Raw genomic sequence first — 114,554 nt, forward strand, 5'->3', positions numbered from 1 at the left:
GGTCCGGGGCCGGGTACGGGCGAGGTGCGCGCTGTGCCGGACGGTGCTGGAGTGCGACACCTAGTACCGCGCGCCGCGCGATCCCAATACCACGTGGACGGCCTGTCGATCAAGGTGAGACAGCGGTTCTTCAGCGTCGCATGCTGTGGTTCAGGTACGGAGAACACCGCAGTGCCCGAACCACAGCAATTGCACGACTAACTCTTAGGCTTCACCCAGCCGAGCGCAAAGAAGACAACCCCCGCTACGAAGGCCGCCGATCCGAAGATCTTCGCGTAATTCCCCGAAGAGTGAAGTTGAGCAAAGAATGAGATCAGAGCAAGGAGAACCAGGACCCCAACGGTCGTCGCGGCCACGGCCTGCTTTATTGCTGGACTCATTAGAGTGTCTCCATGTCAGCCAAACGGGTTACAAACGAACGTGCCAGGGCCGATCGTCCCGACCCAGTACAGAATTGTCCAACCGTCCTTGTGCTGACAGACCTGTATCGCCCCCGCCGCGATCCCCAGTGCCGCAGCCACGATACCGGCGGTGCGTCCCCCGCCGAGCAGGCTGGCAAGTGTCGCGGCACCGGAACCGGTCCAGGCACCACCTTCCACCTTGTTGGTCAGCCAGCTGTCTAGCCCCACCTCGATGCCGTACCAGTGAGTCTTGATGTACCCGTACTTGGGGTGAGCGGCGACCCCCGCGACTGACCCGGTGATGCCTACGGGCCCCTCACTGGGTGCAGTTGTCGCCACTCCCTCATCCGACATCACGAGCTTGCCACTCTTGATGTCATCGCTGACGGCGTCGATGTAGGCGTTGAGCTTGTCGAGGTCAGCCTGCGGCACATTGGCCAGCACCGAGGCGGGGGCGTCGATGCGGTACCCCTCCTGCGAGTATGTGACGTAGCCGTTTAGTACATGCAGCGGGCTGGAGGACGGTGCAGCCTCGGCCGAAGGAACCGGCGTGAGTGAAGTCTGCTGGTACTGGGCTGCAGCGGTGGCGAAGTGAGTGGCGTTCGTAGCCGCAGCTGCCGTGCCGGCCGACCCCCCGATAAGCGCGCCCGTCATCGTTATGGCCATTGCCAGAATGGCGGCGCGCGAAATCCTTATGTTCAAAACTTCCCCCATTTGTGCGCCAAAATCCAAGTACAGCGATTTCGACGACTCTCAATGACAGCCGGTCAAGCTCGTCATGCACCCGCCATGCAGAGGTGCGACGAGGATCTTGTCATGGCGTCAAATGTTCCGTCAAGCGTTCGATCCAGTAACCGGAAAGCCTGGCATTTTGATTGAGCGGTCAAGCAGAATACCTAATTCTTATATGCGGGACTGAGTAGCCGGGCCAGCCACTCAGTACTCTTCAACGGCGCCGACGAGGTCACGAGACACGCCGCTGCTGGTGGCCGCTGCGGTGTTCTACACCGGAAGCCAGCGCGGAGCCGATCAGGCCCCGCTACCCGGCGTGTGACGGTCAGTCCTCCTCATCGCCGGTGTCCCGGGCGGTGCCGTTCTGGCGGTCCCAGGCCCTGCCTGCCGCGACCATGGCGATGCCGGCCAGCGGGCCGACCTCGTGGGCCGGCAGTACACCGGAACCTCCGGAAAGATCGACAACTGCCAGATCGGGGTGTTCGCCGCCTATGCCACCAGCTCCGGCCGGGCTCTGGTGGACCGGGAGCTGTATCTGCCCAAAGCCTGGACGTCCGATCGTGACCGCTGCCGGGCGGCGAAGATCCCCGATGAACGCGGCTTCGCTACCAAGGGAGAGCTGGCCCGGGGCATCGTCCGCCGCTGCATGGCCGCTGGTCTGCCCGCCAAGTGGGTCACCGCGGATGAGGCCTATGGGCAGGACTGGCACTTTCGCCGCCTGCTCGAGCAGCTCGACATCGGCTATGTGGTGGCGGTGCCCAAGTCGCAGCAGATCAAGTCCCTGGCCGGCATCTGGCGCATCGACCAGCTCATCGACGAAGCACCCGGTGATGCCTGGCAGCGGCTGTCCTGCGGTGACGGGGCCAAGGGTCCACGGGTCTACGACTGGGCCGCAGCCAAGTTGCCTGCCAACCTGATCTTCGACCCCGATCCGCCGACCCATCACCGCTGGGTGATGGCCCGCCGCAGCCTGTCCGACCCTGGGCTGCAGAAACGGATCAGCCTCGGTCCCGCTCACCGTGGCAGAGATACGGCGGCTCCTGGATGCTCTCCTGCCCCACCCGCGAGCCGACCGCGATCCAGTCACCCACGCGCTGAAGTGGTCGGCCTGGAGAAGACGCCGCCGGGCCGTCGCCCGCCGCTGCCATTACCGAAAACGCAGCTCAGGACACGATCCGCTGCTGGAGTACTAGACCGTGTCCGCAAAGTCCCGCCGTCCGGATCGGGCCGTACTCCCTGCTCCCGGGCCACGGAGGATTCCGGGCCGCATCACGCCGCCGCCCGGGCCGTGCGCCTCGCGGGCCTCATTCCCTGGCGCCGTACACCGCTCCCGGCGGCTCGGCCCGCGCCACCAGCTTCAGCGCGGTGTCGCCCGCCTCGGCCGGGGTCCGGCGGGCGCCCGTGTCGGCCGAGGGGCCCGGGCGCCAGCCCTCCATGACGGTGATCCGGCCGCCCTCCGCCCCGAACACGCGGCCGGTCACGCCCGCGCTCCCGGCGGAGCCGAGCCAGACGACCAGCGGGGAGACGTTCTCGGGGGCCATGGCGTCGAAGCCCGTGTCCGGTGCGGCCATGGCCGCGGCGAAGACGCGTTCCGTCATGCGGGTGCGGGCGGCCGGGGCGACGGCGTTGACCTGGACGCCGTAGCGGGCGAGTTCGGCCGCCGCGACGAGGGTCAGGCCGACGATCCCGGCCTTGGCGGCGCTGTAGTTGCCCTGCCCGACCGAGCCCAGCAGGCCGGCTCCGCTGCTGGTGTTGACGATCCGGGCCACGGGTGGGCGGCCGGCCCCGGCCTCGGCCCGCCAGTGCGCGGCGGCGTGCCGGAGAGGCAGGAAGTGCCCCTTGAGGTGCACGCGGAGCACGGCGTCCCAGTCGTCCTCGTCGAGGTTGACGAGCATGCGGTCGCGCAGGAAGCCCGCGTTGTTGACGAGGGTGTCGAGCCGGCCGTACGTCTCGACGGCGGTCCTGATCAAGGAGGCGGCCCCCTCGGCCGTCGCCACGTCCCCGCCGTGCGCGACGGCCTCGCCGCCCGCCCGCCGGATCTCCGCGGCGACGGCCGCCGCCGGGCTGTCGGGGCCGGGGGTCCCGTCCGGCCCGACGCCGAGGTCGTTGACGACGACCCGGGCGCCCTCGGCGGCGAAGGCGAGGGCGTGCGCCCGGCCCAGCCCCCGTCCGGCGCCGGTGACGACGACGACGCGTCCCGCGCAGATTCCGGTCATCGGGTGTCTCCTTCGGTGGGGTGTCCGGTACCGGTGCCGGCCGCGTCCAGGAAGGCGGGCCGCTCGCCGCCCCCGTGCACCAGCAGGCTCGCCCCGCTGATGTAGGCGGCCTCGCCGGAGGCCAGGAAGACGGCGGCCCCGGCCACGTCGGCGGGGGTGGCGAGCCGGCCGAGCGGAACGGTCCGGGAGACGGCGGCGAGGCCGTCCGGGCCGCCGTAGTGCGGGGCGGACGCCTCGGTGCGGACCATCCCGACCACCAGCGTGTTGACCCGGACCTCGGGCGCCCACTCCACCGCCATGGAGGCGGCCAGGTTCTCCAGTCCCGCCTTGGCCGCGCCGTAGGCCGCCGAGCCGGGCGAGGGGCGGCCGCCGCTGACGCTGCCGACCATCACGACGCAGCCCCGGGTGCGCCGGAGCTGCCCGTGGGCGGCGAGGGAGGCGGTGAGCGGGGTGAGGAGGTTCAGCTCGATGACCCGGGCGTGCCGTTCGGCGTCGGCGTCCGTCAGCAGGCGGTACGGGGTGCCGCCCGCGTTGTTGACCAGCACGTCGAGCCGGGGCAGGGCGGCGAAGAACGCGCGCACGGCGGGCGGGTCGCGCAGGTCCAGGGGGGCGAACTCGACGCCCGGCAGGGCCCGTTCAGGTGGGCGCCGGGCGCAGGCCAGGACCCGGGCGCCGGCCGCGGCGAAGGCACGGGCGATGCCGGCGCCCACGCCCCGGGTACCGCCGGTGACGACGACGACGCGGCCGTCCCGCCGGTCGTCCACAGGCTCGGGCGGGGGGTGTCCGGAGTTTTCCACAGGCCCTCCCGCTCGTCTGCGGTGACTGCTAGCTTCGAAGCCGTCCCACCTAACAAATGTTTGGTGGAAAGGCGTTGAGTGCGAAGGTAGCTGATGCGTCCATGGGTGTCTCCCTGTCGGCCCCGGAAAAGGGGATTTCCGTAGTCACCGTCGACTTCCCGCCGGTGAACGCGCTGCCGGTGCACGGCTGGTTCGCGCTGGCCGAGGCCGTGCGCGCGGCCGGCCGCGACCCCGGCGTGCGGTGCGTGGTGCTGGCCGCCGAGGGGCGCGGGTTCAACGCGGGCGTGGACATCAAGGAGATACAGACGCGCGGGCACGAGGCGCTGATCGGTGCCAACCGGGGCTGTGCGGCGGCCTTCGCGGCGGTGTACGAGTGCGAGACGCCGGTGGTCGCGGCGGTCCAGGGGTTCTGCCTGGGCGGCGGGATAGGCCTGGTGGGCAACGCGGACGCGATCGTGGCGAGCGACGACGCCTCGTTCGGGCTGCCGGAGCTGGACCGGGGCGCGCTGGGGGCCGCGACCCATCTGGCCCGGCTGGTCCCGCAGCACCTGATGCGGGCGCTGTACTACACCGCGCGCACGGCGAGCGCCGCCGAGCTGCACGCGCACGGCTCCGTCTGGCGTGTGGTGCCGCGCCCCGGCCTGCGCGCGGCGGCGCTGGAGCTGGCCGGGGAGATCGCGGCGAAGGACGGGGAGCTGCTGCGGATGGCGAAGGCCGCCATCAACGGGATCGACCCGGTCGACGTGCGCCGCAGCTACCGCTACGAGCAGGGGTTCACGTTCGAGGCCAACCTCGGCGGGCCGGCCGACCGGGTGCGCGACACGTTCGGGAAGGAGGGGGCGTAGGTGGGCGACAAGACGATGACCGCCGACGAGGTGGTCTCCCGGCTGTCCAGCGGGATGACCCTGGGCATAGGCGGCTGGGGTTCACGGCGCAAGCCCATGGCCCTGGTCAGGGCTCTGCTGCGCGCCGGGATCGGGGATCTGACGGTGGTGTCCTGCGGCGGCCCGGACGTCGGTGTGCTGGCCGCCGCAGGCCGGATCCGCAGACTGGTCACCGCCTTCGTCACCCTCGACTCCGTCCCGCTCGAACCGCACTACCGGGCGGCGCGCGAGAGCGGCGCCTTCGAGCTGACGGAGGTCGACGAGGGGATGCTCCTGTCGGGGCTGCGCGCGGCCGCGCACCGGCTGCCGTTCCTGCCGGTCCGGGCGGGCCTCGGCTCGGACGTCATGCGGGTCAACCCGGCTCTGCGCACGGTCACGTCGCCGTACGAGGACGGGGAGACGCTGGTGGCGATGCCCGCCCTGCGGATGGACGCGGCCCTGGTCCACGTCAACCGTGCCGACCGGCTGGGCAACGGCCAGTACCTGGGCCCCGACCCGTACTTCGACGACCTGTTCTGCGAGGCGGCGGACGAGGCGTACGTGTCCTGCGAGCGGATCGTCGACACCGCCGAGCTGACCAAGGCGGCGGCCCCGCAGTCGCTGCTGCTGAGAAGACTGTCGGTGACCGGTGTGGTCGAGGCGCCGAACGGGGCGCACTTCACCTCGTGCGCGCCGGACTACGGCCGGGACGAGGAGTTCCAGCGGGCGTACGCGTCCACGCCGTGGCCGGAGTTCGCCGAGCGGTTCCTGGCCGGGGACGAGAAGGAGTACCGGGAAGCCGTGCGGCGGTGGCGGAAGGAGCCGCGGGGATGAGGGTCACGCGAGCCGAATACTGCGTGATCGCCTGCGCCGAGGCGTGGCGGGGCGACGGGGAGGTCCTGGCCAGTCCGATGGGGCTGATCCCGTCGCTGGGCGCGCGGCTGGCCCGGCTCACCTTCGCCCCGGACCTGCTGCTCACCGACGGGGAGGCGCTGCTGGTCCGCCCGGACGGCACACCGGAGGGCTGGCTGCCCTACCGGCGGCACCTGGCCCTGGTCGCGGGCGGCCGGCGGCACGTGATGATGGGGGCGAGCCAGATCGACCGGTTCGGCAACCAGAACATCTCCTGCATCGGCGACTGGTCCCGGCCCCGGCGCCAGCTGCTCGGGGTGCGCGGGGCGCCGCTCAACACGCTGAACAACCCGACCAGTTACTGGATCCCCAGGCATTCCCGGCGGGTGTTCGTGGAGCGGGTGGACATGGTGTGCGGGGTGGGGTACGACCGGGCGGCCGCCCTGGGCGGCACGGCACGCTTCCACCGGATCCCCCGGGTCGTCTCCGATCTCGGCGTCTTCGACTTCGCCACGCCGGACCGGTCGATGCGGCTGGCCTCGCTGCACCCGGGGGTGGGCGTGGAGCAGGTGCGGGAGGCGACCGGGTTCGCGCTCGCGGTGCCGTACGAGGTGCCGTGGACCAGGGAGCCGACGGCCGAGGAACTGCGGCTGATCCGTGAGGTGCTGGATCCGGACGGAGCGCGGGCGCGCGAGGTGCCCGGCGCGGTGCGGGGGTGAGGGGTGATGGAGACCGCGCTGACCCGGCTGGTCGGGGTCCGGCATCCGATCGTGCAGACCGGGATGGGCTGGGTGGCCGGACCGCGGCTGGTCTCGGCGGCGGCGGAGGCGGGGGCGCTCGGCATCCTCGCCTCCGCGACCATGACGCTGGACCAGCTCCGTGACGCCGTGCGGGAGGTGCGGTCGCGGACGCGGGCCCCGTTCGGGGTGAATCTGCGGGCGGACGCGGCGGACGCGGCGGACCGGGTGGGGATCATGCTGGAGGAGGGGGTCCGGGTGGCGTCCTTCGCCCTCGCCCCCTCCCCCGAGCTGATCGGCCGGCTCAAGGAGGCCGGGGTGGTGGTCGTCCCGTCCGTAGGGGCGCGGCGGCACGCCGAGAAGGTGGCGGCGTGGGGTGCGGACGCGGTGATCGTGCAGGGTGGTGAGGGCGGCGGGCACACCGGTGAGGTGGCGACGACGGTGCTGCTGCCGCAGGTGGTGGACGCGGTGCGGATACCGGTCGTGGCGGCGGGCGGCTTCTTCGACGGGCGGGGGCTGGTCGCGGCCCTGGCCTACGGGGCGGCGGGGGTGGCCATGGGCACCCGGTTCCTGCTCACCTCGGACTCGACGGTGCCGGACCCGGTGAAGGCCCGGTATCTGGCGGCGACGGTCCGGGACGTCACGGTCACCCGGGCGGTGGACGGGCTGCCGCACCGGATGCTGCGCACGGACCTGGTGGACGCGCTGGAGCGGTCGGGGCGGATACGGGCGCTGGGCCACGCGGTGCGGCGGGCCGCGGGGTTCCGGCGGCTGTCGGGGCTCACCTGGCGGCAGATGGTCCGGGACGGGCTGGCCCTGCGGCACGGCAAGGAGCTGTCGTGGGGTCAGGTGCTGCTCGCGGCGAACACGCCGATGCTGCTGAGGTCGGCGATGGTGGAGGGCCGTACGGACCTCGGGGTGATGGCGTCCGGGCAGGTCGCCGGGCTGATCGACGACCTGCCGTCGTGCGCGGAGCTGGTGGGGCGGATCATGCGGGAGGCCGGGGAGGTGCTGACGGGACTGGGGGACCTCACAGCCGTTCGATGATCGTCACGTTCGCCTGGCCGCCGCCCTCGCACATGGTCTGCAGCCCGAACCGGCCGCCGGTGCGCTCGAGTTCGTGGAGCAGGGTGGTCATCAGCCGGACGCCGGTGGCGCCGAGCGGGTGGCCGAGGGCGATCGCGCCGCCGTTGACGTTGACCTTGTCCGGGTCGGCGCCGGTCTCCTTCAGCCAGGCCAGGACGACGGGGGCGAAGGCCTCGTTGATCTCCACGAGGTCGAGGGCGTCGATGGTCAGGCCGGTCTTCTTCAGGGCGTGCGCCGTGGCCGGTATGGGCGCGGAGAGCATGCGGATGGGGTCCTCGCCGCGTACGGAGAGGTGGTGGACGCGGGCGCGGGGGCGCAGCCCGTGTTCCCGTACCGCGCGTTCGGAGGCGAGCAGCATGGCCGCCGCTCCGTCGGAGACCTGGGAGGAGCAGGCGGCGGTGATGGTGCCGCCGTCGAGGACGGGCTTCAGGGCGGCCATCTTCTCCGGGGAGGTGTCGCGGCGCGGGCCCTCGTCGAGGGTGACCTCGCCGCAGGGCACGGTCTCCCGCTCGAAGCGGCCCGTGTCGATGGCCCACACCGCCCGCCGGTGCGAGCGCAGCGCGAACTCCTCCTGGTCCTCGCGGCTGATGCCCCACTTGGCGGCGATCATCTCGGCGCCGGCGAACTGGTTGACGGGCCGGTCGCCGTAGCGGGCGCGCCAGCCGGTGCTGCCGAGGAAGGGTCCGTCGGTCAGGCCGAGGGGTTCGGCGGCCTGCCGGGAGGCGAAGGCGATGGGGATCTGGGACATGTTCTGCACCCCGCCCGCGACCACCAGGTCCTGGGTGCCGGAGAGCACGGCCTGCGCGGCGAAGTGCACGGCCTGCTGGGAGGAGCCGCACTGCCGGTCGACGGTCACGCCCGGCACCTCCTCGGGCAGGCCGGCGGCCAGCCAGCTGGTGCGGGCGATGTCCCCGGCCTGCGGCCCGACGGCGTCCAGGCAGCCGAAGACGACGTCCTCCACGGCGGCCGGGTCGATGCCGGTCCGCCGGACGAGCGCCGTCAGCACATGGGCGCCGAGGTCGGCCGGGTGGACCCGGGCGAGTCCTCCCCCGCGCCGTCCGACGGGTGTGCGGACCGCTTCGACGATGTAGGCCTCGGCCATGGCGACTCCCTCACAGGAAAGGGGTGGTGGTCCCCGGTGTCAGGTGCGTACGGCGATCCCGTCCAGCACCATCGACAGGTACTGCCGGGCGATCTCCTCGGGGCTGTGCTGTCCGCCGGGCCGGTACCAGGAGGCGGCGACCCACACGGTGTCGCGGACGAACCGGTAGGTGAGCCGGACGTCCAGGTCGGCGCGGAAGACGCGCCGGGCCACGCCCTCTTCCAGGGTGGACAGCCAGGCCTTCTCGAACCGGCGCTGGGAGTCGGCGAGGAAGGCGAAGCGGTCCTGGGCGACGAGCTGCCGGCTCTCCTTCTGGTAGATCGCGACGGCGGCGCGGTGCCGGTCGATCTCCCGGAAGGACTCGGTGACGAGGGCCTCCAGGGTCTCGCGGGGGCCGAGCTCGGAGGCCAGGACGGTGTCGTAGCCGTCCCACAGTTCGTCGAGGAAGGTGCGCAGGATCTCCTCCAGCATCGACTCCTTGGAGTCGAAGTGGTAGTAGAGGCTGCCCGCGAGCATGCCGGCGTGGTCGGCGATGGCGCGGACGGTCGTTGCGTTGTAGCCCTGTTCGGCGAAGACCTCGGCGGCGGTGGCGAGCAGTTCGCCGCGGCGCGCCTGGGCGGCGGCCGCCGTGGGCTTCTTCGGGGCGGTCACCTGGGGCTTCTTCTTGGTCGGCACGGACCCATTGTGGTCTGCCCGCCGTCAGGGGTGCTGGCTGCTGACGGCGACGACCTCGCCGGTGAGGTAGGAGGAGTAGCCGGACGCGAGGAACACGATGACGTTGGCCACCTCCCAGGGTTCGGCGTACCGCCCGAAAGCCTCCCGGGCGGTCAGCTCTTCGAGGAGTTCGGCCGAGGTGACCTTCACCAGGTGCGGGTGCATCGCGAGACTGGGGGCGACCGCGTTGACGCGCACCCCGTAACCGGCCGCCTCCAGCGCCGCGCACCGGGTCAGCGCCATCACCCCGGCCTTGGCGGCGGCGTAGTGGGCCTGTCCGGCCTGGGCGCGCCAGCCGACGACGGAGGCGTTGTTGACGATGACCCCGCCGCCGGTGTCCCGCATGGCGCGCAGAGCCGCCCGGGTGCAGCGGAAGGTGCCGCCCAGGGTGACGTCGAGGACGCGCGACCACTGTGCGTCGGTCATGTCGGCGAGGTCCGAAGTGCCCCCGAGGCCCGCGTTGTTGACGACGATGTCGAGTCTGCCGTGGTGGCGTGCGGCCGTCTCGAACAGTGCGCGGACCTGAGCCTCGTCGGTGACGTCGCAGGGTGTCGCGGTCACGGCGCCCGGGAACTCCCGGCCCAGCCGGGCCTCGTGCTCCTTCAGCCGGCGCGGGTGCGCGTCGCTGATCAGCACCCGGGCGCCCTCCTCCAGGAAGCGGCGCGCGGTCGCCCCGCCGATCCCCGCGCCGGCCGCCGCGGTGACGACGGCGGTGCGGCCCCTCAGCAGCCCGTGGCCGGGCTCGTACGCCGGACTCTCGACGCCTGTCATGGGCCCACGCTAACCTACCAAACACTTGTTAGGGAAGGACGGTGACGGCGGCCGTGGACCTGACCCACGCTCCTGCGGACGAGGAGTTCCGCGCCGAGGCCCGTGCCTGGCTCGCGGCGCACGTGCCGCGCGCGCCGCTGCCCTCCCTGGAGACGGCAGAGGGCTTCGCGGCGCATCGTGCCTGGGAGGCAGAACTGGCCGCGGACCGCTGGTCGGTGGTCTCCTGGCCCGAGGAGTACGGCGGGCGGGGCGCCGGGCTGCTGCGCTGGCTGGTGTTCGAGGAGGAGTACTGGGCGGCGGGCGCGCCGGGCCGGGTCGGCCAGAACGGGATCAGCCTGCTCGCGCCGACGCTGTTCGACCACGGCACGGCGGAGCAGCGGGCGCGGGTGCTGCCGCCGATGGCGACGGGCGAGGTCGTCTGGGCGCAGGCGTGGTCCGAGCCGGAGGCCGGCTCCGACCTGGCCGCGCTCACCTCCAGGGCGGTGAGAGCGGCCGGCGGCTGGCTGCTGAGCGGCCGGAAGACCTGGTCCTCGCGGGCCGCCTTCGCCGACCGGGCCTTCGGCCTGTTCCGCAGCGAGCCCGGCGCGCCGCGACCGCACCAGGGCCTGACGTACCTGATGTTCGACCTGCGCGCCCCCGGCGTCACGGTCCGCCCGATCGGCCGCCTGGACGGCAGGCCGGCCTTCGCGGAGCTGTTCCTGGACGAGGTCTTCGTGCCCGACGAGGACGTGATCGGCGAGCCCGGCCAGGGCTGGCGGATCGCGATGTCCACGGCGGGCAACGAACGGGGCCTCACCCTGCGCTCCCCCGGCCGCTTCCTGGCCTCGGCCGCCCGGCTGCGGGAGCTGTGGCGGGCCGCCGGGCGCCCGCGGGAGGCACGCGGCCGGGTGGCCGACGCCCTGGTGGGCGCCCGCGCCTACCAGTTGTTCACCTACGCGGCCGCCTGCCGCTTCCTGCAGGGCGCCTCGCTCGGCCCGGAGTCCAGCCTGAACAAGGTCTTCTGGTCCGAGTACGACCTGGCGCTGCACGAGACGGCGCTCGATCTCCTCGGCGCCGGGGGCGAGTCCGCGGACACCGACTGGGCGGAGGGCTACGTCTTCGCCCTGGCCGGGCCCATCTACGCGGGCACCAACGAGATCCAGCGGGACATCGTCGCCGAGCGGCTGCTCGGCCTGCCGAAGGGACGCCGCTGATGCGTTTCCTGCTGGACACCGAGCAGCGCGCGTTCGCCGACTCGCTGCGCGCGATGCTGGCGGCGGCGGACACCCCGGCGGTGGTGCGGCGGTGGAGCCATGGCGAGCACGCGCGCGGGCGCGCGCTGTGGCAGCGGGTCGCGGACGCGGGGGTGTTCGCGCTGGCGGTGCCGGAGGAGTACGGGGGGCTGGGCCCGCACCCGGTGGAACTGGCCGTCGCCTTCGTGGAGCTGGGCCGGTGCGCGGTGCCCGGGCCGCTGGTCGAGACGGTCGCGGCGGCCGTGCTGCTCGGCGAGGGAGCGCCGGCCCGGCGGTTCCTGCCCGGGCTCGCGGCGGGCGGGACCCTGGCGACCGTGGCGGCACCCGGCGGGTACGCGCTCGACGGCGACGCGGCCAGGCTCCATCTCGCCTCGACCACCGAGGGGTTGATGCTGTCCCCGGGGCCCGGCCCGGTCCGCTCCTCCCTCGACCCGGCCCGCAGGCTGACCCCGCTGACGCCCGGCGGCGAGCTGCTGGTCCCCGATCCGCCGTGGGCCCGCGCGCTGGCCTGGGCGCGCCTCGCGACCGCCGCCCAGGCCCTCGGGGTCGGCCTCGCCCTGCTCGACCGGACGGTCGCGTACGTGCGGCAGCGCACGCAGTTCGGGGTCCCGGTCGGCTCCTTCCAGGCGGTCAAGCACCGCCTGGCCGACGCGGTGATCGCCCTGGAGTTCGCCCGTCCGCTGGTGTTCGGGGCGGCGCTGTCGCTGCGCCCGGCGGACGTCGCCGCCGCCAAGCTGAAGGCGTGCGAGGCGGCGTACACCACGGCCCGCACCGCGCTCCAGCTGCACGGCGCGATCGGGTACACGGCGGAGTACGACCTGTCCCTGTGGCTGACCAAGGCCCGTGCGCTGCGCACCGCATGGGGCACCCCCGAGGAGTGCCGGGAGGCCGTCCTCGGGGACGCGGACGACGGCTGAGCAAGGGTCGGTGACCTCCGGGGGACGCGAGCCCATGTGATCACCGGCCCCTGCCGTCACTCCCGCGTCCGGCGTTGGCTATTTTGTTCGGCGCCGTCCCCACCGGCTCACCCCTGTCCGATCGTTCTCAGAGGAGCCGGCCGTGACCGCCGAGTCCGCCGTCACCACGTGCTTTCGTCACCCCAAGGTGGAGTCGCACGTCCGCTGCACCCGCTGCGACCGTCACATCTGCCCGTCGTGCATGCGGGAGGCCGCGGTCGGCCACCAGTGCGTGGAGTGCGTGAGGGAGGGCGCGCGGTCGGTCCGGCAGGCGCGCACGGCCTTCGGTGGCCGGATCAGCGCGGTGCCGCTGGTGACGTACGTCCTCATCGGGCTCAACGTGCTCGCCTACCTGGCCGAGCTGGCGCGCCCGTCGATCGTGGACCGGTTCGGGATGCTGGGGGCCGGGCTCGGGGGCGCGGGCGGCGCGCACTACCTGTGGCAGTTCCCGTACGACTCCTCCGTGCACGCCGAGGGCCTCGCGGGCGGCGAGTGGGAGCGGCTGCTGACCGGCGCCTTCCTGCACATGCCGCCGTCCGAGGGCATCGGCGTGCTGCACATCGTGATGAACATGGCCTCGCTGTGGACGGTCGGCCGGGTGGTGGAGACGCAGCTGGGCCGGGTCCGCTACCTGGCCCTGTACCTGCTGTCGGCCCTGGGTGGTTCCGTCCTGCAGCTGCTCATCGCGCCGGACGTCCTGGGCGTGGGCGCCTCCGGCGCCATCTTCGGGCTCGGCGCGGCCTACTGGGTCATGGGCCGCCGCCTCGGCTACGACATGCAGGCGGTCAACCGCTACATGATCGGCCTGCTGCTGTGGCTGGTGCTCTCCGCGGGGATGACGTCCTGGCAGGGCCACCTCGGCGGACTGCTGGCGGGCGGCACGGTGACGCTGGCGTACGCCTACGCGCCCCGGGACGGCCGCCGTGCGCTGATCCAGACCGGCGTGTGCGTGGCGCTGCTGGTGGTGCTGCTCGTGCTCGCCTGGGTCAAGGTCGCGGACCTCACGGGAGGCGCCGCCGCGTGAGGCGGCTCCGCGGTCCCGCTCCTCGCCGCCGTGCCGGCCGTCGTCACGGCGGTGGTGCACGCCGTCGGCCCCGGGCCGTCCGGCCGGGCGGAGGGCGGCAGGCGTCGGCCGTCCGGGAAGTCCGGCGGTGGGCCGGGGGCCGCGCGTGCCCGGCCGTCGCGGTGTCCGGACGTGCGACGACGCCTGCCCACCGTCCGGTCGGGGACATGGTGGGCAGGCGTCGTCCTTGTTCCGTACGCCGTTGTACGTAACGTTTCGCGGGGCCCGTCAGACCGCCAGGGAGCGGTCCGTCGGGCGGATCGGGGCCGGCAGGTCGCTGGCACCGGTCAGGAAGCGGTCCGTACCGCGGGCCGCGGAACGGCCCTCGGCGATCGCCCAGACGATCAGCGACTGGCCGCGGCCGGCGTCCCCGGCGACGAACACGCCGGGCACGTTGGTCTGGAAGTCGGCGTCGCGGGCGATGTTGCCGCGCTCGTCGAGGTCGAGACCGAACTGCTCCACGAGACCGTTCTCCCGGTCGGTGCCGGTGAAGCCCATGGCGAGGGTGACCAGCTGGGCGGGGATCTTGCGCTCCGTGCCCGGCTTGGAGGTCAGCCTGCCGTCGACGAACTCGACCTCGCTCAGGTGCAGCCACTGGACGTTGCCGTCCTCGTCGCCCTCGAAGTGGGTGGTGGAGACGGAGTAGACCCGCTCGCCGCCCTCCTCGTGCGCCGAGGTGACCTTGTAGAGCATCGGGAAGGTCGGCCACGGCTGGTTCGTCGGGTGCCGCTCGTCGTTCGGGCGGGGCATGATCTCCAGCTGCGTGACCGAGGCCGCGCCCTGGCGGTGGGCGGTGCCCACGCAGTCGGCGCCGGTGTCGCCGCCGCCGATGACGACGACGTGCTTGCCCTCGGCCGAGATCGGGGTGGTGACGTAGTCGCCCTCCTGGACCTTGTTGGCCAGGGGCAGGTACTCCATCGCCTGGTAGATGCCCTTGAGTTCGCGGCCGGGGACCGGCAGGTCGCGGGCGGTCGTGGCGCCGACGGCCAGGACCACGGCGTCGTACCGCTTCTTCAGGTCCGTCGCCTTCAGGTCGCGGCCGATCTCGATGCCGGTGCGGAAGCGGGTGCCCTCCGCGCGCATCTGCTCGATACGGCGGTTGATGTGCCGCTTCTCCATCTTGAACTCGGGGATGCCGTACCGGAGAAGACCTCCGACGCGGTCCGCGCGCTCGTAGACGGCGACGGTGTGACCGGCCCGGGTGAGCTGCTGGGCGGCGGCCAGGCCCGCCGGGCCCGAGCCGACGACCGCGACGGTCTTGCCCGACAGGCGCTCGGGCGCCTGCGGGGCGACGTCCCCGGTCTCCCACGCCTTGTCGATGATCGAGACCTCGACGTTCTTGATGGTGACCGGCGCCTGGTTGATGCCCAGCACGCACGCCGACTCGCAGGGGGCCGGGCAGAGGCGACCGGTGAACTCCGGGAAGTTGTTGGTCGCGTGCAGGCGCTCCTGGGCCGCGGCCCAGTCCTCGCGGTAGGCGTAGTCGTTCCACTCGGGGATCAGGTTCCCCAGCGGACAGCCGTTGTGGCAGAACGGGATGCCGCAGTCCATGCAGCGGCTGGCCTGCTTGCTGATGATCGGAAGCAGGGAACCGGGGACGTAGACCTCGTTCCAGTCCTTGACGCGCTGCTCGACGGGGCGGGACTCGGCGACCTGACGGCCGTGGTTGAGGAAGCCCTTCGGGTCAGCCATTGATCGCCGCCTCCATCATCTTCTCGGTGATCTCGGTCTCGGTGAGACCGGCTCGCTCGGCGGCGTCCTTGGCGGCGAGCACTGCCTTGTACGTGCTGGGGATGATCTTGCTGAACCGCTGCACGGCCGCGTCCCAGTCGGCGAGCAGCTTCCCGGCGACGGTCGAGCCGGTCTCCTCGGCGTGCCGGCGCACGACGTCGTGCAGCCACTGCCGGTCGGCGTCGTCCAGCGCCTCGACGGCCCCGACGTTGCCGGCGTTGACGTTGTCGCGGTCCAGGTCGATGACGTACGCGATGCCGCCGGACATGCCCGCCGCGAAGTTGCGGCCGGTCTCGCCGAGGACCACGGCGCGACCGCCGGTCATGTACTCGCAGCCGTGGTCGCCCACGCCCTCGGAGACCACCAGCGCGCCGGAGTTGCGGACGCAGAACCGCTCGCCGGTACGGCCGCGCAGGAACAGCTCGCCGCCGGTGGCGCCGTAGCCGATGGTGTTGCCGGCGATGGTCGAGTACTCGGCGAGGTGGTCGGCGGCCCGGTCCGGGCGGACGACGATCCGGCCGCCGGACAGGCCCTTGCCGACGTAGTCGTTGGCGTCGCCCTCCAGGCGCAGCGTCACACCGCGCGGCAGGAACGCGCCGAAGGACTGGCCGGCCGAGCCGGTGAAGGTGATGTCGACGGTGTCGTCGGGCAGGCCCGCGCCGCCGAACTTCTTCGTCACCTCGTGGCCGAGCATGGTGCCGACCGTGCGGTTGATGTTGCGGATGGCGACCTGGGCGCGCACCGGCTGGGCCTCGGTGGCGTCGGAGGCGGCCAGGGCGTCGGCGGCCAGCTTGATCAGCTCGTTGTCCAGGGCCTTCTCGAGGCCGTGGTCCTGCTCGATCACCTGGTGGCGGACGGCGCCCTCGGGCAGCGACGGCACGTGGAACAGCGGCTCCAGGTCCAGGCCCTGCGCCTTCCAGTGGTCGACGGCACGGGTGACGTCGAGCGTCTCCGCGTGGCCGACGGCCTCCTCGATGGAGCGGAAGCCCAGCTCCGCGAGGATCTCGCGGACCTCCTCGGCGATGAACTTGAAGAAGTTCACCACGTGCTCGGCCTTGCCGGTGAACCGGTCGCGCAGCGTCGGGTTCTGGGTGGCGATGCCGACCGGGCAGGTGTCCAGGTGGCAGACGCGCATCATGACGCAGCCGGAGACGACGAGCGGTGCGGTCGCGAAACCGAACTCCTCGGCGCCGAGCAGCGCGGCGATGACGACGTCGCGGCCGGTCTTCAGCTGACCGTCGGTCTGCACCACGATGCGGTCGCGCAGGCCGTTGAGCAGCAGGGTCTGCTGGGTCTCGGCGAGGCCCAGCTCCCAGGGGCCGCCCGCGTGCTTCAGCGAGGTCAGCGGGGAGGCGCCGGTGCCGCCGTCGTGACCCGAGATGAGGACGACGTCCGCGTGCGCCTTGGACACACCGGCCGCGACCGTGCCGACGCCGACCTCGGAGACCAGCTTCACGTGGATGCGGGCCTGCGGGTTGGCGTTCTTGAGGTCGTGGATCAGCTGGGCCAGGTCCTCGATGGAGTAGATGTCGTGGTGCGGCGGCGGGGAGATGAGGCCCACGCCCGGCGTCGAGTGACGCGTCTTGGCGACCCACGGGTAGACCTTGTGGCCGGGCAGCTGGCCGCCCTCGCCGGGCTTGGCGCCCTGGGCCATCTTGATCTGGATGTCGTCCGCGTTGACCAGGTACTCGGAGGTCACGCCGAAGCGGCCGGAGGCGACCTGCTTGATCGCCGAGCGGCGCGCCGGGTCGTACAGGCGCTCCGGGTCCTCGCCGCCCTCACCGGTGTTGGACTTGCCGCCCAGCTGGTTCATGGCGATGGCGAGGGTCTCGTGCGCCTCCTTGGAGATGGAGCCGTACGACATGGCGCCGGTGGAGAACCGCTTGACGATCTCGGAGACCGGCTCGACCTCGTCGACGGGGATCGGCTGCCGGTCCGACTTGAAGCCGAACAGGCCGCGCAGCGTCATCAGGCGCTCGGACTGCTCGTTCACCCGCTCGGTGTACTTCTTGAAGATGTCGTAGCGGCCGGAGCGCGTGGAGTGCTGGAGGCGGAAGACCGTGTCCGGGTCGAACAGGTGCGGCTCGCCCTCGCGGCGCCACTGGTACTCGCCGCCGATCTCCAGCGCGCGGTGCGCGGGAGCGATGCCGGAGGCCGGGTAGGCCTTGGCGTGGCGGGCGGCGACCTCCTTGGCGATGACGTCGATGCCGACGCCGCCGATCTTGGTGGCGGTGCCGTTGAAGTACTTCTCCACGAACGCGTCGTCCAGGCCGACGGCCTCGAAGACCTGGGCGCCGCGGTAGGAGGCGACGGTGGAGATGCCCATCTTGGACATGACCTTCAGGACGCCCTTGCCGAGGGCGTAGATCAGGTTGCGGATGGCCTGCTCGGGCTCGATGCCGTCGATGAAGGTGCCCGCGCGCAGCAGGTCCTCGACGGACTCCATCGCCAGGTACGGGTTGACCGCGGCGGCGCCGAAGCCGATGAGCAGCGCGACGTGGTGGACCTCGCGGACGTCGCCGGCCTCGACCAGCAGGCCCACGTGGGTGCGCTGCTTGGTGCGGATGAGGTGGTGGTGGACGGCCGCGGTGAGCAGCAGCGACGGGATCGGCGCGTGCTCGGCGTCCGAGTGGCGGTCCGACAGGACGATCAGGCGGGCGCCGTTGTCGATCGCCGCGTCGGCCTCGGCGCAGATCTCCTCGATGCGCGCGGCCAGCGAGTCGCCGCCGCCGGAGACCCGGAACAGGCCGGAGAGCGTCGCGGCCTTGAAGCCGGGCATGTCGCCGTCGGCGTTGATGTGGATGAGCTTGGCCAGCTCGTCGTTGTCGATGACCGGGAAGGGCAGCACGACGGACCGGCAGGAGGCGGCGGTCGGGTCGAGCAGGTTGCCCTGCGGGCCGAGCGACGAGCGCAGGGAGGTGACCAGCTCCTCGCGGATCGCGTCCAGCGGCGGGTTGGTGACCTGCGCGAAGAGCTGGGTGAAGTAGTCGAAGAGCAGCCGCGGGCGCTCGGACAGGGCCGCGATGGGCGAGTCCGTGCCCATGGAGCCGATCGGTTCGGCGGCGCTGCGGGCCATCGGCGCGAGGAGGACGCGCAGTTCCTCCTCGGTGTAGCCGAAGGTCTGCTGGCGGCGGGTGACCGAGGCGTGGGTGTGGACGATGTGCTCGCGCTCGGGCAGGTCGCCCAGCTCGATCTCGCCGGCCTCCAGCCAGTCGGCGTACGGCTGCTCCGCGGCGAGGGACGCCTTGATCTCGTCGTCCTCGACGATGCGGTGCTCGGCGGTGTCGACGAGGAACATGCGGCCGGGCTGCAGGCGGCCCTTGCGGACGACCCTGGCCGGGTCGATGTCGAGGACGCCGACCTCGGAGCCGAGGACGACGAGGCCCTCGTCGGTGACCCAGTAGCGGCCGGGGCGCAGGCCGTTGCGGTCGAGCACGGCGCCGACCTGGGTGCCGTCGGTGAAGGTGACGCAGGCCGGGCCGTCCCAGGGCTCCATCATCGTGGAGTGGAACTGGTAGAAGGCGCGCCGGGCCGGGTCCATGGAGTCGTGGTTCTCCCACGCCTCCGGGATCATCATCAGCACGGAGTGCGGGAGCGAGCGGCCGCCGAGGTGCAGCAGTTCGAGCACCTCGTCGAAGGACGCCGAGTCGGAGGCGTCCGGCGTGCACACGGGGAAGATGCGCTCGATGGTCTTCTCGTCCGGGCCGAACAGGTCGGAGGCGAGCTGGGACTCGCGGGCGCGCATCCAGTTGCGGTTGCCCTTGACGGTGTTGATCTCACCGTTGTGGGCGACGAAGCGGTAGGGGTGCGCGAGCGGCCACGACGGGAAGGTGTTCGTGGAGAACCGGGAGTGCACGAGCGCGATCGCCGAGGCGAAGCGGCGGTCGGACAGGTCCGGGAAGAAGGGCTCGAGCTGGCCGGTGGTCAGCATGCCCTTGTAGACGATCGTGCGGGCGGACAGGGACGGGAAGTAGACCCCGGCCTCCCGCTCGGCGCGCTTGCGCAGCACGAAGGCCCGGCGGTCGAGCGCGATGCCCTCGCTCCCCGCCGCGGACACGAAGATCTGGCGGAAGGCCGGCATGGTGGACCGGGCGGTGGCGCCGAGCAGCTCCGGGGCGACCGGGACCTCGCGCCAGCCGAGGACGGTGAGGCCCTCCTCGGCCGCGATCGTCTCGATCTTCGAGACGGCGACGTCGGCGCCCTCCTCCGGGAGGAACGCGATGCCTACCGCGTAACCGCCCGCGGCGGGAAGGTCGAAACCGGCCACCTCACGGAAGAAGGCGTCGGGAACCTGGGAGAGGATGCCCGCGCCGTCGCCGGAGTCGGGCTCGGAGCCGGTGGCGCCGCGGTGCTCCAGGTTGCGCAGCACGGTGAGTGCCTGCTCGACCAGCGTGTGGGACGCCTCGCCGGTAAGAGTGGCGACGAAACCGACGCCACAGGCGTCGCGTTCGTTGCGGGGGTCGTACATACCCTGGGCAGCAGGGCGAGCATCCATGAACGACCAGTTCTGGCCGTTCGCTGAATGCTGGGACGGCTGGCGCGGCGTACGCATCGGCTCTCCCGTCGTCGTCATCTGGCATGTGCAAGTGCCGAGGGACGACGTTGGCCCTCTGCGGTGGAGTGCAAAATTTCGTGCAGGTTACATGATGGAGCGGTTCTCGGGAACCGGATACTCCGTTCCAACATGCGGACGGCGCCGGGGGTGCGGCCGGGGTGCCGCGGGGTCGCGGCGGGTGCCGCGCATGGGCGGCGGAAGTGTGTGGGGACCGGGACGGGATCGGTCGGATCCGCGTCCGTCGGCCCTGAGGGGGGCGGGATGAGCGCCTTCACTCATCCACCAGCGCGCCGCAGGCGTCATTGCCCACAGCGCTTACGGCTCATGCCCCGTGGTCATGCCTGCGAAACCAGCGAGTAACGGGTACTTATGCGGTCCGACGCATAAGTACCTGCGGCCCTATCCTACGGCCGTCCCGAACAGTGTGCCCAGGGCGTACGTCACACCGGCCGCGGCGCCGCCCAGCGCGAGCTGCCTCAGGCCGCTGAACCACCAGGAGCGGGCGGTCACCCGGGCCACCACGGCACCGCAGCCGAACAGCCCGGCCAGCGCGAGGAGCACGGCCGGCCAGAGGGCGGTGGCGCCCAGCAGGTACGGCAGCAGGGGCAGCAGGGCGCCGAGCGCGAAGGAGCCGAACGAGGACACGGCGGCGACCAGCGGCGACGGCAGGTCGCCGGGGTCGATGCCCAGCTCCTCGCGGGCGTGGATCTCCAGGGCCTGCTCGGGGTCCTTCGAGAGCTGCCGGGCGACCTCCCGGGCCAGTCCGGGCTCCACCCCGCGGGCCACGTAGAGCGCCGCCAGCTCGTCCTCCTCGTCCTGGGGGTGCTTGCGCAGCTCGCGCCGCTCGACGTCCAGCTCGGCCTCGACGAGTTCGCGCTGCGAGGCGACGGAGGTGTACTCGCCGGCCGCCATGGAGAAGGCGCCGGCGGCGAGGCCCGCGAGGCCGGTGATGACGATGGTCTGGTGGCCCACGGAGCCGCCCGCGACACCGGTCATCAGGGCGAGGTTGGAGACCAGGCCGTCCATCGCACCGAAGACGGCGGGGCGCAGCCAGCCGCCGTTCACGTCACGGTGCGTGTGGTTGTCGCGGTGCGCCTCGTGCAGCGCCGCCTCGGTCTCGATGATCGCCATGCGGGGTCCCCCAGGAAGCTTAGCCAAAGCTAACTTTGGATGAGTTCTACTTTTCGACAACACCGAACGTACGCTGATAATTTCTTGGCCGCCAGCAAGGAAAGGCTGGGCTAACCTGCGGTTTTACCCGTTCTTGCTCATGCGAGAACGATCATGCTCAGATGCCGACCGGGTGACACGGATGGCCTTCGGGCTCAGGCCCGCCCCCGCCGGGGGGAGACATCCGGGGGAGACGACCGGAGACCGCCGGAGACAACCGCCGGAGGTCCGTCCGCCCGAGGTCCGTCCGCCCGAGGTCCCCGTGGCCCTCGTGGCGCCGCGAAGGAGAGGCCGCCCATGGCATCGATCGCCCCTACTCCCCCGGGCCCGGCACCCGCGGAGGCGGTCCCCCTGCGCGAGCGGGCCCGCGGCGCGCTGCTCGGGCTGGCCGTCGGCGACGCGCTCGGGGCACCCGCGGAGAACCTCAAGCCCTCCGAGATCCGCGCCCGCTGGGGCCGGATCACCGGGTACGTCAGCGAGCGTCCGTGCGGCACGGACGACACCGAGTACGCCATCTTCTCGGGGCTGCTGCTGGCCCGGCACGGCTCGGCGCTGACCCCCGCGCACGTCGAGGGCGCCTGGCACCAGTGGATCGCCGACCGTGCCGAGGGCCCCTTCCGCGGGGCGGGCTTCAGCGAGCGGGGCACGCTGGAGAACCTCCGCCGCGGTCTCGCGGCCCCCATCTCCGCGCAGCACCGGCACGCCTGGAGCGACGGCCTCGCCATGCGGGCGGCACCCTTCGGGGTGTTCGCCGCCGGGCGCCCCGGGGAGGCGGCCCGGCTGGTCGCGATCGACGGCGCGGTCAGCCACGAGGGCGAGGGCATCTACGGCGGCCAGGCGGTCGCGGCCGGGGTGGCGGCCGCGATGGCGGGTGCCTCACCGGCGGTGGTGATCGCCTCGGCGCTCGCGGTCGTCCCCGACGACTCCTGGACGGCCCGCTCGCTGCGGCGCGCGGTGACCGTGGCCCACCGCGGCGAACGCGCGGTCCGCTCCGCGGTGGTCATCGGCGGCTACCCGTGGACCGACCTGGCCCCCGAGGCGGTCGCCCTCGCCTTCGGCGCGTACGCGGCGGCCGACGGGGACTTCCGGGAAGCGGTCCTGACGGCCGTCAACATGGGCCGCGACGCGGACACGACGGCCGCGGTGGCGGGCGCCCTGGCCGGCGCGACCCGGGGCGCCGCGGCGATTCCCCCGCAGTGGGCGGCGGCGATCGGCCCGGCGCGGGGCCGCTGCCTGCCGTCGATGGCCGGCCACCACGTCCTGGACATCGCGGAACTCCTCGTCCCGGAGGAGGGCGGCAAGTGGGGCTCCGCCGTGACGACCCCGGAACTCCTCCCGGAGGCGGTCCGCCACCTGCTCACCACCGGCCGCCCGGCGGTCCCCGCGACCACTGCCCGCCCGGCAGTCCCCACGACCACTGCCCGGCCACCGGCGCCCGCCGCACCGCTCCCGGCCGCCGCACCGCTCCCGGCCGCCGAGCCGGCCGAGCCACCCCTTCCCCTTCCCCTTCCCCTCGTCCAGGCGACCGGGAACCCGGCGCCCCCGACCCCTGCCGCCACGCCGGCCGAGTCGCCCCCACATCACGCCCCGGCCGAGGCAGCCGATCAACGGCAACCGCTCACCACCACCCACCCCCTCGCCCCACCGGTCCCCGCCGTAGCGCAGCCACCGGCTCCCCTCGTCTCCGCCCAGGCGGCCGAAGCCCGGCCGGCACTGCCCGCGACCTCCTCGCCGGCCCCAGCCCCGGCCACCGAGCCGGCGGAGCCACCCACGCCGCTCCTCGCCGCCGCCCGGCCGACCGGCCAACCGGCGCCCCCTGCCCCCCGCCGCCCCAGCCGATCCCCCCACGCCCCTCCCCGCCGCCACTGCCCGTCACACCGAGCCACAACAACCGCTCACCACCCCCGAGCCCCCGGCCCCACCGGCCCCCGCCACGACCGTCGAGCCGGCTGAGTCCGCCGGAAGACAGGAGCCCGGCCGCCCGGCGGGGCCCCTCGTCGGGGTGGGGAAGTCCGGGAGTGCGGGCAGTGAGGGGCGGTCGTGACGCGGCGGGTCGAGGGGCTGCTGATCGGGCTCGCCGCGGGGGACGCCGCCGGGTGGCCCGCCGCGCGGCACCGGGCGGCGCGGATGCCCGAGTGGACCCGGCGGCTCACCCGGGAGCTGGACACGTTCGCCGAGCAGAACGCGACGACCACCCTCCCGGTGCCGATCGCGCTCAACCAGCCCCCCGAGCCGCTGCGCCTCGGCCCCTCCGACGACGCCGAGTGGGCGGCGTTCGCCGCCGAGGCGGTGCTGCGGGCCGGCGACGACGACGTGCTCGGCGACCTCGACCGGGACCGCCGGATGCGCGCCGCGATCGACCTCACCTGGACCGCCGTCGCCGCCGAGGTCGCCGCGGCGGCGGACCGCGCCCCCGAGGTCGAGTCGGCCGTGCTCCCGCTGCGGGCCCGCATCTCCGTACGCGCCGGACTCGGCAACCTCGCCGCCGGCCTGCGCCCGCCCGCCACCGGCCACGACAACCCGCACTACTTCGACGACGCCGCCTGCGTCCGCGCCTGCGTCCTCGCGGTGGCCCACCCGGGCGACCCCCGCCGGGCCGCCGACCTCGCCGAGTTCGACGCCCGCTACACCCAGGACGGCGACGGCGTGCACGGCGCGCGGGCCATGGCGGCGGCCCTCGCCCTCGCTCTCGCCGGCGCGGACACCGATGCCTGCGTGGCGGCCGCGCTGGCCGAGCTCCCGGCGGGGACGGAGATCGGCCGCAACGCCCGGCACGCCCTCGTCCTGGCCGCCGGCAGCGAGTCGGCCTTCGCGCTGATCCCCCTGCTGGAGCACCAGATCGTCGACCACGTCTACAGCTACGGCATCGCCGCCGCCGAGACCGTCCCGGTGGCCCTCGCCCTGGCCACCGCCGCCCGCGGCCGCATCGCCGAGGCCGTGCCCGCCGCCGCCTGCCTGTCCCGGGTCGCCGACTCCGCGCCCGCCCTCGCCGGGGCGCTCACCGGAGCCCTGGGCGGCGGCGCGGCCGTCCCGGACAGCTGGCGGGACGCCTGCCGCACCCTGTCCGGCTGCGCCCTGCCCCGCCTGACCGGCACCGACCTGGTGGAACTCGCCGGACTCCTGGAAACCGCGCACCGGGCCCGAGCAGAGGGATGATTCGGGGCATGACGCCCAAAGGAGAAGAAAGCAGCGGTCCGTGCCCGCCGCGGCAGAGCGGTCTGGACGAGCGGATCACCGCGGCGCTGGTCGGGGCCGCCGTCGGGGACGCGCTGGGCGGCCCCGTCGAGGGCTACTCCCCCGACCAGATCACCGACCGCCACGGCGGCCGCGTGCACGGCGTCGTGGGCCCGTGGCACGGCGACGACTGGCCCACCGCCCGCCCGATCGCCCCGTACCACAAGGGCGACGGCCACGTCACCGACGACACCCTGATGACGCACGCGCTGGTCCGGGTCTACGCCCGCGTCCGGGACCACCTGGACGCGTACGCGATCGCCGACCACCTGGTCCCCGACCTGATGACGAACCCGCGCTGGATCCCCGAACTGGAGGCGGAGGCGCTGCCGCTCCAGCGCCTGTTCCTCGCCGAGAAGTGGCTGGTGGCGCGGCTGGCGTACGGCCACGCGGACCCGCGGGAGGCGGGCGTCGGCAACATCGTCAACTGCGGGGCCGCGATGTACATGGCCCCCGTCGGCCTGGTCAACGCGGCCGACCCGGCCCGGGCGTACGCCGAGGCGCTGGACGTCGCGGGCGCGCACCAGTCGTCGTACGGCAGGGAGGCCGCCGGGGTGTTCGCCGCCGCGGTCGCCGCCGCCGCCACGCCGGGCGCGACCCCGGACTCGGTGGTGTCCGCCTGTCTGTCCCTGGCGAAGGACGGCACCCGCGCGGCGATCGAGAAGGTCTGCGAGGCGGCCCGCGCGCACGGCGACTTCGAGTCGGCCCTGGTCCCGCTGCGAGAGGCGGTGGCCCCCTACGACACGGTCGGCCCCGACTACCGCGCCCCCTCGCTCGGCGCCCGCCGCCCCTCCCGGCTGCACTCCATCGAGGAACTCCCCGTCGCCCTGGGAATGCTGCTGGTCTCCGGCGGCGACTTCCGGCAGGCGGTCCTGGGCTCGGTCAACTACGGCCGCGACTGCGACTCGACCGCCACGATGGCGGGCGCCCTCGCCGGCGCCCTCGGCGCGCCGGTCCCCGAGGAGTGGTCCAAGACGGTGGCCGAGGCCAGCCGCCTCGACCTGTGGGAGCCCGCCCGCACCCTGACCGGGGTCGCCCGGGAGATCTTCGCCCGGGACGTGGACCGCCGCCGGGCGCACGAGCGGGCCTTCACGGAACTGGGAGGCGCGGCATGCTCCGACTGACCTGGGTGCAGCCGGAGGACCTGGTGGGCCACGAGCTGCGCCAGGCTCGCCTGGACGGCCGGGAGCCGTCCAGGATCGAGGCGCGGTGGCGCGCGGCCGGCGGGCTCGACGCGCCGGAGCGGGCCGGGGCCTCGCCGCAGCGGGCCTCGCGCTACCTGCGGCTGCTCGCCGAGGACCTCCTGGACGAACTGGCCGACCTGCCCAGCGCGCTGGCGGAGGACGAGCCGACCGACCTGGAGCGGATCAGGGCCCGGTGCCCCGAGTGGCCCGCGCGGCCCCCGGTCCGGCCGGCCCCCGCCCCGCTCGCCCTGGAGGCGTCGTGGCTGGGCCGGGCCGTGGGCTGCCTGCTCGGCAAACCCGTGGAGAAGCTGCCCCTGGAGGGCATCCGCGCCCTCGCGCGGGCCACCGGCAACTGGCCGCTGAGCACCTGGTTCACCGCGCGGGGCGTCCCGGCGGAACTGCTCGCCGCCCATCCGTGGAACCGCCGCTCCGCCGGTACCTCGCTCGCGGAGAACATCGACGGCATGCCCGAGGACGACGACCTCAACTACCCGCTGCTGAACCTGCTCCTGCTCCAGCGCCACGGCCGGGCCTTCACCACCGCCGACGTGGCCGGGCTCTGGCTGGACGAACTGCCGCCGGGCCGCGCCTTCACGGCCGAGCGCGTCGCCTTCCGCAACCTCCTCGGCGGCATCGAGCCCCCGCTCACCGCCCGCCACCGCAACCCGTTCCGCGAGTGGATCGGCGCGCTGATCCGCGCCGACGTCCACGGCTGGACCAACCCCGGCGACCCCGCTGCCGCCGCCGAGCAGGCCCACCGGGACGCCGTCCTCACGCACACCGCCAACGGCGTGTACGCGGCGATGTTCACGGCCGCCACGCTGGCCGCCGCGGCCGGCGGGGCCCCCGACGTGCACGCCTGTCTGCGCACCGGCCGCGCGGTGGTCCCGGCCCGCTCCCGGCTGGCCCGGGCGGTCGACGACGCGCTCGACCTGGCCGCGGCGCACCGCGACTTCGACGACGTCGTCGACGCCCTGCACGCCCGGCACGCCGCCACCCACCACTGGGTCCACGCCGTGCCCAACACCGCCCTGATCGCCGCCGCCCTCGCGCACGCGGACGGCGACTTCACCGGCTCCGTCTGCCGTGCCGTCTCCGGCGGCTGGGACACCGACTCCGACGGGGCCACCGCCGGCAGCGTCGCGGGGCTCCTGGCCGGGGACCCGGGCGCGCTCCCGGACCGCTGGCGGACCCCGCTGAAGAACCGGCTCGCCACCTCGGTCGCCGGCTTCGACGGCACCGGCTTCGACACCCTCGCCCATCTCACGCACCTGGAGGCGACCCGCTCATGACCCACATCGCGGTCCTCGGCAGCATGAACATGGACCTCGTCGCCTACGTCGACAAGGCGCCGCAGCGCGGCGAGACGGTGACGGGACGGGAGTTCCACACCATCCCCGGCGGCAAGGGCGCGAACCAGGCGATCGCCGCGGCCCGGGCCGGCGCCACGGTGTCGATGATCGGCGCGGTCGGCAACGACGGCTACGGTGTGCGGCTGCGCGACACCCTCGAACACTCCGGGGTGGACACCGACTTCCTGCGCACGGTCGAGGGCGCTTCCGGCACCGCCCACATCGTGGTGGACGACGAGGGCGGCAACTCCATCGTCGTCGTCCCGGGCGCGAACGGCACCGTGGACCACCTCTCGCCCGGCGACGAGAGCGTGATCGCCACCGCCGACGCGCTGCTGCTCCAGCTGGAGATCCCGCAGGCCGCGGTCCTCGCGGGCGCCGCGGCGGCCCGTCGGCACGGGGTCCGCACGGTCCTCACCCCCGCCCCCGCCCAGCCGATCGCGCCCGAACTCCTCGCCGCCACCGACCTGCTGGTCCCCAACGAGTTCGAGGCGGTCACCCTCACCGGCCGCACCGACCCGCGGGAGGCGGCCGCCGCCCTGCTCGACCTGGTCCCGGAGGTCGTGGTCACCCTCGGCGCCACCGGCAGCCTGTACCTGGCCCGGGGCACCGAGCCGCTGGTGGTGCCCGCCCCGCGGGTGCGGGCGGTGGACTCCACGGGGGCCGGCGACACCTTCGTCGGCGCGCTCGCGGTGGCCCTCGCCGAGGAGAAGCCGGTGCGCGAGGCCCTGTCCTGGGCCGCCGCCGCGGCCGCCCTGTCCGTGCAGCGGGTGGGCGCCACGGCGTCGATGCCGTACCGCCAGGAGATCGAGGCGCAGTACACGGCATGACGACGACCGCCACGCACCCGCCCGAGCACGCCCCCCGGCCCCTGTCCGCCCTGCGGGTCCTGGACCTGGCCACCCTCTTCGCCGGGCCCATGGCCGCCACCCTGCTCGGCGACTACGGCGCCGAGGTGATCAAGGTGGAGCACCCGCGCCGCCCCGACCCGTCCCGGGGACACGGCCCGGCCAGGGACGGGATCGGCCTGTGGTGGAAGGTGCTCGGCCGCAACAAGCGCGCCGTCACCCTCGACCTGTCCAGGCCCGGCGGCCGCGCGACCCTGCTGCGGCTCGCCGCCACCGCCGACGTGCTGATCGAGAACTTCCGCCCGGGCACCCTGGAGAAGTGGGACCTGGGCTGGGCGGAACTGTCCGCCGCCAACCCCCGGCTCGTCCTCACCCGGGTCACGGCCTTCGGCCAGTTCGGCCCGTACGCCCACCGGCCCGGCTTCGGCACCCTCGCCGAGGCCATGAGCGGATTCGCCGCGCTGACCGGCGAACCGGACGCGCCGCCGACGCTCCCGCCGTTCGGGCTCGCCGACTCGGTCGCGGGCCTGGCGACCGCGTACGCCGTCATGACGGCCCTGGCCGCGCGCGAGCGCACCGGCGCCGGGCAGGTCGTGGACATGGCGATCATCGAACCGATCCTGGCGGTCCTCGGACCCCACGCCACCTGGTACGACCAGCTCGGCCACGTCCAGGAACGCACCGGCAACCGGTCCGCGAACAACGCCCCGCGCAACACCTACCGCACCGCCGACGGGCACTGGGTCGCCGTCTCCACCTCGGCGCAGTCGGTGGCGGAGCGCGTGATGCGGCTGGTGGGCCGCCCGGAGCTGATCGACGAGCCCTGGTTCGCCACGGGCGTGGACCGCGCGGCGCACGCCGACGTCCTGGACGAGGCGGTGGGCTCCTGGATCGCCGGCCGCACCCGCGACGAGGTGCTGGCCGCCTTCGAGAAGGCGGAGGCGGCCGTCGCCCCGGTCCAGGACGTGCGGGACGTGATGACGGACCCCCAGTACCGGGCCCTGGACACCATCACCACCGTCGACGACCCCGAGCTGGGCCCGCTGCGCATGCAGAACGTCCTCTTCCGGCTCTCCTCGACCCCCGGCGCGATCCGCTGGGCCGGCCGGCCGCACGGCGCCGATACGGACGCCGTGCTCACGGAGCTGGGCCTCACCCCGGCCGAGCTGCGCGCCCTGCGCGAGGAGGGCGCCCTGTGACGCCGTTCCCGCTCACCTGGCTCTACGTCCCCGGCGACCGCCCGCACGTGGTGGCCAAGGCGCTGGCCGCGGGCGCCGACGTGGTGGTGGTCGACCTGGAGGACGCGGTCGACCCCGACCGCAAGGAGTACGCGCGCGCCGCCACGGCCGAGCGCCTGGGCGAGTCGCAGCCGGTGCCGGTGCACGTCCGCGTCAACGCCCCGGACGGCCCCTGGGCGGCCGCGGACCTCGCGGCGCTGGCCGCCCTGCCGGGGGTGTCCGGGCTGCGGCTGCCCAAGGTGGCCTCCCCGCACCAGGTCAGGGAGGTCGCCGTGAGCACCCCGCTGCCGCTGTACGCGCTGCTGGAGTCGGCGCTCGCCATCGAGCACGCCTACGCCATCGCGGGCGCCCACCCGTCCCTGCGCGGCATCTCGCTCGGCGAGGCGGACCTCCGCGCCGACCTGGGTGTCCGGGCCGACGCCGGGCTCGACTGGCCGCGCTCCCGGGTGATCGTCGCCGCGCGTGCGGCGGGGCTGCCCCCGCCGCCGCAGTCCGTCCACCCCGACATCCGCGACCTGGACGCGCTCGCCGCGTCCTGCGCCCGGGGCCGTGCCCTCGGCTTCCTGGGCCGCGCGGCCATCCACCCCCGCCAGCTCCCGGTGATCGAACGGGCCTATCTGCCCACCGCGGCGGAGATCGAGCAGGCGGAGACGGTCGTCAAGGCGGCGGCCACCACCGAGGGCGCCCAGGCGCTGCCCGACGGCCGCTTCGTGGACGCTGCGGTGGTGGCGGCGGCCCGGCGGACGCTGGCGCTGGCGCGCCGGCGCTGACCCCGGCACGCCGAAGGGCGCCCCGGGTTCCCGGGGCGCCCTTCGCTGTCGTACGGCCGGGGCTCAGCCCTTCTTGGCCGACTCCGCCTCGTCCTTCGCCGCGGCGGTGGGCTCCGACTCGGCCGCGGCGCCGTTCCCGGCGCCGTCCCGGTCCTTCGCGGCGCCCTGATCGCCGGCCTCGCCGTCACCGGCCTCGCCGCCGGTCTCCGCGGCGGCTGTCCGCTCCTCGGCGCCGGTCCGGTCGCCGTCCCCGGCATTCGTCCCGGTGTCCTCGGCCGCCTCGCCGGAGGCCTCCGCGGCGGCTGCCGGCTCGACCACCGCTTCCCGTCCCGGCCGCTTCTTCGCCGAGACCACGAAGTAGGTCACCGCGAGCAGGAAGACGATCAGCGCGGTCCAGTCGTTGAGGCGCAGGCCCAGGATGTGGTGGGCGTCGTCCACCCGCATGTACTCGATCCAGCCGCGGCCCACGCAGTACGCGGCGACGTACAGCGCGAACGCCCGGCCGTGTCCCAGGCGGAAGCGGCGGTCGGCCCACATGACCAGGAGGGCGACGCCGACGCACCACAGGGACTCGTAGAGGAAGGTCGGGTGGTAGTAGCCCGGCACCCGGCCGCCCTCGGAGGACGTGATGTGCAGCGCCCACGGAACATGCGTCTCGCGTCCGTACAGCTCCTGGTTGAACCAGTTGCCCCAGCGGCCGATGGCCTGGGCGAAGGCGATGCCGGGAGCGACGGCGTCGGCGTAGGCGGGCAGCGGGACGCCCCGGCGCCGGGCGCCGATCCACGCGCCGACCGCGCCGAGCGCGACCGCGCCCCAGATGCCGAGGCCGCCCTGCCACACCTTGAAGGCGTCCACCCAGTCACGGCCCTCGCTGAAGTACAGCTCGTAGTCCGTGATCACGTGGTAGAGCCGGCCGCCCACCAGGCCGAAAGGCACCGCCCAGACGGCGATGTCGGCGACCGTGCCGGCCCGCCCGCCCCGGGCGATCCAGCGCTTGTTGCCGAGCCAGACGGCGACGAAGACGCCGATGATGATGCAGAAGGCGTAGCCGCGCAAGGGAACGGGGCCGAGGTACAGCACCCCGTGCGACGGGCTGGGAATGTAGGCAAGTTCCATGGCAAGGTCGACGCTACCGTGCCGGGCCGCCCGGACGGCAGGCGGACCGGCAACGGGTCCGTAACGGGGACGTGAGAAAACCCCCTTACCGGTTGGCCGCTTCCACCATCTCCTTGAGCTTCGCCGGGGTCAGGGTCTGGTCCGCGTAGATGTTCTTGCCGTTGAACAGGACCGTGGGGGTGCTGGCGAAGCCGCCGGCGCCGAATGCCTTGTGGGACTTGTTCACCCAGTTGTCGTGGGTGCCGTTCTTCACGCAGGCGCGGAACGCGGGCGTGTCCAGGCCGGTCACCTTGCCGGCCAGCGCGATCAGCTTGGCGTTGTCCGCGAAGGCGTCGTCGGTCTCCTTGGGCTGGTTCGCGTACAGCACGTCGTGGTAGTCGCGGAACTTCCCGGCGTCCTGGGCGCAGGCCGCCGCGTTGGCCGCGCGCAGCGAGCCGCTGCCGCCGAGGTTGCCGTCGATCAGCCGGACCAGGTGGTACTCGATCCGGAGCTTGCCCGCGTCGGTCAGTTCGTGGAGCGTGGGCCGGTACACCGTCTCGAAGGACTGGCACGCCGGGCAGCGGAAGTCCTCCCAGACCGTGAGCGTCGCCTTGGCGCCGTCCTTGCCGACCGGGACCGCGAGGCTGTCCTTGCCCTGGGCACCGGAGGGCGCCACGACCGGGCCCGCGCTGCCGCTCTTGTTCTTGCCCGCGTTCGCTGCGACCACGCCGATCACCGCCGCGAGCCCGAGGACGCAGACGACGCTCGCGCCGACGATCAGCGTGCGCCGTCGTTTCTCCGCGGTCTTCTGCTTCTCACGCTCGACCGCCAGCCGCTCGCGGGCGGTGCGCTTTCCGTCACGGTTCTTCTCGCTCACATCCCAGGAACGAACCGGGGAGGCGCAGCGCGCCTCCCCGGACCGAGGTCCACTCGTTCGAGTGACCGAATCTTCCGTTGTGAACGCCTACGGGCCCCCGAGGGCGCCGCAGACCGTCCCCGGGCGCTTACGCCCGCCCGCGCACACCCTTCGCCAGGTCGCCCGCGAGCTCGCGGACGCCCTCGAGGCCCAAGGCGTGGTCCGGGGCGTCCAGCATCCGCTTGACGAACGCCGAGCCGACGATGACGCCGTCGGCGAAGCCGGCGACCTCGGCGGCCTGGACGGCGTTGGAGACGCCCAGGCCGACGCAGACGGGCAGCCCGGTGCCGGTGGCCCGGGTGCGCCCGACCAGGTCGTGGGCCTGCGCGCCGACCGACTCGCGGGTGCCGGTGACGCCCATCAGCGAGGCCGCGTAGACGAAGCCGCTGCCCGCGGCGGTGATCTCGGCCAGCCGCTCGTCCTTGCTGCTGGGGGCGACCACGAAGACGGTGGCGAGACCGTGCTTCTCGGCGTGCTCGCGCCACAGGGCCGACTCCTGGACCGGCAGGTCGGGCAGGATGCAGCCCGCGCCGCCCGCCTCGGCCAGCTCGGCGGTGAAGCGCTCGACGCCGTAGCGGTCGATGGGGTTCCAGTACGTCATCACGAGCACCGGCTTGCCGGTCGCCCCGTGGGCCTCGCGGACCGTGCGCATGACGTCCGCGATCCTGACGCCGCCGCGCAGGGCGATGTCGTCGGCGGTCTGGATGACGGGGCCGTCCAGGACCGGGTCGCTGTGCGGCAGTCCGACCTCGACGACGTCGGCGCCGCCGTCGAAGACGGCCTTGATCGCCTCGATGCCGCCGTCCACGGTCGGGAACCCGGCCGGAAGGTAGGCGATGAGCGCCGCCCGCCCCTCCGCCTTGGCGGCGGCGAGGGTGTCGGTCAGCAGCTGCACGTTCCCGCTCACTTGGCGTCCCCCTCGATCTCGGCGATGTCGGCTTCGTCGGCGGCCACCTCGGCGTCGGTGTCGTAGAGGCCGAAGTAGCGGGCCGCGGTGTCCATGTCCTTGTCGCCGCGGCCGGACAGGTTGACGACGATCAGTCCGTCCCCGCCCAGTTCCCTGCCGACCTCCAGGGCGCCGGCGAGGGCGTGGGCGCTCTCGATGGCCGGGATGATGCCCTCGGTGCGGGACAGCAGGCGCAGCGCCTGCATGGCAGCGTCGTCGGTGACCGCGCGGTACTCGCCGCGGCCGCTGTCGCGCAGGTAGGAGTGCTCCGGGCCGACGCCCGGGTAGTCCAGGCCGGCCGAGATGGAGTACGGCTCGGTGATCTGGCCCTCCTCGTCCTGCAGGACGTAGGAGCGGGAGCCGTGCAGGATGCCGGGCTCGCCCGCGGTCAGGGTGGCCGCGTGCTCGCCGGTCTCCACGCCGTGCCCGGCCGGCTCGCAGCCGATCAGGCGGACGCCCTCGTCGGGGATGAAGGCGTGGAAGAGGCCGATGGCGTTGGAGCCGCCGCCCACGCAGGCCACGGCGGCGTCGGGCAGGCGGCCGGTCCGCTCCAGGATCTGGCGCCGGGCCTCGACCCCGATGACCCGGTGGAAGTCGCGGACCATGGCCGGGAACGGGTGCGGCCCGGCGACCGTGCCGAACAGGTAGTGGGTGCGGTCGACGTTGGCGACCCAGTCCCGGAACGCCTCGTTGATGGCGTCCTTGAGGGTGCGGCTGCCGGACTTCACGGCGACGACCTCGGCGCCCAGCATGCGCATGCGGGCCACGTTCAGGGCCTGGCGCCGGGTGTCGATCTCGCCCATGTAGATGGTGCAGTCGAGGCCGAACAGGGCGCAGGCGGTGGCCGTCGCGACGCCGTGCTGGCCCGCTCCGGTCTCGGCGATGACGCGGGTCTTGCCCATCCGCCGGGTGAGCAGGGCCTGGCCGAGCACGTTGTTGATCTTGTGGGAGCCGGTGTGGTTCAGGTCCTCGCGCTTGAGGAACACCCGGGCGCCGCCGGCGTGTTCGGCGAACCTCGGGACCTCGGTGAGGGAGCTGGGGCGGCCGGTGTAGTGGACGAGCAGGTCGTCGAGCTCGCGGGCGAACTCGGGGTCGGCCTTGGCCTTCTCGTACTCGACGGCGACCTCGTCCACGGCGGCGACGAGGGCCTCCGGGATGAACTTGCCGCCGAACGCGCCGAAGTAGCCCTCGGCGCTGGGCACCTGGCCGCTGGGGTCAGGGATGAAGAACTCGCTGGGCATGCGGAAACCTCACGGTGAGTGTGTGTGGGAAGGACACGGTTCGCCGTGGGGGCGGGGTGGTCGTCCGGTGGCCGTCCGGCCGCGGGCCGTCAGTGGCGGCTCACGGCCACGCGGCGCGGCCGCGTGTCCGGGCGCAACCCCGCGCCCCCGTGGGGGCGCCGCTGCCATCGCATGCCGTTGACCTGCCCGGGCTCGTCGCCGATGACGTACCGCACCCGGCGGCCGTGCACCCTGCGGGCGGGCGCGCGGCAGCCACGGGGCCGGCAGCCGCGCGCCAGGCGCGCGTACCGGTCCGTGGCCGTCCGGGATGCGGTCGGGGTCATCGCGGTCGTCCCCCGCTCAGCCGCGGCCGTGCCGCAGCGCGGGGTGCTCGCCCGCCGCGACCAGGTCGGAGACGGCCGCCTTCGGGTCGCGCCCGGTGACGAGGGACTCGCCCACCAGGACCGCGTCGGCGCCCGCGTTGGCGTAGGCGATGAGGTCGTGCGGTCCGCGCACGCCGGACTCGGCGACCTTGACGATGTGGTCGGGGATCTCCGGGGCGACGCGCTCGAAGGTGCCGCGGTCGACCTCCAGCGTCCGCAGGTTGCGGGCGTTGACGCCGATGATCCGGGCGCCGGCGTCCACCGCGCGCTCGACCTCGTCCTCGTCGTGCACCTCGACCAGCGGGGTGAGGCCGATGGAGACGGCGCGCTCGATCAGCGACTCCAGGGCCGGCTGGTCCAGGGCGGCGACGATCAGCAGCGCGAGGTCGGCGCCGTACGCCCGGGCCTCCCAGAGCTGGTACGACGTGACGATGAAGTCCTTGCGCAGCACCGGGATGTCCACGCGGGCGCGGACGGCCTCCAGGTCGGCCAGCGAGCCGCCGAAGCGGCGCTGTTCGGTCAGCACCGAGATGACGGCGGCGCCGCCCGCCTCGTAGTCGGCGGCGAGCCCGGCCGGGTCGGCGATCGCGGCCAGCGCGCCCTTGGACGGGCTGGAGCGCTTGACCTCGCAGATGACCTTGACGCCGTCGCCCTTGAGCGCGGCCACTCCGTCCTTGGCGGGGCGGGCCTTGGCGGCACGCTCCTTGAGCTCGTCGAGGGTGACGCGTGCCTGCCGCTCCGCGAGGTCGGCACGGACTCCGTCGATGATCTCGTCGAGCACACTCACGCGAGCGGCCCCCTTCCAGACGGTCGTTCCTTCGGGCTCTCGAAAACCCGTGGTCAATGCGATGGTATCCGGAGGTCCACGAAGGCCCTGCATCCGAGCTATGGCGGTCCCACAACCTGGACGTCCCCGCAGGCGGTCACGGGTGCAGCCAGCCGCCGGACGGCAGGTTGCGCACCACCGTGAAGACCAGCAGCAACGCGCCGACCGCCCACATCTGCGCCCGCCCGGGCTCGAACCGCACCACCCGGCCGCGCGCCGCGCGGACCACCCAGACGGTCCACAGCACGGCGAAGCCGAGGTAGGCGGCGACGCCCGCCGCGTTGTCGTGCAGGGCGGTGACGAGGTCGCCGTGGACGAAGGCGTGCGCGCTGCGCAGTCCGCCGCAGCCGGGGCAGTACAGGCCGGTGAGCCGGTACAGGGGGCACACCGGGTAGTGGCCGGGTTCGTTCGGGTCGACGGTGCCGACGTACGCGAAGGCGCCGGCGACGGCCGCCAGGAGGCCGGCCGGGACGGCGAGCCGGTTCCACAGCGCCGGGGGCGGGGCGGCGCGCGGTGCGGTGCGGCTGTCGGCGTTCACGCTGGCATTGTGCCCCGCGCGCCCGCCGCACGCGCGCGAGGGGCGGCCCGCACCGTCGCCGGTCGGGGCCGCCCCTCGCGGGAAGGCGCGGGAAGCCCGGTGCTCAGCCCTCGGCGCCGGCCGGCTCGCGGGCCGGGGCCGGGGCCGGGGCCGTGTGCGCGAGGGTGTGCGTCTGCTTCGGCTGGCCGAGGCCCATGGCACGCATGACGGCGCCGACGACACCGCCCAGGGCGATGATCACCATGCCGGCCCAGAAGCCGAGCGGCTGGGCCATCACCATGAAGGCGCCCGCGACGCAGAAACCGATGAAGGCGATGATGACACCGGTCCAGGCGGCCGGGGTGTGACCGTGGCTGCTGCCCGCCATGACTTGCTCCTCATTGCTGTGTACGTGTCGAATTCGCGTCGCACGTGTACGTGTCCGGGGTCCGCCCGTCCCTGTCCGAGCCGGACGCTCGCCGACCATTGTCCCGTACGCGGGTGTCCGCCGGACGCGGGGGTGACGTCTGGTTCGCCACACCCGCGCGGCGGCTGCGGGGCGCGCCTCAGGCGCCGGTCGGGTCCTCGCCGCGGTCGAGGGCCTTCCAGATCTCCTCGGGGCGCTCCGGGTCGACCGGGCGGGCCTTGCGCCGGGGCCGGTCGGTGCCGCGCTCGTAGCGGCCGGACATGGCGGGCCAGGTCCTTCCGAAGCGCAGGGCGAGGAGCCCGGCGAGCAGGATCAGGACGCCGCCGGCGACCGCGACGTACGGCCAGCCGGTGTGGCCGAGGGCGGCGACCGTGGCCGAGGTGTCGCCCGTGGCCTGCGCGGCCTTCTCGTCGAGCGAGGAGCCGTCGGAGGCGCCGGCCAGGGAGGCGGCGGCGATGCCGGCGCCGGAGAGGGTGAGCAGGGCGGCGACGGCGACGCGGCCGGCCCCGCGGACGGCGAAGACGGCGACGAGGGCGGCGAGGCCCACTATGGCGAGGGCCGCGGGGACGCCGGTGACGTCGCTGCCCTTCGCGGTCAGCGGGAACGCGCCGCCGGCCACCGTGGCGGTGCCCTCCGACCAGCGCTGCCGGGTCGCGAGCAGCGTCACGGCCGCGCCGAGCGCACCGCACAGCAGGGCCACGGCGAGGCTCCGCCGGCCGGACCGGGCGGGTGCGGCGGCTTCGGAACGGGGGTGAGGTACGGCTGTCACGTACTCCACTATCGCCTGAACCCCGGGCGAACCGTCACCCGGGGTTCGTCACGGGCCCGCTCAGGCCCGGCCGAGCCGGTTGGCGGTGTGCACCGCGCGCAGCACGGCGGCGGCCTTGTTGCGGCACTCCTGGTCCTCGGCGACCGGGTCGGAGTCGGCGACGATGCCCGCGCCCGCCTGGACGTAGGCGGTGCCGTCCCGGAGCAGGGCGGTGCGGATCGCGATGGCGGTGTCGGAGTCGCCGGCGAAGTCGAGGTAGCCGACGCAGCCGCCGTACAGGCCGCGCCGGGAGGGCTCGAGCTCGTCGATGATCTGCATGGCGCGCGGCTTGGGGGCGCCGGACAGGGTGCCCGCCGGGAAGCACGCGGTCAGCACGTCGAACGCCGTGCGTCCCTCGGCGACTTTGCCGGTGACGGTCGACACGATGTGCATGACGTGCGAATAGCGCTCGACGGACATGAAGTCCACGACCTCGACCGAGCCGGGCTCGCAGACGCGGCCGAGGTCGTTGCGGCCGAGGTCGACGAGCATCAGGTGCTCGGCGCGCTCCTTGGGGTCGGCGAGCAGTTCCTCGGCGAGCGCCTGGTCCTCCTGCGGGGTGGCGCCGCGGTGCCGGGTGCCGGCGATGGGGTGGACCATCGCGCGCCCGTCCTCGACCTTGACCAGCGCCTCGGGGGACGAGCCGACGACGTCGAAGGCGCCCCCGTCCTCGAGGGGGAAGCGGAACAGGTACATGTACGGGGACGGGTTGGTGGCCCGCAGCACCCGGTACACGTCCAGCGCGCTCGCCGTGCACGGCGTCTCGAAGCGCTGCGAGGGGACGACCTGGAAGGCCTCGCCCGCGCGGATGCGCTCCTTGACGTCCTCGACGGCCCGCTGGAAGTCGGGGCCGCCCCAGCGGGCGGTGTACGCGGGCAGTTCGGAGGGCGGCAGGACGGCGGGCGGCTGGGCGACCGGGCGCGCGAGGTCCGCCTCCATGGCGTCCAGGCGGGCCACCGCGTCCGCGTGGGCCTCGTCGACGCCGGTGTCGAGGTCGTTGTGGTTGATCGCGTTGGCGATCAGCAGGACCGAGCCCTCCCAGTGGTCCATGACGGCGAGGTCGCTGGTGAGGAGCATGGTCAGCTCGGGCAGCCGCAGGTCGTCGTGGTCGCCGGGGCCGATCTTCTCCAGGCGGCGGACGATGTCGTAGCCGAGGTAGCCGACCATGCCGCCGGTGAAGGGCGGCATGCCCTCCTGGTGCGGGGTGTGCAGGGTCTGGATGGTCGCCCGCAGGGCGGCCAGCGGGTCGCCCTCGGCCGGGACGCCGACGGGCGGGGTGCCGAGCCAGTGGGCCTGTCCGTCCCGCGCGGTGAGCGTGGCGGCGCTGCGGACGCCCACGAAGGAGTAGCGGGACCAGGAGCGGCCGTTCTCGGCGGACTCCAGCAGGAAGGTGCCGGGGCGTTCGGCGGCGAGCTTGCGGTAGAGCGCGACCGGGGTGTCGCCGTCGGCGAGGAGCTTGCGCGTGACCGGGATGACGCGCCGGTCGGTGGCGAGCTTGCGGAAGGTCTCGAGGTCCATGGCGGCCGACCCTACTGATCCGTGCCCGGGGCGCCGGACCCGGCGTCCTCGACCAGCACGTCCTCGTCGAAGCAGGTGCGCGCGCCGGTGTGGCAGGCGGCGCCCACCTGGTCGACCTGGACCAGCACGGTGTCGGCGTCGCAGTCCAGGGCGACGGACTTCACCCACTGGAAGTGGCCCGAGGTGTCGCCCTTGACCCAGTACTCCCGGCGGCTGCGCGACCAGTAGGTGCAGCGGCCGGTGGTGAGCGTGCGGTGCAGTGCCTCGTCGTCCATCCAGCCGAGCATCAGCACCTCGCCGGTGTCGTACTGCTGGGCGATGGCGGGCAGGAGGCCGTCGTCGCTGCGCTTGAGGCGTGCGGCGATCTCCGGGTCGAGGCTGCTGGGCCGGGGTGTTCCGGTCGAACTGGTCATGGGTGCCATTGTGCCGCGCGGCAGAGGCGGTGACGGTCCGTGTCCACGGGACGGACCGCCGTGCGGACGTCCACCGGCCGCCGTGGACACCGGACGGACGGTGCCCGCTGGGCGGACGCGGTACGGGGTCGTAGGCTGACGGCATGTCGACCTTCGCCAAGCGTGAACGGCTCCTGCTCGCCGACCTCTTGGAAACCGTCGGACCGGACGCCGAGACCCTCTGCGAGGGCTGGCGGACCCGGGATCTGGCCGCGCACGTGGTGGTGCGCGAGCGCCGGCCGGACGCGGCGGGAGGCGCGCTGATCAAGCCGCTCGCCTCGCGTCTGGAGAAGGTGCAGGCCGAGTACGCGGCCAAGCCTTACCCGGAGCTGATCCAGCTGATCCGTACCGGCCCGCCGCGCTTCTCGCCCTTCCAGCTCAAGCAGATCGACGAGGCGGCCAACATCGTCGAGTTCTACGTGCACACCGAGGACGTACGGCGCGCCCAGCCGGACTGGAGCCCGCGCGAGCTGGACGCCGTGTTCCAGGACGCGCTGTGGTCACGTCTGGAGCGCACCGCGCGGCTGGTCGGGCGGGGTGTGCCGACCGGTCTGGTGCTGCGCCGCCCGGACGGCCAGACGGCGGTCGCGCACCGTGGCACGCCGGTGGTGACGGCGACCGGGGAGGCGTCTGAGCTGCTGATGTTCGTCTTCGGCCGGCAGAGCGCGGCCAAGGTGGAGCTGGACGGCGAGGAGGACGCGATCACCCGGCTGCACGAGTCCAGGCAACTGGGCATCTGAGTCCGGCAGACCGGGCATCCGCGAGAGAGGACGCGCCGTGATCAAGGTGGCGATGACCAGTGTGTTCGTGGACGACGTGGCCACCGCGCACGCCTTCTACACGGGGGTGCTGGGGTTCGAGACCCGGCTGCACATGGATCTGGGCGGCGGCACGCTGTTCGTCACGGTCGGGGCGCCCGAGGGTGCCCAGCCGGACCTGCAGCTGCTGCTGGAGCCCGGTGAGGGTCCCCTCGCGGAGCCGTACCGCAAGGGGCTGTACGAGGCGGGGCTCCCGTGCATCGTCTTCTCGGTGGACGATCTTCGCGCGGAGTACGACCGGCTGCGCGGGCTCGGCGTCCGGTTCACGCATCCGCCGCAGGAGCAGGGTCCGGTGCTGGCCGCGGTGTTCGACGACACGGTCGGCAACCTGGTCCAGCTCACCCAGCCGATCGGCTGAGTCTCAGCGCGGCAGTTCGGCGCGGCGCAGGGCGGGGACGCACAGGGCGACGACCCCGCCGAGACCGCTGACGACGGCGCTGGCCACGAACACCGGGCCGAGCCCCCAGGCGCCGATGGCGGCGGCCGCGAAGGGCATGCTCAGCGGGGCGAGGCCGAGGCTGACCAGGCTGGAGACGGCGGTGACCCGGCCGAGGCGTGCGGGATCGGCCTGGGTCTGCAGCAGGGCCCCGCACAGGGCACCGCTGAGTCCGGCGAGCAGTCCGATCAGCAGGGCGGTGCCGACGGCCGCCGCGAGGCCGGGCGCGTAGGCCAGGGCGCCGATGGCGACGGAGCCCGCGAGGACGGCGCAGGCGGCGACCAGTCCGGCGCGCGGCAGCCGTCCCCGGACGGTGAGCAGCAGCGAGGCGGCGCCCGCGCCGACGCCGAACCCGGCGAGCACCGAGCCCATGCCGGAGGCGCCCCAGCCGCGCTGGTGGGCGAGCAGGGTGAGGCCGACGTTGAGCGGGCCGACGAAGCCGAGGTCGCCGAGGGCGATGGTGATCATCAGCGGGGCCAGGACGCGGTGGCGGCGGACGTAGGCCAGTCCGCCCCTGAGGTCCTGCCAGGCGCTCGTCTCCTGGCCGGCGCGCCGGTCGTCCGCCGGCAGGTCCCTCACCCGGACGGAGTACAGCAGGGGCACCGAGACGGCGATGAGCAGTCCGGCGAGGGCGAAGGCGGCGGCCGCGCCGCCGACCGCCACGCCGAGGCCGCCGAGCGGTGCCCCGACGACGCTCGCGAACCGGATCGCGAGGCCCCGCATGCCCTGCACCCGGGCGAGCTGCGGCTTGCCGGTGATCCTGGCGGGGAGGGCGCCCACGGCGGGCATGAACACGGCGTCGACGGTGCCGAAGAGGAAGGCCAGCAGGGCGAGCGGCCACAGGCCGGGGCTGGTGACGAACAGCAGGGCGGCCACCGCGAGGACGGCGGCGCAGCGCACGGCGTCGCTGCCGATGACGACGCGGCGCGGGCCGAGCCGGTCGGCCAGCACTCCCCCGCCGAGCATGAGCAGGGCTCTGGGCAGCGCGCTGACCGACATCACGAGGCCGGCCTCGGCGGGGGTGCCGGACTGGACGGCGGCCCAGGACAGGGCGATGTAGTAGATGCTGTCGCCCAGCATGGAGGAGGTGTAGGCGCCGAGCCAGCGCAGCACGTTGGGGTCGCGGTGGGCGGGGCGGTCGTCGGTGGCGGGGGCCGGGGGTATGAGCGTGCCGGTCACGTGGGTGCCCTTCTCAGACGCGGAACGGGAAGCCGTACACGTGCAGCGCGACGTGCTCGCGCCGCAGGCCGTCGCCGGCGGCCTCGCGGTCACGGGCGAGGGCGTCGTACCGCTTGATCACGTCGAGCAGTTCGCGCTTCATCTCGGCGAGTTCGGCGGGGGTGAGGCGCAGCAGCGACTCGGAGTCGGAGGACGCCTCGTTCCAGTCGCGGCCCCAGGTCGCGCGCTGGTCGAGGTAGGTGCGGTACATCTCGGAGCGCTGTTCCTGGAAGAGCCGGGAGGCGGCCACGTGGGCGGCGGCCTTCTCGGGCGCGTCCCGGAAGTCCCGGTCGCGGATGGAGACGCCCTGGGTGGCCGGCTGCCACCAGCGTTCCCGGGCGTCGGCGCTGCGCGGCTCGGCCTTCTCGACGAGGCCGTGCTCGGCGAGCTTGCGCAGGTGGTAGCTGACGAGCGAGACCGCTTCGTCGACCTGTTCGGCGAGCTGGGACGCGGTGGCGGCCTCGGCGGCGAACAGCAGCCGGTAGAGCTTCATGCGCAGGGGGTGGGCCAGTGCCTTGAGGGTGCCCAGATCCGTGATCCGCCGCTGTTCTCCGCTTGCCATGCCCACGACCCTAATTGCGAAAGAAAAATTGCACAACAGATATTGCGCAACTTTCCTTTCGCATCTCCTGCGTCTCTCCGGGGCTGGGCACGAGAAGGCCCCGGCGCCCTCACGGGGCGGCCGGGGCCCTGGTCCCAGCGGGGCGTCAGCGCACCGGGTGACCCGCCTCCCGCAGCGTCTGCTTCACCTCGCCGATCCGCAGGTCGCCGAAGTGGAAGACGGAGGCGGCCAGGACCGCGTCCGCGCCCGCCTCGACGGCCGGCGGGAAGTCGGCCAGCCGGCCCGCGCCGCCGGAGGCGATCACCGGGACGGTGACGTGCTTGCGGACGGCCGCGATCATCTCCAGGTCGTAGCCGTCCTTGGTGCCGTCGGCGTCCATGGAGTTCAGCAGGATCTCCCCGGCGCCCAGCTCGGCGGCGCGGTGGGCCCACTCGACGGCGTCGATGCCGGTGCCCCTGCGGCCGCCGTGGGTGGTCACCTCGAAGGAGCCGGACTCGCCGCGGCGGGCGTCCACCGAAAGCACCAGCACCTGCCGGCCGAACCGCTCGGCGATCTCGCGGATCAGGTCGGGGCGCGCGATGGCCGCGGTGTTCACGCCGACCTTGTCGGCACCGGCCCGCAGCAGCCGGTCCACGTCCTCGGCCGTGCGGACGCCGCCGCCGACGGTCAGCGGGATGAACACCTGCTCGGCGGTGCGCCGCACCACGTCGTAGGTCGTCTCCCGGTTGCCCGAGGACGCGGTGATGTCCAGGAACGTCAGCTCGTCGGCGCCCTCGGCGTCGTACACCTTGGCCATCTCGACGGGGTCGCCCGCGTCGCGCAGGTTCTGGAAGTTGACGCCCTTGACGACCCGGCCGTTGTCCACGTCCAGGCAGGGGATGACTCGGACCGCCAGGGTCATCAGGTCACGGCTCCTCTGAATGCTTCTAGTTCCACTTCGACCAGGATGCGCGGGTCGACGAAGCCCTCCACGACCAGCAGGGTGGAGACCGGGCGCACGGAGTCGAAGATCTCCTTGTGGGCCCGGCCCGCCTCGTCGACGTCCCGCGTGTGGGTGAGGTACATCCTGGTGCGGAGCACCGACCCGGGGCCGAGCCCGAACTCCGCGATCGCCTCCAGGGCGCTGGTGAAGGCCACCTTGGCCTGCTCGTAGGGGTCGCCCTCCCCGTACAGCACGGTGCCCTTGAAGGACGTCGTGCCGGCCACCAGCACCCGGTCACCCGCCGCGACGGCGCGCGCGAATCCGAAGCTCTCTTCCCAGGGACTTCCGCTCTGCACGCGCCGTACGGCTCCGGACGTCATGACGACACAGCCTCCAAGGCCTCTTCCAGGGTGAACGCCTTCGCGTACAGGGCCTTCCCGACGATGGAGCCCTCGACACCGAGGGGTACCAGTTCGGCGATCGCGCGGAGGTCGTCCAGCGACGACACGCCGCCGGAGGCCACGACCGGCCGGTCCGTGGCCGCGCAGACGTTGCGCAGCAGTTCCAGGTTCGGGCCCTGGAGGGTGCCGTCCTTGGCGATGTCGGTGACGACGTAGCGGGCGCAGCCCTCCTTGTCGAGGCGCGCCAGCGTCTCGTAGAGGTCGCCGCCGTCGCGGGTCCAGCCACGGCCGCGCAGGGTGGTGCCGCGCACGTCCAGGCCGACGGCGATCTTGTCGCCGTGCTCGGCGATGACCTTGGCGACCCACTCGGGGGTCTCCAGGGCGGCGGTGCCGAGGTTCACCCGGGTGCAGCCGGTGGCGAGGGCGGCGGCGAGGGTGTCGTCGTCGCGGATGCCGCCGGACAGCTCCACCTTGATGTCCATCGCCCTGGCGACCTCGGCGATCAGCTCCCGGTTGTCGCCCGTGCCGAAGGCGGCGTCGAGGTCGACCAGGTGCAGCCACTCGGCGCCGGAGCGCTGCCAGGCGAGGGCGGCCTCCAGCGGGGAGCCGTAGGACGTCTCGGTCCCGGACTCGCCGTGCACGAGGCGGACGGCCTGGCCGTCACGGACGTCGACGGCGGGGAGGAGTTCGAGCTTGGCCATGGTCTACAGGGTTCCGATCCAGTTGGTGAGGAGCTGGGCTCCGGCGTCGCCGGACTTCTCGGGGTGGAACTGGGTGGCCCACAGGGCGCCGTTCTCCACGGCCGCTACGAACGGCTCGCCGTGCGTCGACCAGGTGACCTTGGGGCTCTCGATCAGCGGGTTGTGGGTCTCCAGGGACCAGTCGTGGACCGCGTAGGAATGCACGAAGTAGAAGCGGGCCTCCGGGTCGAGGCCCGCGAACAGCAGGGAGCCGGCCGGGGCCGTCACGGTGTTCCAGCCCATGTGCGGGACGACGTCGGCCTTGAGCGGCGCGACGGTGCCGGGCCACTCGTCCAGGCCCTCGGCCTCGACGCCGTGTTCGATGCCGCGGGCGAACAGGATCTGCATGCCGACGCAGATGCCCATCACCGGGCGGCCGCCGGACAGCCGCCGGTCGACGACCCAGTCGCCGCGGGCGGCGCGCAGCCCCTGCATGCAGGCCGCGAAGGCGCCGACGCCGGGCACCAGCAGGCCGTCGGCGTTCATCGCCCGGTCGAAGTCACGGGTGATCTCCACGTCGGCGCCTACGCGCGCGAGGGCGCGCTCGGCGGACCGGACGTTGCCGAAGCCGTAGTCGAAGACGACCACCTTCTTCGCAGCGCTCAATTCCACACCTCCAGCCGCATGACGCCCGCCACGAGGCACATGGCGGCGCCGATCGAGAGCAGCACGACGAGACTCGTGGGCATCTTCTGCTTGACGAAGGAGATAATGCCGCCGACGAGGAAGAGGCCGACGACGATCAGGAGGGTCGAGAGACCGTTCATGGATTTACAGCGCGCCCTTCGTGGACGGGAGGATGCCGGCCGCGCGCGGGTCGCGCTCGCTGGCGTAGCGGAGCGCCCGGGCGAGCGCCTTGAACTGGCACTCCACGATGTGGTGCGCGTTGCGGCCGTACGGCACGTGGACGTGCAGCGCGACCTGGGCCTGGGCGACGAAGGACTCCAGGATGTGCCGGGTCATGGTGGTGTCGTACTCGCCGATCATCGGCGCCATGTTCTCGGGCTCGGTGTGCACGAGGTAGGGGCGGCCGGACAGGTCGACGGTGACCTGGGCGAGGGACTCGTCCAGCGGGACCGTGCAGTTGCCGAAGCGGTAGATGCCCACCTTGTCGCCGAGCGCCTGCTTGAAGGCGGCGCCGAGCGCGAGGGCGGTGTCCTCGATGGTGTGGTGGGAGTCGATGTGCAGGTCGCCGTCGGTCTTCACGGTCAGGTCGAACAGACCGTGCCGGCCGAGCTGGTCGAGCATGTGGTCGTAGAAGCCGACCCCGGTCTTGATGTCGGTCCGCCCGGTGCCGTCGAGGTCTATCTCGACCAGGACCGAGGTCTCCTTGGTGGTGCGCTCGATTCGTCCGACGCGGACATCGCGAGTCATGCCTCAAGCTCCTTCTTCAAGTCCCGTACCGCGTCGAGGAACGCGTCGTTCTCCGCCGGGGTGCCGGCGGACACCCGCAGCCACCCCGGTACGCCGTTGTCCCGGACCAGGACACCCCGGTCGAGGATCTTCTGCCAGGCCCCGTGCGTGTCGTCGAACCGGCCGAACTGCACGAAGTTGGCGTCGGACTCGACGACGTCGTAGCCGGTCGCGCGCAGCTCGGCGACCAGCCGGTCCCGCTCGGACTTGAGCTGCTCGACGTATCCCAGCAGCGTGTCGGTGTGCTCCAGGGCGGCCAGCGCGGTCGCCTGGGTGATCGCCGACAGGTGGTACGGCAGCCGTACGAGCTGGACGGCGTCCACGACCGCCGGGTCGGCGGCGAGGTAGCCGAGGCGGAGTCCGGCGGCGCCGAACGCCTTCGACATGGTGCGGGAGACGACCAGGTGCGGCCGGCCGGCCAGCAGCGGCAGCAGCGAGTCGCCGTGGCTGAACTCGACGTACGCCTCGTCCACGACCACCATCGACGGCTTGGCCGCCTGGGCCGCCTCGTAGAGCGCGAGGACCGTCTCCGGCGGGACCGCGTTGCCGGTGGGGTTGTTGGGGGTGGTGATGAACACGACGTCGGGGCGGTGCTCGGCGATGGCCCGCTCGGCGGCGGCGAGGTCGATCGTGAAGTCCTCGGCGCGCGGGCCGGAGATCCAGCCGGTGCCGGTGCCGCGCGCGATGAGCGCGTGCATGGAGTACGACGGCTCGAAGCCGATCGCCGTGCGGCCGGGGCCGCCGAAGGTCTGCAGCAGCTGCTGGATGACCTCGTTGGAGCCGTTCGCCGCCCACACGTTCTCGACGCCGAGCGGGTGCTTGCCGGTGCGGGTCAGGTACCTGGCCAGCTCGGTGCGGAGCTGGACCGCGTCCCGGTCGGGGTAGCGGTTCAGGTCGCGGGCGGCCTCACGGACCCGCTCGGTGATCCGCTCGACCAGCGGCTCGGGCAGCGGGTAGGGGTTCTCGTTGGTGTTCAGCCGTACGGGTACGTCGAGCTGGGGCGCGCCGTAGGGGGACTTGCCGCGCAGCTCGTCCCGGACGGGAAGATCGTCGATGCCTGTCACTTGCCTTCCGGAACCTTCCAGCCGAAACGAGCCTTGATCGCCGCGCCGTGCGCGGGCAGGTCCTCCGCCTCCGCGAGCGTCACCACGTGGTGCGCGACGTCGGCCAGCGCGTCCTTCGTGTAGTCGACGATGTGGATGCCGCGCAGGAAGGACTGGACGGACAGGCCGGAGGAGTGGCAGGCGCAGCCGCCGGTGGGCAGGACGTGGTTGGAGCCGGCCGCGTAGTCGCCGAGCGAGACCGGCGCCCAGGGGCCGATGAAGATCGCGCCCGCGTTCCGCACCCGGTCGGCGACCGCGGCGGCGTCGGCGGTCTGGATCTCCAGGTGCTCGGCGCCGTAGGCGTCGACCACCCGCAGGCCCTCCTCGACGCCGTCGACCAGGACGATCGCGGACTGCCTGCCCGCGAGGGCGGGACGGATGCGGTCCTCGATGTGCTTGGTGGCCGCGACCTGCGGCTCCAGCTCCTTCTCCACCGCGTCGGCCAGCTCGACCGAGTCGGTGACCAGGACGGCCGCCGCGAGCGGGTCGTGCTCGGCCTGGCTGATCAGGTCCGCGGCCACGTGCGCCGGGTCGGCGGTGTCGTCCGCGAGGACCGCGATCTCGGTGGGTCCGGCCTCGGCGTCGATGCCGATCTTGCCGGTGAAGTAGCGCTTGGCGGCGGCCACCCAGATGTTGCCCGGCCCGGTGACCATGTTGGCGGGCGGGCAGGACTCGGTGCCGTGGGCGAACATGGCGACGGCGGTGGCGCCGCCGGCCGCGTAGACCTCGTCCACGCCGAGCAGGGCGCAGGCGGCGAGGATCGTCGGGTGCGGCAGCCCGCCGAACTCGGCCTGGGCCGGGGAGGCGAGCGCGATGGAGGGGACCCCGGCCTCCTGGGCCGGCACCACGTTCATGATCACGGACGAGGGGTAGACGGACCGGCCCCCGGGCGCGTAGAGCCCGACCCGCTCGACCGGCACCCACTTCTCGGTCACGGAGCCGCCGGGCACGACCTGGGTGGTGTGCGTGGTGCGGCGCTGCGCGCGGTGGACCATGCGGGCCCGCCGGATCGACTCCTCCAGGGCAGCGCGCACGGCCGGGTCGAGGGCCGCGAGCGCGTCGGTGAGCGCCCGGGCGGGCACCCGCACCGATTCCAGCCGCACTCCGTCGAACTTCTCGGCGAAGTCGATCAGCGCCGCGTCGCCACGATGATGCACGGCCTCGCAGATCGGACGCACCTTCTCCAGGGCGGCCTGAACGTCGAAGTCGGCTCGGGGCAGCAGGTCGCGCAGGGCGGGTCCCTCGGGAAGGGCGTCGCCGCGCAGATCGATTCGGGAGATCACAGGGTCAATTCTCTCAGACCGGCATCGGGAGCCGTCCGCGCGTATCAATGGCTGATACAGAACGTGGCCGGAATTCGGAAGATCGCCTTCACCCCGGGTGTTCCGGGCGTCACACAACGGGCATGACCTGCTGTACGACGCAGGTGACTCACGAGTGGACAGGAAGAAGGACCGAGCGGTGACCGAGGGGGCCGGCCTCCACGCCGGGGACCTGCCGGACGACCTGACCGCGGCCGAGGCGGGCATGTGGCAGGCCTTCCGCAACGGCAGCGTGTACGACCTGAGCAGCGGGGACGCCGTCGTCGACGATCCGCACGGCGGGCATCCCTGGGGGCCCGAGCGGAGCGTCAGGGCGCGGATGGTGTGCTGGCTGCTGCTGGACGGGCCGCCCGCGCTCGCGGGCCGGGTGTCCTCGCTGAAGCTCGCCGGGGTGCGCGTGACCGGCACGCTGGACCTGGCGGGCGGCACGGTCACGCCGTACGTGGAGCTGCGCGGCTGCCGCTTCGACGACCAGGTGCTGCTGCCCGAGGCCCGGTTCACCACCCTGCGCCTGGTCGACTGCGCGGTGCCGCGCCTGGAGGCGGCCCGGGTGCACACCGAGGGCGATCTGCACCTGCCGCGCTGCCGGGTCCCGCTCGGGATCCGGCTCACCGACGCCCACATCGGCACGGACCTGCTGCTCAACCAGGCGATCGTGCACCAGGACCGCAGCGGCCGCTCGATCGCGGCGGACGGCATGACCGTGGGCCAGGACCTCCAGGCGGAGCTGCTGGAGTCGCACGGCGAGCTGAGCCTGCGCAGCGCCAAGGTGGGCGTCTCGCTGAGCCTGCGGGGAGCGAGACTGGCCAACCCCTACGCGCGCCTCGCCCTGAACGCCCCCCAGCTCACGGTGGAGCGCACCCTGTACCTGACCCCGGCCGGTGTGGGCAGCCCGCTGCTGAGTGGCACCACCCCCGCGCGCGGGACGCGGATCCAGCGGTTCGAGTGCCAGGGCGGGGTGCGGCTGGACGACGGGCGGTTCGGGGACGCCATCGACCTGGACCGGGCCCGGTTCGACCTGACCGACGACCAGGTGCTGTCGCTGCGCCGGGTGCAGACGCCGGAGCTGCGCTTCCTCGGGGACGCCCCGCAGCGGGGCCAGGTGCTGCTGTCCGGCGCGCGGGTGGTGAACCTGGTGGACCGCGCGGGCAGCTGGCCGGGCCCCGGCCGGCTGCACATGGGCGGCTTCGCCTACGAGAACCTGGTACCGCGCGGGCCGTTCCCGCTGGTCCGGCGCCTGGACTGGGTGACGGCCGCGACCGCCGAGTACAACCCGGAGCCGTACGAGCGGCTGGCCGCGGTGCTGCGGGCGGCCGGGGAGGACGAGGACGCCCGGGAGGTGCTGCTCGCCAAGCAGCGCCGGCGCCGCGAGACGCTGCCACCGGCCGCCAAGACCTGGGGGTACGTCCAGGACCTGGCGGTGGCGTACGGGTACCGGCCCGGTCGCGCCGCGGTGTGGATGGCGGTGCTGTGGGCGGCGGGCACGCTGCTCTTCGCGCACGCCGACCATCCGCCGGTGAACCCCGGCGGGCATCCGTCCTGGAGCCCCGCGCTGTTCACCCTCGACCTCCTGCTGCCGGTGGTGGACCTGGGCCAGGCCGGCCAGTGGGAGCTGCACGGGGGCTGGCAGTGGCTGGCGGCGGCGATGGTGATGGTGGGCTGGGTGCTGGCCACGACGGTGGCCGCCGGGGCGACCCGGCTGCTGCGCCGCGGCTGACACCGGGGCCGGTGGCTGCCATCGGGGGCCGGCGGCTGACGTCGGGGGCCGGCGTCCGGGGGCGGCCGTTGCCGGAGATTGGTTGAACAGTCACCTTTTACTCGCCCTTGACCACCGTGCGTACAACTTTCCATTACTTGCCCCGGCCCTCTGGCGCCGCCCCGACCAGCGGACTTTCAATGGTCGACACCATGGTTCTGCTGCCGGCGTTCCTCCGCCCCACCCGGACGACACGACGCGCCTCCCGCCCCGCCGCTTCGCCGGCCGGCTTCGAGGCCGTCCTGGACGCGCCCGACGAGCACCTCTCCCCCGCCCTGGTCGCGGCCGGGCGGGGCGAGTACGGCGCCGCCTCCGCCCTGCTCGCCGCCACCCGCGCGACGGCCGCCTGGGAGGACCGCGACCGGTTCGCCAGACGGCTCGCCTCCTTCGCCCGCTCGCGCCCCGAGTGGTTCGAGGAGTGGCGCGCGGACAGCCCGCACGACCCCGACGTGGCCCTCGTCGGCGCCCAGCTCGCGGTGGACCGGGCCTGGCCCTCGCCGGCCCGCGCCGAGCTGCTGCGCGAGGTCAGCCCGCTGATCACGGCCGCCGCCCGGGCCGACGACCGCGACCCGGTGCCGTGGCGGATCGCGCTGGACCACGCGCGCGGCTCCCGGGCCGGGCACCGGTACTTCGAGGAGCTGTGGGAGGCGGCGGTCCGGCGGGCCCCGCACCACTACGGGTGCCACGTGGCCGCCCTGCGCTACCTGGGCGCCTGCTGGCACGGCTCCCACTCGGCCTGCTTCGACTTCGCCGACCTGGCCGCGCAGGACGCCCCCGCCGGCTCCCTGGTGCAGGCGCTGCCGGCCCGCGCCGCCTTCGGCTACCTCGTCGACGGCTGCGGACCCGAGGTGCCGCGCGAGCGGCTGGAGGCGGCGGCCGACCGGGCCGTCGCGCTCTCCGGGCGCTTCCCGGCGGCCGTCCCCCGGCCCGCCGATTTCCGCAACAAGCTGCTCTACGTCCTGGTCCGGCTGGAACGCTGGGACGAGGCCCGCGCCCAGCTCCCCCTGATCGGCCCGTACGCCACCTCCTTCCCGTGGGACCGGTTCTCGGACGACCCTCTGGGCCACTTCCTGCGGCTGCGCGACGCGCTCCTCGCGGAGGCGCCCGGACCCGTGCTCGGCGAGCTCGTCGCGGCGCCTCCGCGACCGCGAACCGAGCACCGTCGCCGGGCCGCCGTCCACGACCATTAGGCTGGGGCGCCGTGACCATCGCCCGCCTGCCCCTCTTCCCGCTGAACTCGGCGCTGTTCCCCGGGCTCGTGCTGCCCCTGAACATCTTCGAGGAGCGGTATCGCGCCATGATGCGCGAACTGCTGAAGACCCCCGAGGACGAACCGCGCCGGTTCGCCGTCGTGGCGATCCGCGACGGCCACGAGGTGGCACCGGCCGCCCCCGGCATGCCGGACCAGACCGCGCGGCCCGAGCGCGGCCCGGCCGCCGGCTTCGGCCCCGACCCGCTGAAGTCCTTCCACGGGGTGGGCTGCATCGCGGACGCGGCGACCGTCCGGGAGCGCGCCGACGGCACCTTCGAGGTCCTGGCCACCGGCACCACGCGGGTGCGGCTGCTGTCCGTGGACGCCTCGGGCCCGTTCCTGACCGCCGAGCTGGAGGAGCTCACGGAGGACCCGGGCGAGGAGGCGGGCGCCCTGGCGGAGGGCGTGCTGCGCGCGTTCCGCCAGTACCAGAAGCGCCTCGCGGGCGCCCGCGAGCGCTCGCTCAGCACCGGCGCGGAGCTTCCGGACGACCCCTCGGTGGTGTCCTACCTGGTGGCGGCGGCGATGGTGCTGGACACCCCGACGAAGCAGCGGCTGCTGCAGGCGCCGGACACCGCCTCCCGGCTGCGCGACGAGCTGAAACTCCTTCGCTCCGAGACGTCCATCATCCGTAGTCTGCCGTCGCTGCCCGCGTTCGAGCTGACGCGGACGCCGACCAGCCAGAACTGAGCGCACGCGCGCGCCCGCACCGGGCGCGTGCTCCGAGCGAACCGAGGCCGACGCACCCGATGGCGAAGAAGTCCAAGAAGCAGCAGTCCGGCGGCACGCCCGCCACGGTGGCCCTGACGGCGGCGGGCGTGGCGTACACGGTCCACTCCTACGACCACGACCCCTCCCACCCGTCCTACGGGGAGGAGGCGGCCGAGGCGATGGGCGTCTCCCCCGACCGCGTCTTCAAGACCCTGGTGGCCGACGTGGACGGCACCCTGACCGTCGCGGTGGTGCCGGTCTCGGGCTCGCTGGACCTGAAGGCGCTGGCCGCCGCGGTGGGCGGCAAGCGGGCCACCATGGCCGACCCCACGCTCGCCGAACGCACCACCGGCTACGTGCGCGGCGGCATCTCCCCGCTGGGCCAGCGCAAGCGGCTCCCCACGGTCCTGGACGACTCGGCCACGGCCCACCCGACGATCTGCGTCTCGGCGGGACGCAGGGGCCTTGAGGTCGAACTGACACCCGCAGACCTGGCAAAACTGACCGCCGCCGTACTGGCCCCTGTGGGCCGTGGCTGAGCGGCCGGGGGCCGGAACGTCCGACCTGGGCACGGCGCCCGGCCGAGGCTGAGGCGCCGGCCAGGGGCAGGGCGTCGGCCGGGGCTGAGCCGCCCCGGGGCCGCGGCGGCCGACCTGGGCACGGCGCCCGGCCGAGGTTAGGGGCCGGGCAAGGGCAGGCGTAGGCCGGGGCTGAGCCGCCCCGGGGCCGGGGCGACCGACCGGGGCACGGCGCCCGACTCAGGCGCGGGGGCCGACCCCGGACGCGGGGGCCGACCCAGGCACGGGGGCCGACCGGGGGCAGGGCTGAGCGTCGGCCTCGGCCAAGGCTGAGGGCCCCCGGAGTGCGGCGGCCGACATGGGCAGCGGCGACCCGCCGAGACTCGGGGACCGGCCGGGGCGCGGGGCCGGCCAGGGCAGGCCGGCCGCGTCGGCCGGGGCCGAGCAGCGCGGGGCCGGGACGCCGACCTGGGCACGGTGCCCGGCCGGGGAACGGGGACCGACCGGGGCGCGGGGCCGGCCAGGGCAGGCCGGCCGCGTCGGCCAGGGCCGAGCAGCGCGGGGCCGGGACGCCGATCTGGGCACGGTGCCCGGCCGGGGACCGGGGACCGATCGAGGCGCGGGGGCCGACCGGGGCAGGGCGGGCGGCCGCGTCGGCCAGGGCTGAGCGGACACGGGGCGCAGCGCCGGCCCGAGCACGGCACCAACCAGAGCCCGGCGCCGGCAAGAGCGCGGCGCCGGACCGAGCGCTGTGCCGGCCGGTCAGCCGGCGTGGGGTGGCGTCTGGACGCCGGTGTAGGGGACCTCGGGGTCTCGGGGGCCGAACAGGGCGGTGAGTCCCAGATGGACCAGCAGCCCGGCCAGCGGCCAGGCGAGCAGCGCGCCCTTCGCGCCCAGCTTGAGCGGGGCGGAGAAGGTGACCCCCTTGCCGACCGCCCTCGCGTGGGCGATCACGTCGGACGTGGGGCCCAGCCACACGCCCAGACGCCACGCCAGCACGGCCCCGAGCAGACCGCCGAGCCCGAGCGCGACCACCAGCGGCACGCCCCCGCGCCGCCGCAGCAGGAACACCACGGCCGCGCTGACCGCGCCGAAGGCCAGGCTCAGCAGCGTGAACGTGCCGTCCACACCGATCGCCTGCTCGCCCTCGGTGTCCTTGAGGTAGACCACCCAGCTCTTGTCGACCTGGTCCCCGACCAACGGCACGTGCGGCGCCAGCCACCACCACAGCAGGCCCAGCAGCACCCCGCTCAGCGCCACGGCGAGCGTGATCAGGACGGCCTCGCGCACTTCTGTCTTCATACCGGGGCCGTCCTGTTCGTACGGGCCCGCGACCGGCGCCCCGGCGGGCGGCGGGGCCTGCCGGACCTGATGCGGGGAGTCGTCGTGCGGCGGCGGTGGCGGAGTCAGCGGTGCGGTCACCCTGACATCGTGCCAGGTCGTGCTGTGGGCCGCGTCACCGGACGGCGGCCCGGCGGTAGGCCCAGGTGGCGACGGCCAGCGAGACCACCCCGACACCCGCGCACACCGCCAGGTCGACGAGGACGACCGCCCAGTCGGGGTGTGCCCCGAAGGTCCGGGCGTACGCCTCCACACCGTAGGTCGACGGCAGCAGGTCCCGGGCCAGCCGGATCGGCTCCGGCATCCGGTCGGCCGGCAGCACGCCCAGCAGCAGCGCCGCCGACATGCCGAGCTGCCCGAGCAGCGTGGCCAGCTCGGGGCGCGGCGCCAGCAACCCGCAGGCGGCGCCGAGCCCGGAGAGGGCGGCTCCGGCGAGCGGGATCACGGCCAGCAGGATCCACAGGTTGGACAGCGGCAGCCCGAACAGCGCGCACCCGAAGACGGCCGTCACCAGGGTCCCCGGCACGGTGAAGGAGGCGTAGGCGGCAGCCGCGCCCAGCACCACCGCCGCGGGCGGCACGGGCAGCGTGGCGTAGTGGTCGAGGCCGCCGCTGGCCCGCAGCTGCCCGAAGTACTGCGACAGCAGGTTCAGCGCGACGTACGCGACGACGAGCACCGAGGAGCCCGCCACCACGGACTGCGCCTCGCCGCCGCTGTCGACGACACCGCGCATCATCACGGCGATGCCGACGGACTGGAAGGTCGCCACGAACAGCAGCGGGATGCGCGCCACCCGGGCGCGGGACAGCTGGGCCCGGTACACGGCCACCAGGGACGGCCACAGCCGCGCGGGCGGCCCGAGCTCGGCCGCGCGCCGGGCCGGTTCCGGCACCGTCCGGGCCCCGCCCGGCAGAATCTCCGCGGGTACGACACTCACGACGCCCTGCTCCTCTTCCCTACGGCGGCCCGGCCGCCGTCCCACAGGGACCATACGGGTGCGAAGTCCACCGCGCTCACGTCCGCCTTCACGCCTTCACCAGCCCCTGCCGCGCCGCCCCGCCCAGGGCCAGGTACACGTCCTCCAGGCTGGGTGTGGCGAGCGTGAAGTCGTCCAGGGCGGCGAACGCGGCTCCGCCGGTGACGGTGGCGACGGCGGCCCTGGCCTCCTCGGGGGCGAGCCGGAGCGTCCAGCGGCGCCCGGACTCCGCCGCCCGCTCGCGCAGCACGGCGACCTCCGGCACCTCCAGGGGTGCCCGCTCCCGCCAGACCAGCTCCACCCGCACCTCTCCGGCGACCTGTTCCTTCAGGCCGGCCGGGGTGTCGCAGGCGATGACCCGCCCCTGGTCCAGGACCGCCACCCGGTCGAGGACCGTCTCGGCCTCGATGACGTTGTGCGTGACCAGCAGCACGGTCGTGCCGTGCTCGGCCCGCCGCCGGTCCACGGCCGCCCACACCGCACGCCGGGCCACCGGGTCCATGCCGGTGGTCGGCTCGTCGAGGACCAGCAGTGGCCGCTCGCCGACGAGGGCGGCGGCGAAGCAGGCGAGGCGCCGCTGGCCGCCGGACAGCTTCTTCAGCGCCCGCCCGGCGAGCGGGGTGAGCCCCAGTTCCTCCAGTACGGCGTCCCGCTCGGCCCGCGCCCGCCGTACGTCCAGGCCGCGCAGGCGCCCGGTGGTCTCGGCGGCGAGGGCGACGGTCAGCTCGTCCAGGGCGGAGGACTCCTGCCCCAGGTAGGCGAGGAGCCGTGCGGCCCGCTCGGGGTGCCGGACGATGTCGTGCCCGAGGATCTCGACACTGCCGGTGTCCGGCCGCAGCAGGCCGGTGAGCTGCCTGACGAGGGTGGACTTGCCGGCGCCGTTCGGGCCGAGCAGCCCGAAGATCTCCCCGGACCGTACGTCCAGGTCCACGGCGTCGGTGGCCCGCACCTCGGGCGTGGCAGGCACCCCGCGCCGGCCCTTCACGGGCGGATAGGTCTTGCCGAGCCCGCGCACGCGTAGGACCTCGTCATGCCGAAGTGCCGGTGCCGCGCGCGTACTCACAAGGGACGAGACTACGGGGTCCGCGCCCTTTACTCGCCTTTGGGGGCGGCCACGCGGATCTCAGTCGGCGGCGGGCGCGTGCTGTTCCGCGGCCGCCGGCACGTCGACCTCACGCCAGAAGCCCGCCCGGATGGCGTAACGGTCGTGCTCGTCGATCTGGTCGTCCTTGTGGGCGAGCAGCCCGAAGCGGGCCGCGTACCGCAGCAGCTCGCCGTCGATGCGGTGCGGGATGCGCGGGTACATCGTGGACAGCCGCTGCACATGGGTCTGGTCGCCGAGCCGGGCCGTCCACCGGCGGGCGAAGACCTGTCCCACCTCGTAGGGGTCGCCGCCGACGGTGGTGATGTCCTCCTCCCGGTCGGCCCACCGCTGCTCGGCGGTGGTCAGCTGGGCCAGTGTGGGCATCGAGGCGATCTCGGGCGGTTCGGCGACGGTGCCCGGCCGGTCCACCCAGCCTTTGTCGGAGGACCAGCGCAGGGTCGCGGTGGTCGGGTGCTGCGCGGCGGCCTGCGGCGCCCCGGGGGCGCGCAGCGCGGCGAGGTCCTTGGGGGTGGGGACGCCCTTGGCGGCGGGGACCCGCTCCTGGACGCCGTTCTCCCGCCCGGCGGCCGGGGCGTGGCCGCCCTCCTCGGCGGGGTGGTCGCCCGCGGGTGCCGGGGCGGACTCGGGCAGGGGGGCGGAGAGGATCGCGGCGATCTCGGGCCGGGGCGCCGGCTGCGGGGCGCAGACGCCGGTCAGCTCCTTGGCGCGGACCGCCTGGGTGATCCAGGCCCGGTCCAGCACGCGCCGCTCGTCGGCCTCGGCGACCAGGTCCTCGGACTGGTTGTAGTCACCGTCGGCGGCCTGCACGGCCCACAGGTGGACGGCGACGCCGTGTTCCTTGGCGGCCATCATGCCGGGCAGCAGGTCGCCGTCGCCGGTGACGAGGACGACGTCCGAGCAGGCGCGGTTGCGGGCCAGTTCGGTCAGCTCGGCGTGCATGGCGGCGTCCACGCCCTTCTGCGCCCAGCGTCCGTCGCTGCGGGTGAGGGCGCCGAGGCGGACGGTGACGCGGGGCATGACACGCAGCCGGCGATGCTCCGGCTGGGGGACCCGGTCGGGGGCGCCGTCGAACCAGTAGATGCGCAGCAGCGGGCGCTCGGTCTCGGCCTCCGCGCGCTCGCGCAGCCCCTGGATCAGCGCCGCGTGGTCGACGGTGATGCGGGACCGGGAGGGCTCGCCGGCGAGGAGGCTGGCGGCGGCACCCAGCAGATATCCGGCGTCCACCAGGACGATGCAGCGGTCCACGCGACTCACCCTCTTCCCGGGAGGTTTTGCTTCGGACTTCCTTCGAGTCTGCCCGACCCCGCGGGGGTTAACGGCCCGAACTCGATCTTCGGCGTGGCGTTTGCGGCTCCCGCGCGCCCACCACCCCTGTCACACACGGTAATTATCCGACATGCGCGCGTTGTCGGCATATGTGAATCTGAAGCCGGCCCTGGCCCCTAGATCCCCTTCAGGAGGCAGATCACCATGGCCAAGAACAAGAACCGCAAGCAGTCCGGCCCCCAGAACCGCGCTCCGCAGAGCGAGCACGGCCAGGAGCGCGCGCAGCGACCGGCGGAGGACCACGAGTCCTCGATGGCGCACGTGCCGGGCAGCCCGTCGGATGTTGCTCGTAAGAAGCAGAAGAGCTTCGGCCACAACTAAAGAGGGCTCCGCCAAGGAGCTCCGCGCACCGGGCAGTTGCCGCCCGGGCACGCAGAAGGGGCGCATCCCTGCCGGGTGCGCCCCTTCTCGCCGCATCGGCTCAGCCGGCCAGGCAGGACGGGCCGAGCAGCACCTTCAGGTCGCCGAACAGTGCCGGGTCGGGCTTGACGCGGTGCCGGTCGAGGCGGAGCACGGTGGTCTTGCGGGGGCCCTGGAGCTTGATGCGGACCTCGCTGTCGCCCTTGTGGTGGCTGAGGATCTCGCCGAGGCGGCTGACCATGGGCGGGGTGACCCGGGTGGCCGGGATGGTGAGGATCACGGGCGCGTTGGTGCCGGCGTTGGAGAGGTCGGGGACCATGAGCTCCATGGCGACGAGCCGCGGCACGTCCTCCCGCTTGTCGAGGCGGCCCTTGACGAACACCACCGCGTCCTCGACGAGTTGGGTGGAGATGAGCTGGTAGGTCGCCGGGAAGAACATGCACTCGATGGAGCCGGCGAGGTCCTCGACGGTCGCGATCGCCCAGGCGTTGCCCTGCTTGGTCATCTTGCGCTGGAGACCGGAGATGATGCCGCCGATGGTGACGACCGCGCCGTCGGCGTGCTCGCCGCCGGTGAGCTGGGAGATGCCCGCGTCGGCCTTGTCGGCGAGGACGTGCTCCAGGCCGAAGAGCGGGTGGTCGGAGACGTAGAGACCGAGCATCTCCCGCTCCTGGGCGAGCAGATAGGTCTTGTCCCACTCGTCCGTGGTGAACTCCACGTCGAGTCCGAAGCCGGGCTCGCTGCCGGTGTCCTCGCCCATGCCGCCGAAGAGGTCGAACTGCCCCTCGGCCTCCTTGCGCTTGACCGCGACGACGTTGTCGATCATCGGCTCGTACTGGGCGGTGAGTCCCTTGCGGGTGTGGCCCATCTCGTCGAAGGCGCCGGCCTTGATCAGTGATTCCGTGGTGCGCTTGTTGCAGACGACGGCGTCGACCTTGTCGAGGTAGTCGGGGAAGGAGGCGTACTTCCCCTTGGCCTTGCGGCACTTGATGATCGACTCGACGACGTTGGTGCCGACGTTGCGCACGGCGGAGAGGCCGAAGAGGATCACGTCGTCGCCCTGGGCGGCGAAGTTGGACTCGGACTCGTTCACGTTCGGCGGGAGCACCTTGATGCCCATGCGGCGGCACTCGTTGAGGTAGACCGCGGACTTGTCCTTGTCGTCCTTGACGGAGGTCAGCAGGGCGGCCATGTACTCGGCGGGGTAGTTCGCCTTGAGGTAGGCGGTCCAGTAGGAGACCAGGCCGTACGCGGCGGAGTGCGCCTTGTTGAACGCGTAGCCGGCGAACGGGACCAGCACGTCCCACAGGGCCTGGATGGCCTCGTCGCTGTATCCCTTCTTGCGCGCGCCCGCCTGGAAGAGCACGAAGTTCTTCGCCAGTTCCTCGGGCTTCTTCTTGCCCATCACGCGGCGCAGGATGTCGGCCTCGCCGAGCGAGTAGCCCGCGATGATCTGGGCGGCCTTCTGCACCTGCTCCTGGTAGACGATCAGGCCGTAGGTGACGGCGAGGACCTCTTCCAGGGGCTCCGCCAGCTCCTTGTGGATCGGGGTGATCTCCTGGAGCTTGTTCTTGCGCAGCGCGTAGTTGGTGTGCGAGTCCATGCCCATCGGGCCCGGACGGTAGAGCGCGGAGACGGCGGAGATGTCCTCGAAGTTGTCGGGCTTCATCAGCCGCAGCAGCGAGCGCATGGGGCCGCCGTCGAACTGGAAGACGCCGAGGGTGTCGCCGCGCTGGAGGAGCTCGAAGGTCTTGGGGTCGTCGAGCGGCAGGGACAGCAGGTCGATGTCGAGGCCCTTGTTGGCCTTCACCATCTTGACCGCGTCGTCCATGATCGTGAGGTTGCGCAGGCCCAGGAAGTCCATCTTCAGCAGGCCGAGCGACTCGCAGCTCGGATAGTCCCACTGGGTGATGGTCACGCCGTCGGTGTGCCTGACCCAGACCGGGACGTGCTCGGTGATGGTCTCGCTGGACATGATCACGCCGGCGGCGTGCACGCCCATCTGGCGGACCAGGCCCTCCACGCCCTTGGCGGTGTCGATGACCTTCTTCACGTCCGGCTCGTTCTCGTACATCCCGCGGATCTCGCCCGCCTCGCCGTAGCGCGGGTGCGAGGGGTCGGTGATGCCGTTGAGGTCGATGCCCTTGCCGAGGACGTCGGCGGGCATCGCCTTGGTGAGCCGGTCGCCCATGGCGTACGGGTAGCCCAGGACGCGCGCGGAGTCCTTGATCGCGTTCTTGGCCTTGATCTTGCCGTAGGTGCCGATCATGGCGACCTTGTCGGCGCCGTACTTCTCGGTCACGTAGCGGATCACCTCGACGCGCCGGCGCTCGTCGAAGTCGATGTCGACATCGGGCATGGAGACGCGCTCGGGGTTGAGGAAGCGCTCGAAGATCAGGCCGTGCGGGATCGGGTCCAGGTCGGTGATGCCCATGGCGTAGGCGACGATCGAGCCGGCCGCGGAGCCTCGGCCGGGGCCGACCGCGATGCCGTTGTTCTTGGCCCACATGATGAAGTCGGCGACCACGAGGAAGTAACCCGGGAACCCCATCTGGATGATGACGTCCATCTCGTAGTCGGCCTGCTTCTGCCGGTCCTCGGGGATGCCGCCCGGGAAGCGGCGCTCCATGCCGCGGCGGACCTCCTCCTTGAACCAGGTCACCTCGGTGTAGCCGTCGGGGATGTCGAACTTCGGCATGAGGTTCTTGGCCTCGAACATGCCGGTGGTGTCGACCATCTCGGCCACCAGGAGCGTGTTGGCGCAGCCCTCCTGCCAGGCGTCCGAGGAGTCGATGGCGTACATCTCGTCCGTGGACTTCAGGTAGTAGCCGGTGCCGTCGAACTTGAAGCGGTCCGGGTCGGAGAGGTTCTTGCCGGTCTGGATGCACAGCAGGGCGTCGTGGGCGCCCGCCTCGTGCGCGTACGTGTAGTGCGAGTCGTTGGTGACCAGCGGCGGGATGCCGAGCTTCCTGCCGATCTCCAGCAAGCCGTCGCGGACCCGGCGCTCGATCTCGATGCCGTGGTCCATCAGCTCCAGGAAGTACCGGTCCTTGCCGAAGATGTCCTGGTAGTCGGCGGCCGCCTTGAGGGCCTCGTCGAAGTGGCCGAGGCGGAGCCGGGTCTGCACCTCGCCGGAGGGACAGCCGGTGGAGGCGACGATGCCCTCGGACCACTGGGAGATGGTCTCCTTGTCCATCCGGGGCCACTTCTGCAGCCAGCCCTCGGCGTAGGCGTCGGAGGAGAGCCGGAAGAGGTTGTGCAGTCCGGTACGGTTCACCGCCCACATCGTCTTGTGGGTGTAACCGCCGGAACCGGAGATGTCGTCCCGCTTCTGGTGGGGCTGGCCCCAGAGGATCTTGCGCTTGTTGCGCCGGGACTCGGGGGCGACGTACGCCTCGATCCCGATGATCGGGGTGACTCCGGCCTTCTTCGCGCTGTGGAAGAAGTCGTACGCCCCGTGGAGGTTGCCGTGGTCGGACATGGCGATGTGCGTCATGCCCATCTCGTTGCAGGCCTCGAACATGTCCTTGAGCCGCGCGGCACCGTCCAGCAGCGAGTACTGGGTGTGGACGTGCAGGTGCGTGAAGGGCGGCTTCGACACGGTTTCGGCCTCCAAGGAAAACGGGCGGCGACGATCTTCCGACCGGCTGCGGACCGACTGCGGACAGTCTGGGGGACAGCGTCGAAGTCTATGCCCCGGCACTGACACACGCGGGCCTCGTCCCCGTACCTTCATGCGGGAACCGGGCACTCCCGCGTGGCGTCGCCCGTTGGAGACGGCGGAAGCGCTGTCGTACCCGTACACCTACGTTCATGCACCACCCGTCCTGTACCAGGAGGCACCCCGCGATGTCGGTCCCCCAGCTCAACGACGAGCAGCGCGGCGAGGAGATCCTCGCCGTCTTCGACACCGCCTTCGGCCGGCTCCTCGCCGCCGACCCGGCCGCGTTCCGGGTGAAGTTCCGGAAGATGGCCGCCTCGGCCTTCGCGTTCTACCGGGGGACGGCCGCGCTCTTCTACCACGACGTCGACGCCGAGAAGCGCGGCGGGCCCTACCTGGACGACCGCACCTCGCGCGTGTGGATCCACGGCGACCTGCACGCCGAGAACTTCGGCACCTACATGGACTCCAACGGGCGCCTGGTCTTCAACGTCAACGACTTCGACGAGGCCTACGTCGGCCCCTTCACCTGGGACCTCAAGCGCTTCTCGGCCTCCGTCGCGCTGATCGGCTACGCGAAGGCGCTCAGTGACGAGCAGATCACCGAGCTGGTGACGATCTACGCGGCCGCCTACCGCGAGCGGATCCACGCCCTCGCCACGGGCGCCAAGAGCGACGAGGTCCCGCCGTTCACCCTGGACACGGCCGACGGCCCGCTGCTGGGCGCCCTGCGCGCCGCCCGCTCGCTGACCCGCTTCGAGCTGCTGGACTCGATGACCGAGATCCGCGACTTCGAGCGCCGCTTCGCCCCGGGCGGCGGCTCCATCGAGCTGGACGCGGCGACCCGCTACAAGGTGCTGGCCGCCTTCGACGGCTACCTGGAGACGCTCCCGGACGCCTCGCTGGCCCGCCCCGACTCCTACCGGGTGAAGGACGTCGTGGGCCGCCGGGGCATCGGCATCGGGTCGGCCGGCCTGCCCTCGTACAACATCCTCCTGGAGGGCTCCAGCGACGCCCTGGAGAACGATGTCGTGATCTACATCAAGCAGGCCCAGACCCCGGCCGTCTCCCGGCACATCACGGACCCGGCGATCGCCGGGTACTTCCAGCACGAGGGGCACCGCACGGTGATCTCCCAGCGCGCCCTCCAGGCGCACGCCGACCCGTGGCTGGGGTGGACCGAGCTGGACGGCGCGGGCCAGCTGGTCGCCGAGGTCTCGCCGTACGCCGTCGACCTGGACTGGAACGACATCGACGACCCGGAGGAGATCGCGGCCGTCGTCGCCGACCTGGGCCGGGCCACGGCCACGATGCACGCGGCGGCGGACGACACCTCCGGCGAGTCGCTGGTGCCGTTCTCCACCGAGCGGGCCATCGACGCGGCCCTCGCCGCCGACGAGGAGGGCTTCGGTCCCCTGCTGGTGGACTTCGCGCACCGCTACGGCGCACGCGCGCGTGCCGACCACCAGATCTTCGTCGACCTGTTCCGCAACGGCCGGATCCCGGGGCTGTAACCTCCGCCCTTTCACAGGCACCCTTTAGGGGTCCCTTACCCGCGCACGTGACAGACTCTTCTCTCGCTATGGACATATCCGGGACCCACCTCAGAGCCGTGCGCGCGGCGCTGTTCACGGCCGTGGCCGTGACGCTCAGCACCGCGTCGCACGTCCTGCTGTCGCGGGCCCCGCTGCCGGTGGCGACCGTGGCCGCGGTCGCCGCCGGGGTGTTCCTGACCGCGTACGCGCTGGCGGGCCGCGAGCGCGGTTTCGGCCGCATCGCGGCGCTGCTGGTCCCGCTGGAGCTGGCCGCCGACACCGTGTTCACCACCGGCCAGCACGCCTGCTACGGCAGGGCGGGCGGTCCGGTCGCCGGACCGCTGCGCGCCTTCGGCTTCGACGTGCTGTGCCAGGGCGGTGCCGTCGGCGCCCCGCTGGCCCAGGTCACCGGCGGCCACGGCGGCCCGGACGAACTGCTCGCGCACGCCGAGCCGGCCGCCGCCTGGCTGCTGCTCGCCGCGCACGTGGGCGTGGGCCTGCTGGCCGCCGCCTGGCTGCGCCGGGGCGAGCGCGCCCTGGTACAGCTGCTGCGCGCGGTCACCGCCACCACCTTCCGGCCGCTGTCGCTCGCGGTGGCGGCCGCCCGGTCCGTGCGGCTCTCGCCGGTCCGCCGGCTGCCGAACCCCTCGCCCCGGCCGGCCACCGCCCTCGACCGGCTCCTGGTGCACTCCCTGGGACGGCGTGGACCGCCGTGCTTCTCGGCTCTCGGCTGAGCACGACAAGTCCCCCACACGTATCCCGCGTACGGCATGTGCGCGTCCCATCTGGAGATCACCACCATGAGCAAGCGGAACACCCAGTCGGCGAAGACGGCGGCCCGGGAGCGGCTGCGCCAGGAGCGCGAGCGGCAGGCCAAGCGCGACAAGGCGAGGCGGCAGCTGATCGTGGCCGGTTCGGTCGTGGCCGTGCTGGCCGCGGCCGGCGGCATCGGCTACGCGGTCGTGCAGATGAACAAGCCCGGCCACTGGGACGGCCTGAAGGACGCCTCCGTCGTCGCCCCGGCCAACACCACGGGCACGAAGGGCACCACCGTCGTCCTCGGCAAGGACAGCGCCAAGAAGACCCTGAAGGTCTACGAGGACCCGCGCTGCCCGGTGTGCGCCCAGTTCGAGCAGACGGTCGACTCGACGGTGAAGAAGGACCTGGACGACGGCAAGTTCAAGATCCAGTATATCGGTGCCACCTTCATCGACAACCACGACAACGGCGAGGGCTCCAAGAACGCGCTGAGCGCCCTCGGCGCGGCGCTCGACGTCAGCCCCGAGGCGTTCCTCGAGTACAAGACGGCGCTGTACTCCGCCAAGTGGCACCCGGACGAGCAGGCCGACAAGTTCAAGGACGACAGCTACCTCGTCAAGGTCGCCGACACCGTCCCCGCGCTCAAGGGCAACGCCAAGTTCCAGGACGCGGTCAAGAAGGGCACCTACGACGCCTGGGCGATGGCCATGTCGAAGACCTTCGACGACAACAAGGACGGGGTGAGCGGCACCCCGAGCTTCGTGATGGACGGCAAGAAGCTGACCGCCGACAGCCAGGGCAACCCGCCCATGTCGGTGGCCGACTTCGACCGGGTGGTGGACGCGGCCCTCAAGGGCTGACCCCGCTCGGTGACGAGCCCGGTGTGAAGAGTGGGCGAACTTCCGAAGTTCGCCTACTCTCGCGCATACCGATCAGTAACCTGATCGGTCGTGACCAGTCGATACAGATCTTCCGAGGCCCACCAGGCCCTCAACTCCCTCTCCCCTCGCCGCCGTACGGTCGTCAAGGCCGCGGCGGCGACGGCTGTGCTGGCCGGCCCGCTCGCCGCCACCCTCCCGGCGCGCGCGGCCGACCAGGCCCCCGCCTTCCTGCACGGTGTCGCCTCCGGCGACCCGCTGCCCGACGGTGTCCTGCTGTGGACCCGGGTGACCCCCGTCCCCGAGGCCCTGCCCGGCTCCGGCGTCGGCCCGGACACCGAGGTGAGCTGGACCGTCGCCCGGGACAAGGCGTTCACCAGCATCGTCGCCAAGGGCTCCACCACGGCGACGGCCGCAACCGACCACACCGTCAAAGCGGACATCCGCGGCCTGGCACCGGCCACGGACTACTGGTTCCGGTTCTCGGCGGGCGGCACCGACTCCCCGGCGGCGCGCACCCGCACCGCGCCGGCCGCGGACGCCGCCGTCGCCGGTCTGCGCTTCGGCGTGGTCTCCTGCGCCAACTGGGAGGCGGGCTACTTCTCCGCCTACCGCCACCTCGCGGCCCGCAACGACCTGGACGCGTGGCTGCACCTGGGCGACTACATCTACGAGTACAAGTCGGGCGAGTACGCGGCCCGCGGCACCGTGGTCCGTCCGCACTCCCCCGCGAACGAGATCCTCACCCTCGCCGACTACCGGATCCGGCACGCGAAGTACAAGACCGACCCCGACCTCCAGGCGCTGCACGTGAAGGCGCCGGTCATCGCGATATGGGACGACCACGAGTTCGCCGACAACGCCTGGTCGGGCGGCGCGGTCAACCACACCGAGGGCGCCGAGGGCACCTGGACCGCCCGGCAGGCCGCTGCCAAGCAGGCCTACTTCGAGTGGATGCCGGTCCGCCCCGCCATCGCCGGCACCACCTACCGCCGGCTGCGCTTCGGCAAGCTCGCCGACCTCTCCCTGCTGGACCTGCGCTCCTTCCGCTCCCAGCAGGCCTCGACGGCCAGCGGCTCGGTGGACGACCCGAACCGTACGATCACCGGCCGTGCCCAGCTCGACTGGCTGAAGGCGAACCTGTCGGCCTCCGACACCAGGTGGCGGCTGGTCGGCAACTCGGTGATGATCTCGCCGTTCTCCTTCGGCTCGCTCTCCGCCGACCTGTTCAAGCCGCTCGCCAAACTGCTCGGGCTGCCGCAGGAGGGCATCGCCGCCAACACCGACCAGTGGGACGGCTACACCGACGACCGCCGCGAGCTGCTCGACCACCTGCGCTCCAACGCCATCGGCAACACCGTCTTCCTGACCGGTGACATCCACATGGCGTGGGCCAACGACGTGCCGGTGGACGCGGGCACCTACCCGCTGTCGGCCTCGGCGGCCACCGAGTTCGTGGTCACCTCGGTGACCTCCGACAACCTCGACGACATCGTGAAGGTGCCCGAGGGCACCGTCTCGGCGGTCGCCGCTCCGGTCATCAAGGCCGCCAACCGGCACGTCCACTGGGTGGACACCGACCGCCACGGCTACGGCGTCCTGGACATCACCGCGGACCGCACGCAGATGGACTACTACGTCCTGTCCGACCGCACGAACGCGAACGCCACCTCCGCCTGGGTCCGCTCCTACCGCACCCGCAGCGGCACGCAGAAGATCGAGCGCACCTACGACCCGGTGTGACCGCCCTCCGCAGGCCCGTGACCGCCTTCTAGCGGCCGCCTCCTAGAGGCTGTCGAGGAAGCCGAGCGCCACCCGCCAGGTGGCCTCGGCCGCCTCCTCGTCGTAGTCGGGCAGCGCGGGGTCGGTGTAGAGGTGGCCGGCCCCGGGGTACCGGTAGACCTCGACGTCCGCGCCCGCCCGGCCCATCTGCAGGTACCAGGCGCTCAGCCAGTCGTCCGTCTCGAACGGGTCGGGCTCCGCCACGTGCAGCTGCACCGGCAACTCGTCCACCCGGGCGTTCGGCGCGATGTCGGACGTGCCGTGCAGGAGCAGCAGGCCACGGGCCCGCTCGTCGCCGAGCGCGAGCGTCTGGGCGACGGAGGCGCCGAGCGAGAACCCGGCGTACACCAGCCCGCGCTCGGAGTAGGGCGCGGCAGCCAGCACGGCCCGCTTCAGCAGCTCGTCCTTGCCGGTCCGCTGCTCGAACTCCATGCCCTGCTCGACCGTGTCGAACGTGCGCCCCTCGAAGAGGTCCGGCGTCCACACCTCGTGGCCGGCCGCGCGCAGCCGGTCCGCGGCCGCGCGCACCGCGGGCCCGAGCCCGTACGTCGAGTGAAAGAGCATGATGTTCATGAGGCCATGGTGCCAGCCCGGTACGACGGGGCCGAACCGCGGCCGTACCCATCCGCGCCCGGAACTCACATGTTCATGAACCGCCGAGTCCGGTTAGGTGCGCAGGATGGAGAACGTACTCCGTCCTTTGATCGTGCTCGGCAGCACGGTGCTGCTCACCCTGGCCATCGGGTGGGCGACCGACCGGCTGCTGCGCAAGGCAGACGAACGAAATTCCGAGACACCGCTGTGGGGGCTGCTTCGGCGCGGCCGCATCCCGTACCAGCTCGTCCTGTGCGCCGCCATGCTCAGGGGTTCGTACGACCAGGCGAAACTCCTGGAGCGCCACCACGTGGGCATCGGCCAGGGGCTGACCCTGGTGCTGATCGGATCCGCCGCCTGGCTGGTGATCCGGATCGCCTCGGCGATCGTCGAGAGCTCCTACTCCCGCTACGCGCGGGTCCACCGGGACGCCGCCCGGGTGCGCAGGGTGCGCACCCAGGTGGAACTGATCATGCGGGTGGTCTCCGCGATCGTGATCGTGGTGGCCAGCGCCTCGATGCTGCTCACCTTCCCGGCGATGCGCGCGGCCGGTGCCTCGCTGCTGGCCTCCGCCGGCCTCCTCGGCATCGTCGCCGGTGTCGCCGCCCAGTCGACCCTGGCCAACATGTTCGCGGGACTCCAGATCGCCTTCGGCGACATGGTGCGCATCGGCGACACCGTGGTGGTGGACGGCGAGTGGGGCACGGTCGAGGAGATCACCCTGACCTTCCTGACGGTGCGGACCTGGGACGAGCGGCGGATCACCATGCCGGTGTCGTACTTCACCTCCAACCCCTTCGAGAACTGGTCGCGCGGCACTCCGCAGATGACGGGCATCGTCTACTGGCACCTGGACCACAGCGCGCCGATCGAGGCGATGCGCGAGAAGCTGCGCGACATCCTGCGCCAGTGCCCGGCCTGGGACGGCCGCGCCTACAGCCTCCAGGTGACGGACACGACCCCGAGCACCATCCAGGTGCGCGCCCTGGTCACCGCCAAGGACGCGGACGACATCTGGACCGTCCGGGTCGCCGTCCGCGAGCAGATGATCGGCTGGCTGTCCACGGAGCACCCCTACGCCCTGCCGCGGGTCAACACCTCCGAGGCGGTGCTCCCGCCGAGCCGTGTCCCGTCGCCCGACGGCGCGACCCTGCGCCGGGCCTACGAGTTCCCGCGCACCGGCCGCGGCTGAGCGGCCCCGCCCTCAGCGGTCCCGCCCGGCACCGGGCGGGACCGGCCGGTGCCGGGCGGCGGTCACGCCGTCCGGCGGCCCCGCCCGGTCAGCGCAGGCTGCGTACGTCCAGGTGGCGCAGGACCCGGTCCACGATCTCCGGGTCGGCCCCCGGCTCGCTCCGCGCCGCCAGCACCTCGTGCCGGGCGGCGCTGAGCATCTCGCCCTGGATCCGCCGCACCCGGCGCAGCCGCCGCGCCCGCTGCTGGTGCGCCTCCCGACGCTCCTCCTCGCCCATGTCCGGGCTGATCCGGATGCCGATGTCGAAGGCGCGCCGCAGCATCTGCTCGGACAGTTCCTCCGGCAGGTCCTCCACCTGCTCGATCTCCCGCAGCCTGCTCTTGGCCGCCTTCGCCGCCCGCCGGGCCAGTTCCTTCTCGAACTCCTTCTCCCGCTCGGAGTCGGCCTGCACCCCGAGCCGCTTCACCAGCCACGGCAGGGTCAGCCCCTGCAGCACCAGGGTGACGATGATCACTCCGAAGGCGATGAAGACGATCTCGTCGCGGTCGGGGAACGGCTTGCCCGCGCCCGTCTTCAGCGGGATGGCCAGCGCCAGCGCCACCGACGCCACTCCGCGCATCCCCGACCACCACATGATCACGGTCTCCCGCCAGCTCACCGGGATCTCCTCGTCGTAGTCCCGCCGGGCGTGCAGCCGCTGGGTCAGCCAGGTCGCGGGCAGCAGCCACAGCAGCCGGACCAGGACGACGACGCCGGCGGTCGCGGCGGCCCAGCCGAGCAGCTCGCCCCAGCGCCCGGACGCCGTCCTGATCGCGTTGTGCAGTTCGAGGCCGATCAGCCCGAAGGCGACGCCGGTGACGAGCGTGTCGATGATGTCCCAGAAGGTGTGGCCGGCGAGCCGGGTCATCACGTCGTCGGCGTCGGTGGCGTACTCGGAGAGGAAGAGCGCCGTGGTGAGCACGGCCAGCACGCCGGACCCGTGCAGCTCCTCCGCGAGCACGTAGGAGGCGTAGGGCACCAGCAGGGTCATGCCGATCTGCAGGGTGGGGTCGCCGAGGAGGTCCATCAGCCGGTTCGCGCCCCAGCCGAGCACCAGCCCGACCGCCACCGCGACCACGGCGGACAGCACCAGATCGAGCCCGGCGCGCCAGGCCGAGAACTCCCCGCTCACCACGGCGGCGATCGCCACGTGGTAGAGCACGATGGCGGTGACGTCGTTGAAGAGGCCCTCGCCCTCCAGGATCGACACCAGCCGGCGCGGCAGCCCGAGCTGTCCGGCGACGGCGGTGGCGGCGACCGGGTCGGGCGGGGCGATCAGCGCGCCCAGCGCGAGCGCGGCGGCGATCGGCAGCCCGGGCACGATCGTGTGGGCGACGGCCGCCACGCACAGCATCGTCACGAACACCAGGGCCACGGCCAGCAGGAAGATGGGCCGTTTGTTGGCGGCGAACTGCCGCCACGAGGTCCGGCGTACGGCGGCGTAGAGCAGGGGCGGCAGCAGGGCGGGCAGGATCAGCTCGGGCGGGATGTCCACGTTGGGAACGAAGTCGGCCACCGCCAGCGCCCCGCCGAGCAGCGTCATCAGCACCGGCGCGGGCAGCCCGAACCGGTCCCCGATCGGGACGCTGACCAGGGCCCCCAGCAGCAGCACGAACAACAGGGCCAACTGATCCACGGCCAGCGCTCCGAGGGTCGACGATCACACGGCAGGCCACCAGCCTGCCACGGCACCCGCCCGCCGGCCGTTCCGGGGGCCTCGGCTTACAGCACGCGCCGCATCGACCGGTGCGGGATCCCGGCGTCCAGGAACTCCGGGCCGTACGCCACGTAGCCCAGGCGCTCGTAGAAGCCCAGGGCCTGGGTCTGCGCGTGCAGGTCCACCGCGGTCAGGCCGTGCGCGCGGGCCGCCTCCTCGATGGCCCGCACCAGGGCCACGCCGATGCCCAGCCCGCGGGCCGCGCCGGCGACGGCGAGCCGCCCCAGCGAGCCCACCGACGCGTCCCCGCCGGTCTTGGCGGCGGCCACCTCGCCGAACAGCAGGCGCCCGGTGCCGAGCGGCTCGCCGTCCTCGCGGACCGCGAGGACATGGACGGCGACGGCGTCGTACGCGTCGTACTCGATGTCCTGCGGGACGCCCTGCTCGGCGACGAACACCTCCTTGCGGATCGCGAAGCAGGCCTCGCGGTCGGCGGGGTCCTCGGCGATCCGGACGGTGACGGGCGCGCTCACGCGTAGGTCTCCTCGCGTACCTGGTCGAGGGCCTTGCTCAGGTCCTCCGGGTAGTCGCTCCCGAACTCCACCCACTGGCCGTCGCCCGGGTGCTCGAAGCCGAGCCGGACGGCGTGCAGCCACTGGCGGGACAGGCGCAGCCGCTTGGCGAGGGTCGGGTCGGCGCCGTAGGTGAGGTCGCCCACGCAGGGGTGGCGGTGGGCGGACATGTGGACGCGGATCTGGTGGGTGCGGCCGGTCTCCAGCTTCACGTCGAGCAGGGAGGCGGAGCGGAAGGCCTCGATGAGGTCGTAGTGGGTCACCGAGGGCTTGCCCTCGGCCGTGACCGCCCACTTGTAGTCGTGGTGCGGGTGCCGGCCGATGGGGGCGTCGATCGTGCCGCTCGTCGGGTCCGGGTGGCCCTGGACGAGGGTGTGGTAGCGCTTGTCGACCGTGCGCTCCTTGAACTGGCGCTTGAGCGAGGTGTACGCCCGCTCCGACTTGGCGACCACCATCAGGCCGGAGGTGCCGACGTCCAGGCGGTGCACGATGCCCTGGCGCTCGGCGGCGCCCGAGGTGGAGATCCGGTACCCGGCGGCGGCGAGGCCGCCGATGACGGTCGGGCCGCTCCAGCCCGGCGAGGGGTGCGCGGCCACGCCGACCGGCTTGACGATCACGACCACGTCGTCGTCGTCGTGCACGATCTCCATGCCCTCGACCGGCTCGGCGACCACCTGCACGGGCGCGGGCGCCTGCGGCATCTCGACCTCGAGCCAGGCGCCTCCGTGCACCCGCTCCGACTTGCCGACCACCGCCCCGTCGACCTGGACCTTGCCGGCCGCGGCCAGGTCCGCCGCCTTGGTGCGGGAGAAGCCGAACATGCGGGAGATGGCGGCGTCGACGCGCTCGCCCTCCAGGCCGTCGGGCACGGGCAGGGTACGGATCTCGGGAATCGTGCTCACCCGTCGAGTATGCCGGACGGCCGCGACGGCCCCGCACGAGCCTGTGGACAACCGGGTACGACCCGGGGCTCAGTCCTTGTGGACGGTGCCGTCCGGGTCCAGGCCGCGGAAGGACAGCAGCACGATCAGGATGCCGCCGCAGACGATCGCCGAGTCGGCCAGGTTGAACACCGCGAAGCCCTTGGGCGCGATGAAGTCCACGACCTCGCCCTCGAAGATCCCGGGCGCCCGGAAGACGCGGTCGGTGAGGTTGCCGAGCGCGCCACCGAGCAGCAGGCCGAGCGCGATCGCCCAGGGGAAGCTGTAGAGCTTGCGCGCCAGGCGGATGATCACGACGATCACGGCGGCCGCGATCAGGGTGAAGATCACCGTGAAGGCCGCGCCGAAGCCGAAGGCCGCGCCGGGGTTGCGGATGGCGTGCAGCTCCAGCAGGTCGCCGACCAGCCGGATCGGCTCGCGGTGCTCCAGCTTCGCGACCACGAGCAGCTTGCTGATCAGGTCGAGGGCATAGGCGAAAGCGGCCACCGCGAACAGCACGGCGATCCTGCGCCCGCGTCCGGTCCGCCGCCCTGCCGGCGCCGCCGGCTCGCCCGCGCCGGACGGTCCGGACGCGCCCGGACCGTCGGGCGTCCCGGCGGCCGCCGCCCGCTCGCCGCCGTCGTCCGGGGTGTCCGGCGTACCGATGATGCGCTCCGCCTCTGCCACGTGAGTCCCTCAACCTAGGTGCCTGACTGAGACGAGACTACGGCACGGTCCGGCGGACCCCGGTGCTCAGGAGCGGCGTTCCTGCTTCTGCTTGCACTCGACGCAGAGTGTGGCCCTGGGGAAGGCCTGCATGCGGGCCTTGCCGATCGGGTTGCCGCAGTTCTCGCACAGGCCGTAGGTGCCCGCGTCGAGCCGTTCCAGGGCGTGCTCGTTCTGCGTCAGCATCTCGCGCGCGTTGGCGGCCAGCGCCATCTCGTGCTCGCGCGTGATGTTCTTGGTGCCGGTGTCGGCCTGGTCGTCGCCCGCGCCGTCGCCGGAGTCCCGCATCAGGCCCACGAGGGACGCCTCGGAGGTGCTGATCTCGTTCCGCAGCCGCTCCACCTCGGACTGGAGCTCGGCCCGGGCCTCGGTGACCTCCTCCGGGGTCCAGGGGTCCTCGCCGGGACGCACCGCCAGCTCGCCCGGCTCCACCGCGGCGAGCCGTGCCTTGGGAACGGCGCCCTGCTCCGCCGTGGCCGTGCCAGGAGTCTTCTTCGCAACCACTGTCGTGGCTCCCGTCTGCTTCGCGGCCCGCGCCGCGCCCGCTTTCTTGGCCGTGCTCTTCCGGGCCGCCCCCGCGGAGGCTTCCCCGGCGACCGCTTTCCCGGTGCCGTCCTTCTCGCCGCCCGCCTTCCCGGTGGCCGTCCTCTGCGCGGCCGTCCTCTTCGAGGCCGCCGTCTTCCCGGTGCCCGCCCTCCCGGCGGCCTTCGCCTCTCCCCCGGCCGCCCCCTCGGCCTTCTCGGCCGCCGTCTTCCTCGCGGCCGTCCTGGCCGCCGCCGTCCTCCGGGCGGCCGGCTTCGGAGCGGCCGAAGGACTCGTCCCCTCGGCGGCCGCCGCCTCCCCGGTGACCGCTCCTCCGGGGACCGCCTCCTCGGCGCCCGCCACACCGGTGGCCACCTCCTCGGCGCCCGCCTTCTTCGCCGCCGCCTTCTTGGCCGCCGACCCCACACCCGTCGCCTTCTTCGCCGTCGCCGTCTTGGCCGCCGTCTTCCCCGAGCCCGCCTTGCCTTCCGCAGCCGTCTCGGTCCCCGACTTCCCGGAGGCCACCCCGCCGTGCGCCGCCGTTCCGGTGCCCGCCTTGCCCTGCGCCGCCTTCCCCGCCGTCGCCGTCCCGGTCCCCGCCGTTCCGGTGCCCGCCCTGCCGTCCGTCGCCTTCCCCGCCGCCTTACCGGCCGTCGTCCTACCGGTGGCCGTCCTGCCGTGCGCCGCCTTCTCAGCCGTCGTCCTCTTCGATGCGGGCGTGGCCGTCGCCGGTTCCCCGGCCGCCGCCCGCTCGGCCGTCCCCGCCCGCTTGTCCGTCGGCTTCTCCGCCGTTCTCCCGCCCGGCCCCCTGCCGGTCGGGCCGGTCTTCGCGGCCCCCTCGACCGCAGTCTTCTTCCCGGCCCCGGCAGTACTACCCCGCTTCCGGCCGCTTTCCTCCCCGGGGGGCGCCCCACCCGGGGCGGTGCCCGGCCCTGCGCCGGAGGACTTGCCAGCCGGTCCCCGGACCGTCCGCAGCGGCTCGGCGCGGCCCGCCGTGGCGTCGTCCGCGTGCGTGCCCTTCCCGTGGCCGGTCCGCTTGCGCCCGCCCGGGGACGCGGCCGTACCGGGGGCGTCCGCACCCCGGGAGCGGCCGGTCGCCGGCTGCTGTACGGCGGTCTTCTTCGCCACCATGGCCGCGGCCCCTTCACATATTGTGATCTTGCACGCGAATCGTGCTGGGACGATAAATCGACTTGAGTCCCGCGGCAACGGGGCACACCGCCCGATTCGCCCGCCCGCACCCCCCGCGCAGCGGACCTGCATCCGTTGTGCCCCGCTCCCCGCCGGGTAATCCGGCAGGTCCGCCCGGCCGCGACGCCGGTCGCCGCGCCCGGCGCCATCCGGGTCACCCGGCCCGCTCCGGCCGGACGCCCGCGCGGGCCGCGAAAAGCGGTCGGCCGCTGTCCGCGCGGCGCCGTACACTGGGCGGAGCGAAAAGCGTGGATGGGGACGAGTAGCGACGTACGCAGCCCAGAGCGACCCGGGGACGGTGTGAGCCCGGGGGCGAGCGCGACGTGAAGATCACCCCGGAGCCGCCGGAAGAAAGCCGTGAAGACCCGCGGCGAGTAGAACCGGCTCGCGACCCCAATGAGGGGGCCCAGCGGCGCGTACGGCACGCCGAGGGGCCAAGGAGGGTGGTACCGCGGGAGCGCGCCGCACACGGCGTAGACGATTGAAGGCTCTCGTCCCTCCGACGGAAGGCAGCAAGTCCGTTGGAGGATGCTCGCAGATGACAGCGCCGACGTACCGCCAGGTGCCCGCCCAGGTCGACCTGCCCGCGCTTGAGCACGCGGTGCTCGACTTCTGGCGCGACCAGAAGATCTTCGCCAAGAGCCTGGAGCAGTCCGAGGGCCGCCCGGAGTGGGTGTTCTACGAAGGGCCGCCCACCGCCAACGGCATGCCCGGCGCCCACCACATCGAGGCACGCGTCTTCAAGGACGTCTTCCCCCGCTTCCGCACCATGCGCGGCTACCACGTGGGCCGCAAGGCCGGCTGGGACTGCCACGGCCTGCCCGTGGAGCTGGCGGTGGAGAAGGAGCTGGGCTTCTCCGGCAAGCAGGACATCGAGGCGTACGGCATCGCCGAGTTCAACGCCAAGTGCCGCGAGTCCGTGACCCGGCACACCGACGCCTTCGCCGAGCTGACCACCCGCATGGGGTACTGGGTCGACCTGGACGACGCCTACCGCACCATGGACCCCGAGTACGTGGAGTCGGTCTGGTGGTCACTGAAGGAGATCTTCGGCAAGGGCCTGCTGGTCCAGGACCACCGCGTCGCCCCGTGGTGCCCGCGCTGCGGCACCGGCCTGTCCGACCACGAGCTCGCCCAGGGCTACGAGACGGTCGTGGACCCGTCCGTGTACGTCCGCTTCCCGCTCACCTCGGGCCCGCTCGCCGGTGAGGCCGCGCTCCTGGTGTGGACGACGACCCCGTGGACCCTGGTGTCCAACACGGCGGTCGCCGCGCACCCCGGGGTCACCTACGTCGTCGCGACCGACGGCGAGGAGAAGGTCGTCGTCGCCGAGCCGCTCGTCGCCAAGGCGCTCGGTGAGGGCTGGGAGACCACCGGGCAGTCCTTCACCGGCGCCGAGATGGAGCGCTGGACCTACCGGCGCCCCTTCGAGCTGGTCGAGTTCCCGGCGCCCGCCCACTACGTGGTGAACGCCGACTACGTCACCACCGAGGACGGCACGGGTCTGGTCCACCAGTCCCCCGCCTTCGGTGAGGACGACCTCAAGGTCTGCCGCTCCTACGGCCTGCCCGTGGTGAACCCGGTCCGCCCCGACGGCACCTTCGAGGAGGACCTGCCGCTGGTCGGCGGCGTCTTCTTCAAGAAGGCCGACGAGCAGCTCACCGAGGACCTCAAGCAGCGCGGCCTGCTCTTCCGGCACCTGCCGTACGAGCACAGCTACCCGCACTGCTGGCGCTGCCACACCGCCCTGCTGTACTACGCGCAGCCCTCCTGGTACATCCGGACGACGGCGATCAAGGACCGCCTGATTCAGGAGAACGAGAAGACCAACTGGTTCCCGGACACGGTCAAGCACGGCCGTTACGGCGACTGGCTGAACAACAACATCGACTGGGCGCTCTCCCGCAACCGCTACTGGGGCACCCCGCTGCCGATCTGGCGCTGCGAGGACGACCACCTCACCTGTGTCGGCTCCCGCGCGGAGCTGACCGAGCTGACCGGCACCGACCAGTCGGGCCTCGACCCGCACCGCCCCTACATCGACGAGGTCACCTTCGCCTGCCGTCACGACGGCTGCGGGAAGACCGCCGTACGGGTTCCCGAGGTCATCGACGCCTGGTACGACTCGGGTTCGATGCCGTTCGCCCAGTGGGGTTACCCGTACAAGAACAAGGAGCTGTTCGAGAGCCGCTACCCGGCCCAGTTCATCTCCGAGGCGATCGACCAGACCCGCGGCTGGTTCTACACGCTGATGGCCGTCGGCACCCTGGTGTTCGACCGGTCGTCGTACGAGAACGTCGTCTGCCTCGGCCACATCCTCGCCGAGGACGGCCGCAAGATGTCCAAGCACCTGGGCAACATCCTGCAGCCGATCCCGCTGATGGACCAGCACGGCGCGGACGCGGTGCGCTGGTTCATGGCGGCCGGCGGCTCCCCGTGGGCGGCCCGCCGGGTCGGTCACGGCACCATCCAGGAGGTCGTCCGCAAGACCCTGCTGACGTACTGGAACACGGTGGCCTTCCAGGCCCTGTACGCCCGTACGTCGGACTGGGCGCCGTCAGCGGCGGACCCGGCCCCGGCCGAGCGCCCGCTGATCGACCGCTGGCTGCTGTCCGAGCTGCACGCGCTCACCGACCAGGTGACCCAGGCCCTGGAGGCGTACGACACCCAGCGCGCCGGCAAGCTGCTGTCCGCGTTCGTCGACGACCTGTCCAACTGGTACGTCCGCCGTTCGCGCCGCCGTTTCTGGCAAGGCGACAAGGCCGCGCTGCGCACGCTGCACGAGGTGCTGGAGACGGTCACCAAGCTCATGGCCCCGATCACCCCGTTCATCACCGAGCGGGTGTGGCAGGACCTGGTCGTGCCGGTGACGCCGGGCGCCCCGGAGTCCGTGCACCTGGCCCCCTGGCCGGAGGCGGACCTCTCCGCCATCGACCCGGAGCTGTCGAAGCAGATGGTCCTGGTCCGCCGGCTGGTGGAGCTGGGCCGTGCCACGCGCGCGGAGTCGGGCGTCAAGACCCGCCAGCCGCTGTCCCGGGCGCTGATCGCCGCGACCGGCTTCGAGGCCCTGGACCGGGAGCTGCACGCCCAGATCACCGAGGAGCTGAACGTCTCCTCCCTGGCCTCGCTGTCCGAGGTCGGCGGCTCGCTGGTGGACACCACCGCCAAGGCCAACTTCCGCGCGCTGGGCAAGCGGTTCGGCAAGCGGGTGCAGGACGTGGCCAAGGCCGTCGCCGCCGCCGACGCCGCCGCGCTGTCGCTGGCGCTGCGCGAGGGCACGGCGTCGGTGGAGGTCGACGGCGAGACGGTCGCCCTCGCCCCCGACGAGGTGATCATCACGGAGACCCCGCGCGAGGGCTGGTCGGTGGCCTCCGACTCCGGTGCCACCGTGGCGCTGGACCTGGAGATCACCGAGGAGCTGCGGCAGGCGGGCCTGGCCCGTGACGCGATCCGGCTGATCCAGGAGGCCCGCAAGAACAGCGGCCTGGACGTCGCCGACCGGATCGCCCTGCGCTGGACCTCCACGGACCCGGCGGTCGTCGCGGCCCTGGCCGAGCACAGCGGGCTGATCGCCGAGGAGGTCCTGGCGACCGACTTCGCCCAGGGCGAGGCGGACGCCGGCTTCGGTGAGCCGTTCACCGACGAGGGTCTGTCCCTCGTCTTCCGGCTGCGCAAGGCGTAAGCGGGACCACGCGAAGGGCCCGGCCCCCTGCTCGGGGGGCCGGGCCCTTCGCGTGGGTGCGCATGTCCGGCGCACCCGGCTCAACACGCGTAAAAGGGCGGGGCCCCGGACCGAAGTCCGGGGCCCCGCCCTCGATGAACGCTGCCGACGCCCTTGTCGTACTAGTGCTCGATACTCAGTTGTCGTCCTCGTCGATCAGGAACCCGCGCATCGGCGAGGGCGCCTGGCCCATCGGGGACGGACCCTGCGGACGGACCGGAGCCATGGGCTGGGTCATCGCGGGGGTCATCTGCTGCTGGCCGCCGTAGGACGGGGCGGACGGCGCGGACGGGCCGCCCATTCCCTGGTTTCCGCCGTAGGACGGGGCGCTCGCGCCGGCCGGAGCCATCGAGGGCGCCGGGGACGGCGGCAGGGACGCGGTGGCCGGAGTGCGCGGCGGCGCCAGGGAGTCGTCGGCCTGGGTCTCCAGCTGACGCAGCTGGGACTCGAGGTACGACTTCAGACGCGTGCGGTACTCGCGCTCGAAGCCGCGCAGGTCCTCGACCTTGCGCTCCAGCGTGGCGCGGGCGGACTCCAGGGAGCCCATCGCGACGCGGTGCTTCTCCTGCGCGTCCCGCTCCAGGGCGTCGGCCTTGGCACGGGCGTCACGCTCCAGACCCTCGGCGCGGCTGCGGGCCTCACCGACGATCTTGTTGGCCTCGGAGCGGGCCTCGGCGATCGCCTGGTCGGCGGTCTGCTGGGCCAGCGAGAGGACACGCGCGGCGCTGTCGCCACCGGGACCCTGACCGGGGCCGCCCATCGGACCGCCCATGGGGCCGCCCATCGGGCCACCCATCTGCTGCTGCATGGGCGGCTGACCGCCCATGGGGCCCTGACCCATCGGACCCTGGCCCATCGGACCCTGACCCATCGGACCCTGGCCCATGGGGCCCTGACCCATCGGACCCTGACCCATCGGACCCTGACCCTGCGGGCCGCCCTGGCTGCTGGGGCCGGCAGGCAGCTGCGGGGCACCGCTCGGCAGCTGGGGCGGGCCACCCATGGGGCCACCCATCTGCTGCTGCGGCGGGCCCGATATGCCGGCGGGCACCGGCGCGCCGGGACCTCGCATGCCCTGCTGCTGAGGATGCGGCTGGTCCTGCTCCGGAGGCTTGCGCATGTTCTGCTGGTTCTGCGCAGCAGCGCGCGTGGCCGCGGCCAGCTTGGCGCGCAGGTCCTCGTTCTCGCGGAGCAGACGGGTCAGCTCGGCTTCGACCTCGTCGAGGAAGGCATCGACCTCGTCCTCGTCATAGCCTTCTCGGAGGCGGACGGTCGTGAACTGCTTGTTCCGCACGTCCTCGGGGGTCAACGGCATCTCTTCACCTCAACGTAGTCATCGGCAGTCGGCAAGACCGTATCGTCCATCCTCATCACACGAATCTCTGTGCGACGGAGATGAGGATCCAGACGATGATCATCAGTACGAAGAAGGACAGGTCGAGCGCCACGCCCCCGAGACGCAGCGGCGGGATGAACCGCCGCAGAAGCTTCAGCGGTGGATCGGTGACAGTGTAGGTGGCCTCCAGGATGACCACCATCGCCTTGCCGGGTTGCCACGAGCGGGCGAACTGGAAGACGTAGTCCATGACCAGCCGGAAGATCAGCACGACGAGGAACACCATCAGCGCGATGTAGATCACCTGCGCGAACACGCTCATGGTCTGGCTTTCCCTCTCCCCTGTTCCGTGCCTTCTCCGGTGGTACGTCTCAGCTCTGGTTGAAGAACCCGCCCTCTGCGATGCGGGCCTTGTCCTCCGCCGTGACATCGACGTTAGCAGGCGACAACAGGAACACCTTCTGCGTCACCCGCTCGATGCTGCCGTGAAGACCAAACACCAAACCGGCCGCAAAGTCGACAAGTCGCTTGGCGTCTGTGTCATCCATCTCAGTGAGATTCATGATCACCGGGGTGCCCTCACGGAAGTGTTCCCCGATGGTACGGGCCTCGTTGTAGGTCCGGGGGTGAAGCGTGGTGATCCGGTACGGCTCTCGTTCGGACACGACCTTGGGCATGATCACCGGCGCGTTCTTCTCCAGGGACTGACGTTCTTGTGTGATGGATGCCACGGGCGCGATGCGCGCCGGACGGCTGGATTCCGCGGCGAGCGCAGTCGCTCGGGCCACCGGCTCGCGCGGCGCGGGCGGTTGCACGATTCGCACCTCTTCGTCCCTTTGGGACTGGTGCGCGCCATGCGACTGGTGTGACGGTTCATGCCGTCGGTGCTCCCGCTCGGGCTCCGGGTCCAGCTCGGGCTCGAAGTCGTCGTCGGGGTCGAATCCACGGCCGTCGTACCCATCGTCCTCCACGAGGCCGAGGTAGACCGCCATCTTGCGCATCGCGCCGGCCATGCTCTGAGTCCTCCGCTCTGTGGTGGATCGGGTGACGACTGCCAAGTGCCCGCGATCCACGAGGTCGTTGCGCCCGCCTGGGCGGACATTGACCATATTTTCTGCTGTGGTCCGACTTCTTGGCGACGTTACCCGAGCCTGGGTCGGACTCCGAGTACCGCGGTGCCGACGCGCACATGTGTCGCTCCGGCGGCCACGGCCTGTTCGAGGTCCGCACTCATCCCTGCGGACACCATGGTTGCAGCCGGATGGGTCCGGCGCAGGTCGGTCGACAAATCCATGAGCCGTCCGAACGCCGCCTGTTCGCGTCCCGCGTATTCCCCGGTGAGCGGAGCGACGGTCATCAGTCCGTCGAGCCGCAGCCCGGGCGCCTCGGCCACGAGCCGGGCCAACTCCCCGATCCCGCCGGGCGCGACGCCTCCGCGCTCGCCCCGCTCGCGCTCGCCCGCGTCGAGCGCGACCTGGACCAGACAGCCCACCTCGCGCCCCGTCCGCACGGCCTCCTTCGACAGCGCGGTCACCAACCGGTCCCGGTCGATGGACTGCACCACATCGGCATAACCCACCACGGAACGGACTTTGTTGGTCTGCAATTGTCCGACAAAGTGCCACTTCAAGGGCAGATCCGCACAGGCGGCGGCCTTCGGGGCGGCGTCCTGGTCCCGGTTCTCGGCCACGTGACGCACACCGAGCTCCGACAGGATCCGCACGTCGCTCGCCGGGTACGTCTTGGTGACCACGATCAGGGTCACCTCGTCCCGCTCGCGCCCGGCCGCCGCACAGGCGGCGGCGATGCGCTGCTCCACTTTCGCCAGATTCGCGGCGAGTTCTGCCTTACGTTCCGTCATGCCCCATCAGTCCAGCCAGACATAACCGGCGAGCCGCCCGGTGGTGCGGTCGCGCCGGTAGGAGAAGAGGTCGCCCGACTCCAGCGTGCACGCCGGAGACTGCGCCCGGTCGTCCACCCCGAGCCGTTCGAGCTGGGCGTGCACGCCGGCGCCCACGTCGACCGCCGGTGTGCCCCAGCTCGTCTCGGCGTGCGCCGCCGGCTCGACGGCGGCCACCTCGGCGCGCATCGCCTCCGGCACCTCGTAGCACCGGCCGCACACGGCGGGGCCGGTGCGGGCGACGATCCGGCCCGGCTCGGCGCCGAGTTCGGTCATGGCCCGTACGGCGGCGGGGACGACCCCCTTGATCATGCCGGGCCGCCCGGCGTGCGCGGCGGCCACGACGCCGGCGACCGGGTCGGCCAGCAGGACCGGTACGCAGTCGGCGGTGAGGACCGCCAGGGCGAGCCCCCGGCGGGTGGTGACGAGGGCGTCGACCTCCGGCACGGGCTGCGCGCCCCAGGGCTCGTCCACGACGGCCACGCCGGCGCCGTGCACCTGGTTCATCCAGACGACGAGTCCGGGGTCGAGCCCGAGCGCCTCGGCCGCCCGTTCCCGGTTCGAGCGCACGGACCCGGGGTCGTCGCCGACCGCCCCGCCGAGGTTGAGCTCCTCATACGGAGCGGCGCTCACCCCGCCCCACCGGTCGGTGAAGGCGAAGTGCGCGCCGCTCACGCTCTCGCGCTGTCCTATCACTTCAGGAAGTCCGGCACGTCCAGCTCCTCGGCCGCGCTGTCCGAGTAGGTCCGCGGCGACGGCGGGACCGGCGGGGCCACCGGGATCTCGGCGACCGGCTCGGGCGCCGGCTCCGGGTCCTCCTTCGGCGTCACGCTGCCGAGCGAGCCGAAGGACGGGCGGCTCTCCGGCTGCCGCGCCGGAGCGGGCTCCTCGCGGCGGGCCGGGGCCGGCGAGGAGGAGGCCGAGCCGAGGACGTTGTCCCGGCGGGCCGGCGGCTGGCCGCCGTCGAATCCGGCCGCGATCACGGTGACCCGGACCTCGTCGCCGAGGGCGTCGTCGATGACGGCGCCGAAGATGATGTTGGCCTCGGGGTGGGCCGCCTCGCTGACCAGCTGGGCCGCCTCGTTGATCTCGAACAGGCCGAGGTCCGAACCGCCGGAGATGGAGAGCAGCACGCCCCGGGCGCCGTCGATGGACGCCTCCAGCAGCGGCGAGGAGATCGCCATCTCGGCGGCGGCCACCGCGCGGTCGTCGCCGCGGGCCGAGCCGATGCCCATGAGGGCGGAACCGGCCTCGGACATGACCGACTTGACGTCGGCGAAGTCGAGGTTGATCAGGCCGGGGGTGGTGATGAGGTCGGTGATGCCCTGGACACCGGAGAGCAGGACCTGGTCGGCCGACTTGAAGGCGTCCAGGACCGAGACCTGGCGGTCCGAGATGGACAGCAGCCGGTCGTTCGGGATGACGATGAGGGTGTCGACCTCCTCGCGCAGCTCGGCGATGCCGTCCTCGGCCTGGTTCGCGCGGCGCCGTCCCTCGAAGGTGAACGGGCGCGTGACCACGCCGATGGTGAGGGCGCCCAGCGAGCGCGCGATGTTGGCCACGACCGGCGCCCCGCCGGTGCCGGTGCCGCCGCCTTCACCGGCCGTCACGAAGACCATGTCGGCCCCCTTGAGGACCTCCTCGATCTCCTCGCGGTGGTCCTCGGCCGCCTTGCGGCCGACGGCCGGGTTGGCTCCGGCGCCGAGTCCGCGGGTGAGTTCACGGCCGACGTCGAGCTTCACGTCGGCGTCGCTCATCAACAGCGCCTGTGCGTCGGTGTTGATGGCGATGAACTCGACGCCCTTGAGACCGACCTCGATCATCCGGTTGATGGCATTGACACCACCGCCGCCGACACCGATGACCTTGATGACTGCGAGGTAGTTCTGCGGTGCTGCCACGTCGAAGGCCTCTCGCCTCGAATTACGTTGTCGCCGCGGGGCGGTTCCCCGCACCGGGACGACTGATGCCGAATGGGACGGTCCGAACGCCGACCCGAACCCTAACCTTGAAGTTTAGGGTTACCAGTGTGTCTGTTCCCTGGAGTCTTCTGAACAGGACACTAAGTCGACAAGTGGCGCCCGTTCAACGAACACGCCGAACCTCCCGTTTTTCTTTTCACCCTATGTGATCAGCCATAGCAGTGCCCAACCAGGGTGCTGGCCTGCGCTGATGTGCGTCAACTCCCCGATGACGCAGGGGCGGTGGGCACGCTGACATCGAAGTGCCGTGCGCCGGGAACTGCTTTCATGAGTGCTGTGAGGGCCCGTGCCTTGGCGCGGCCGTCCTCGCCGCTGCCCCACGCGACCGAGCGCCCGTCGCCCAACTCCAGTGAGATGTCGTCGTAGGAGCCGACTTTGACGGTCCGGGTCTGCCGCGCCACCGCCGCGGGCAGGTCGCCGCCGACCCGCACGGCCTCGCGCACCAGCCGGTCGGTGCCGAAGCGCCGGAAGCTCGCGGCGCCGGAACCGGAACGGGACGCGGTCAGTTCCAGTACCGGAACGCCTTTCGGCGCCTGCGAAACCGTGGCGAACCGGACACCGTCGTCGTCGACTTCCACGAACGTCCCGGCTTTTCGGACAAGGAGCACCGGGGTGCGTTCGGTCACTTTCAGACCGATTCCGTGCGGCCAGGAACGGACGACGTCGACGGTGTCGATCCGGGGCAGTTTCCGGCGCAGGCGGGCCTCGACGGCCTCCGTGTCGACGGAGACCAACGGCGCCCCGACCGGCACGGAGGCGGCCTCGCGCACGTCGGCGGGGGTCAGCATCCGGGTGCCGGAGACCGAGACGCGCTCCAGGCGCAGCCACGAGGAGCCGTACAGCAACCAGGCGCAGCCGCCCGCGAGAAGCACCAGCAGGGCGGCCAGGACGACGAGGGCGCGGAGGCGGCGTGTGCCCGACCACCGCGCGGGCGGCGGGCCGGACGACTCCTGCTGGCGGTCACCGCGCTCGGCGGTCGTCGGTCCGGCCACGCTCACAGCCCTTTCGTCATACGGTCCTAACGGCGCGAGGCGATCGCCTCGTACACCATGCCGACGAGCAGCTCGTCGGCGTCCCGGCGGCCGAACTCGCCCGCGGCGCGGGACATCTCGTACAGCCGGTGCGGATCGGCGAGCACGGGCAGGACGGTCTGCTGCACCCACTCCGGGGTGAGTTCCGCGTCGTCGACCAGGAGTCCGCCGCCGGCCTTGACCACCGGCTGGGCGTTGAGCCGCTGTTCGCCGTTGCCGATGGGCAGCGGGACGTAGGCGGCCGGGAGACCCACGGCGGAGAGTTCGGCGACGGTCATCGCGCCCGCGCGGCAGAGCATCATGTCGGCCGCGGCGTACGCGAGGTCCATCCGGTCCAGGTAACTTACCGGGATGTAGGGGGGCATTCCCGGCATCTGCTGCACCTGCGGCAGTTCGTTCTTCGGGCCGACCGCGTGGAGGATCTGGATGCCGGCCTGCTGGAGCCACGGGGCGACCTGCTGGACGACCTCGTTGAGGCGCCGTGCGCCCTGCGAGCCGCCCGAGACGAGCAGCGTGGGCAGGTTGGGGTCGAGGCCGAAGCGGGCGCGGGCCTCGGGGCGGACGGCGGCGCGGTCCAGGGTGGCGATGGAGCGGCGCAGCGGGATGCCGATGTAGCGGGCGTCGCGCAGCTTGCTGTCCGGCGTGGAGACGGCGACCCGGGCCGCGTACCGTGAGCCGATCTTGTTGGCCAGGCCCGGGCGGGCGTTGGCCTCGTGGATCACGATGGGCACACCGAGGCGCTTGGCGGCCAGGTAGCCGGGCAGGGCGACGTAGCCGCCGAAGCCGACCACGCAGTCCGCCTTGGTGCGCTCCAGGATCTGCTCGGCCGCCTTGATGGTCCCGCGCAGCCGGCCCGGGACGGTGATCAGCTCGGGCGTGGGCTTGCGGGGCAGCGGCACGGCGGGGATCAGCGCCAGCTCGTAGCCGCGCTCCGGGACGAGTCGGGTCTCAAGTCCGCGTTCCGTGCCCAGGGCCGTGATGCCCACGGTCGGGTCCTGCCTGCGCAGGGCGTCCGCGAGGGCGAGCGCGGGCTCGATGTGGCCGGCGGTCCCCCCACCAGCGAGTACGACATGCACCGAAATTCACCGCTCTCCGGACGTACGCGCCACCGAGGCGCGCCGTCGCATCGTGTTCCATCTCCGAGGCCCCCGATCCATCCTGGCGCCTCCAGCCCGCTTTCTACCAAAGCGAGGTTGCCTCATCGCAAGCGCCGCCCGCGCAGCGGGCTCGTCGCGTGCGAAGGCGATCAGCAGCCCGATGGCGAACATGGTCGGCAGCAGGGCGGACCCTCCGTAGGAGAACAGCGGGAGGGGGACGCCGGCGATCGGCAGCAGGCCGAGCACCGCACCGATGTTGATCACCGCCTGAGCGGTGATCCACGTGGTCACGCCTCCCGCGGCGTACCTCACGAAGGGGTCCTCCGTGCATCCGGCCACGCGGATACCCGCATAGCCTAGAGCCGCGAACAGGGCGAGTACCGACAGCGTCCCCGCCAGGCCCAGTTCCTCACCGGTGACGGCGAAGATGAAGTCGGTGTGCGCTTCTGGCAGTTGGCCCCATTTTTCCACACTCGCGCCGAGGCCGGATCCGAAGAGCCCGCCGGAGGCGAGGGCGTAGATGCCGTGCACGGCCTGCCAGCAGTCGGCCACCCCGGCCTTGGGCTCGGTGGCGCCGATGCAGGCCAGCCGGGCCATGCGGTTGGGGCTGGTCTTGATGAGGACACCGCCGATCAGGGCGGCGATGGTCAGCACCCCGGCGAACAGCCGGGTCGGCGCCCCGGCGAGCCAGAGCAGGCCGAACAGGATCGCGGTGAGGATGATCGCGGTGCCCATGTCGCCGCCGAGCATGATCAGGCCCAGCAGCAGGAAGGCGACCGGGACCAGCGGCACCAGCATGTGCTTCCACTGGGTCAGCAGCTTGCGCTCCTGCTTGCGGGCGATCAGGTCGGCGCCCCACAGGACGAGGGCGAGCTTGCCGAACTCGCTGGGCTGGATCTGGAACGAGCCGCCGAGGGAGATCCAGTTCTGGTTGCCGTTGATCGACATCCCTATCCCGGGCACCTGCACCAGGGCCATCATGAAGACGGCGCCGGCCAGGATCGGGTAGGCGAGCGCCCGGTGCAGCTTCACCGGCATGCGGGAGGCGGCGAACAGCAGGGCGCCGCCGATCAGCGCCGCGAGGGCCTGCTTGCGGAAGAAGTACGACCCCGGGAGCGAGAGCTGGAGCGCGGTGATCTGGGAGGCCGAGTAGACCATCACCAGGCCCAGCACGGTGATCAGCAGGCTGCCGCCGAGGATCAGGTAGTAGGCGGTCAGCGGGCGGTCCCAGGCCTTGCGTGCCCGCGTGTAGAGCCGCAGCAGGGGGTTCTCGCGCGCGGGCCGGGCGGTGGGGGGACGGCGGGACGCCCGCTGTACGGGCGGCCGGCCGGTACGGCTACCGGGCATGAGCGCCTCCAGTGAACGTCGACCGTCCCACGCGTCCCTCCCAAGATCCGCCCGGCAGGCGGCCGGGTCAGGCGCCGAGTTCGCGGACCGCCTCCGCGAACGCGTCACCGCGCTCGTTGTAGTTGGTGAACATGTCCATGGAGGCGCAGGCCGGGGCCAGCAGCACCGTGTCACCGGGCTGTGCGAGCCGCTTCGCTTCCGTCACCGCCTGGAGCATCGCCCCAGTGTCGGTCCGTTCGAGGTCGACGACGGGTACTTCCGGGGCGTGTCGCGTGAGGGCCTCGCGGATCAGGGCCCGATCGGCGCCGATCAGGACGGCGCCGCGCAGCCGCTTCGCGGACCTGGCGACCAGTTCGTCGAAGGTCGCGCCCTTCGCCAGACCACCGGCAATCCATACAATCGGCTCATATGCCGCCAACGAGGCTTCCGCGGCATGGGTGTTGGTCGCCTTGGAGTCGTCCACGTACGCCACTCCGTCGATGTCCGCGACGTGCGCGATGCGGTGCGCGTCGGGACGGAAGGCGCGCAGACCGTCGCGGACGGCCGCGGCGGGCACCCCGAAGGCGCGCGCGAGGGCGGCGGCGGCAAGGGCGTTGGCGATGTTGTGCGGGGCCGGCGGTTCGACGTCGGAGACCTCGGCCAGCTCCTGCGCGTTCTTGTACCGGTTCTCCACGAAGGCCCGGTCGACCAGGATGCCGTCCACGACGCCGAGTTGGGACGGGCCGGGGGCACCGAGGGTGAACCCGATGGCCCGGCAGCCCTCTTGGACGTCGGCCGCACGCACCAGGTCCTCGGTGCGCGGGTCGGCCGTGTTGTAGACGCAGGCGACCTGGTTGCCCTCGTAGATGCGCCCCTTGTCGGCCGCGTAGGCCTCCATGGAGCCGTGCCAGTCGAGGTGGTCCGGGGCGAGGTTCAGCACGGCCGCGGAGTGGGCGCGCAGGGAGGGCGCCCAGTGCAGCTGGTAGCTGGACAGCTCCACGGCGAGCACGTCGTACGGCTCCTCGCCGAGGACCGCGTCCAGCAGCGAGACCCCGATGTTGCCGACCGCGGCCGTGCGCAGGCCCGCGGCCCGCAGGATCGAGGCCAGCATCTGCACGGTCGTGGTCTTGCCGTTGGTGCCGGTCACGGCGAGCCAGGGGGCCGCGTCGGGCCCGCGCAGGCGCCAGGCCAGTTCCACGTCGCCCCAGACGGGCACGCCCGCCTCCGCGGCCGCCAGGAAGAGCGGCTTGTCGGGCTTCCAGCCGGGGGCGGTGACGATCAGCTCGGTGCCCTCGGGGAGGGTCGCGCCGTCACCGAGGCGCACGGTGACACCGAGCGCCTCCAGTTCGGCGGCCTGCTCACGCGCGCGTGCGTCGTCGCCGTCGTTGACGACCGTGACGATCGCGCCGCGCGCGTGGAGCACCCTGGCCGCTGGGACGCCGGAGACGCCGAGTCCCGCGACGGTGACGTGCTTGCCCTGGAACTCCGAAAGCCCAGTGGGCACCGAGGAGGTCACTTGTCCGCTGCCCATCCCGCGTAGAAGAGGCCGAGTCCGACGATCACGCAGATGCCCTGGATGATCCAGAAGCGGACCACCACCAGGACCTCGGACCAGCCCTTGAGTTCGAAGTGGTGCTGGAGCGGTGCCATCCGGAAGACGCGTTTCCCGGTGAGCCGGAACGAGCCGACCTGGATGACGACCGACATGGTGATGAGGACGAACAGGCCGCCCATGATGGCCACCAGCAGCTCCGTGCGGGAGAGGATGGCCAGACCGGTGAGCACACCGCCGAGGGCGAGCGAGCCCGTGTCCCCCATGAAGATCTTGGCGGGCGAGGTGTTCCACCACAGGAAGCCCAGGCAGGCACCCATCAGCGCGGACGCGACGACCGCGAGGTCCAGCGGGTCGCGCACCTCGTAGCAGGCGTTCGGGTTCGTCAGGGTCTGCGCGTTGGCGCACGACTCCTGGAACTGCCAGACGCCGATGAACGTGTAGGCGCCGAAGACGAGCACGGAGGCGCCGGTGGCCAGACCGTCCAGACCGTCCGTCAGGTTCACGCCGTTCGACATCGCCAGGATCATGAACAGCGCCCAGACCACGAACAGCACCGGGCCGATCGACCAGCCGAAGTCGGTGATGAAGGACAGCTTGGTGGACGCCGGGGTGTTGCCGCGGGCGTCGGAGAACATCAGCGACAGCACGGCGAAGCCGATGCCGACGATGAGCTGGCCGGCCATCTTCGCCTTGGCCCGCAGACCCAGCGACCGGCGCTTGACGATCTTGATGTAGTCGTCCAGGAAGCCGACCAGGCCCATGCCGAACATCAGGCCGAGGACCAGCAGACCCGAGTAGGTCGGGGCGTAGCCGGTGATGAGCTTGCTGAGGAAGTACGCCGCGATCGTCGCCAGGATGAAGGCGATGCCGCCCATGGTCGGCGTACCGCGCTTGCTGGCGTGCTCACGCGGGCCGTCGTCGCGGATGTACTGGCCGTAGCCCTTGCGGGCGAGGAGCTTGATCAGCAGCGGGGTGCCGACCAGCGTCAGGAAGAGGCCGATGACTCCCGAGAACAGGATCTGCTTCATCATCGGGCATCGACCCCGCCCTCGACGAGCGCCTGGGCGACGCTCTCGAGCCCCACCGAACGGGAGGCCTTCACGAGTACGACGTCCCCCGGGCGCAACTCGCTGCGCAACAGGTCGACCGCCGCCTGTGCGTCGGACACGTGCACCGACTCCTCACCCCACGAACCCTCGTTATATGCGCCCAGTTGCAGCCAGGAGGCCTCAATCCCCCCGACCGCGACGAGCTTGCTGACGTTGAGCCGGACGGCGAGCCGTCCGACGGCGTCGTGCTCGGCGAGCGCCTCGTCCCCCAGCTCGGCCATCTTGCCGAGCACCGCCCACGTGCGGCGCCCCTTGCCCATGGCCGCGAGCGCCCTGAGGGCGGCCCGCACGGACTCGGGGTTGGCGTTGTAGGCGTCGTTGACGATGGTCACGCCGTCCGGGCGCTCGGTGACCTCCATCCGCCAGCGGGAGAGGGAGCCCGCCTCGGAGAGCGCGAGGGCGATCTCTTCCGCGGACATGCCCAGCTCATGGGCGACGGCGGCCGCGGCGAGCGCGTTCGACACGTGGTGTTCACCGTACAGGCGCATGGTCACATCGCTTGCACCGGAGGGTGTGTGAAGCCTGAAGGCGGGCTGTCCGCTGTCCGTGAGTCGTACGTTCTCGGCGCGTACGTCCGCTTCGGCCGACTCTCCGAAAAGGACCACCTTCGCCTTGGTACGGGAGGCCATGGCGCGCACCAGCGGGTCGTCGGCGTTGAGGATCGCGGCACCGCCCTCGGCCGCGGCCGGAAGCGCCTCGACGAGTTCGCCCTTGGCCTGGGCGATCTGCTCACGGCCGCCGAACTCGCCGATGTGGGCGGTGCCGACGTTGAGCACCAGGCCGATCCGCGGCGGGGTCAGCTCGGCGAGGTAGCGGATGTGGCCGATGCCCCGGGCGCCCATCTCCAGGACCAGGAAACGGGTTTCCGCGGTCGCGGACAGGGCGGTCAGCGGCAGCCCGATCTCGTTGTTGAGCGAGCCGGGCGTGAAGACGGTGGGCGCCTTGCGCCGGAGCACCTGGGCGATGAGGTCCTTGGTGCTGGTCTTGCCCGCCGAGCCGGTCAGGGCGACGAGGGTCGCGCCGAGCCGGCGTACGACGTGGCGGGCGAGGGCACCGAGGGCGGCCTGGACGTCCTCGACCACGATCGCGGGCACGCCGACGGGCCGGGACGCCAGTACGGCGGCGGCACCGGCCTCGACCACCTCCCGCGCGTAGTCGTGGCCGTCGGCGCGCTCGCCGACGAAGGCCACGAAGAGGCTGCCTTCGCGCACCTCCCGGGAGTCCCGGACGACCGGTCCCGTGACGAGGACGGACGGATCCGGTATGTCGTGCGTCTGCCCGCCGACGACTTCAGCGATCTCGGCGAGAGAGAGGGCGATCACAAGTTCATCCCTGGGTCTTCTGGATAGCTTCGCGAAGCACCTGGCGGTCGTCGAAGGGACGGACCACGCCGGCGATGTCCTGGCCCTGCTCGTGGCCCTTGCCCGCGACCAGCACGGTGTCGCCGGCCTGGGCGCGGCCCACGGCGGCGGCGATGGCGGCGGCCCGGTCCTCGAACAGGAGGACCTCACCACGCTCGTGCGCGGGCACGGAGGCCGCGCCCTCGAGCATGGTCGCGAGGATCGCCAGGGGGTCCTCGGAGCGGGGGTTGTCGGAGGTCAGTACGGCCGTGTCGGACAGCCGGGCCACGGCGGCGCCCATCGGGGCGCGCTTGGTCCGGTCGCGGTCGCCGCCGCAGCCGAGGACCACGTGCAGCCGGCCCTTGGTGACCTTGCGCAGCGCCTTGAGCACCGACTCGACCGCGTCGGTCTTGTGGGCGTAGTCCACGACGGCGAGGTAGGGCTGGCCGGCGTCCACGCGCTCCAGGCGGCCGGGGACGCCCGGCACGGCGGCGATGCCGTCGGCGGCGGTCTGCGGGTCGAGACCGGCCACGGCGAGGGCGACGATCGCGGCGAGGGTGTTCGCCACGTTGAACGGCCCGGCGATCGGTGACCTGGCGTGGACGCGCCGGCCCTCGGGGCCGAGCACGGTGAACGTCGAGTCCATGGGGCCGACCTGGACGTCCTCGGCGCGCCAGTCGGCGTCGGGGTGGCCCTCGGCGGAGAAGGTGACCACCGGGACGGTCGCCTCGGCGGCGAGCCGGCGGCCGTACTCGTCGTCGGTGTTGACGACGCCGAGCCTGCTGCGTTTCGGTGTGAACAACTGCGCCTTGGCCCGGAAGTAGTCCTCCATGTCGGAGTGGAACTCCATGTGTTCCGGGCTGAGGTTGGTGAAGACGGCGATGTCGAAGACGCAGCCGTCGACCCGGCCGAGGACCAGCGCGTGGCTGGAGACCTCCATGGCGACCGCCTCGACACCGCGCTCGCGCATGACCGCGAACAGGGCCTGCAGGTCGGTGGCCTCGGGGGTGGTGCGCTCGGACTTGATGCGCTCCTCGCCGATGCGCGTCTCGACGGTTCCGATGAGACCGGTGGAGCGCGTGGTGCGCAGCCCGCCCTCGACCAGGTAGGCGGTGGTGGTCTTGCCGGAGGTGCCGGTGATGCCGATCTGGAGCAGGTCGCGGCCCGGGTGACCGTAGATGGTGGCCGCCAGTTCGCCCATCCGCGCGCGCGGGTCGTCCACCACCAGGGCCGGCAGTCCGGACGCGGCGGCGCGCTCGGCGCCGGCCGGGTCGGTGAGCACGGCGACCGCGCCGAGGCCGGCGGCCTGGGTGACGAAGTCGGCGCCGTGCAGGCGGGCGCCCGGGAGGGCGGCGTACAGGTCGCCGGGGCGGACGGCGCGCGAGTCGTGGGTGATCCCCGTGACCTCGGCGGCGGCCGGAGCGGCGGCGCCCAGCTGATCGGCCAGCTCCGCGAGAGGTGTGGCGGAGACCTGAGCCGGTCGCGGCGGTCCCGGATATGTCACGGAAGCGCCTTTCTGGGTGGTTTGGGACTGATCAGCGTGTGGCACGGCGGTGAGCGTACCGGGCGCACCCGCTCCGGAGCGAAGTGAGGGGCCGGGGGTGCTGCCCCGGTCCCCGGGGTTCGGGCTGTTCGTCGTCACGAGTGGGTTCCTGGTGGTCGTTCGCGTGTGCTGATCAGGGCTTGTAGTCGACGGGCAGGTTCGCGGACCTCGCCCCGGTCGGCGGGACCTGGAGGGTCTTCAGGGCGAACTCCATCACCTGCTTGTAGATCGGGCCGCAGATCTGGCCGCCGAAGTAGCTGCCCGACGTGGCGTTCTGGATCGCGCAGTAGACGGTGATCCGCGGGTTGTCCGCGGGTGCGAAACCGGCGAAGGACGAGGTGTAGCCGTGGTAGCGGCCGGTGGCCGGATCCACGCGGTTGGCCGTGCCGGTCTTGCCCGCGACCCGGTACCCGGGGATGCGGGCCTTGATGCCGGTCCCCTGCTCGTCGTCCACGACCGACTCCAGCATCTGGGCGAGGGTCTTCGCGGTCTTCGCGCTGACCACACGGGTCTTCTTGGGCTGCGGGACCGGTGCGAAACGTCCGTCGGCGCCCTTCGTCCCGCGTACCAGGGTCGGCTCCACGCGGACGCCGCCGTTGGCGATCGTCGAGTACACGGAGGCGGCCTGCATGGCGCTGAGCGAGAAGCCCTGGCCGAAAGGAATCGTGTACTGCTGCGACGTGGACCACTTTCCGGCGGGCGCGAGAATGCCCCTGGTCTCGCCGGGGAAGCCGAGGCCGGTGGCGCTGCCGATGCCGAACCGGCGCAGGTACGAGTAGAGGACCTTGTTGGCCTCGGGCTGGGTCCGGCCGAGCTGGCCGGTGGCGAGGATGGTGCCGATGTTGCTGGACTTGGCGAGCACGCCGTTGAGCGTGAGGTACCAGGTGCCGTGGTCGACGTCGTCCTGGAAGAGCCGGTCGCCGCGGTGCAGCCGGTTGGGCACGACGACGTGGGTCAGCGGCGTGGCCGCGTTCCGTTCGAGGACGGCCGCCATCGACATCACCTTGGCGGTGGAGCCGGGCTCGAAGGCGTCCTGGACGGCCGCGTTGCCCATGGCCTCGCCGTCGGCCTTCGACAGGTCGTTGGGGTCGAAACCGGGCGAGTTGGCCATGGCCAGGATCTCGCCGGTGCGGGTGTCCTGGACGATGACGTAGCCGCGGTCCGCCCTGGACTTGCGCACCTGCTCCGTGATGGCGTTCTGGGCGGCCCACTGGATGTCGCGGTCGATGGTGAGTTCGACGTCGGAGCCCGGTACGGCGGGGGTCTCCGTCGAGCCGGCCGTGGGTACCTCGCGACCGCCGGACTGGGCGTAGCGCAGCTGGCCGTCCTTGCCCGACAGCCGCTTGTCCAGCTCCTGTTCGATGCCGCCGCCGCCCCGGCCGTCGGCGTTGACCCAGCCCAGTATCCCGGCGGCGAGGTCGCCGTTCGGATACACGCGCTGGCTGCTCGGGTCGGCGAAGACGCCGGCGAGCACGTTGACCGTGCCCTTGTCGGTCTCGGCCTTCTTGGTGAGCGCGGCCTTCAGGTCCTTGATCTGCTTCCAGACCTGCGGCGTCCGGCGGGTGGCGAGCCGGGTGTAGCGCGAGAGCCTGTTCGCGGGCCTGAGTTTCCTGGCGATGGCCGCCTGGTCCTGGCCGAGGATCGGCGCGAGCAGCGCGGCGGCCTGCTCCGGTCCGTCGCCGATCTTCAGCTGCTTGGCGGTGAACATCGTCGGGTCGGCCGTGATGTCGTAGGCGTCCTCGCTGATGGCGAGGGCCACGCCGTTGCGGTCGGTGATGCCGCCGCGCTCGGCGGCCAGGGTGTGCACGACATAGCGGTTCTGCACGGCCTTGGCGGCGTACGCGGCGGCGTCGACGGCCTGGACCTGGAGCAGCCGTACGACGAAGGCGAGCATCACCAGGGTGAGCGCGAGGCCGACCATGCGCAGCCGGGGCCTCGGGCTGCCGAGCCGGAGGACCGGCGCGGGCGGCGGCCGGTACGCGCCGGTCCGGCGGGCCGGCCGGGCGCCCGGCCCCGGCTGGCGCCGGACGGGGCCCCTCGGACGGGGCGGCTTGGCGGGGCCGGGCACGCGGCGGCGCGGCGGTTCCCTGTCGGACACTTCCGTCACCTGCCGGGGGTCGGGGTGGGTGCGGGCTGAAGGGTGGTGAGCGGCGTCACGACCGCCGGCGCGCCGGGCGCCTGGGCCGGGGCGGTGGGGCCGGTCGGAGCCGCGGGGTCGGCCGGGTTCGCGGGATTGGCCGGGTTCGCGGGGTCGGCCGGGTTCGCCGGGTCCGCGGGGGGCTGCGCCGGCGTGGCCGAGGGGCCGGTGGAGGGGCTCGCGACGGCACCGGGTCCCGCGGCCGGGGCGATGCTCTCCGGGGCGAGCGGGTCGGTGAGGGCGGCGGGCTCGGGACCGGCCGCGTTCGGAACGCCCTTGACGGTGCCGCCGGGACCGAGGAACGCCGGGTCACCGCCGGGAACCATGCCCAGCCGGCGGGCGCGGCGCTGCAGGGCGTCGGGGGACGAGTAGGCGTCGATGTCCCGTTGCAGGGCCTGTTCCTCGTCGGTGAGGTTCTTCGTCCGCTTCTGCAGCGCGTCGAGCTTGAACGAGCCTTCGCTCAGGGCGGAGTTCAGCACCAGCAGCCCGATGAGACCACCGCCGAGCAGCAGGACGACGAGAAGGACGAACGGGGCGCGGGCCGCCCGGGCACGGCCGACCGGGAAGAGCCGGGCGAGCCGGGCCGCCCTCCCCTTGAGTTCGGGTTTCCTGCTCACTGGTCCTCCGGTGGCTCCGGCGCGCCGACAGGTGCGTCCGGAAACCCAACCGGCCCGGTTCCGCTCACTCGGCGTCCTCCCTGATGCGCTCGGCACCCCGCAGCCTGGCCGGGGCGGCCCTGCGGTTCTCGGCGATCTCTTCCTCCGTGGGAAGTTCGGCACCGCGCGTGAGCAGCTTGAGCCGCGGCTGGTAGCGCTCGGGCACGACCGGCAGTCCGGGCGGCGCGGTGGACGCGGCGCCGGCCGCGAACACCTGCTTCACCAGCCGGTCCTCCAGCGAGTGGTACGACAGCACGGCGACGCGGCCGCCGACGTCGAGCGCCTTGACCGCGGCCGGGATCGCCCGTTCCAGGACGGACAGTTCGCCGTTGACCTCGATGCGCAGCGCCTGGAAGGTGCGCTTGGCCGGGTTGCCGCCGGTGCGCTTGGCGGCCTGCGGCAGCGCGTCCCGGATCAGTTCGACGAGCCGCGCGCTGTTGTCGAACGGCTCCTTCTCGCGCTCGCGGACGATGGCGGAGACGATCCGCTTGGCCTGCTTCTCCTCGCCGTAGGCGCGCAGGATGCGCACCAGTTCGCCCGGCGGGTAGGTGTTGAGGACCTCGGCGGCGCTGATGCCGGTCGTCTGGTCCATGCGCATGTCGAGGGGCGCGTCCTGGGCGTAGGCGAAACCCCGGTCGGCCTCGTCCAGCTGCATGGAGGAGACGCCGAGGTCGAACAGGACACCGCGCACGCGCGGGACGCGCAGCCGCTCCAGCACCTCGGGCAGCTCGTCGTAGACGGCGTGCACGAGGGTGGCGCGCTCGCCGTAGGGGGCGAGCCGCTCGCCGGAGAGCCGCAGCGCCTCCTTGTCCCGGTCGAGGCCGATCAGCCGCGCCTCGGGGAACCGGGCCAGCAGCGCCTCGCTGTGGCCGCCGAGGCCGAGGGTGCAGTCGACGACCACCGCTCCCGGCCGCTCCAGTGCGGGTGCCAGCAGGTCCAGGCACCGCTGGAGCATCACCGGGAAGTGTCGACTCTGGCTCAAGGGGGCCTCTCAGGTCCGGCGGGCGGTACGCACCGCCGGGTCCCCGCCCGCTCTGTGAAGGGGTGGCCTGCCGGCGCCGGAAGCGTCAGCCGACCGGGAGCGGGAGGAGGCCGAGCCGTACGTACGCGCCGCGCACGCGGGGAGACGGTCCGGGTCTCGTACCGGGGTCTCCTGGGGTTTCACCAGCGGGGAGAGCCGCGCCTCCCGCTTCGCGTCACTTTAGTCCACCGTGTCGCGCGGTCAATCAACCGGCCTGCGCGTCGCGCACCGCGTCCCGGCACGGTCCGCACTTCGGGGGATTCACCCTCCCGGGTCCTGTTTGCCCTCCGTGTGGATCAGCTCACCATGCGCCACGGTGACGCACTTCATCCGCTCTCCCGCCCGGCCGGGGCCGTGGGTGACCAGTAATGTCGCGGCCATGACGACTTCGGCAGCAGCTTCCACCGGGTCCGACGGCACCGGATCCGGCGGCACCGGGCCCGGTGGAGGCGCCACCGCGGGCGGGGACACCGTCACGGACCGCCTCGTCGAGGCCAACGAGCGGTACGCCGCCGCGTTCGACGACCCGGGCATGGACGCCCGGCCGGTCCTGCGCGTCGCGGTCGTGGCCTGCATGGACGCCCGGATCGACCTGCACAGGGCGCTCGGCCTGCGGCTCGGCGACTGCCACACGATCCGCAACGCCGGCGGTGTCGTGACCGACGACGTGATCCGCTCGCTGACCATCAGCCAGCGTGCGCTCGGCACCCGCAGCGTCGTGCTGATCCACCACACCGGCTGCGGCATGCAGACCCTCACCGAGGAGTTCCGGCACGAGCTGGAGATGGAGGTGGGCCAGCGCCCGGCCTGGGCCGTGGAGGCGTTCCGCGACGCCGACCAGGACGTGCGGCAGTCGATGCGGCGCGTGCGCACCTCGCCCTTCCTGCCGCACACCGGTGACGTGCGCGGCTTCGTCTTCGACGTCACGACCGGCCGGCTGCGCGAGATCGACCCGGCCTGAGCGTCCACCGCACCGCGAGAGCCCGCCGAAATGAAGGCAAGCCCGACATAGTGCGGGCAGTTGTCCACAGGCGAGTGACACGAATCGGTAACGGCAGCAAGAATGCGGGGTGTGGACGTCACGTGGAACCTTTTCCACGCGGTGTCCGTGTTTTCGGGGTGGGCCGGTTTCGCATCGCAGAGCGGCGGCCCGAGTAAGAACGGGCCGAGGAGGGCCGGGTGACGACCTATGACGATCGAGCGAGCCTCACTGATCTGACCGCCACTGTGGAGCGGGTGCGCAGTTCGGTGGAGGGTGTGATCGAGGGCAAGCCCGAGGTCGTGCGGCTTTCGCTGACCGTACTGCTGGCCGAGGGACACCTGTTGATCGAGGATGTCCCCGGCGTGGGCAAGACGATGCTGGCCAAGGCGCTGGCGCGGTCCATCGACTGCTCGGTGCGGCGTATCCAGTTCACGCCCGACCTGCTGCCGTCGGACATCACCGGTGTGTCCATCTGGGACCAGCAGCGCCGGGACTTCGAGTTCAAGCCGGGCGCCATCTTCGCCCAGATCGTGATCGGCGACGAGATCAACCGCGCCTCCCCCAAGACCCAGTCGGCGCTGCTGGAGTCCATGGAGGAGCGGCAGGTCACCATCGACGGGCACAGCTACGAACTGCCCAGCCCCTTCATGGTGGTGGCGACGCAGAACCCGGTCGAGATGGAGGGCACCTACCCGCTGCCCGAGGCCCAGCGCGACCGCTTCATGGCCCGGGTCTCGGTCGGGTACCCGAGCGTCGAGGCCGAGCTGCAGATGCTGGACGTGCACGGCGGCGTCTCCCCGCTGGAGGACCTCCAGCCGGTGGCGCACGCGCACGAGATCGTGAAGCTGATCGAGGCGGTGCGCGGGGTGCACGTCTCCGAGGCGGTGCGCCGCTACGCGGTCGAGCTGGTCGCGGCCACGCGCAGCCACCCCGACCTGAGACTGGGCGCCTCCCCGCGCGCGACGCTGCACCTGCTGCGCGCCGCCAAGGCGTCCGCCGCGCTGGCCGGCCGGGAGTACGCGCTGCCGGACGACGTGCAGGCGCTCGCGGTCGCGGTCCTCGCGCACCGTCTGCTGCCCACCGCCCAGGCGCAGCTCAACCGCCGCACGGCCGAACAGGTCGTGCAGGAGATCCTCCAGCACACGGCCGTCCCCGCCGCGCCGGGCCAGCAGCCGGGCTTCGGCGGCCTGGGCCGCACCATCCCGGCCTATCCCCAGCAGCCCCCGCGGGGTCTGTGATGAGCGCCGGGGGGGCCGGGCAGGCGGATCCCGACCGCGGGGAGGCGGGCGGGATCCGTACCGCCCTGGCGGGGCTCACCACCCGCGGGCGCTCCTTCCTGGCCGCCGGGATCGCCGCCGCGATCTGCGCGTACGTGCTGGGGCAGAGCGATCTGCTGCGGGTCGGCCTGCTGCTGGCCGTGCTGCCGCTGCTGTGCGCCGCCGTGCTCTACCGCACCCGCCACCGGGTGGCCGGGAACCGCCGGCTCTCCCCCGCGCGGGTGCCCGCGGGCAGCGAGGCCCGGGTGCACCTGCGGATGGAGAACGTCTCCCGGCTGCCCACCGGGCTGCTGATGCTCCAGGACCGGGTGCCCTACGTGCTCGGGCCCCGGCCGCGCTTCGTGCTGGACCGGGTGGAGCCGGGCGGCCGCCGCGAGGTGTCCTACCGGGTCCGCTCCGACCTGCGCGGCCGCTATCCGCTGGGCCCCCTGCAGCTGCGCCTGACCGACCCGTTCGGGATGTGCGAGCTGACCCGCGCCTTCTCCACGTTCGACACGCTCACCGTCGTCCCGCGGGTGGACCCGCTGGCACCGGTCCGGCTCAGCGGCGAGGCCAGGGGGTACGGCGACGGGCGCCAGCGCTCGCTGGCCCTGGCCGGCGAGGACGACGTGATCCCGCGCGGGTACCGCTACGGCGACGACCTGCGCCGGGTGCACTGGCGTTCCACCGCGCGCTACGGCGAGCTGATGGTGCGCCGTGAGGAGCAGCCCCGGCGTTCGCGCTGCACGGTCCTGCTGGACACCCGGGCCATCGGCTACGAGGGCGCCGGCCCCGACTCGGCCTTCGAGTGGGCCGTCTCGGGCGCCGCGTCGGTCCTGGTGCACATGCTGGAGCGGGGCTTCACGGTACGGCTGCTGACGGACAACGGCGTCTCGGTGCCCGGGGAGGGCGCCGACGGGTTCGCGGGCACCGGCCAGGACTCCGCGGACGCGGCCGGGCTGATGATGGACACCCTGGCGGTGATCGACCACTCCGACGGCACCGGCCTGTCGCGCGCGTACGACCTGCTGCGCGGCGGGAACGAGGGGCTGCTGGTCGCCTTCCTGGGCGACCTGGACGAGGGGCAGGCCGCGGTGGTCGCCAAGATGCGCCAGCGCAGCGGCGCCGCCGTCGCCTTCGTACTGGACCCCGGCACCTGGGCGCGGGAGGCGACCGACGTGCCGGGGCCGGGCGAGCGGCCCGCGGAGCGGCTGCGCATGCTGCGCGAGGCGGGCTGGACGGCGCTGGGCGTGCCGCGCGGCGCCTCGCTGAACGATCTGTGGCGGCAGGCGGACCGGGAACGCTCCGGGCTGACGGCCGTGAGCGGGGAGGCCCCGGTATGAGCGGGCGGGCACGACTGGCTCTGTGCGCGGCGGCGGCCACCCTGATGGCCTCGTGCGCGCTGCTGCCCCTGGTCGACCAGCCGACCTGGCTGTTCCTGGCGGTCGTGCTGGTCGCGGTGCAGACCGGCGTCGGCGCGGCGGCCCGGCGGGTGCCGCTGGCCCGGCCGCTGACGGTGGCGGCGCAGGTCGCGGTCACGCTGATGCTGCTGACCCTGGTCTTCGCCCGGCAGCAGGCGGTCCTCGGGGTCCTTCCCGGTCCCGGTACCGTCGGGCACTTCGCCGACCTGTTCCGGCAGGGCTCGCAGGACGTCGGCCGGTACGCGATCCCGGCGCCGCTCACCGACGGCATCAGGCTGCTGCTGGTCGGCGGTGTCCTGGTGATCGGCCTGCTGGTGGACACGCTCGCGGTGACGTTCCGCAGCGCGGCCCCGGCCGGGCTGCCGCTGCTCGCGCTGTACTCGGTGGCCGCCGGGCTGTCCGACGGCGCCGGCTGGCTGTGGTTCCTGATCGCGGCGGCCGGCTATCTGATGCTGCTGCTCGCCGAGGGCCGGGACCGGCTGGCCCAGTGGGGCCGCGTCTTCGGCGGCCCGGCCCGCGCTCCGGGCGAGCCGGACGGCGGCGCGGTGGCCCCGGTGCGCACCGGGCGGCGGATCGGCGCGGTCGCGCTCGGCGTCGCCCTGGTGGTGCCGCTGGCGCTGCCCGCGATGCAGGGCGGTCTGCTGGAGGGCACCGGGGCGGGCGTCGGCGCGGGCAACGGCAGCGGCGGCACGATCTCCGCGGTCAACCCGCTGGTGTCGCTGCGCGACAGCCTGAACGTGGAGAACGACCGCCGGGTGCTGTCGCTGAGGACGAGTTCCGGCGACCTGTCGGACATGTACCTGCGGATCGTGTCCCTGGACGACTTCGACGGCACCACCTGGAAGCCGTCCCAGCGGCACATCGTCGACGTGCCGGACGTCTTCCCTCCGCCCGACGGCCTCGGCCGGGACGTCAAGCGCACCACGGTGCGCACCACGGTGACGGCGGCGGACTGGTACGCGCAGGACTGGCTGCCGATGCCGTATCCGCCGAGCGGTGTGCGGATCAGCGGGAACTGGCGGTACGAACCGGTGGGCATGACCCTGGTGGGCGACCACGGGCAGAACACCCGGGGCGAGACGTACCAGGTCAGGAGCCTGCACGTGCAGCCGACCGCCGAGCAGCTGGCCGCCGCCGGGCAGCCGCCCGCCGTACTGAAGCGCGAGTACACCAAGGTGCCGTCGCGGCTGCCGAAGGTGGTGGCCAGGACCGCCGAGAAGGTCACCGCGGGCGCGGCGAGCCACTACGAGGAGGCGGTCAAGCTCCAGGAGTACTTCGCGGTCGACGGCGGCTTCCAGTACGACACCCAGGTGGAGGTCGGCCGGGGCCCGGACGCGATCGCGAACTTCCTGGCGAAGAAGCAGGGCTTCTGCGTCCACTTCTCCTTCGCGATGGCGGCGATGGCCCGCACGCTCGGCATCCCGGCGCGGGTGGCGGTGGGCTTCGCGCCCGGCACCCCGCAGGCGGACGGCTCGGTCTCGGTGTCCCTGAAGGACGCGCACGCCTGGCCCGAGCTGTACTTCGAGGGCGTGGGCTGGACCCGTTTCGAGCCGACCCCGACCCGGGGCACCGTGCCGTCGTACACCCAGTCGGACACCCCCGGCACCTCGCAGCCGGACGCGGCGCTGCCGTCCAGGAACGCCTCCCCGGCGCCCTCGGCGTCGGCCTCGCAGAGCGAGGGCTGCGGCGCGCAGCTGCGCGGTCTCGACCCGTGCGACAGCCCGTCCGCCGCGGTGGCGGCGCACCGCGGAGGCGGGGGCACCTGGCACCTGCTGGGTCTCGGGCTGATCGCGCTGGCCGTGCTGGCCGCGCTGGCGGTCCCGCTGGCGCCGATGCTGTGGCGGGCCCGGCTGCGGTCGGTCCGGCTCGGCGCACACGCCCGGACCGGTGAGGGGGCGGCGGCGCACACGCTGGCCGCCTGGCAGGAGCTGACGGACAGCGCCTGGGACCTCGGCATCCCGCCGGACGAGTCGCAGACCCCGCGCAAGGCGGCCGCCCGGATCGTCCGGCTCGGGCAGCTCGACCCGGTGGCCGGGGCCGCGGTGCACCGGGTGGCGGACGCGCTGGAGCAGGTGCTGTACGCGCCGCGGCCGCGCCCGGCGGCGGGTCTGGCCGAGGACGTGCGCCGGGTGATCGCCGCGCTGAACGGCGCGGCGGGCCGGCGGACGCGGTTGCGGGCGCTGTTCGCGCCGCGCTGCGCCGCGCGGCTGCTCTGGGCGCTGGCGGCCCGGTGGGCCGCGCTCAGGGCGCGTGCGGTGGCGGCCCGCCCGGTGCTGCGCAAGCCGTCGGGGCAGCGGGGCTGAGGACGGCGGGCCCGGGCGCGTGTCCGGGCCCGCCGCAGGGACACGCGAAGCCGCATGGACAAGGAAGGGGTGACCACCTGCTGGTGGTCACCCCTTCACGGATGTCTGCGGTGGCGCTGTGGCGTCAGTGGCCCTGCTGCTCGTCCCGGCGGCGCTGCCAGCGCTGCTCGATCCGGTCCATCATGGAGCGCTTGGGCCGGACCTGGCGGCGTACGGCGGCCGCGGGCTGTTCGCCGGGCTTGGGGGCCTTGCGCCAGCCCGTGACGGCGAGGACGGCGCAGCCCAGCATGACGAGGAAGCCCACCACGCTGACCCAGATCTGCTTGGCCACCATTCCGGCCATGAGGAGCGCGATACCCACGAGGAAGCCCGCGACCGCCTGGTAGACCCGCCGCCGGGTGTACGTCCGCAGCCCACTTCCCTCAAGCGCCGACGCGAACTTGGGATCTTCGGCGTACAGCGCTCGCTCCATCTGCTCGAGCATGCGCTGCTCGTGCTCCGAGAGCGGCACGGAGTCCTCCTCATCGTGCGGTCGCCGGGGCGACCCGGGGGGTCCCTTCAGGATAGGCAGGGAATCGCCCCCGTGAAACCCGCCCCTCTACGCCAACAGGCCAACCGAAATCCGCCATGAGCGTCCCGGCTCGCTGAGGCTTCCATTCCCCGGCGGCCGACCCGTCATGCCGGACGGTGTGCCTCGATCATACGGCGCAAACCGCTCGATCGGGGGGCTTGTGTCGTACTCCATGTGCTGTCGCGCCCCTGATCAGCGGCCGGTCCCGCCGTGCGCTCAGGCCTCCGGCGCCCCTCGTGTCTCGCCCAGCACGTGGAGCTGGGTGGCCACCGAGTGGAAGGCGGACAGCTCGGCCGCCGCGGCCTCCAGCCTCAGCAGCGCGTCGAGGGCACCGGGCTCGGTGTCGACGAGGACGCCCGGCACCAGGTCGGCGAAGACCCGGACGCCGTGCACGGCGCCGACCCGGAGGCCGGCGTCCTCCACCAGTGCGGTGAGCTGGTCGGCGGTGAAGCGGCGCGGCATCGGGTCGCCGGCGCCCCAGCGGCCCTCCGGGTCCTCCAGGGCCTGCTTGGCCTCCTTGAAGTGGCCGGCCAGGGCCCGGGCGAGGACGGCGCCGCCGAGGCCGGCGGCGAGCAGGCTGAGGACGCCCTCGGAGCGCAGCGCGGCCACCGCGTTGCGGATGCCCTCGGCCGGGTCGTCCACGTACTCCAGGACGCCGTGGCACAGGACCGCGTCGTAGCCGCCGCGGCCGACGACGTCGAACAGGCCGTGGACGTCGCCCTGGACGCCCTTGACCCGGTCCGCGACGCCGGCCTCGGCGGCGCGGCGCTCCAGTGCGAACAGGGCGTTCGGGCTGGGGTCGACGACGGTGACGCGGTGGCCGAGGCGGGCGAGGGGCACGGCGAAGTTGCCGCTGCCGCCTCCGGTGTCGAGGACGTCCAGCGCGTCCCGCCCCGTGGCCTTGACCCGGCGGTCGAGGGCGTCCTGGAGGACCTCCCAGACCACGGCGGTACGGAGGGAGGCGCGGGGGCGCATCGGGTCCGACACGTCAGTTGACTCCTCGGCGCGGCACCGCCTGTTGCCCGGCGGCGCGAACGGGGTGCCTCCCCGGCCCGGTCGCGGGCGGAGGGAAGGCCTCAGGCGCTCTCCACCCTATTGCCTCCGCCGCCGTGGCCGGTCATCACGGGGGCGGGCGGCCGTGTCCGTCTCGTACGGCGGACACCTCAGGTCAGCCCGCGTCCGGGAGGTCGCCGCGGGCCGGCGGCCGGGGTGGCTCCTCGTCCTGCCGGGGCTGGGGCAGGACGGGCTGGAGCACCAGCATCCGCTCGACGATGCGGACGAACATCGCCACGTCGCGTATCAGGTCGTCGGCGTCGCGCCGGCCGGCCGCTCCCTGGATGCCCGCCTCGGCGCGGGCGCGGCGGGCGGCGCCGGAGGCGAAGAGGGCGCTCCACTCGGTGAGTTCGGGGGCGATCTCGGGCAGCACCTCCCAGGCGCTGCGGATCCGGGCCCGGCGGCGCGGGGACGGCTCCGGGCGGCCGCGGGCGGCTAGCACGGCGGCGGCGGTGCGCAGGGCGGCCAGGTGGGCCGTGGCGTACCGCTCGTTGGGTGTTTCCAGGCGGTCGGCCTCCTCGAGTCCGGCACGGGCCTGGGCGAGCAGGTCGAGGGCGGCGGGCGGGGCCGTGGCGCGGCGGAGCACGGGGTGCACGTCGCTCGCCGGTCCGGTCAGTGAGGGGGCAGGGCCGGTGGCGCGGCGCCGGTGGGCGGCGGCTGCGGACGAGTTGGCCATGACGAACCTCCTGTCGTCTGGGTGACGGCACGGGTGCCGTATGTGCCCATCGTGCGGTATGGCACTGACAATCCGTTCTGACCTGTGCTTTTGCCTCGATCGCAGGTTCGGGCGTATTTTTGAACTGACCAGTCAGTTCAAAATATGTCCAGCAGACAGGGGGGCTTGTGGACGGCGTGCACGTCACGGCCGACGGGCTCGGACTCAAGGGGCCGCGGGGGTGGGCCTTCCGCGGCATCACCCTGGCGGCGGGGCCCGGTGCGCTGATCGCCATCGAGGGACCGTCCGGCTCCGGCCGGACGAGTCTGCTGCTCTCGCTCACCGGACGGATGAAGCCCACCGAAGGAGTCGCCGCGGTGGGCGAGTTCAAACTTCCCCGGCACATGGCGGCCGTGCGCCGGATCGGCGCCGTGGCCAACGTGGCCGGGGTCACCGACCTCGAACCGGCCCTGACCGTCGGGGAGCATCTGCGCGAGCGCGCCCTGATGCAGCGCAGGTTCGGCGGCTCCCTGCGCGAGCTGACGCGGCCGCGCGCGCAGCGCCGGCACGAGGCACGGCTGCGCGTCGACGCGGCCCTGGCCGCCGCCGGGCTCGACCCGGAGACGCTGCCCAAGGGCTCCCGGACGGCCGTACGGGACCTGGAACGCCCGCAGGAGCTGCGGCTGTCCCTCGCGCTCGCCCTGCTCGGCGCGCCCCGGCTGCTCGCCGTCGACGACGTCGACATGAAGCTGTCGGAAGGCGAACGCGCCGAGGTCTGGGAGCTGTTGCGCTCCCTCACGCGCGCGGGGGCGACGGTCGCGGCCGTGTGCCGCACCGCACCCGAGGACTGCGTCCGCGTCTCCACCACGGGAAAGGAGGCGGCCGATGCGCTCGCCGAGGCTCGCCGCGCTTGAGCTGAGGCGCTTCGGGCGGGGGAAGCTGCCGCGCGCCGCCATGGTCGCGCTGCTCGTGCTGCCCCTGCTCTACGGCGCCCTGTACCTGTGGTCCTTCTGGGATCCCTACGGCCGTCTCGACCGCATCCCGGTGGCCCTGGTGAACGACGACCGGGGCGCCACGGCGGGCGGGAAGAGGATCACGGCCGGCGACGACCTCGTGGACGGGCTGCGCGGGAGCCGGACCTTCGAGTGGCACCGGGTGAGCGACGCGGAGGCCCGGCGCGGCGTCGAGGACGGCACGTACTACCTGTCCTTGACGATGCCGTCGGACTTCAGCCGGCGGATCGCCTCCGGCTCGGGCGACTCGCCCGAGCCGGGCGCGCTGCGGGTGCGGACCAACGACGCGAACAACTACATCGTCGGGCAGATCTCCCGGTCGGTGTTCAGCGAGGTCCGCTCGGCCGCGTCCACCAAGGCCTCCCGCACCTTCCTGGACCGCATCTTCATCTCCTTCTCCTCCATCCACGACAAGACGGTGACCGCGGCCGAGGGCGCCGACCGCCTCAAGGGCGGCCTGGGAAAGGCGGAGAAGGGCTCCAAGGACCTCGCCGACGGCCTGCAGGACGCCAAGAGCGGCAGCGGGAAGCTCTCCACGGGCCTGACGAAGCTCACCAAGGGCGCGGGCGACCTGGAGGACGGCTCGCGGCGGGTCGCGGACGGCACGCAGAGCCTCGCCGACAACGTCAACGGCGTGTACGCCAAGGCCGGTCCGTTCCTCAAGGGCAACGAGAAGACCATCGGGGACACCGCGCGGCTGGTCGCCGACTCGGCCGGCGCGGTGCGCCGCAACCTCGCCGACCTGGTCAGGCTCGCCCCGGGCGCGGCCAGGGCCGCCCACGCCTCCTCGGCCGTCCTGGACGAGGTCTACAGGACGCGCTGCGAGAGCGCCGTCGTCCCGGACCCGGTCTGCCCCGACCTGAAGAAGGCCAGGCAGGCGGCCGCCGACGTGGCCGAGGTCGCCGACGACCTCAACACCCTGATCGCCGACCAGGACGGCGACCTCAAGACCATGCGGGCCAACCTCGGCACGCTGCAGAAGCAGGCCCGGGCCCTGTCCGCCCGCGCACCGCACCTCTACGAGGACGTGGACGACGCCGTCCGCCGGATCAACAGGCTGAACGACGGGGCCGCCCGGGTCGCCGCGGGCGCCAAGAAGCTGCACGCCGGGCTCGGCACCGCCGAGACGGGCGCGGACAAGCTGGACCAGGGCATCGGCACGGCCGCCGCCGGCGCGCAGACGCTGAACGGCGGCATGTACAAGCTCGTCGACGGCTCCGGGAAGCTCTCCGGCGGTCTGCACGACGGCGCGAAGAAGATCCCCGACTACGACCGGCAGGACCGCGACAAGCGCACCGGCGTGATGGCCGACCCGGTCCAGCTCGCCTCGCACGACCTGCACAAGGCGGGCAACTACGGCACCGGCTTCGCCCCGTACTTCATCCCGCTGTCCCTGTGGGTGGGCGCGATGGTGGCCTACATGCTGATCACACCGCTCAACCGGCGTGCCCTCGCGGCCGGTTCGCCGGCCTGGCGGATCGCGCTGGCCGGCTGGCTGCCGGTGGTCGCCGTCGGCGTGCTGCAGACGGCCGCCCTGATGGCCGTCCTGCACTGGGCGATCGGGCTGCGGATGGTCCGGGCGGCCGGGACGGTCGGCTTCCTGTTCCTCGTGGCGGCCTGCTTCGCGGCGCTCGTGCAGTGGCTGAACGCGCGCTTCGGCGCGGCCGGCCGGATCCTCGTGCTGGCCCTGCTGATGCTCCAGCTCACCTCGGCGGGCGGCACCTACCCGGTGCAGACCAGCCCCGGCTTCTTCAACGCCATCCACCCGTTCCTGCCGATGAGCTACGTCGTGGCGGCCCTGCGCCGGCTGATCACGGGCGGCGGGCTCGGCCCGGTGTGGCAGGCGTGCGCCGTGCTGTCCGCGTTCACCGCGGGCGCCCTGGCCCTCACCGCGCTCGCGGCCCGGCGCCGCCAGGTATGGACGCTGGACCGGCTGCACCCGGAGCTGAGCCTGTGATCAGGGGGAAGTCCCCGCACGCGCGCGTACCTGTGACAATCAGGGCCATGGAAAGCAGCAGCGCCACGACCGGCGGCGGCACCCGCCGCGAGGCCACCCGGCAGAAGCTCTACGAGGCGGCCGTCACGCTCATCGCCGAGCAGGGCTTCTCCGCCACCACGGTGGACGAGATCGCCGAGCGGGCCGGGGTCGCGAAGGGCACGGTCTACTACAACTTCGCGAGCAAGTCGGTGCTCTTCGAGGAGTTGCTGCGGCACGGCGTGGGCCTGCTCACCGCCTCCCTGCGGGAGGCGGCCGAGCGGACCGCCGCCGAGGGCGGCGACAAGGTGGACGCGCTGGACGCGATGGTCCGCGCGGGTCTGGTCTTCATCGACCGCTACCCGGCCTTCACCCAGCTCTACGTGGCCGAGCTGTGGCGCACCAACCGCGCCTGGCAGTCCACGCTGATGGTGGTGCGGCAGGAAGCCGTGGCCGTCGTGGAGGGGGTGCTGCGCGACGGTGTGGCGGCCGGGGAGTTCAGCGGGGAGATCGACGTCCAGCTCACCGCGGCCGCGCTGGTCGGCATGGTGCTGGTGGCCGCGCTGGACTGGAAGTCCTTCCAGCCGGAGCGCTCCCTGGACGACGTCCACGCCGCGCTGTCCCGGCTGCTCCAGGGACGGGTGAGCGGGAGGCGCTGAGGGGCGCCGGTCCGCCACCGGACCGGCGCCCCTGCGTGCCCCCGCTTCCCCCGCTTCCCCGTTCCCCCGTGGTGGTCCGCCGCGGGTCCCCCGTGTCTCGCTTCCGCCGACGGATCGGCGGAAGGAGCGGCGAGGGCGCGGGCGCCGTTCCGCCGCCCCGTGTCGGCGGTGCCGGGCCGCGCTCCCTGCCGTGCCTCCACTCTCCCGTCCGCCCGGGGCCCGGCCCATCCGCGCGCGTACTCATCCGGGCGTCTGAGTACCCGTACTCACCTCCGTGCGCGAAGGCCCACGACGGCGGCCGCCGCCTCGCTACCATCGCTGTCGTGTCGGTACTCCCCCTGGTCTTCACCAGCGGCTGGGCCAGCGGCGTCAACGCCTACGCGGTGGTGCTGCTGCTCGGCCTCCTCGGCGCGGCGGGCGTGAGCGACGACGTCCCGCAGACGCTCCAGCGGCCCGAGGTCCTGATCGTGGCCGCCGTGCTGTTCCTGTGCGAGGCGGTCGCCGACAAGATCCCGTACGTCGACTCGGCGTGGGACGCGGTGCACACGGTGGTCCGGCCGCTCGCGGGCGCCTGGGTCGGGGCGCTGCTCGCCGGGCACGGCGGCTCGCTGCCCGACGCGGCGGCCGCGCTGATCGGCGGTTCGACCGCGCTGGCCAGCCACGGCGTGAAGGCCGGGACCCGGATGGCGGTCAACACCTCGCCGGAGCCGTTCAGCAACATCGTTCTGAGCCTCGCCGAGGATCTCGGCGTGGCCGGGATCGTCTCGTTCGCGCTCTTCCATCCGGTGGCGGCGGCCTGCGTCGCGGGCGTGCTGCTGGTCTGCGGCATCGTGGTGCTGGTGTTCCTCGTCTCCCGCGTCCGGCGCTTCCTGCGGCGCCGGGCCGAGCGGCGGCGGGAGCGGCGGGCGGCCGCGCCGCTGCCGTGGCCGCCGGTGTCCGGACCGCCGGGCTGAGCACGCCGGTGCCGCCCGCGGGCGGCACGGTCGGTGGCGGTCGATAAAGTCGCGGTCATGGCACGGATTGCGGTGATCGGCGCCGGGATGGGCGCGATGGCGGCCGCCGCCCGGCTGGCCGTCGCGGGCCACCGGGTGGCGGTGTACGAGCGGACGGAGACGTACGGCGGCGCGGTGCGCCGCTTCGAACGGGACGGGTTCGCCTTCGACACCGGCCCCGGGCTGCTCACCCTGCCCGCCGTCTACCGCGACCTGTTCGTCAAGACCGGCAAGGAGTCCCTGGAGGACCTGGTCGAGCTGGTCCAGGTGGACCCGGCCGCACGGCACGTCTTCGCGGACGGCACCGCGGTGCCGCTGCCGAACGCCTCCCGCGCGGGCGTCGTCGCGGCCCTCGACGAGGCGCTGGGGGCGGGGGCCGGTCAGCGCTGGGGCGACTTCCTGGTGCGCGCCCGGGAGGCGTGGGACCGCACCCGGCGGCCGCTGCTGGAGGAGCCCCTGTGGCCCGACTGGCGGGTGCTGGGCGAGCGGGAACCGTACCCGGCCGTGCCGCACAAGCGGCTGCTGCGCACGCGGCGGGCGGGCACGCTCGCCGAGATCGGCGCCTGGGAGCTGCGCGACGACCGGCTGGCGGCCCTCCTGGAGAGCCACGCGCTCGCGTACGGCCTCGATCCCCGCACCGCCCCGGCGAGCGCGGCCGTGCTGCCGTACATGGAGCACGCCTTCGGCACCTGGTACGTGCGCGGTGGCGTCCGGGAGCTGGCGCGCGCGGTGCACGAGCGGTGCGTGCGGCGGCGGGTGGAGTTCGTCTTCGGCGCCGAGGTGACCGGGATCCTGGCCGGGGACGGCTGGGCGGCGGGCGTGGAGCTGGCCGACGGCACGGTGGCCGAGGCGGACTTCGTGGTGGCCGGTGTCGCCCCGGAGGTCCTCGGCCGGCTGGTCACGGGAGCGGTGGTGCGCGGGGACGGCGAGGTCGCGCCGCAGGGCGGCACGCCGAGCCGGCTGACGGTGCTGCTGGCCCTGCGCGGCGAGCGGCCCCCGGGCACGCCCCACCGGACCGTGGTGCACGCGGAGGACCGGGAGGCCGAGCTGGACCTGGTCTTCGGCGGCCCGGGGAGCGCGGCGGACCGCCCGGCCCGGCCCACCGTCACCGTGCTGCGCCCCGGCGATCCGGCGCTGGTCCCGGACGCCTCCCACGAGGCGGTCGTCCTGACCTCGACGGTTCCCGCGGGTCTAGGGCAGGAGGGCTCCACCGGCAGCGAGGCCCTCGACAGGTACGCGCGGGACATGGTCACCGTGGCCGAGCGTGCAGTGCCCGGGCTGCGGGACCGCGTCCTGTGGACGCGGGTGCGCCCGCCGGCCTCCGTCGAGGAGGTCACGGGCGCGGCGGGCGGTGCGCTGCCCGCCCCGGCGCTCGCGGCCGCCGGCGGCCGTCTGCTGCACCCCGGCAACAGCACCGGGCTGCCCGGTCTGTACACGGTCGGCGGCTGGTCGCACCCGGGCGGCGGGCTGGCGCACGCCGGGATGTCCGGCGCGCTGGTGGCCGGGCTGATCGTGGAGGGACCGGACTTCCGGGGCTCGCAGTGACCGGGGAGCGGGCCCCGGGCGCGGGTCAGAAGCGGTACTGCTCGTCGTACCCGGCGCCCGGGCGCTGCTCGTCGCCCTGGTAGGGGTAGTGCTGCTCCTGCGGGAGTTCGCCGCCGTAGGTCTCGTCGCTGCGCTGCTGCGGGACCCAGACCCCGCCGGCCGGGGTCTCGCCGTAGCCGCCGGTGGTGTACCCGTCCTGGCCGTAGCCCTGCTGGCCGTACTGCTGCTCGTAGCCGGTGCCGTACGAGGCGCCGCCGTAGGACTGGGTGCCGATGTAGGGGTCGGAGTAGTTGGCGTACCCCTGCTGGCCGTTGTTGTCGTAGCCGTAGCCCTGCTGGGCGTAGCCCGAGTAGTCGTAGGCGTAGGTCTGGTCGGCGCCCTGCTGCTGGGCGGCGCCCGCGTAGGCGCCCTCGCCGTAGACGCCGTAGGAGCCGGTGTCCTCGGGCATCGGCTGCGGGGCGTAGACGGCGGTGCTCTCGGCGGCCGTCTGCTCGGGCCGGCCGGCCGGGGTGAACACGTCGTCGCGGTCGTCGTCGCCGTAGGCGAGGTCGTGGCCCAGGTCGGCGTCCCGGTCGTCCCCGGTGTCGGCGGCCTCCAGGCCGGAGACCTCCAGGGCCGGTTCCTGCCGGTCGCCCCTGCCGCGCCGGCGCTTGCTGCCGGTGCCCTCGGCCTCGGCCTCGGGGCGCTTGACGGCCCAGCCGGAGGCGAAGCCGCGGCGGAAGGACAGCGTGACGTAGGTCTGGCCGATCGCGAACGCGACGGCACCGGCGCCGATGACGAGCACCGACGGCATCAGCACGCCGACGACGACGCCGAGGAAGCCCGCGAAGGCGAGCAGCCGCCAGCGCAGCCTCGCCTTGTACTGCAGCAGCACCTCGCCCAGCAACCACAGTGCGACGACACCGAACGCGATGTAGAGGACCGTCCAGCCCATGTACGCCCCTCTCCCAGTGGCCGCTACGCAGTGTGTCGTACCGCGGTGCGGCCGGTCTAGGCCTGCGGGGGGTGGTGCAGGCCCAGGTTCTCGTAGATTTCCAGGGTCGCCGTGGAGTTGTTGAGCGTGATGAAGTGCAGTCCGGGCACTCCCTCGGCCAGCAGCCGGGCGCAGAACTCCGTGGCGAACTCGATACCGATGGAGCGTACCGCCGCCGCGTCGTCCTTCGCTGTGAGGATCCGCTCTTTCAGGGCGTCCGGGAAGTGCGCGTTGCTGAGCCTGGGCAACCGCTCCAGCATCTTCACGCTGGTGACCGGCAGGACCTCGGGGATGACGGGGGTGTCGCAGCCGGCCGCCGCGACCCGGTCGCGCAGCCGCAGATACGACTCCGGCTGGAAGAACATCTGTGTGATGGCGTAGTCGGCCCCCGCGCGGCACTTGTCCACGAAGTGGGCGACGTCGGTGTCCGCGTCGGTGGACCGCGGGTGCATCTCCGGGAAGGCGGCGACCCCGACGCAGAAGTCGCCCGACTCCTTGATGAGCCGGACGAGTTCGGCCGCGTAGGTCAGGCCCCGCGGGTGCGGCACCCAGTCGCCCATCGGGTCGCCGGGCGGGTCGCCGCGCACGGCCAGCATGTTGCGGATGCCCGCGTCCGCGTACTGGCCGATGATGTTGCGCAGTTCGGCGATGGAGTGGTCCACGGCGGTGAGGTGGGCGACCGGCGTGAGCGTGGTGTCGACGACGATCTGCTGGGTCTCCTTGACCGTGGTCGCGCGGGTGGACCCGCCGGCGCCGTAGGTCACGGAGACGAAGTCGGGGGCCACCGCCTCGACCCGGCGGAGCGCGTTCCACAGGCTCTTCTCGCCCTTGGGGGTCTTCGGCGCGTAGAACTCGAACGAGTACGTCGTCTTGCCGGTGGCGAGGATGTCACGCACGGTGCGCGCGCGATCAGTCCTGGTGGATGCGGTTCCGAGGGCCATACCCGCAGGTTAGCCAGGGGTGGGCGGCACCCCAACCGAATGGGGGAAATTTGCCCGGATTGCCGGTTCCCTGTCCACCCCTTGGACAAAAACGTGGACAGAGCCCCGGCGGGCGGCCGTCAGCCGGCCTGCCGCAGCCGCGCGGCGAACTCCGCCGCGGCGGCTCCCGGGTCGTCGGCCTCGGTGATCGCGCGGACCACGACCACCCGCCGGGCGCCCGCGTCCAGCACCTCGTCCAGGTTGCCGAGGTCGATGCCGCCGATGGCGAACCAGGGGCGGTCGGTGCCCAGGCCGGCGGTGTACCGGACCAGGTCGAGGCCGGGGGCGTGCCGGCCCGGCTTGGTGGGGGTGGGCCAGCAGGGCCCGGTGCAGAAGTAGTCCACGCCCTCCTGGACGGCGGCCGCGGCGGCCTCGGACTCGGCGTGCGTCGAGCGGCCGATCAGGACGTCGGGGCCGAGGATCGCGCGGGCCGCGGGGACCGGGAGGTCGCCCTGGCCGAGGTGGAGCACGTCCGCGCCGGCGGCGTGGGCGACGTCGGCCCGGTCGTTGACCGCGAGCAGCCTGCCGTGCCGGGCGCAGGCGTCGGCGAACACCTCCAGGAGCTCCAGCTCCCGGCCCGCCTCCATGCCCTTGTCGCGCAGCTGCACGACGTCGACACCGCCGGCCAGGACCGCGTCCAGGAACGCGGCGAGGTCGCCCTGCCGTTCCCGGGCGTCGGTGCAGAGGTAGAGGCGGGCGTCGGCGAGCTCGGCGCGGGCGGCGTCGGACATGGGCGGGTCCCCCCGTGATCGGTGCCCGTGGGTGTCCATGGGCATGCGAGCGGGTGGCGTACGGGCCGTGCCCGGTACGCCACCCGGAATGAGGTGCGGATCAGACGGCGAGCGCCTGGGCGCGGCGCTTCACCTCCGTGCCGCGATTCTCGCTCAGGGCCTGCGCCGGCGTGCCGGGCAGGGTGGGGTCGGGGGTGAAGAGCCACTCGATCATCTCTTCGTCCGTGAAGCCGTCGTCCCGCAGGAGCGTCAGGGTGCCGGTCAGGCCCTTGACGACCTTGTCCCCGTCGATGAAGGCGGCGGGGACGTGCAGCGCCCGGTTCTCACCACGGCGTACGGCGATGAGCTGGCCCTCCTTGACCAGCTGCCGCACACGCGTCACCTCGACACCGAACTGTTCGGCGATGTCGGGGAGGGTGAGCCAGGCGGGGACGAGAGCATCGATCTTTGCGTCAATCTCGGTCACGGTAACCAGCCTAGGCGCTCCGCCGGTCCGGCCGCGATGTGGCGTGGTGCGTCCGCGGGCGTCGCGCGGGCGCCGTCGTGGCCGGTGGCGCCGTCCCCGTGCCCGCTCGCGGGGCGCCGGTCAGTCGGCCGTGGCGTCCTTCAGCGGGCGGGCCGGGTCGGGCAGGGCCGCGGGGTCCATGCGGCGGCCCGACTCGATCAGGCGGCGGCCCTGGGCCAGGTCGCGCGGCCTGCCGACGGCCAGCAGCGCCACCAGACGGTCCTCGCGCAGCCAGCAGACGGTCCAGGCCGGGCTCGCCGGGTCGCCGCGCCACACCGTGCGGTCGGCCCCGGCGTGGTGGCCGGCGTACTGGACGAACCGGCCGAACTGCTCCGACCAGAAGTACGGCACCGGGTCGTAGGTCACCGGCAGCTCGCCCAGGACGTTCGCTGCGACCGTGCGCGGCCCCTGCAGGGCGTTGTCCCAGTGGTGGACGAGCAGCCGGGCGCCGTAGCGGGCCGAGGGGAAGGAGGCGCAGTCGCCGACCGCGTACACGTCCGCGGCCGAGGTGCGCAGGTGGGCGTCGGCCACCACCTCGCCGTCCGCGCCCAGCTCGATGCCGGAGCCGGCCAGCCAGCCGGTGGCCGGGCGGGCGCCGATGCCGACGACGACGGCGTCCGCGGCCAGCCGGGTGCCGTCGGCGAGCTCCACCAGGCCGGGCTCGACGCGCTCCACGCGCGCGCCGGTGCGCAGCTCGGCGCCGCTGTCGGCGTACCAGGCGGTCATGCGCGCGGCCACCTCGGCGGGCAGGGCGCCGGCCAGCGGCCGGTCGGCGGCCTCCACGACGGTGACCTCGCAGCCGGCCTCGCGGGCCGCCGTGGCGAACTCGGCGCCGATCCAGCCGGCGCCGACGACCACGATGCGGTGCTGGGCGGCGAGGACGGGCCGCAGCCGCTCGGCGTCGTCCAGGGTGCGCAGCAGGTGCACGCCGGGCACGCCCTCGGTGCCCGGCAGCCGGATCGGCTGGGCCCCGGTGGCGAGCACCAGGACGTCGTACGGGACGGGACCCGCCTCGGTGTCCAGCTCGTGGTCGGCGGGCCGTACGCCCAGCGCCTCGCAGCCGAGCCGCAGTTCGATGCCGAGGGACTCGAAGTCGACGTCGAAGGCGGAGCCCTCGGCCGTGCCGAGCAGCACGGCCTTGGACAGCGGCGGCCGGTCGTACGGCTGGTGGGGCTCGGCGCCGATCAGTGTGACCGTGCCCGTGTAACCCTGCTCCCGCAGGGCCACGGCGGTCTGCACCCCGGCCATGCCCGCGCCGACGACGACCACGCGCCCCGGCTGTGACGTGCTCTGTTGCGGTGTCTGCTCGCTCACCCGATCACCATAGACAACTGACGAAACGTCAGTCAGGGGGCGTGCTCGGTGACCTGTTCCACCATGCTCGTCCCGGCCCCCGGCTGCGACTCCCATTCCCAGGTCTCCTCCAGCCGCACCCGCCCGTCCGGCAGCTCCACGACCGCCGACACACAGTGCCCCGAGGAGGTGGTGCCGTCCCGCTTGAGCTGCACGTACCGGAAGTCCAGCCGGTCGCCCGCGCGGGTGCCGACCAGATGGCCGCGCACGACGTCGCCGCCGGTGTACTCGGCCCAGATCGCGCCGTCCCGCTCGTGGTACGCGAACCGGGTGCGCGTACCCACCTGGCCCGGGGCCTGGTCCGCCACCGGCGCCAGGACGAGTCCGTCGAGCGAGCGGGCCATGCGCGGGGCTCCCTTACGAGTGACGTGCCGTGCGGGCTAGGGTGGCCACCGTACAAGCACTCGCGGGAGCCCGGACGCACCGGGCTGAGAGGGAGGCTGGCGGCCTCCGACCGTACGAACCTGATCCGGGTCATGCCGGCGAAGGGAGGGGCTGGACGCCCATGTCGTCACGTACGTCCGACGTCCTCGTCATCGGGGGCGGGATCATCGGCCTGGTCACCGCATGGCGTGCCGCGCAGCGCGGGCTCGCCACGGCCGTGGTGGACCCCGAGCCCGGCGGCGGGGCCGCGCGGGTCGCGGCGGGGATGCTGGCCGCGGTCACCGAACTGCACTACGGCGAGGAGACGCTGCTCGCGCTGAACCTGGAGTCCGCCCGGCGCTACCCGGACTTCGCGGCCGAGCTGACCGAGCTGACCGGCCACGACCTCGGCTACCGCCGCTGCGGCACGCTCGCCGTCGCGCTGGACGC

The 114,554-nt window shown here is 73.0% G+C and carries 104 protein-coding genes, 1 pseudogene and 1 riboswitch (2 of these 106 only partly in view); of the genes and pseudogenes, 39 read left to right on the forward strand and 66 right to left on the reverse strand.

All coding sequences use genetic code 11. The features are described 5' to 3' along the window. Positions 1–64 carry the end of a hypothetical protein gene (locus B446_RS10495; RefSeq protein WP_020939404.1) on the forward strand. Its footprint begins 818 nt before the window's first position, so only the last 64 of its 882 coding nucleotides appear in the window; its start codon lies beyond the left edge, outside the window; it ends in the stop codon at positions 62–64. A gap of 331 nt (positions 65–395) precedes the next feature. Here the strand turns inward: B446_RS10495 and B446_RS10500 are convergent, their stop codons facing one another. Further along, positions 396–1,067 carry a hypothetical protein gene (locus B446_RS10500; protein WP_043475254.1) on the reverse strand — a complete coding sequence of 224 codons (672 nt, stop codon included), beginning with the start codon at positions 1,065–1,067 and terminating at the stop codon, positions 396–398. A gap of 490 nt (positions 1,068–1,557) precedes the next feature. Here B446_RS10500 and B446_RS41100 point away from each other — a divergent pair. Continuing rightward, a pseudogene (locus B446_RS41100) lies at positions 1,558–2,115 on the forward strand (IS701 family transposase); the annotation flags it as partial. A 322-nt stretch (positions 2,116–2,437) separates the two neighbouring features. Here the strand turns inward: B446_RS41100 and B446_RS10510 are convergent. Together B446_RS10510 and B446_RS10515 are read right to left on the reverse strand one after the other, a co-directional pair. Further along, the gene (locus B446_RS10510) at positions 2,438–3,349 is read right to left on the reverse strand and encodes an SDR family oxidoreductase (RefSeq protein ID WP_020939407.1); all 912 of its coding nucleotides are present in this window, start codon (positions 3,347–3,349) and stop codon (positions 2,438–2,440) included. After that, on the reverse strand, positions 3,346–4,146 hold the full coding sequence (locus B446_RS10515; RefSeq protein WP_234967477.1) for an SDR family oxidoreductase: 801 nt from the start codon (positions 4,144–4,146) through the stop codon (positions 3,346–3,348). Before B446_RS10515 ends, B446_RS10510 begins: the two co-directional genes overlap by 4 nt. Before the next feature lie 101 nt (positions 4,147–4,247). Between B446_RS10515 and B446_RS10520 the strand changes: the two genes are divergently transcribed. Genes B446_RS10520 through B446_RS10535 form a run of 4 tightly spaced genes read left to right on the forward strand, consistent with a single transcriptional unit; the run spans position 4,248 to position 7,645 of the window. Then, the gene (locus tag B446_RS10520; RefSeq protein WP_020939409.1) at positions 4,248–4,991 is read left to right on the forward strand and encodes an enoyl-CoA hydratase family protein; all 744 of its coding nucleotides are present in this window, start codon (positions 4,248–4,250) and stop codon (positions 4,989–4,991) included. Continuing rightward, positions 4,992–5,843: a CoA transferase subunit A gene (locus B446_RS10525; RefSeq protein ID WP_020939410.1), complete on the forward strand. Its 852-nt coding sequence runs from the start codon at positions 4,992–4,994 to the stop codon at positions 5,841–5,843. It begins immediately after the preceding gene. Continuing rightward, entirely contained in the window at positions 5,840–6,580 is a 741-nt protein-coding gene (locus B446_RS10530; RefSeq protein ID WP_020939411.1) for a CoA-transferase subunit beta, read from the forward strand. The genes B446_RS10525 and B446_RS10530 overlap by 4 nt, the downstream gene beginning before the upstream one ends. A gap of 6 nt (positions 6,581–6,586) precedes the next feature. Beyond that, complete coding sequence (locus B446_RS10535; RefSeq protein ID WP_020939412.1) at positions 6,587–7,645, forward strand: NAD(P)H-dependent flavin oxidoreductase; 1,059 nt, start codon at positions 6,587–6,589, stop codon at positions 7,643–7,645. Here B446_RS10535 and B446_RS10540 read toward each other — a convergent pair. The 3 genes from B446_RS10540 to B446_RS10550 are packed head-to-tail and all read right to left on the reverse strand — an operon-like array spanning position 7,629 to position 10,271. Beyond that, positions 7,629–8,786, reverse strand: coding sequence for an acetyl-CoA C-acetyltransferase (locus B446_RS10540; RefSeq protein ID WP_020939413.1), 1,158 nt, complete (start codon positions 8,784–8,786; stop codon positions 7,629–7,631). The two genes, B446_RS10535 and B446_RS10540, sit on opposite strands and share 17 nt — an antisense overlap. 39 nt (positions 8,787–8,825) lie before the next feature. Further along, a complete protein-coding gene (locus tag B446_RS10545; protein WP_020939414.1) occupies positions 8,826–9,461 on the reverse strand; it encodes a TetR/AcrR family transcriptional regulator in 636 nt (211 codons plus the stop codon). Between the two features lie 24 nt (positions 9,462–9,485). Then, positions 9,486–10,271 carry an SDR family oxidoreductase gene (locus B446_RS10550; protein WP_020939415.1) on the reverse strand — a complete coding sequence of 262 codons (786 nt, stop codon included), beginning with the start codon at positions 10,269–10,271 and terminating at the stop codon, positions 9,486–9,488. A gap of 53 nt (positions 10,272–10,324) precedes the next feature. On the opposite strand from B446_RS10550, the gene B446_RS10555 reads away from it, so the two are divergent. The 3 genes from B446_RS10555 (at position 10,325) to B446_RS10565 (ending at position 13,483) form a co-directional block, all read left to right on the forward strand. Continuing rightward, on the forward strand, positions 10,325–11,464 hold the full coding sequence (locus B446_RS10555) for an acyl-CoA dehydrogenase family protein (protein WP_020939416.1): 1,140 nt from the start codon (positions 10,325–10,327) through the stop codon (positions 11,462–11,464). Then, entirely contained in the window at positions 11,464–12,420 is a 957-nt protein-coding gene (locus B446_RS10560; protein ID WP_020939417.1) for an acyl-CoA dehydrogenase family protein, read from the forward strand. The genes B446_RS10555 and B446_RS10560 overlap by 1 nt, the downstream gene beginning before the upstream one ends. Before the next feature lie 142 nt (positions 12,421–12,562). Continuing rightward, positions 12,563–13,483 (forward strand): rhomboid family intramembrane serine protease, encoded by a 921-nt coding sequence (locus B446_RS10565; protein ID WP_020939418.1) that lies wholly within the window; start codon positions 12,563–12,565, stop codon positions 13,481–13,483. A gap of 267 nt (positions 13,484–13,750) precedes the next feature. Here B446_RS10565 and B446_RS10570 read toward each other — a convergent pair whose 3' ends face one another. The 3 genes from B446_RS10570 to B446_RS10580 form a co-directional block, all read right to left on the reverse strand. Then, the gene (locus B446_RS10570) at positions 13,751–15,214 is read right to left on the reverse strand and encodes a glutamate synthase subunit beta (RefSeq protein ID WP_020939419.1); all 1,464 of its coding nucleotides are present in this window, start codon (positions 15,212–15,214) and stop codon (positions 13,751–13,753) included. Beyond that, entirely contained in the window at positions 15,207–19,805 is a 4,599-nt protein-coding gene (gene gltB / locus B446_RS10575; RefSeq protein ID WP_193384441.1) for a glutamate synthase large subunit, read from the reverse strand. The genes B446_RS10570 and gltB overlap by 8 nt, the downstream gene beginning before the upstream one ends. Before the next feature lie 402 nt (positions 19,806–20,207). Further along, positions 20,208–20,939, reverse strand: coding sequence for a VIT1/CCC1 transporter family protein (locus B446_RS10580; protein ID WP_020939421.1), 732 nt, complete (start codon positions 20,937–20,939; stop codon positions 20,208–20,210). Between the two features lie 336 nt (positions 20,940–21,275). On the opposite strand from B446_RS10580, the gene B446_RS41105 reads away from it, so the two are divergent. From B446_RS41105 to B446_RS10615, 7 genes are all read left to right on the forward strand, one after another. Continuing rightward, entirely contained in the window at positions 21,276–22,931 is a 1,656-nt protein-coding gene (locus B446_RS41105; RefSeq protein ID WP_020939422.1) for an ADP-ribosylglycohydrolase family protein, read from the forward strand. Positions 22,932–23,018: 87 nt separating this feature from the next. Further along, the gene (locus tag B446_RS10590) at positions 23,019–24,134 is read left to right on the forward strand and encodes an ADP-ribosylglycohydrolase family protein (RefSeq protein WP_020939423.1); all 1,116 of its coding nucleotides are present in this window, start codon (positions 23,019–23,021) and stop codon (positions 24,132–24,134) included. 8 nt (positions 24,135–24,142) lie between these two features. Beyond that, positions 24,143–25,336 carry an ADP-ribosylglycohydrolase family protein gene (locus tag B446_RS10595; protein ID WP_020939424.1) on the forward strand — a complete coding sequence of 398 codons (1,194 nt, stop codon included), beginning with the start codon at positions 24,143–24,145 and terminating at the stop codon, positions 25,334–25,336. Continuing rightward, the gene (locus B446_RS10600; protein WP_020939425.1) at positions 25,324–26,688 is read left to right on the forward strand and encodes an ADP-ribosylglycohydrolase family protein; all 1,365 of its coding nucleotides are present in this window, start codon (positions 25,324–25,326) and stop codon (positions 26,686–26,688) included. The genes B446_RS10595 and B446_RS10600 overlap by 13 nt, the downstream gene beginning before the upstream one ends. After that, the gene (rbsK, locus tag B446_RS10605) at positions 26,685–27,578 is read left to right on the forward strand and encodes a ribokinase (RefSeq protein ID WP_020939426.1); all 894 of its coding nucleotides are present in this window, start codon (positions 26,685–26,687) and stop codon (positions 27,576–27,578) included. The genes B446_RS10600 and rbsK overlap by 4 nt, the downstream gene beginning before the upstream one ends. Next, positions 27,575–28,795, forward strand: a complete 1,221-nt coding sequence (locus B446_RS10610) for a CaiB/BaiF CoA transferase family protein (RefSeq protein WP_020939427.1) — start codon at positions 27,575–27,577, stop codon at positions 28,793–28,795. Before rbsK ends, B446_RS10610 begins: the two co-directional genes overlap by 4 nt. Then, positions 28,792–29,604, forward strand: a complete 813-nt coding sequence (locus B446_RS10615; RefSeq protein WP_020939428.1) for an HpcH/HpaI aldolase/citrate lyase family protein — start codon at positions 28,792–28,794, stop codon at positions 29,602–29,604. Before B446_RS10610 ends, B446_RS10615 begins: the two co-directional genes overlap by 4 nt. A gap of 63 nt (positions 29,605–29,667) precedes the next feature. Here the strand turns inward: B446_RS10615 and lgt are convergent, their stop codons facing one another. The 11 genes from lgt to hisI form a co-directional block, all read right to left on the reverse strand. Beyond that, positions 29,668–30,720: a prolipoprotein diacylglyceryl transferase gene (gene lgt, locus B446_RS10620; protein WP_020939429.1), complete on the reverse strand. Its 1,053-nt coding sequence runs from the start codon at positions 30,718–30,720 to the stop codon at positions 29,668–29,670. Between the two features lie 85 nt (positions 30,721–30,805). After that, positions 30,806–31,576, reverse strand: coding sequence for a DsbA family protein (locus B446_RS10625; protein WP_020939430.1), 771 nt, complete (start codon positions 31,574–31,576; stop codon positions 30,806–30,808). A gap of 127 nt (positions 31,577–31,703) precedes the next feature. After that, complete coding sequence (gene trpA / locus B446_RS10630) at positions 31,704–32,522, reverse strand: tryptophan synthase subunit alpha (protein ID WP_020939431.1); 819 nt, start codon at positions 32,520–32,522, stop codon at positions 31,704–31,706. Next, positions 32,519–33,802: a tryptophan synthase subunit beta gene (gene trpB / locus B446_RS10635; protein WP_020939432.1), complete on the reverse strand. Its 1,284-nt coding sequence runs from the start codon at positions 33,800–33,802 to the stop codon at positions 32,519–32,521. The genes trpA and trpB overlap by 4 nt, the downstream gene beginning before the upstream one ends. Positions 33,803–33,891: 89 nt before the next feature. Further along, positions 33,892–34,125: a tryptophan biosynthesis modulator TrpM gene (gene trpM / locus B446_RS10640; protein WP_020939433.1), complete on the reverse strand. Its 234-nt coding sequence runs from the start codon at positions 34,123–34,125 to the stop codon at positions 33,892–33,894. Positions 34,126–34,141: 16 nt separating this feature from the next. Next, positions 34,142–34,951, reverse strand: coding sequence for an indole-3-glycerol phosphate synthase TrpC (gene trpC, locus B446_RS10645; RefSeq protein WP_020939434.1), 810 nt, complete (start codon positions 34,949–34,951; stop codon positions 34,142–34,144). Between the two features lie 136 nt (positions 34,952–35,087). Then, entirely contained in the window at positions 35,088–35,528 is a 441-nt protein-coding gene (locus B446_RS10650) for a DUF2752 domain-containing protein (protein ID WP_020939435.1), read from the reverse strand. Positions 35,529–35,631: 103 nt separating this feature from the next. Then, positions 35,632–35,895 (reverse strand): HGxxPAAW family protein, encoded by a 264-nt coding sequence (locus B446_RS10655; protein WP_020939436.1) that lies wholly within the window; start codon positions 35,893–35,895, stop codon positions 35,632–35,634. A gap of 178 nt (positions 35,896–36,073) precedes the next feature. Further along, on the reverse strand, positions 36,074–36,712 hold the full coding sequence (locus tag B446_RS10660) for a TIGR02234 family membrane protein (RefSeq protein WP_043475269.1): 639 nt from the start codon (positions 36,710–36,712) through the stop codon (positions 36,074–36,076). A 51-nt stretch (positions 36,713–36,763) separates the two neighbouring features. Then, the gene (locus tag B446_RS10665) at positions 36,764–38,260 is read right to left on the reverse strand and encodes an anthranilate synthase component I (protein WP_020939438.1); all 1,497 of its coding nucleotides are present in this window, start codon (positions 38,258–38,260) and stop codon (positions 36,764–36,766) included. Positions 38,261–38,271: 11 nt separating this feature from the next. Then, complete coding sequence (gene hisI / locus B446_RS10670; RefSeq protein WP_020939439.1) at positions 38,272–38,673, reverse strand: phosphoribosyl-AMP cyclohydrolase; 402 nt, start codon at positions 38,671–38,673, stop codon at positions 38,272–38,274. A gap of 143 nt (positions 38,674–38,816) precedes the next feature. On the opposite strand from hisI, the gene B446_RS10675 reads away from it, so the two are divergent. Both B446_RS10675 and B446_RS10680 read left to right on the forward strand, forming a co-directional pair. Continuing rightward, positions 38,817–39,452, forward strand: a complete 636-nt coding sequence (locus B446_RS10675) for a TIGR03085 family metal-binding protein (protein WP_020939440.1) — start codon at positions 38,817–38,819, stop codon at positions 39,450–39,452. A 37-nt stretch (positions 39,453–39,489) separates the two neighbouring features. Beyond that, positions 39,490–39,888 (forward strand): VOC family protein, encoded by a 399-nt coding sequence (locus B446_RS10680; RefSeq protein ID WP_020939441.1) that lies wholly within the window; start codon positions 39,490–39,492, stop codon positions 39,886–39,888. A gap of 3 nt (positions 39,889–39,891) precedes the next feature. Here B446_RS10680 and B446_RS10685 read toward each other — a convergent pair whose 3' ends face one another. The 10 genes from B446_RS10685 to hisD form a co-directional block, all read right to left on the reverse strand. Next, the gene (locus tag B446_RS10685) at positions 39,892–41,145 is read right to left on the reverse strand and encodes an MFS transporter (protein WP_020939442.1); all 1,254 of its coding nucleotides are present in this window, start codon (positions 41,143–41,145) and stop codon (positions 39,892–39,894) included. 13 nt (positions 41,146–41,158) lie between these two features. Beyond that, a complete protein-coding gene (locus tag B446_RS10690; protein WP_020939443.1) occupies positions 41,159–41,746 on the reverse strand; it encodes an ArsR/SmtB family transcription factor in 588 nt (195 codons plus the stop codon). Positions 41,747–41,891: 145 nt separating this feature from the next. Next, entirely contained in the window at positions 41,892–42,647 is a 756-nt protein-coding gene (gene hisF / locus B446_RS10695) for an imidazole glycerol phosphate synthase subunit HisF (protein ID WP_020939444.1), read from the reverse strand. Further along, the gene (locus tag B446_RS10700; protein ID WP_020939445.1) at positions 42,647–43,048 is read right to left on the reverse strand and encodes a RidA family protein; all 402 of its coding nucleotides are present in this window, start codon (positions 43,046–43,048) and stop codon (positions 42,647–42,649) included. Before B446_RS10700 ends, hisF begins: the two co-directional genes overlap by 1 nt. Then, positions 43,045–43,770 (reverse strand): bifunctional 1-(5-phosphoribosyl)-5-((5-phosphoribosylamino)methylideneamino)imidazole-4-carboxamide isomerase/phosphoribosylanthranilate isomerase PriA, encoded by a 726-nt coding sequence (gene priA / locus B446_RS10705; protein WP_020939446.1) that lies wholly within the window; start codon positions 43,768–43,770, stop codon positions 43,045–43,047. Before priA ends, B446_RS10700 begins: the two co-directional genes overlap by 4 nt. 3 nt (positions 43,771–43,773) lie before the next feature. After that, the gene (gene hisH / locus B446_RS10710) at positions 43,774–44,415 is read right to left on the reverse strand and encodes an imidazole glycerol phosphate synthase subunit HisH (RefSeq protein WP_043475274.1); all 642 of its coding nucleotides are present in this window, start codon (positions 44,413–44,415) and stop codon (positions 43,774–43,776) included. After that, positions 44,412–44,576, reverse strand: a complete 165-nt coding sequence (locus B446_RS39605; RefSeq protein ID WP_020939448.1) for a hypothetical protein — start codon at positions 44,574–44,576, stop codon at positions 44,412–44,414. The genes hisH and B446_RS39605 overlap by 4 nt, the downstream gene beginning before the upstream one ends. Positions 44,577–44,580: 4 nt before the next feature. After that, positions 44,581–45,183 carry an imidazoleglycerol-phosphate dehydratase HisB gene (hisB, locus tag B446_RS10720; protein WP_020939449.1) on the reverse strand — a complete coding sequence of 201 codons (603 nt, stop codon included), beginning with the start codon at positions 45,181–45,183 and terminating at the stop codon, positions 44,581–44,583. Further along, on the reverse strand, positions 45,180–46,286 hold the full coding sequence (locus B446_RS10725; protein ID WP_020939450.1) for a histidinol-phosphate transaminase: 1,107 nt from the start codon (positions 46,284–46,286) through the stop codon (positions 45,180–45,182). Before B446_RS10725 ends, hisB begins: the two co-directional genes overlap by 4 nt. Next, a complete protein-coding gene (gene hisD / locus B446_RS10730) occupies positions 46,283–47,608 on the reverse strand; it encodes a histidinol dehydrogenase (protein ID WP_020939451.1) in 1,326 nt (441 codons plus the stop codon). The genes B446_RS10725 and hisD overlap by 4 nt, the downstream gene beginning before the upstream one ends. Before the next feature lie 178 nt (positions 47,609–47,786). On the opposite strand from hisD, the gene B446_RS10735 reads away from it, so the two are divergent. The 4 genes from B446_RS10735 (at position 47,787) to ybaK (ending at position 51,905) form a co-directional block, all read left to right on the forward strand. Further along, positions 47,787–49,364, forward strand: a complete 1,578-nt coding sequence (locus tag B446_RS10735) for a hypothetical protein (RefSeq protein ID WP_020939452.1) — start codon at positions 47,787–47,789, stop codon at positions 49,362–49,364. Positions 49,365–49,543: 179 nt separating this feature from the next. Continuing rightward, entirely contained in the window at positions 49,544–50,593 is a 1,050-nt protein-coding gene (locus tag B446_RS10740; protein ID WP_020939453.1) for a hypothetical protein, read from the forward strand. 11 nt (positions 50,594–50,604) lie between these two features. Continuing rightward, positions 50,605–51,345 (forward strand): LON peptidase substrate-binding domain-containing protein, encoded by a 741-nt coding sequence (locus B446_RS10745; protein ID WP_020939454.1) that lies wholly within the window; start codon positions 50,605–50,607, stop codon positions 51,343–51,345. 59 nt (positions 51,346–51,404) lie between these two features. Beyond that, complete coding sequence (gene ybaK, locus B446_RS10750) at positions 51,405–51,905, forward strand: Cys-tRNA(Pro) deacylase (RefSeq protein ID WP_020939455.1); 501 nt, start codon at positions 51,405–51,407, stop codon at positions 51,903–51,905. Between the two features lie 741 nt (positions 51,906–52,646). Here the strand turns inward: ybaK and B446_RS10755 are convergent. The 4 genes from B446_RS10755 to B446_RS10770 form a co-directional block, all read right to left on the reverse strand. Next, positions 52,647–53,306 carry a hypothetical protein gene (locus tag B446_RS10755; RefSeq protein WP_020939456.1) on the reverse strand — a complete coding sequence of 220 codons (660 nt, stop codon included), beginning with the start codon at positions 53,304–53,306 and terminating at the stop codon, positions 52,647–52,649. 34 nt (positions 53,307–53,340) lie between these two features. Further along, on the reverse strand, positions 53,341–54,162 hold the full coding sequence (locus B446_RS10760; RefSeq protein ID WP_020939457.1) for an ABC transporter permease: 822 nt from the start codon (positions 54,160–54,162) through the stop codon (positions 53,341–53,343). Positions 54,163–54,250: 88 nt separating this feature from the next. Continuing rightward, positions 54,251–55,264, reverse strand: a complete 1,014-nt coding sequence (locus tag B446_RS10765; RefSeq protein WP_078614677.1) for an ABC transporter ATP-binding protein — start codon at positions 55,262–55,264, stop codon at positions 54,251–54,253. A gap of 60 nt (positions 55,265–55,324) precedes the next feature. Then, entirely contained in the window at positions 55,325–56,551 is a 1,227-nt protein-coding gene (locus tag B446_RS10770) for an NYN domain-containing protein (RefSeq protein ID WP_020939459.1), read from the reverse strand. A 225-nt stretch (positions 56,552–56,776) separates the two neighbouring features. Between B446_RS10770 and B446_RS39610 the strand changes: the two genes are divergently transcribed. Continuing rightward, positions 56,777–56,953, forward strand: a complete 177-nt coding sequence (locus tag B446_RS39610) for a hypothetical protein (RefSeq protein ID WP_020939460.1) — start codon at positions 56,777–56,779, stop codon at positions 56,951–56,953. A 100-nt stretch (positions 56,954–57,053) separates the two neighbouring features. Here B446_RS39610 and dnaE read toward each other — a convergent pair whose 3' ends face one another. After that, on the reverse strand, positions 57,054–60,593 hold the full coding sequence (dnaE, locus tag B446_RS10775) for a DNA polymerase III subunit alpha (RefSeq protein WP_020939461.1): 3,540 nt from the start codon (positions 60,591–60,593) through the stop codon (positions 57,054–57,056). A gap of 248 nt (positions 60,594–60,841) precedes the next feature. Here dnaE and B446_RS10780 point away from each other — a divergent pair, with 248 nt between their 5' ends. From B446_RS10780 to B446_RS10795, 4 genes are all read left to right on the forward strand, one after another. Then, a complete protein-coding gene (locus tag B446_RS10780) occupies positions 60,842–62,167 on the forward strand; it encodes a DUF2252 domain-containing protein (protein WP_020939462.1) in 1,326 nt (441 codons plus the stop codon). Positions 62,168–62,235: 68 nt separating this feature from the next. Further along, positions 62,236–62,922, forward strand: a complete 687-nt coding sequence (locus B446_RS10785) for a hypothetical protein (protein ID WP_043475280.1) — start codon at positions 62,236–62,238, stop codon at positions 62,920–62,922. 66 nt (positions 62,923–62,988) lie between these two features. Then, the gene (locus tag B446_RS10790) at positions 62,989–63,807 is read left to right on the forward strand and encodes a thioredoxin domain-containing protein (protein ID WP_043477989.1); all 819 of its coding nucleotides are present in this window, start codon (positions 62,989–62,991) and stop codon (positions 63,805–63,807) included. Between the two features lie 90 nt (positions 63,808–63,897). Continuing rightward, entirely contained in the window at positions 63,898–65,568 is a 1,671-nt protein-coding gene (locus B446_RS10795) for an alkaline phosphatase D family protein (RefSeq protein WP_043475283.1), read from the forward strand. A 42-nt stretch (positions 65,569–65,610) separates the two neighbouring features. On the opposite strand, the gene B446_RS10800 is transcribed toward B446_RS10795, so the two are convergent. Next, positions 65,611–66,180, reverse strand: coding sequence for a dienelactone hydrolase family protein (locus B446_RS10800; protein WP_020939466.1), 570 nt, complete (start codon positions 66,178–66,180; stop codon positions 65,611–65,613). A gap of 106 nt (positions 66,181–66,286) precedes the next feature. Between B446_RS10800 and B446_RS10805 the strand changes: the two genes are divergently transcribed. Beyond that, positions 66,287–67,393: a mechanosensitive ion channel family protein gene (locus B446_RS10805; protein ID WP_043475286.1), complete on the forward strand. Its 1,107-nt coding sequence runs from the start codon at positions 66,287–66,289 to the stop codon at positions 67,391–67,393. 88 nt (positions 67,394–67,481) lie between these two features. Here the strand turns inward: B446_RS10805 and B446_RS10810 are convergent, their stop codons facing one another. From B446_RS10810 to B446_RS40940, 5 genes are all read right to left on the reverse strand, one after another. Next, a complete protein-coding gene (locus B446_RS10810) occupies positions 67,482–69,068 on the reverse strand; it encodes a Na+/H+ antiporter (protein WP_043475289.1) in 1,587 nt (528 codons plus the stop codon). Positions 69,069–69,154: 86 nt separating this feature from the next. Next, positions 69,155–69,622, reverse strand: coding sequence for a GNAT family N-acetyltransferase (locus tag B446_RS10815; protein WP_020939469.1), 468 nt, complete (start codon positions 69,620–69,622; stop codon positions 69,155–69,157). Continuing rightward, on the reverse strand, positions 69,619–70,563 hold the full coding sequence (locus B446_RS10820) for an RluA family pseudouridine synthase (protein WP_020939470.1): 945 nt from the start codon (positions 70,561–70,563) through the stop codon (positions 69,619–69,621). Before B446_RS10820 ends, B446_RS10815 begins: the two co-directional genes overlap by 4 nt. Before the next feature lie 69 nt (positions 70,564–70,632). Continuing rightward, on the reverse strand, positions 70,633–71,268 hold the full coding sequence (gene lspA, locus B446_RS10825; RefSeq protein WP_020939471.1) for a signal peptidase II: 636 nt from the start codon (positions 71,266–71,268) through the stop codon (positions 70,633–70,635). Between the two features lie 66 nt (positions 71,269–71,334). Then, positions 71,335–72,960, reverse strand: a complete 1,626-nt coding sequence (locus B446_RS40940; RefSeq protein ID WP_078614678.1) for a TraR/DksA family transcriptional regulator — start codon at positions 72,958–72,960, stop codon at positions 71,335–71,337. 598 nt (positions 72,961–73,558) lie between these two features. On the opposite strand from B446_RS40940, the gene ileS reads away from it, so the two are divergent. Continuing rightward, a complete protein-coding gene (gene ileS / locus B446_RS10840) occupies positions 73,559–76,702 on the forward strand; it encodes an isoleucine--tRNA ligase (RefSeq protein WP_020939474.1) in 3,144 nt (1,047 codons plus the stop codon). A 175-nt stretch (positions 76,703–76,877) separates the two neighbouring features. Here the strand turns inward: ileS and B446_RS10845 are convergent, their stop codons facing one another. The 16 genes from B446_RS10845 to rsmH form a co-directional block, all read right to left on the reverse strand. Next, entirely contained in the window at positions 76,878–78,056 is a 1,179-nt protein-coding gene (locus B446_RS10845; protein WP_020939475.1) for a DivIVA domain-containing protein, read from the reverse strand. Positions 78,057–78,111: 55 nt separating this feature from the next. Beyond that, a complete protein-coding gene (locus B446_RS10850; RefSeq protein ID WP_020939476.1) occupies positions 78,112–78,399 on the reverse strand; it encodes a YggT family protein in 288 nt (95 codons plus the stop codon). 49 nt (positions 78,400–78,448) lie between these two features. Continuing rightward, positions 78,449–79,090, reverse strand: coding sequence for a cell division protein SepF (locus B446_RS10855; protein WP_020939477.1), 642 nt, complete (start codon positions 79,088–79,090; stop codon positions 78,449–78,451). Positions 79,091–79,218: 128 nt separating this feature from the next. Further along, positions 79,219–79,938 carry a YggS family pyridoxal phosphate-dependent enzyme gene (locus B446_RS10860; RefSeq protein ID WP_020939478.1) on the reverse strand — a complete coding sequence of 240 codons (720 nt, stop codon included), beginning with the start codon at positions 79,936–79,938 and terminating at the stop codon, positions 79,219–79,221. Positions 79,939–79,944: 6 nt separating this feature from the next. Beyond that, positions 79,945–80,673 carry a peptidoglycan editing factor PgeF gene (gene pgeF / locus B446_RS10865; protein WP_078614679.1) on the reverse strand — a complete coding sequence of 243 codons (729 nt, stop codon included), beginning with the start codon at positions 80,671–80,673 and terminating at the stop codon, positions 79,945–79,947. Continuing rightward, positions 80,670–81,878, reverse strand: a complete 1,209-nt coding sequence (gene ftsZ / locus B446_RS10870) for a cell division protein FtsZ (RefSeq protein WP_020939480.1) — start codon at positions 81,876–81,878, stop codon at positions 80,670–80,672. The genes pgeF and ftsZ overlap by 4 nt, the downstream gene beginning before the upstream one ends. 278 nt (positions 81,879–82,156) lie before the next feature. Then, positions 82,157–82,951, reverse strand: coding sequence for a cell division protein FtsQ/DivIB (locus B446_RS10875; protein WP_043477992.1), 795 nt, complete (start codon positions 82,949–82,951; stop codon positions 82,157–82,159). A 26-nt stretch (positions 82,952–82,977) separates the two neighbouring features. Next, positions 82,978–84,066: an undecaprenyldiphospho-muramoylpentapeptide beta-N-acetylglucosaminyltransferase gene (gene murG / locus B446_RS10880; RefSeq protein ID WP_020939482.1), complete on the reverse strand. Its 1,089-nt coding sequence runs from the start codon at positions 84,064–84,066 to the stop codon at positions 82,978–82,980. Between the two features lie 6 nt (positions 84,067–84,072). Beyond that, positions 84,073–85,434, reverse strand: a complete 1,362-nt coding sequence (ftsW, locus tag B446_RS10885) for a putative lipid II flippase FtsW (protein WP_020939483.1) — start codon at positions 85,432–85,434, stop codon at positions 84,073–84,075. A 67-nt stretch (positions 85,435–85,501) separates the two neighbouring features. Next, a complete protein-coding gene (gene murD / locus B446_RS10890) occupies positions 85,502–86,944 on the reverse strand; it encodes a UDP-N-acetylmuramoyl-L-alanine--D-glutamate ligase (protein WP_193384442.1) in 1,443 nt (480 codons plus the stop codon). Further along, positions 86,926–87,999 (reverse strand): phospho-N-acetylmuramoyl-pentapeptide-transferase, encoded by a 1,074-nt coding sequence (mraY, locus tag B446_RS10895; protein WP_193384443.1) that lies wholly within the window; start codon positions 87,997–87,999, stop codon positions 86,926–86,928. The genes murD and mraY overlap by 19 nt, the downstream gene beginning before the upstream one ends. Further along, a complete protein-coding gene (locus B446_RS10900; RefSeq protein WP_020939486.1) occupies positions 87,996–89,399 on the reverse strand; it encodes a UDP-N-acetylmuramoyl-tripeptide--D-alanyl-D-alanine ligase in 1,404 nt (467 codons plus the stop codon). Before B446_RS10900 ends, mraY begins: the two co-directional genes overlap by 4 nt. Before the next feature lie 4 nt (positions 89,400–89,403). Further along, positions 89,404–90,921, reverse strand: a complete 1,518-nt coding sequence (locus B446_RS10905; RefSeq protein WP_020939487.1) for a UDP-N-acetylmuramoyl-L-alanyl-D-glutamate--2,6-diaminopimelate ligase — start codon at positions 90,919–90,921, stop codon at positions 89,404–89,406. A 172-nt stretch (positions 90,922–91,093) separates the two neighbouring features. Continuing rightward, complete coding sequence (locus B446_RS10910) at positions 91,094–93,058, reverse strand: peptidoglycan D,D-transpeptidase FtsI family protein (protein WP_020939488.1); 1,965 nt, start codon at positions 93,056–93,058, stop codon at positions 91,094–91,096. A 5-nt stretch (positions 93,059–93,063) separates the two neighbouring features. Beyond that, positions 93,064–93,714 carry a septum formation initiator family protein gene (locus tag B446_RS40210; protein ID WP_020939489.1) on the reverse strand — a complete coding sequence of 217 codons (651 nt, stop codon included), beginning with the start codon at positions 93,712–93,714 and terminating at the stop codon, positions 93,064–93,066. A 64-nt stretch (positions 93,715–93,778) separates the two neighbouring features. Continuing rightward, positions 93,779–94,735 carry a 16S rRNA (cytosine(1402)-N(4))-methyltransferase RsmH gene (gene rsmH, locus B446_RS10920; protein ID WP_020939490.1) on the reverse strand — a complete coding sequence of 319 codons (957 nt, stop codon included), beginning with the start codon at positions 94,733–94,735 and terminating at the stop codon, positions 93,779–93,781. Between the two features lie 418 nt (positions 94,736–95,153). On the opposite strand from rsmH, the gene B446_RS10925 reads away from it, so the two are divergent. From B446_RS10925 to B446_RS10940, 4 genes are all read left to right on the forward strand, one after another. Next, positions 95,154–95,735 carry a beta-class carbonic anhydrase gene (locus tag B446_RS10925; RefSeq protein ID WP_020939491.1) on the forward strand — a complete coding sequence of 194 codons (582 nt, stop codon included), beginning with the start codon at positions 95,154–95,156 and terminating at the stop codon, positions 95,733–95,735. A gap of 218 nt (positions 95,736–95,953) precedes the next feature. Continuing rightward, the gene (locus tag B446_RS10930) at positions 95,954–96,994 is read left to right on the forward strand and encodes an AAA family ATPase (RefSeq protein ID WP_043475306.1); all 1,041 of its coding nucleotides are present in this window, start codon (positions 95,954–95,956) and stop codon (positions 96,992–96,994) included. Continuing rightward, positions 96,994–98,355 carry a DUF58 domain-containing protein gene (locus tag B446_RS10935; RefSeq protein ID WP_020939493.1) on the forward strand — a complete coding sequence of 454 codons (1,362 nt, stop codon included), beginning with the start codon at positions 96,994–96,996 and terminating at the stop codon, positions 98,353–98,355. Before B446_RS10930 ends, B446_RS10935 begins: the two co-directional genes overlap by 1 nt. Next, entirely contained in the window at positions 98,352–100,736 is a 2,385-nt protein-coding gene (locus B446_RS10940) for a transglutaminase TgpA family protein (RefSeq protein WP_020939494.1), read from the forward strand. The genes B446_RS10935 and B446_RS10940 overlap by 4 nt, the downstream gene beginning before the upstream one ends. Positions 100,737–100,860: 124 nt before the next feature. Here B446_RS10940 and B446_RS10945 read toward each other — a convergent pair whose 3' ends face one another. The 3 genes from B446_RS10945 to B446_RS10955 form a co-directional block, all read right to left on the reverse strand. Continuing rightward, positions 100,861–101,247: a DUF3040 domain-containing protein gene (locus tag B446_RS10945; protein ID WP_020939495.1), complete on the reverse strand. Its 387-nt coding sequence runs from the start codon at positions 101,245–101,247 to the stop codon at positions 100,861–100,863. Between the two features lie 276 nt (positions 101,248–101,523). Beyond that, positions 101,524–102,294 (reverse strand): methyltransferase, encoded by a 771-nt coding sequence (locus tag B446_RS10950; protein ID WP_020939496.1) that lies wholly within the window; start codon positions 102,292–102,294, stop codon positions 101,524–101,526. Between the two features lie 181 nt (positions 102,295–102,475). After that, positions 102,476–103,036: an SAV_6107 family HEPN domain-containing protein gene (locus B446_RS10955; RefSeq protein ID WP_020939497.1), complete on the reverse strand. Its 561-nt coding sequence runs from the start codon at positions 103,034–103,036 to the stop codon at positions 102,476–102,478. Between the two features lie 167 nt (positions 103,037–103,203). On the opposite strand from B446_RS10955, the gene B446_RS10960 reads away from it, so the two are divergent. The 5 genes from B446_RS10960 (at position 103,204) to B446_RS10980 (ending at position 109,199) form a co-directional block, all read left to right on the forward strand. Then, a complete protein-coding gene (locus tag B446_RS10960; RefSeq protein ID WP_020939498.1) occupies positions 103,204–103,929 on the forward strand; it encodes an ATP-binding cassette domain-containing protein in 726 nt (241 codons plus the stop codon). Further along, on the forward strand, positions 103,901–105,985 hold the full coding sequence (locus tag B446_RS10965) for a YhgE/Pip family protein (RefSeq protein WP_020939499.1): 2,085 nt from the start codon (positions 103,901–103,903) through the stop codon (positions 105,983–105,985). Before B446_RS10960 ends, B446_RS10965 begins: the two co-directional genes overlap by 29 nt. Before the next feature lie 47 nt (positions 105,986–106,032). After that, on the forward strand, positions 106,033–106,662 hold the full coding sequence (locus B446_RS10970; protein WP_020939500.1) for a TetR/AcrR family transcriptional regulator: 630 nt from the start codon (positions 106,033–106,035) through the stop codon (positions 106,660–106,662). Between the two features lie 323 nt (positions 106,663–106,985). Beyond that, positions 106,986–107,615: a DUF4126 domain-containing protein gene (locus tag B446_RS10975; protein WP_020939501.1), complete on the forward strand. Its 630-nt coding sequence runs from the start codon at positions 106,986–106,988 to the stop codon at positions 107,613–107,615. 57 nt (positions 107,616–107,672) lie between these two features. Then, positions 107,673–109,199: a phytoene desaturase family protein gene (locus B446_RS10980; protein WP_043475311.1), complete on the forward strand. Its 1,527-nt coding sequence runs from the start codon at positions 107,673–107,675 to the stop codon at positions 109,197–109,199. Positions 109,200–109,224: 25 nt separating this feature from the next. On the opposite strand, the gene B446_RS10985 is transcribed toward B446_RS10980, so the two are convergent. From B446_RS10985 to B446_RS11010, 6 genes are all read right to left on the reverse strand, one after another. Next, the gene (locus tag B446_RS10985) at positions 109,225–110,133 is read right to left on the reverse strand and encodes a hypothetical protein (protein WP_020939503.1); all 909 of its coding nucleotides are present in this window, start codon (positions 110,131–110,133) and stop codon (positions 109,225–109,227) included. Between the two features lie 56 nt (positions 110,134–110,189). Next, a complete protein-coding gene (metF, locus tag B446_RS10990; RefSeq protein WP_052352143.1) occupies positions 110,190–111,113 on the reverse strand; it encodes a methylenetetrahydrofolate reductase [NAD(P)H] in 924 nt (307 codons plus the stop codon). 119 nt (positions 111,114–111,232) lie between these two features. Beyond that, complete coding sequence (thiE, locus tag B446_RS10995; RefSeq protein ID WP_020939505.1) at positions 111,233–111,883, reverse strand: thiamine phosphate synthase; 651 nt, start codon at positions 111,881–111,883, stop codon at positions 111,233–111,235. A 100-nt stretch (positions 111,884–111,983) separates the two neighbouring features. After that, positions 111,984–112,349 (reverse strand): Rv2175c family DNA-binding protein, encoded by a 366-nt coding sequence (locus tag B446_RS11000; protein WP_020939506.1) that lies wholly within the window; start codon positions 112,347–112,349, stop codon positions 111,984–111,986. Positions 112,350–112,469: 120 nt separating this feature from the next. Continuing rightward, complete coding sequence (locus B446_RS11005; protein ID WP_078614680.1) at positions 112,470–113,702, reverse strand: NAD(P)/FAD-dependent oxidoreductase; 1,233 nt, start codon at positions 113,700–113,702, stop codon at positions 112,470–112,472. A gap of 32 nt (positions 113,703–113,734) precedes the next feature. Further along, positions 113,735–114,085 carry a hypothetical protein gene (locus tag B446_RS11010; RefSeq protein WP_020939508.1) on the reverse strand — a complete coding sequence of 117 codons (351 nt, stop codon included), beginning with the start codon at positions 114,083–114,085 and terminating at the stop codon, positions 113,735–113,737. A gap of 52 nt (positions 114,086–114,137) precedes the next feature. Continuing rightward, positions 114,138–114,249, forward strand: a riboswitch (TPP riboswitch). On the opposite strand from B446_RS11010, the gene thiO reads away from it, so the two are divergent. Further along, positions 114,247–114,554 carry the start of a glycine oxidase ThiO gene (gene thiO / locus B446_RS11015; protein WP_020939509.1) on the forward strand. Its footprint extends 853 nt past the window's final position, so the window shows 308 of its 1,161 coding nt (coding positions 1–308); the start codon lies at positions 114,247–114,249; its stop codon lies off the right edge, out of view. It overlaps the preceding riboswitch by 3 nt.

This window comes from Streptomyces collinus Tu 365 (assembly GCF_000444875.1).
Lineage (GTDB): Bacteria > Actinomycetota > Actinomycetes > Streptomycetales > Streptomycetaceae > Streptomyces > Streptomyces collinus_A.

What these genes read in the sequence shown, in the direction of transcription:
- B446_RS10500 (WP_043475254.1), bottom strand. Translation starts at nt 1,067, where the DNA reads ATGGCCATAACGATGACGGGCGCGCTTATCGGGGGGTCGGCCGGCACG.
- B446_RS10510 (WP_020939407.1), bottom strand. Translation starts at nt 3,349, where the DNA reads ATGACCGGAATCTGCGCGGGACGCGTCGTCGTCGTCACCGGCGCCGGA.
- B446_RS10520 (WP_020939409.1), top strand. Translation starts at nt 4,248, where the DNA reads ATGGGTGTCTCCCTGTCGGCCCCGGAAAAGGGGATTTCCGTAGTCACC.
- B446_RS10530 (WP_020939411.1), top strand. Translation starts at nt 5,840, where the DNA reads ATGAGGGTCACGCGAGCCGAATACTGCGTGATCGCCTGCGCCGAGGCG.
- B446_RS10535 (WP_020939412.1), top strand. Translation starts at nt 6,587, where the DNA reads ATGGAGACCGCGCTGACCCGGCTGGTCGGGGTCCGGCATCCGATCGTG.
- B446_RS10540 (WP_020939413.1), bottom strand. Translation starts at nt 8,786, where the DNA reads ATGGCCGAGGCCTACATCGTCGAAGCGGTCCGCACACCCGTCGGACGG.
- B446_RS10550 (WP_020939415.1), bottom strand. Translation starts at nt 10,271, where the DNA reads ATGACAGGCGTCGAGAGTCCGGCGTACGAGCCCGGCCACGGGCTGCTG.
- B446_RS10560 (WP_020939417.1), top strand. Translation starts at nt 11,464, where the DNA reads ATGCGTTTCCTGCTGGACACCGAGCAGCGCGCGTTCGCCGACTCGCTG.
- B446_RS10570 (WP_020939419.1), bottom strand. Translation starts at nt 15,214, where the DNA reads ATGGCTGACCCGAAGGGCTTCCTCAACCACGGCCGTCAGGTCGCCGAG.
- gltB (WP_193384441.1), bottom strand. Translation starts at nt 19,805, where the DNA reads ATGCGTACGCCGCGCCAGCCGTCCCAGCATTCAGCGAACGGCCAGAAC.
- B446_RS10580 (WP_020939421.1), bottom strand. Translation starts at nt 20,939, where the DNA reads ATGGCGATCATCGAGACCGAGGCGGCGCTGCACGAGGCGCACCGCGAC.
- B446_RS41105 (WP_020939422.1), top strand. Translation starts at nt 21,276, where the DNA reads ATGGCATCGATCGCCCCTACTCCCCCGGGCCCGGCACCCGCGGAGGCG.
- B446_RS10595 (WP_020939424.1), top strand. Translation starts at nt 24,143, where the DNA reads ATGACGCCCAAAGGAGAAGAAAGCAGCGGTCCGTGCCCGCCGCGGCAG.
- B446_RS10600 (WP_020939425.1), top strand. Translation starts at nt 25,324, where the DNA reads ATGCTCCGACTGACCTGGGTGCAGCCGGAGGACCTGGTGGGCCACGAG.
- rbsK (WP_020939426.1), top strand. Translation starts at nt 26,685, where the DNA reads ATGACCCACATCGCGGTCCTCGGCAGCATGAACATGGACCTCGTCGCC.
- B446_RS10610 (WP_020939427.1), top strand. Translation starts at nt 27,575, where the DNA reads ATGACGACGACCGCCACGCACCCGCCCGAGCACGCCCCCCGGCCCCTG.
- lgt (WP_020939429.1), bottom strand. Translation starts at nt 30,720, where the DNA reads ATGGAACTTGCCTACATTCCCAGCCCGTCGCACGGGGTGCTGTACCTC.
- trpB (WP_020939432.1), bottom strand. Translation starts at nt 33,802, where the DNA reads ATGCCCAGCGAGTTCTTCATCCCTGACCCCAGCGGCCAGGTGCCCAGC.
- trpM (WP_020939433.1), bottom strand. Translation starts at nt 34,125, where the DNA reads ATGACCCCGACCGCATCCCGGACGGCCACGGACCGGTACGCGCGCCTG.
- B446_RS10655 (WP_020939436.1), bottom strand. Translation starts at nt 35,895, where the DNA reads ATGGCGGGCAGCAGCCACGGTCACACCCCGGCCGCCTGGACCGGTGTC.
- B446_RS10665 (WP_020939438.1), bottom strand. Translation starts at nt 38,260, where the DNA reads ATGGACCTCGAGACCTTCCGCAAGCTCGCCACCGACCGGCGCGTCATC.
- hisI (WP_020939439.1), bottom strand. Translation starts at nt 38,673, where the DNA reads ATGACCAGTTCGACCGGAACACCCCGGCCCAGCAGCCTCGACCCGGAG.
- B446_RS10675 (WP_020939440.1), top strand. Translation starts at nt 38,817, where the DNA reads ATGTCGACCTTCGCCAAGCGTGAACGGCTCCTGCTCGCCGACCTCTTG.
- B446_RS10690 (WP_020939443.1), bottom strand. Translation starts at nt 41,746, where the DNA reads ATGGCAAGCGGAGAACAGCGGCGGATCACGGATCTGGGCACCCTCAAG.
- hisF (WP_020939444.1), bottom strand. Translation starts at nt 42,647, where the DNA reads ATGACCCTGGCGGTCCGAGTCATCCCCTGCCTGGACGTGGACAACGGC.
- B446_RS10700 (WP_020939445.1), bottom strand. Translation starts at nt 43,048, where the DNA reads ATGACGTCCGGAGCCGTACGGCGCGTGCAGAGCGGAAGTCCCTGGGAA.
- priA (WP_020939446.1), bottom strand. Translation starts at nt 43,770, where the DNA reads ATGGCCAAGCTCGAACTCCTCCCCGCCGTCGACGTCCGTGACGGCCAG.
- B446_RS39605 (WP_020939448.1), bottom strand. Translation starts at nt 44,576, where the DNA reads ATGAACGGTCTCTCGACCCTCCTGATCGTCGTCGGCCTCTTCCTCGTC.
- hisB (WP_020939449.1), bottom strand. Translation starts at nt 45,183, where the DNA reads ATGACTCGCGATGTCCGCGTCGGACGAATCGAGCGCACCACCAAGGAG.
- B446_RS10740 (WP_020939453.1), top strand. Translation starts at nt 49,544, where the DNA reads ATGGTCGACACCATGGTTCTGCTGCCGGCGTTCCTCCGCCCCACCCGG.
- ybaK (WP_020939455.1), top strand. Translation starts at nt 51,405, where the DNA reads ATGGCGAAGAAGTCCAAGAAGCAGCAGTCCGGCGGCACGCCCGCCACG.
- B446_RS39610 (WP_020939460.1), top strand. Translation starts at nt 56,777, where the DNA reads ATGGCCAAGAACAAGAACCGCAAGCAGTCCGGCCCCCAGAACCGCGCT.
- B446_RS10780 (WP_020939462.1), top strand. Translation starts at nt 60,842, where the DNA reads ATGTCGGTCCCCCAGCTCAACGACGAGCAGCGCGGCGAGGAGATCCTC.
- B446_RS10785 (WP_043475280.1), top strand. Translation starts at nt 62,236, where the DNA reads ATGGACATATCCGGGACCCACCTCAGAGCCGTGCGCGCGGCGCTGTTC.
- B446_RS10790 (WP_043477989.1), top strand. Translation starts at nt 62,989, where the DNA reads ATGAGCAAGCGGAACACCCAGTCGGCGAAGACGGCGGCCCGGGAGCGG.
- B446_RS10800 (WP_020939466.1), bottom strand. Translation starts at nt 66,180, where the DNA reads ATGAACATCATGCTCTTTCACTCGACGTACGGGCTCGGGCCCGCGGTG.
- B446_RS10805 (WP_043475286.1), top strand. Translation starts at nt 66,287, where the DNA reads ATGGAGAACGTACTCCGTCCTTTGATCGTGCTCGGCAGCACGGTGCTG.
- B446_RS40940 (WP_078614678.1), bottom strand. Translation starts at nt 72,960, where the DNA reads ATGGTGGCGAAGAAGACCGCCGTACAGCAGCCGGCGACCGGCCGCTCC.
- ileS (WP_020939474.1), top strand. Translation starts at nt 73,559, where the DNA reads ATGACAGCGCCGACGTACCGCCAGGTGCCCGCCCAGGTCGACCTGCCC.
- B446_RS10845 (WP_020939475.1), bottom strand. Translation starts at nt 78,056, where the DNA reads ATGCCGTTGACCCCCGAGGACGTGCGGAACAAGCAGTTCACGACCGTC.
- B446_RS10850 (WP_020939476.1), bottom strand. Translation starts at nt 78,399, where the DNA reads ATGAGCGTGTTCGCGCAGGTGATCTACATCGCGCTGATGGTGTTCCTC.
- B446_RS10855 (WP_020939477.1), bottom strand. Translation starts at nt 79,090, where the DNA reads ATGGCCGGCGCGATGCGCAAGATGGCGGTCTACCTCGGCCTCGTGGAG.
- B446_RS10860 (WP_020939478.1), bottom strand. Translation starts at nt 79,938, where the DNA reads ATGACGGAACGTAAGGCAGAACTCGCCGCGAATCTGGCGAAAGTGGAG.
- ftsW (WP_020939483.1), bottom strand. Translation starts at nt 85,434, where the DNA reads ATGCCCGGTAGCCGTACCGGCCGGCCGCCCGTACAGCGGGCGTCCCGC.
- murD (WP_193384442.1), bottom strand. Translation starts at nt 86,944, where the DNA reads ATGGGCAGCGGACAAGTGACCTCCTCGGTGCCCACTGGGCTTTCGGAG.
- mraY (WP_193384443.1), bottom strand. Translation starts at nt 87,999, where the DNA reads ATGATGAAGCAGATCCTGTTCTCGGGAGTCATCGGCCTCTTCCTGACG.
- B446_RS10925 (WP_020939491.1), top strand. Translation starts at nt 95,154, where the DNA reads ATGACGACTTCGGCAGCAGCTTCCACCGGGTCCGACGGCACCGGATCC.
- B446_RS10935 (WP_020939493.1), top strand. Translation starts at nt 96,994, where the DNA reads ATGAGCGCCGGGGGGGCCGGGCAGGCGGATCCCGACCGCGGGGAGGCG.
- B446_RS10940 (WP_020939494.1), top strand. Translation starts at nt 98,352, where the DNA reads ATGAGCGGGCGGGCACGACTGGCTCTGTGCGCGGCGGCGGCCACCCTG.
- B446_RS10955 (WP_020939497.1), bottom strand. Translation starts at nt 103,036, where the DNA reads ATGGCCAACTCGTCCGCAGCCGCCGCCCACCGGCGCCGCGCCACCGGC.
- B446_RS10965 (WP_020939499.1), top strand. Translation starts at nt 103,901, where the DNA reads ATGCGCTCGCCGAGGCTCGCCGCGCTTGAGCTGAGGCGCTTCGGGCGG.
- B446_RS10970 (WP_020939500.1), top strand. Translation starts at nt 106,033, where the DNA reads ATGGAAAGCAGCAGCGCCACGACCGGCGGCGGCACCCGCCGCGAGGCC.
- B446_RS10980 (WP_043475311.1), top strand. Translation starts at nt 107,673, where the DNA reads ATGGCACGGATTGCGGTGATCGGCGCCGGGATGGGCGCGATGGCGGCC.
- B446_RS10985 (WP_020939503.1), bottom strand. Translation starts at nt 110,133, where the DNA reads ATGGGCTGGACGGTCCTCTACATCGCGTTCGGTGTCGTCGCACTGTGG.
- metF (WP_052352143.1), bottom strand. Translation starts at nt 111,113, where the DNA reads ATGGCCCTCGGAACCGCATCCACCAGGACTGATCGCGCGCGCACCGTG.
- thiE (WP_020939505.1), bottom strand. Translation starts at nt 111,883, where the DNA reads ATGTCCGACGCCGCCCGCGCCGAGCTCGCCGACGCCCGCCTCTACCTC.
- B446_RS11010 (WP_020939508.1), bottom strand. Translation starts at nt 114,085, where the DNA reads ATGGCCCGCTCGCTCGACGGACTCGTCCTGGCGCCGGTGGCGGACCAG.